The sequence below is a fragment of the Legionella busanensis genome (assembly GCF_900461525.1).
GTDB lineage: Bacteria > Pseudomonadota > Gammaproteobacteria > Legionellales > Legionellaceae > Legionella_C > Legionella_C busanensis.
Map to the genome: position 1 here is coordinate 1733772 of NZ_UGOD01000001.1, position 115343 is coordinate 1849114.

Here is a 115343-nt window from a genome sequence, read left to right on the forward strand (position 1 = left end):
ACCGTGTTGATTGGTGCGTTTCGATAGCCCAATATAAAAATGATTTTCTACTCTTAAGACATCACCTGCATCGACGGTACCAGGTGCTTTGATTTTTTCAATACGATCTTGATAAAAAGAGGCAATAAAAGGCTCAATCAAAGCAACTTCGCCTTGTCTGCTTAAAGCACCAGGGTGAGTTAAAATAGCAACTTTTTCTGTTAATAATGCTGTATCTTCAACAAAGCAAGCATCTGGATAGTGTTCTAAAGGAGGCAAAGTTGTTATCTCAAGTCCGCAACTGTTAAGCGCGGTAATATAATTTTGATGCTGCACTAAAGCATGATCAAAACTTACCGGTAGAGGATTTTGATTTGAAGTTAAGCCCTGAGTCATACTGGCAGTGGGACTACGAACAAGCGCTTGTGAATACATAAACTGATTTACCAACTGTAAAAGTGTTTTATTATAAACATAAAATAAAAATGTTTAAGTAAATTTATCTGATGAAAATTTTTACCAGTATTCGCTAATTGCACGCGTGCCTAAATATTCTTCAATACGTTTTTTTGTCGCAGGTGAAATATCTTGAGGTAAATTATCTAAGTCAAACCATTGCTGTGCAGCAATTTCAGCAGAGTGGCTTGCCTTTTGTAGCAGCGCCTGACAAATATAAAAAATAATATAATCATCGCGTTTCTCATTATTACTATAATAAACAGCAAATAATTGAGCTGGCGTTAAAAGGCTAACCCCAACTTCTTCTTTAAGCTCTCTTTGTAATGCTTGATAAGGCGTTTCACCAGGCTCAACCCCACCACCAATGGTATACCAACCTAATTGATAGGTATGTTTAACCAATAAAATTTTCTCATCTTGAATAAGTAAGGCGCGTACTCCTATCGTTCGTTTGGCAAAAAGAGAAAAAAGCGCATTTTTGGCTAAGTGGTAAAAACGCATCATGACGTTATTGCTTCCTTTTAAAGCGGCTGAAAATTAATTTTATTGCATAACTAACTCTATATAAACAGGAAGCTTTAGGGTTAAGAGATTTTTAATAACAACAACAATAGGGTTCTGCAAAGAAGCAGAACCCTACTTAAGTTAAAATTAAGGGATAAAGACATCTTTTTGAACTAACGACGAACGCTTACCATTCTGGCAAACTGTATTCATAAAATAAGTAAATTTTCCAGAAGTACCGGGTAAGCTTTTATCCGTCCAAGTTAAAGACGCACCACGCCATATTAAACGCTTGATCCAATCTTTCACTTCATAAGAAGCAGCTGCTGCACCACTAGTTGGTTTACCCCATTTTAAAGTGATTGATTTTTTATCAGCAGTATAGGTTGCTGTAATATTATTAGGCGGATTACAGACGCTATCAGAAACAAAAACATCATACTGAATGTCAGCTGACTCTTGTCCACCACAAACTGACGTTAGAAAATAAGTATATTTACCAGGTTGGCCAGGTAAAGTCTTATCTGTAAAGGTAAGCTGCGTACCTTCCCAGATTAAATTTTTGCGCCAATCTTTTACACGATATAATTGAACTGCTGCGCCATCTTGTGGTTTATCCCAATTAAGGGTCGCACTTCTTAAATCGTCAGTATAAGAAGAGGTAATATTTATTGGTGGTTTACATTGATCCGTAGGAGTACTGCCACCTACTTCATAAACCTTAATGCTATTTACATCCATACTTGCCTTTTGCATTTGCGGATTAGGCGCACCAGCATAAGGTCCACCGATAGCTAAATTGACTATCAAATAAAATCCACCATTAGGATCATTAAAACCACGTCTAAAGGCGTTAGCGCCATCAGCAGGTAAAGTATCGGTCCTTAAAGGGCCCCAAACGCGAGCGTTATCAATAAAGCCGGTCATGATATAGCCACCATTAGCGCTTTGTGGGTCCTTTTCCCATTCAAACCCCCATGTATGTGGTTGCTTATAAGCTAGCTCAGGAAAAGTATGGCTATCTAAACCATAACCCCAACCGCGACAATCAAAACCTCCACAACTTGGATCATTACCATTAAAATGAAGTGCGGCCGTAGTGACATTAAATGCTGTATCTTTAGGATAAGCCTCCATAATATCAAATTCGCCATTTAGCGGCCATTCATTATCATAAGTCGGCATCATCCAAATAGCGGGCCAAAGTCCTCGATTATATTCAGCTGGATTTGTTCCATTCTGACAGCGACCATCCGCGCTTGCTGTACAAAAGGGTAATCGAACATTAACTTCTAAATAACCATGAGTAGTTACTTTAGTTGTCCAAGGCGTTGATGGTGTTGGAGAATTATAAGGCGGTGAGGTCAAATTATGGCGAGTCATAATTTCCCCTGTGCGCCAAAAACCAGGATTTATAAGATCAGCTAGCAAAGTTAGTGTGCCATCAGCCTTTTTAGTGACTTTGGAAACATCATAAACATTTATCTCGCCAGACATGCGATGATCATAATTAGTTGGTGAATAATAATTTAGGCCTTCCGGTGACTTATCTTTCAAAATATCGGTTTTTAATTCACATGATTTTGCTTGATCAAAAGGACAAGGGGCGGCATAAATAACCTGAGAAAGTAAGAGTGACGGTAGAATCCATTTCTTTTTCATAGCTATTCCTTTTTTTTAATTAGAACTCTTTACATCCTATAACAGCTTAGCATAAGAAATTTTAGATACGAAAAAATAGTACAAATTTATTGCGGGTCTTTTTTAAGATTGCTATAACTAGTTAAGTTTAAAAAAAGTTTATCCTTTTAATAAAACCTTAAATTTAGTATTTTACACTCCCTTTTATTTAACTCAGAATAGATTTAATTTAAATACGCAATCATAAATTTGGTATGCTTTAATTTAAATATCTAATGTATTATTGGAAATAGAAATGAATAAACCGATGCGCATATTAATAGTTGAAGATGCAAAAGCAGCGCAAGTGGTGGCTAAATTACACTTAACTGAATTAAATTGTATTGTAGATACAGCTGATAATGGTACGGCAGCTTTTGAGAAAGCTAATAAAATACACTATGATGCTATTTTAATGGATTTAGGTTTGAGCAATGGCCCGAATGGCTTTGAGGCAACCAACTTAATTAAGACGCAGAGTCTTTTAAATAAAGACACACCAATCATAGCTCTAACTATTCACAGCGAAGCCCAATTTAATGCCCAAGCTGCTGCGGTTGGTATGGCAGGTTTTCTTTATAAGCCTTTTACGCTCTCCGAAGCAAAAGAATTAGTCGATTCAATTAAAAAGTTGTAACGGTTTAATTTCTTATAATGCCCCAAGTTAAACAAATTCCTCACACAGTTATCCACAGATTCTGGGGATAACTTTTAGCAGTTAAGTTGCAAAAGAAATTAAAATTAACAAACTTTCATAAAAACAAATTTACTTTGGCTTTTTATAACGATAAGCAGCTGCTGAAGGTAAAAAAACCTCATCTTCAATCTTTTTATCATATCTTACTGTTGTCAAATCACGTTTTTGTCGTCGACTAAAATTCACATCAGGAAGAGGTAAATCATCCTGTTGTAGATAAATAATTGGCATGGAAGTCATTAATTTTCGCGTAATAGATAAGCCCTCTTCATTTTTAAACGTGGCAATGTTTGCTGCCCACAGCGATTGCGTATCCCGATGTATGGCTAATTTATCATCATCTAAGTATTGTAATTTTTGTTGTTGTACATCAATATGTCGGCCCTTACCTATTTTATTTAATCTTGCCGCGAGCTCTTTTTTAGTGATGATAATATGGGAATTATGTTTTACTTGCGTAAAGGCAATACGCCTTGGATGGTAATCAATACAAGGTATATGACGATAAACTTGTTTTAATTTAAGCCGCGGAAATCCTGCATTTTTTAATAAAGTATGAACAACCTGCGTATCTTTAGTTTGTAATTCACTTAAATACTCATTAATTACCAACTTTAATTGATCTTTACTTTGATTAACTAAACTTACTAAGTGCAAAGTTGTTAAATTACCACCTAATGCCCCTTGAAATGATTTAGTATGTTGGGGCGTTTCAAGATCACCAGGATAAAAATCTGTTAACGCAGCAATGAAAAGACTGTAATCAGAAATTAATAATTCTTTATTAGCTGGATCATTAATCCAAACGGGGTTGTTTTTTAATTGCGTATAGACATGCGTTTGGAACTCATCTAAGCTTTTTAGTAAAGCATTAAAGCAATCAATTATAGTAATTGCACTCATCACTGAGCCACCTTTGTTTTTAGTCGAATCACAATATTTATTTCTTATTATACTAATAATTTTACACCTATAGGAGCGAGCTAAAGTAGATTTTATTCATAAATTTTATTCAATTGAATTATAAAGTTTGCTTGATAGTTTATTTTAATTTAAATTGTTGCAAAATGAGTCACAAGGTCTATCATTTTGGATAATGACAGTAAAGTTATTTTAACAACAAGAAGGAACCGCTTATGTTTATAAAAAGAAATATTAGCAAGGGCCTAATTGGTCTTCTCGTTTCCACCTCAAGTCATGCTTTCTATACTCAAAGTGGTAGTATTTATGACAGTGCTGGTAATATCGTAAAAATTGATGGTATATCTTGGTCAGGCTTTCAAGATTCAAAAATCGTACAAGGCTTAGCATCAAACCCCTTTTATGCGGTGGGTAATTTTTCTACTAACTACAGTAAGACCTATGGCATGATGGATGCGTTAGTACGTCCTTGGGATTTTACAGACTCTGGGGTAACTAAAGCAAATGGTGTAGCGTTTAAAACGATTCGTCTGCCCATTCAACCTGGTGTCCTGTATGATAACACAGGGCAAGTGGATATGAATCGATCCCTCGCTAATAAGGCTGAACCAACTCGTGCCAATGGTATATTTTGTAAAGTCTGGGAAACTAATGGTTCAGCTTGTGCGCAAACTGTAACGCCGCAAGAAGCATTTTGGATTACGCTTGAAGAATTTAAAAAAAATAATGTCAAAGTGTTAATCGATTTTCACCATAAATATGGCTATGGAGATGGTTTCCGGGATGGTACGGTCTATAGCTTAACTCAGTATGAAGCAGATTTAAAATTACTTGCTAATGAGATTAAGGCACGTAATTTAACCAATGTGATAGGGATTGATGTGTTTAATGAACCGCATCGACTTTTTTGGTTTCGTGATAATGCCGATCAGCCCGCTTGGATAAAAGTAATAGCCACAGCTGCTAAAGTCTTTAAACAATATAATCCAGATGTATTATTATTTGTTGAAGGTTCAGGCCCTGGGTCAGGTGATCCTGATCAACCGGTAGCTTGTGTTAAAGAAACTGATTTAGTGCCCAATCCTGAAGCTTATGCGATTTCAGACGATCCTACAAATTGCGCAACTGGAACAAAACGTGTCGAATTTAAAGGAAATTGGGGCGAAGACTTTAAACCTTTATTAGATAAAGCCAATGCTAAGAATGGTGTACCTAGTTTTAACCGTGCAGGCTTTATTCAACAACTTAAAACTGCCGGTTTAGATGATGCAACGATTACCTGGTTAATGGGTGATGCGACTGCTAACAAAGCGCACCTTGTGTTTTCACCACACGTCTATCCACGTGAAGTAGGTACTTGGGAGTCAGCACCAGGTAAACCGAGTGAGCTTCGTTTTAATTGGACTTGGGGATTTTTAAAGAAAGCAGGTTATCCTGTTGTTTTAGGAGAAGCCTCCTGGAAAAGTGCGGAAGGTCTTGCCTTTTTCCAAAAAGCACTAGTGCCTTACATGATAGCTAATGGCATGCAGAATGATTTATTCTTCTGGGCAGTTGGTTATTTAGGCGACACCATTAGTTTAATTGATCCAAATGGCGGTGCAATTAATCTTCAAGCTGAAAAAGTGTTGCATGATTTATTTAGTCAAACAATCGCCACAGGTAAACTCAATGTAACCTTTACTTCACCTGGATTCCCAGTGAAAGGAGCAGCTACATTAACTGTTAAAGAAACACAGCAAACATATAGTTGTGATATAACCAATGGCTGCTCTCTTGATTTAGATAGTGGCTCATATAATTTGCTAGTTGCTGACAGTTATCAAATAGATAATACAGCTCATCTTGTTTACCAAGTTAAAGCGAGTAACTCTCCTATTACTTTTAAAATTACTAATGGTCAAGCAACAGATGTCAATGTTAGCTTGCAAGGCCAACAAATAGGAACCCAGCCTGCAACACAAGTAAGTTATAAAGTTAATTTATTAGATGAAAAAGGAAATCCTGTAAGTACGCAGGCTTTAACAACACAACTTACGTTCACTTCCGATGTAAATAATCAAAATATTTTAACTTGCACAACGCAAAATGGAGTATGTAGTTCAACAATTTATAACCAAAATATAAATAGTAAGACAGGTGCATTTAGCAATGAAACTTATCAAGTTGGACTACCTAATTCCATTACCTTTAATGGTAAAACTTATAGCCTCGTAGCGGATAAAAGCGCTAGGAGTTTAACCGTAACAGGTACAGCTAATCAATTACAGTTAAATGCGGTTTATCAAACGGGTGCAGTTAGCCAACAAAATTGTAATGTGAAGTTTACTTTGCAAAACCGTTGGGACTCTGGTGCTGTTTTTCAAGGTAGTATTACCAATACAAGCACCAACGCTGCAATTAAGAGTTTTACCTTTAAAATTAGCTTCAATGGCAGTGAAATAAGTAACCCAACCATTGTAAGTTATTGGATTGGTAGCAATCAAACTTATTCAATGAATGGTGGCGTCTTTACTTTTAGCGCGAATACTTATGACCCTTATAACGGCCTACCTCCTGGGCAACAACAAGGTATAGGATTCCAAGTCTCAGGAGCAATGACTAAAGATCCAACCGTGACTGTAATTAGTTGTGAAGCTAAATAATGATTAAGTTGGGCTCAAATAAAGCCCAACTTTTTTTAATTTCTCCTACTATTTTAACCTAAGCAACTCTTAACGAAGTATATGCTGCGTATCAGGTTCATGTTCAAAGCATGTGGTGGTTTTCATCTTCTTTTGATTAACGCGAGTATTACAATTGGTAGTTATCTTTTTTAAGTTGATTGCATAGGGTTCTAGCTCGCTTTGATTATGAGGCAATGGCTCATGACGAATTAAAACTTTTGCTTTTTGATAATTGGGATTTTTATTGAGTAAAAAACGATTTATATCTTTATAAACTTTATCCTTAAGTTTCGGGTATTCTTTTTTTTCTAAGCTTGGGTTGGCATCATTTTCTGTATTTACTTTGGCAATATGGCGAAGATTACGATCAAAAAAACGAAAGAATGGATTACTACTCGGAACTTTAGTAACTTCATCTAATTGCAACTTGCGAAGGCGAAACACTTCGTGCGCTAATTCAATACCGAGTGCTTTGTTTTGTAAATCTTTAGGCAATAAAGCCTTAATTCGTTCTATTTCCTCAGGCTTTTTACTATCAATGATGATAACCTCTAAACTTTCGCAATTAGTAAACGCATTATTACTGATATAGATAAGACTAGTTGGCAAAGTAAGCGTTCGTAAGTTGCGGCAGCCGCTAAAACCCCAAAGACCAATTTTAATAACATTATTAGGGACAATAAGTGTTCGTAATTTAGTACAGCCGATATACATACCATTACCCACAGTATCAATATTGCTTGGGATATCAAAAGTACCACTTGGCTTAAGATCACTATTGTAAAACCTTGTCAAGACATTCATGTTTATTAACATTGTTATTTCCTTTAACTGTTTAATAACCCTAAGTTTCGTATTTTAACTGCAGGTCGTATTAAATTTGGTGCTTATAAAGCATTGAAAAAACTTTTTACTTATATTGCAGACTTGTTGATAAAGAATGTCTGTTTGAAACTTTATATTGGTTGAAAGTAAGCGTTATTACGCCTAATATGCTAACTCTTTGGTCTGTAAATAATCTTGGTATGCTGAATAAACACCAGTTAATTACTATTTTTTGCGAAAGAAATGACTTTTGCAAGCAATTAAAAAAAATAAACTCTATTCTTACCGATTAAACCCTTTTCTTATCTAAACTTCGAATAATGATGAATATTATAGATAGTACATTAGCAGCAATTACCTCCTTTAACGAAGTTAACGATTTAAAACAATCCAGCAATGTATTTGAAGAAACAATTAAAGAAATTCTTGCTCGCTATCATATACCTCTTAAATCATTAACTCTTTTTTCTGAAGGCACTAATATTGTCTATTCTTATGATAATCATTTGGTTATTAAATTATTTCCTCCTTTTCACCAAGATCAGTTTGAAAGTGAACGATTAATGCTTAAAGCACTTGCCGGAAAACTAACGGTTGCAACCCCTATCCTTCATTACGAAGGTGAAATAGCAAGATGGCCTTATCTAATAATGACTCAACTAAAAGGCACACTCTTAGAAACACTTTGGCATACCTTAGATCATAATAATAAATTAATTATTATAAGTGAGCTTGGCTTATTAATACGGGAAGTTCATTCCTTACCAACACATGGCCTGGAATCTATTGATTGTTATTGGCAAGCCTTTATTGAAAATCAAATAGCTAACTGCATAGAAAATCATCGCAGTAAAAATTTACCTGAAAAATTATTGCGACAAATGCCAGCCTACATCGAAACAATTAAACCATCCTTAGTTAAAATTGACAGGCCTGTTATTTTAACTGGTGAATATACCCCAATGAATTTTTTAGTCACCCATATTGAAGGCGCTTGGCATATTTCAGGTTTAATCGATTTTGGTGATGCTATGTTAGGCCACTATAAATATGACTTATTAGGTCCAGGTGCTTTTTTAATTCAGGGTGATAAAGAGTTACTAAACGCTTTTTTAACTGCTTATGGTTTTTTGTCTCATGAACTCAATGAAAATTTAAGTCATGAGCTAACTGCACTAATGCTTCTTCATAAATATAGTAATTTAGAAATTCAAGTGCGAATTGCTAATTGGAAAAACAAAATTTCTTCATTAAAAAAGCTAGAAGATTTAGTTTGGGGGTTTTAATTTTATGATAAAAATCTTTTTAAGTTAGTTTATAAAGCAGTTAATATAGTTATTCTTTCTTTTAATTCCTTACCTATCATATAGAAATTTTTATTAAATAAAAACGCCTTAATTGAAAACCAAGCAAACTCTTTGTAAATAATCTTGACAGCATCATTAAAAAGTTTAAAATCCGCCATTTTGTACTTAATTTAAAAATTGCGTTTAAATTTTTATTCTATTTATATTTAATTTACCCACGCTAAATAGATAATGGACCTATCATGGTAGTGGTCTTACTAATTAACACTGAGAAATAAAATCATGAAATTATCTACAGATGGAAAAATATTGCTACAAGTTGACAATCAAGATATTGATTCCGATGGCAATTTTAAATTTCCTAATGACATTACTACTATTGGCGAGTCTGCGTTTGAAGAATGTACTAATTTAAAAAAGCTTGTCATTCCTTCACACATCACTGACATTAAAAAATTTGCATTTTGGAATTGTACTCAATTAAAAAATGTGGTTCTACCCAAAAATCTTACTAAAATTGCCAAGTGTACATTTAATGGATGCACTAGTTTAGAAACAGTCAGGATACCACCTAATGTCACAGTTATTGGGAAAGGCGCCTTTTATAATTGTCGCAGCTTAAAAAACATCATTTTGCCTGAAAAAGTTACTAAAATTGGACGAGGAGCAATTCATACATGTCCAAACTTAGAAGCGGTATTCATTTCAAAAAACATTGTATCCATTGGACATGAAGTTTTTGATGACTGCGAAAATTTAAAATCAATTTTTACTGATGGTAACGATACTGAAATTGAAAAGCTTAAATCATTATTTGTTCTCTATAAGTTTGCAATTAAAGTGGCCTCAATTAATCGTGCAGATAAAGAGTTTCTTGCACTCTATGATATACACACTAACAAAACTTCACAGGCAAATTCACCAGTTCTTTTTTTCAAGGAGAATAAAAATCTTGCTGAAGGTAATAACAAATCTGATAAAAATCCAGAAAACCTTTTCGATGAACTACCCAATTGTAGTACATTTCCTTAAAACAATGATACAAGTTGAAAAAACTAGCCGTTAAATTATAAGTGGAAGCTATTTAGCTTCCACGCTTGCTTTTCCTTCATTTAAATTTAGAATCATTTCGTATCTAAAAATGAAATATTTTTCAAAATGTCCTCAATAGGTAAACCCATAACATTATAATAAGAACCTTTTATTTGTTTAACAAAAATATCATATACATTTTGAATACCATATGCCCCAGCTTTATCAAAAGGATCGCCTGAAGCAATATAGCTTTGTATTTGTTGCTCCGTAAGTGTATTAAAAGTAATTTCCGTCGTTACACAATTAATCCGCCACCTTTTTTCTGGTAAAAAAATTAAAGCATAACCTGTATAGACTTCATGAGAGTTGCCACTTAACATACTTAACATCCTATATACGTCATCGTTATCTTGTGGTTTTTCTAAGATATGATGCTGATAAGCAACAGTAGTATCGGCAGCTAGAATCAAATCTGCGTTATTTACTTCAATTTGTGACAGAATGGTTTGTGCTTTTTCCTGGGCCAGGCGAGTGACGTATTTTTTAGCCTCTTCATCTTTTTTCTGGATTTCTGCAATATTAGCAGGCATAACCACGGCATTTAATCCGTGTTCTTGCAATATTTGTAATCGTCTTGGCGAGGCACTAGCTAAAATTATTCTTAATGCAGAATTAGGTTTCATAAAGTTTAATCTAATATTAAAATCACTATAATAACTTATTAAGATTAAATTCCAATGAAACGCCTCACTGTAGGTTTTCAAGCGTAGCTATTAAGATTAGCATAGCTTTATATTGATTTACTAATTATCCATATTTATATTTATTTTGCCTATTAATAGATTAATTATTGACTATGTTCTATTTATAGACTAAATTAATACATATATAGATTATTATGAGAGACTGTCATGAGTAATTCTACTGTTTTAAAAAACAGCCAATCTATTGATCATAATAATGTTGATAATTTAAAGAGAAATACAGCAAACATAATACAACTATTTAAGCATTGGGATTTAAAAGTTGATGAGCAGTGTAATTTATTGGGTGGTATAAGTCCTCAACAGTTAAATAAATTCCAAAATGGTAAAGCTCATATCTCAGGCCGAGATACAATAGAGCGTGTTGGCAATCTGCTCGGCATACATAAGAGTCTAAGAATTTTATATCCTTATAACAGAGCAGTTGTCTACAGATGGATAAAAGCCAGAAATAAAAAGCTTCATAACTTAACGCCTTTAGATGTGATGTTATCGCAAGGCTATATTGGTATTGCGCAAGTAAGAAAATTAACTGATTACATGAGAGGAACTTAATGTCATTGTTTGCAGTAATAGTTGATTACTCTGAAGATGTTTTTCGCAATATTCGCTCTGTAAAACCATCGCAAAATCTCTTTGATGACTTAAGTGAGGATGCAGATAACTGGGAGGCTGCGAATACTTTAGAGGCTATTACCCACCTGCCACTGGAAAATAGTCAATTAATACAAAGAGGTTTTGAATATAGTGAAAATTCTTTCATTGATTATCCTTTTGAAAATTTAACCGCATCTCGTTTTAGTGATGGACAAAATCCATGCTGGTATGCATCTGAAACATTAGAAACGACTATATATGAAACAGTTTATCATTTTAAAAAAGAAATTACTGATTCACCTGAGGCATTTAATGGCGAAAAGCAAATTCCAGTAGATAGACGGATAGCTAAAATTGCTTGCATTGGAATAACTATCGACTTGTCTTCTAAAACAGAAGAATATCCTTGGCTCTTAGATCCAATCAATTACTCAAGATGCCAAGAAGTAGGAAAACGTGTTGCCAAAGAAGGCCACCCATTATTGCGGGTGAGATCAGCCAGACACCTTGAAGGCATCAATATTGTGGCTTTTAAAAGTAATGTGTTATCAAATGTTAGAGAACATTGCTTTCTAAAATACACGCTCAATTTAGATAATATGGAAGTTACGGTTACCCGGGGAGAAGCCCCTGTTTTGATTATTTAACGGTTATTTCCTCAATTGAAATTTAATTTCTAAAATAGTGATAATTATAAATACTATCCACCCATGAATTAATCCGAGGAGTTTTACTTAAAAATGGAAAAGTTATTCCCACAATACCCAACAGAAATAATCCATGATTTAATACTGCCGCAAAATTATTTTCCGAATAATTCTCAATATCCTTTGCTAATTTATAAGCAAGTCTTTAACTTTGCTAATCAAAATCCAGAGGAAATTCAAGAGTATTTAAAACAAAATTATTGGATTAATTCATGGGTGGATAGTATTTATAGTTATCACCATTATCATAGTAATACCCACGAAGCATTAATTATTATTGAAGGAAACTGTAGCGTACAAATCGGTGGTGATTTAGGCAATATTTATAATATTTCTAAGGGAGATGTTATTATTTTTCCGGCTGGTGTTTCACACAAAAATATTAATTCTTCGCTAGATTTTAAATGCATAGGATCTTATCCTAATGATGTTGATTATGATGTAAACTATGGCAGAGCAGACGAACATCCTATGGTTGATATGAATATTAAAAAAGTTGGTTTACCAAAAGCTGATCCAATTTTTGGCGCAGATGGATTAATATTTAACTATTGGAAGTAGAAATTTTAATAGGCTCATTAAGGCTGCAGATAATTTAAGGCTAGTTAATGCTTGACGCTGTTATTATGTATACCTATTTTTAAATAAATACATTTTAAATTAATTAAAAAGGAATTTTAGCTTGGCAAAAAAATCTTTGCAAAACAGATCTGGCTGCAAGGTTTGTGATATTGAGCTTGACTTTGATTTTACCTTTGCTTTTCAACCAATTATCGACATTAACAAAAAAGAAATTTTTGCTTATGAAGCCTTAGTACGAGGATTAAATGGCGAAGGAGCAGCAGACATTCTGGCAAAGGTAAATGATAAGAATCGCTATCGCTTTGATCAAGAATGCCGAATAAAAAGTATTTTCAAAGCGCAGCAATTGAATATGAAAGAATGTATTTCTATTAATTTCTTGCCTAACGCTATTTATTCTCCTGACCTTTGCATACGAACAACCATTGCTGCTGCTGAAGCAACAAATTTTCCCCTGCAAAAAATTATTTTTGAAGTAACTGAAAGTGAACAGATCAACGATCCTCAAAAACTACTTTCTATTTTTCAATATTATCGTGAGCGAGGTTTTTGTACGGCTATTGATGACTTTGGTGCAGGCTATGCGGGACTAAGTTTGCTTGCCAATTTTCAGCCAGATTTTATTAAAATTGATATTAAATTAGTACGTGATATTAATGTAAACTTAGTAAAACAAGCAATGGTTAAAGGTATTATTTTAACTGGAAGTTTACTTAATATAAAAATTATCGCTGAAGGAATAGAAACAGTTGCAGAAGCTCGCTGGTTAAAAGAAAATGGTATTTCTCTTATGCAGGGCTTTTATTTTGCAAAACCAGGATTAGAACATCTCCCTACCTTTAATAATTGGGATCTAATCTAACTATTTAATAAATCCCTTCATGCCCTGCGTTCCACGACTTGTTTACGGAATTTAGACATCAGCCATATCAATGGATTCTGCGGACAAGCCGCAGGACGTAGGTTGGGTGAACAGTTGCTACTGGCTCATGCCCTTACTTCTTAAGTAAAAATTGATTAGCCACATTAAAATCAATAATATAACTATTAAGTTCACAGGTTAATGATAGCTCTGAAGAAGTGCTAAGATAGGTTTTCCATTTTTGAAAACCAATATTTGTAAGCATTTTATTTGGCATATTATTAGACGAACGAGGTTCACATAACATCATTTTTAAATTAAAGATCTTATAAAACTCAAGTGCAGCCATGCAAAATAATTTTGCGCCATGCCCTTTTCCTCTATTTTTTTCATCCCACATATGCAAGTGAATATGAGCAATTTGTTGTTTTACAATGTCCTTTAAAGCACTATAACCGACAGCTTTTTCATCAATAAGCCAGATTAAATAATAGCTTGTTACTTGATCAAGTGAGGCGTTACAAATAGTTTTCAAAGAGTCTACAAAGTTGGTTTTTGAATTAAATTTGGTTTTATCTGCCCCCATACGGTTAAAATTAGCATCGGTATTTTCAAACCAATAATTAACAATACTAGGGATATCTGTTTCTTTTAGCGCTCGTATAGATAGAGTAGTCATCATTCAATGTTAATTAATTTATCTAGAATTCATATTAGTGATAAAAAGGTAAAGATGCGACTTTAATATATTACTTCATTATAGGTAATTTATGGCTGCTATAATTTATAAGGAAATAAAGAAACATTAATTTTAGGTATTGAAAACATGTTTTACGCAATCATAAAAATTAAATTAAACAGTAATATTACCAAATTTGAAGAAATTACTGCAAAATCAATAAATCAATGCACCTGCATTGCCATGGTAAATTCTTTGGAAAAACTTAGAAAATCTGCCCTTGAATTAATTCCTATAGAATCCTCTACATTTATTGCTTGCGTTACTGAAAATAAAAAATCGCCGCTACATATTATTAAGTATACAGATGCTAATAACCTTTTAGGTGATAATGAGTTTGAGTGGATTTACTGTACTGAGGAATTCATTATACCTGCAAAAAGCCCAAGTATAAAAGAAGAAATCTATACCAAAACTCACCGGGCTCTAAATAAGGCAGCCGCCACATTTTATGGTAAAAGTTCAAAAAATCATTTGGCTGAGCATATTGATAAACAGGCATTAAAACCATGTTTAGAGACCGAAAGAGATTTTTGTTTGGGTGACATATATTACGATGGTGTTATTTATTCTCACCAACGACGTATAACTGATTGTGCAGATACGGCAATGGAAATGTTAAAGGGATATCATCTATGGAAGTGTAATGAGCAAAATTACACTGATTTTTTAGAGCAGCGTCAAGAGCTAAACCGCAACTATGAAAATAGAAAAATTAAACTATTTTCAGGAAAAAATTCTTCAGATTTAAAAAGCTATAGTGATTTTTTAAATAGCGTTAATGTAAAAGATTTCATTAAAGATGTATTGCCTGGCCATCTTACCTATTACTTATATAGATATGGACCTGTAATTGCTAGAACTAATGAAATTGGTGGGCATTTCGTGCTACTCAAAGGAATTATAGATAATCAAGTTATAATTGATGATCCTTGGGCTGGCTCAAATATTTTCATTGAATTTAATGAATTTAATAAAAAATGGGATGGCAGAGTTATTTATTTTTCTGCTGGGTATAGCATGTACATTGAACAAGGAATTAAACAAGGAAGTCAAATTAATCCAAATATATGAAACCAGTTATATGATTAATAATGCGGTTTATAAAACACATTTCCTTCTTATTCATTTTTATTACTTGTCTCTACCTTTTATAGCGAACCAATTTGAATCATAGAAAAAAACTATCAGACTCATTGAATAATAATATTATTCCTCGTGCATTTTATTGATTAAAGTACGTTTGGTTAGTTTTTTTAAAAGGGAGATTTTATGCAAAGAATAACGTTGGATAAGCGCAATAATCAATTTACCGCAAAAATATTAAATTATTTTAATGATCTTAAACCTTATTCAACACCTTACCTTGAATGGTTAAGCATGGAGCACTATCAGTTTTCATTAAACAACACGCGCTTTTTAATGACTTCACACATGCAAACTAAATCGCTTATCGATCAGGGTGTTTCGAAAGCATTGTTAGATAATTACAATGAAGAAAAAAATCACGCTAGAATGTATCAACATGCCCTAAAAAAAATTGGGTTAGATGTTAGCAAGCGTATCCCTTTTGCCGCAACTAAACAATTTTTTACCAAACTAGAAACTATGATTCAGTGTAATGCATCGAGAACCTTAGGTGTTATGTATGCGACCGAAACTGCTGCAATCTTTGAACATACTTTATTTAAAAAAATTAGTGATGAGATATATCAACGTCATGGCTTACTCTTTACTAATTCACGCTTAAAACAATTTCATGATTTGCACTTAGATGGCGTTGAACAAGCCCATAAAGATGAATTAGGTATCTTTATTGATCATACTAAAGAAAATGTTGATCCTAATATTTATTTGCAAGAAAAAGAAGTACTAGACGGTGCTTTTGAAGCCATTGAGGCGATGGAGGTATGGTGGTCTAATTTAATTAAAGTGCAAGAGCAACTCGATGAATTAAATTATGCTTAATGTGATTATAACAAAATAACAAATAATATGGCTGAATAATGCTCATTCTATAAACATGTCTTTCTCAGCCTTTATTTTTATAATATTTGTTATTAATTTAAATCTATTTATTGCTTAAAAAATTTTTTAATAAGATAATATTAGACTAAATTAATTAAGTATTTCCCAATCACTTATGTCTGAGTTGTACCATCTTATTTATAAAAGCCAAGCAAAAATGCCTTTTAATACAAGTCAACTGACTCAATTAGCTAAAATTGCTCGTTTTAAAAACTTCACACAGCAAGTTAGTGGACTTTTAATTTATTCAGGCCAAGAGTTTTTTCAAATTTTGGAAGGTAGGCTTGATTCAATTGAGAGTATTTATAATAGTATTCTAAATGATAAAAGGCATAAAGATATTGTTTTACTTGTTAAAGAACCTATAACCAATCGAACATTCTGGCGATGGAATATGGGCTTAACAATTATTGATGATAATACTGATATAAGAACTCAATTAATAGAATATATGCAAAATGATATTGAATTAGCTAAGGCTAATAAAGACGACGCTCGTTTTATATTGCAAGCCTTTTCAAATAAGATTTTTCAGCAATATATATATTAAATTCTACCTCCTTTCTTCAAGTTTATTTTTAAGCGAATTGCCTATTGTTATCTTTCGTGTATTATCCAGCTATTATGCATTTTTTTTAATAAGAGGGGTAATTTATGAAGCATCTTGTTAATAATCTATTACGTACAACTAATATGGTAGAGTTATTGCGAGCAATGGGTATTTCTCTCGATAACAACACTGTTAGTTGTAAAGATGAGCGTGTTATTTTTACTACAAAAAATATAGAACAAAGTGAGAAGCTAGCGTTTGATTTACAGGGGCTTTTGCAAAAAGATGTTGTCAAACCTCAGATTAGGCAAGTGAGTATTGCGGATCTTATTGCTGATGAAATTGCACAAGCTACCTCTTTAAACGCCCTCATGATTGAAACACACAAAAAATCTTGTTTGGCTGTTTTAAATGTTTTACAAATGACAGGACTTAATTACACGCTTGATAAAGAGCAGGAATATTTGAACATTGAACTTCCATCTGCTGCTTATGCTCCCTTATTTAATTCTCTAAATTATAAATATATGAGTATACAAAATGAGGAGATAAAATTTAATATTAAAGCGTTTCTAAATGATCATAAACAAGAGATTATTTTAGTGACAGGCAATTCCCCACTTCTTTTCGCTCATTCAGATTCTTTTGAAAATAAAAAGGTTTTTTATGCAGAGAAAAAATTAAGCAAGGATACAACCGAAGTAACGCCTTACTTTTTTGTCCCCGATACTCTCACACCACCTACTTATCATTTTGTTTTAGATACAAGTATTAGTATGGAAGGAGAGCCACTGGCTAAATTGAAAAAAAGTGTCAACGAATTTGCCGATGCTTTATTTGATTTTCAACCTGATGCGGTGATTAATCTTACAGAATTTAATATAAACACCAAACAAGTAGGTAGGGGAAGTTATCGAAAGACAGATTTGTCGCAGCTTGTTAAAGATGTTAATAATTTAAACGCTGGAGGAACTACACGGCTTTATGGAACAGTCTCTGATAAATTAGCTCAACTGTTGCAATCAAACCAGCATAATAATGTTTTATTATTTACTGATGGCGTAAATACCGTAGGAAATGATGATGATGAGACACAGTCACTGAATAAAACTGTGACATCTATAAAACAAAGATCTGCTTTAATTCCCGTACGTAATAAATTTTTCATTTTAAGCTATGGAGTAACTCAGCCTGAAATTTTGAGGAAAGTTGCTGAAACTTTTTCTTCTCCTATTCTTTATACAGATACGATTGATTTTACAGAAGCATTATCTAAAAAAGGAAAATTACAAGAATGGGCGGCTGCACGTGAATTATTTACCTGTCGTCTAGAGGTAACTACTAACTCTCAACAAAATACTAGATCAGAAGAATATCTTCGCTCGTATGATATGTCGGGCCAATTTGTAGCATTAAAGGCAAGTCAATTTAAAAATGATGAAATCATGCATTTAACGATAACGGATGGTAATGGTAATACACTTCTTGATGATAAAAAGTCGATTGCCAAGGATAAAACAAGAGATGCTTTTGTATTACCTGGTAGTGCCAAAACCGCAAGTCAGGTTGGTGTGTTTGCATTACAAGAAGCACGTAAAAAAGATGCTAATCCTACATTCACACCCACATCTACTTTCCAGTAATTGCTAATTTTACTGTTTGGTATTTTAGTGATATTTATATTTCCTAGTTAATTAAGGCAAAGGGATTTGCTAAATATATATTTTATTCTCCCTTTAAAACTATACTGTTTTCCAAACATACTCAACTTTATCATGACGTATTGCAAAGATTTCCTTATGCAAAAATCCCATGGCGTCTGTATAGCCTGGAATCAAAACTAGTTTATCGCCTCGGCCTAACGAAACACCTTTAACCCCATTAGCAGAAATAATTCTCGTGTGCTCAGCACTTAAGCCAACAACTTGCAAATCATCTCGATCACGAAATCCAGGCAATCCTCCCATAGGGTGCAAGCCTATTGACTTAAAACCAGCATTAGCAATTGCCCTGCTTTTATCAGAAGGAACGCTAATAATTTGAGTGAGTAAATATGCTCCCATTAAATGTTCGTAATCTTTTAAATGTGCCTTATGATAATAAAGTTGATCACCAATAGCTGCTCCTCCGGCCTGAATTTCTGTTACAATTTTATTGTTTACAGCGTCTATATAATTACAGCTACCCCCAGCGCTAACAATTTCAACAGGAATACCGCTTTTTTCTATTAATTTTTTTGCTTGAGCTAAAATGTCATGTGAAATTGCTGTTTCTTGTGCTTTTTCAGCAGGTGGCATGATGGGCGTATGTCCCTCATATCCGGTAATACCCATGAATTTAATCGTCTGGGTTTCTTCTTCAATCTTTTTAGCTAACACTGCTAAATTAACGCCTTCCTCGATTGTTGCCCCACAGCGATTATGGTTAATATTCAATTCGACTAGCACTTCTATAGGTGTAATGATTTCCCACTGGCGAATGCTCATTGCAAGCTGTTGTAAATACTCACCATTATCAACAGCAACCCGTAAGTATTTTAATTTTTTCGCCAATAATGATAAACGATTTAATTCATCCAAACTGCCCACTTGGTTGGCTAAATAAATATCATTAATTCCCTCTTCAGCAAAGCGTTCTGCTTCAGTTAACGTTAATACGACAATACCTGTTGCGCCACGCTGTAAAATATACTTTGCAAGTTTGGGGCATTTATGGGCCTTGCAAGGTATTCTCCAGGTATAACCTTTATCGACAATACGTGAACGTAATAACTTACAATTATGATCAACAATATCAAGATCAATCATAAAAGCAGGCGTAGGTAACGCTTGTATCGGTTTGCTGATATATGGACTTATCTCTGGCTTTCTTTGAGCCTGAATAACAGTGCCTTTATGTTGCGATTCACTCCAAGCTGTTAATTCAATCCACATTCCCCAGGGTGAAACGAGAAACGTTGATGTGCATATTTCGCCACGCAATGGAAAACGCATGGGTGGGTCTTGTATGAAACGCACACCTTTATATTTGGGTATTACATTAGTATGGATATGCTTAAATACAGCATCCATGTCTTTAACAGTAAAAGAAATATAACTATTGCCAATGTCACTGAATTTATGCCAACCTCTTTCCCCTTGTAATTGAACTTGATCTGGCGCTTTCCATTCAAATAGTTCTACATATTGAGTCAATGGTTGTTCACCACACTTAAGCATAATAACGTGAGATAAATAAGATTCAGGATGTACACCAAAAAGTGCTGACCAGCCACGCTCACCTGCAGTTGGTTTTGGCTCTCTCTTAACTTCCCAATCAAATTCAGCATTAAACACATCAATAAGAAAGTCTGCAGCAAGTTGAGCATCAGGTACAACTAAACCAATATGATCCATACCCATATTTGTTGGAATCCCATTTCTTTTATTCAACATAATATAAATCCATGACCCCTGTTTGATAATTAAGAATAGGCGGAGTTTGTATACTTAAAAATAAAGTTTCCGTATTAGTTAAAAAGCCGTGCGGCGTTTTCTCAGGCAAATCAAAGCGCATTCCTGGTTGATAAGAAATTTCATTTTTCCCAGATAAAAAAAATCCTTCACCTAAAATGATATAAATAACAGCAGAACTTTGTTTATGATAATGGGGCTGATATTTGGAGCTAGGCTTTAATCTGACTAACTCAACAATTTCATTTGAAGGCCTTAGGCTATGGTTTGAGATGGTTAGAAGAATTGATTTTTCTACCTTAAATACTCCCAATTTTAATAGTTCAAATTGTTCCTCTACCTTACCAGCTTTTGTATATACCCGTTCAAGCGGTATGTTTTGCAACATTTTATGAATTTTACTCATAATCATCATTCCTTTTTAAGGTAAACATAATGCTTTTTTATTTTGAATAAAATTGAAACTATTTCTATAATATGTTCCATTATGGAAACAATCAGATTAAAGCAATTTTGTGTTATTGCTGAAACAGGCAGTTTATCTAAGGCAGCTGAATTATTGCATATCACTCATTCAGGACTATCAAAGTCCATGAAAATATTACAAGATGAACTAAAGATTAGCTTGTTAAGGCCGGCAGGCAGAGGTATAGCGCTTACTGAAGATGGTATGCGTATCTATCAACATGCCAAATCATTTCTGGAAATGGAACATCTTCTGTTTCATAGCGGGTCCCATACAACAAAACTGACCACAAGAATTGGCACTGTGGAAATATTTATTCCTTTAATTTGTGAACACTTACCTTCTTTACAAGTGAAGAATCAAAGTATTACATTGCTGGATCTCAATCCAGGCCAAATTGAACAAATGGTTGCAAATCATGAATTAGATTATGGCATAACCTATACGCCCTTCCCCATGGAGCAAATTGATATTATAACCCTTGGCCAATATCAATTAGGCTGTTATCACTTACAAGGCTATTTCTCAAATATGAATATTAATGAAATACCTTTTGCTGTTCCAGCAGTGGCTATTCCAGTTAACCCTTTAGGAATAAAGGAACGTGATGGTTGGATTGAAAGTATAATACCCCGTAAACGAAAATATCTGGTTAATCTGCTTTCTACGGCTATTGAATTAGCTTTACAAGGCTTATGTGCTATTTTTATTCCAAAATTTGTTGCAGAAAAGATTAATAAAACACTAAACGATAATAAAAAATTAATTGAAAAATCTATACCCAATGAAATTAACATTAATCAAAAAATTTTTCTTATTAAACATAAAGATAAACATATTAGTGAGCAATTTGAGAACTTAAAAAAATTATTTAAATAGTTATAATTTCGCTAACTTATCGCCATAGACACAATAATTCACCTGAAGTGTACCAAACCTTTGGTGTAGAGTTAACTTTTGTAGCAAGAGAAGCAAAATATTGATTTGTGTGGTCTATTGGCTACAATTTAACTTAAGTGTATTTATTATGGTCAATAAAGATAAGGAAATCACAATGAAAAAACTTCTATCAACAATTTTGGGTATTTCATGTTTCACCATGACTAATTTAGCCTTTTCTAGTGGCATGCCAGGAAGCCCATGTGTAGGAATAGATGGAAAAGTATGTAACTCAGGTACACAAAATTGCGTTTGCCAAAAAAATCAAATAGGCAAGTGGTGCCGTGATGTAAATGGTGTTCGTTGTCACCGAGGCACACGGGGTTGTATTTGCAAGTACTAGTAAATGAAGGGAGCCCTAGTTATCCGGCTCCCAAGTTTCGCTGCAATAGATCTAGTTAGTTAATTCTTTGTAATTATAAATATCAGTTTTCCTTAATATTCATAAGATATAATGAATTCAAAGGAATAATTCTTTGTAAAGGGCTAACAATGTCTACTGATGACGATATTCAACAAAGGTTATCTAGATTAGCTGGTAGCGGTATTCATGATACTCTGTCAACTCTATTAAAAGACCTTGCGATAGCTCAAATTGAGGCTAAAGCAGCGACAACGCCGGAAACAATTAAAAATTGTAGCCAAGAGCTAAATGATTTAATACGTAAATTGGTATCTAAATCTCATGAAATAGATGATGTTGTTAAACAAGTAGAATTGCAATCAAAAATAGCACAAGCATCTTTACTTATAAAAGAACTTAATGAAAATAAAAATAGTATAGAGTTAAGACAAGAAACTAACAAATTAAGGGGCTTGCCTGAAAAAACAACGCAGCAAGCATTACAAAATCTTAAAGAAGCTAAAAAAGAAGTCAGGGGCGCAAGAACAGCAGATAATTTAAGAAAATCAATTGATAATCTAGAAATGGCCATTCAAATCGCTAACACTAAGATGTTAGACGCTAAAGGAAAAGATAAACCAAATTTATTTGAACAAATACGCCAAGCTAATCAATGCTTAGCAAATTATAAGGTTTTACAAGCACCAAGTAGAGCACTAAGTCGAGCGACTTCTTCAAACATGAGCCTGGAAGCCAAAACTGCAGCTCAAAATACACACGTACCCAAACAAAAGTCACCAACTAGGCCCGCAAATTCTTTTAAATCTGGCGCTAATAAACAACTAGCTAAAACAACAGAAATCACCCAAAAGCAAAGCATTAGGAATCCTTTAGAAAAAAGATTAGCACGAGCGAAAATTGAGGCCAGAGAAGCTGAAGAAATAGCTAAAAAAGCTATTAGCAAATATAACAAAGGAAAAACACCTAAAGCAAGACGTGAGATTTTAAAACTTTTAAGAGAAAAAAGAGCTAAAAAGCAAATCGTTGCTTCTTTACAAAAACAAGTACAAACGTTTGAGACGATCGAAATGATGCGTGGCAAGACAACCCAATTTAAAAATGCCCTTCATGATTTCAAAGCAGCAAGACAAAAAAGTTCAAACGATAAATTTGAAAATAATAATCCTCGTTTTAAACCCTAAAATATTTCCATATTTAATATGATTTATTTTGGCCCTGTATTCATGTAATTTTCTTGGCCTGCTGCGCTTGCTAGTGTCAGATTACTAAAATTATGAAAAAACAGGGCTTGCTTTATCATCTCCAGCTCAACTTTCAAGCTAAGTGCAAGATGATTATCTATAAAATTCTGCTGAGGCTGATAAATTTTAACGAAATCAGTTAATATTTGAAATTGTTGAATTGGTGACTGATATAAGCCTAAGTTTTTATAAGTTGCTTTAACAAGGTGAAATAATATTCTTTTCTTGGTAAGTTCCGATGGCTTTTCTGCTTGATTCAGGGCTTCGCTCACTTTTGCGAAAACGTTTTTTAATTGATTTAATTTACAATAAATAAGAACAATTTCTTCATACAAATTAAATTTATCTTGTTGTTTCATTTCTCTGTACATTGAATAAATTGCTAAAGCTTCCTCATAAACTTTAATTGCAAATGAGAAGTTTCCTTTTTGAAAATATTCTTTACCAAGTTTTGTAAAAGTACCTACTAATTGTTGCAATTGGTCTCTTGCTTCCTGCTGTTCAAATTGAGTTAGTTTCCCTATATGCATGATTATCAAATTACGCCTGGTGAGAAGCTCATTGAACGTTTCTTGTTTTGTCTTAGAACTTGTCACATTTCTTATAAGGTAATAAGCAGTACGAGCTAAAATTTCATTTAATCTTTTTGATAGATAGTTTATCTCTGTTTGATTAATAGCTTGAGAAATAGCAAGCTTATAATAGTCCTTTGCTGCAAAGACCGTTTGTTCAAGGTAACTCTTTCTTTGTTGATAATGTCGAATTATTTCTTGCTCATGTTTTTTTATAGCATTATTAACGTGGCGATCATAATTAGCCAAATTTAGATAAACTATTTTCTCCTTATAAATCATCGCTTCTTCAGCAAATATATCAATACGTTTAAATGCTCCTTTAATACCATGACCTAAAATATAATTAGGTTCAATTTGCCCATCCCCAAAGACAACAACTTTAGGTAATTCAGGTTCTTGGTATGTAAAGGTATTTAAACGTTGCGGGTTTACAGCAAAAGAACAAAAGTAAGGTTTAGGATGATTGCTTTTTGAAATTAAGTGCTCAATATTCACGATAGGCTGATTAGTAACAATTTCTAGTACTGTTGTTAGCCACACTTCTTGTTGACTCGTTGGAAGATTATCTGGACACTCAATATAAACGCACGTTTTGCCATCTTTAAATGGCGTATTGTGACAATAAGGAAAAGCAAATTCAGTCCAACCAAATTGGCGTAACTTTTCTATCGCCCTTGTATACTCGACGGTTGTTCTATTAAACAATAAATTATTTTGAGAGATTTTTGAATGATCTGCTAATGAAATAGTATTTTGATCTAACTTTATATAGGCTATTAAATGATTTTTTATTGCTACATCCTTTGAAACAGGAGTTAATTCAAAAGGCTTCGCAGTTCCTCTTAATTCATGTATTTTATTTATCTCAGAAACTAATACCCGCTTAGATCCTGTGCAGTCAAATACATAATCACAAGGAATTAATTCTTCTATTAATTTATTATCTTTATTTTTATATGCAACAATAACACCCTTTGTTCCTTTTGTTCCTTCTGAAAAACGAACGAATTGTTTTCTCTCAATTCTAATATTCTGAGAAAGTGAATATTGATATAAACTTTTTTCTATATTTCTAATATGATCTGACTTTGCTGGTGGAAGCACAGCTTGGAGTCCTTTTTCAGCTTGCGTAAATATGCTAACGTCCACAGCGCCTGGCCTGCTATAATTGCCCGCTCGCGGGTCCAAAATTAAAATATCATTTATTCCCTTTTTACTTAACTTATCTCCTAAATATAATCCGCTTGGACCTCCTCCAGCTATAACTATATGAACCATAAAAAATAATTTGAAAAATAAAAACGTAATTTTATTTTAAAAAACTTAAGAGAAAATTAAGAGTTAAATTAATTATTTTTCTAATTTTAAGATTCGTAGAAATATTCTTTTATTAAGCTTTGAGTTTTTTGTGTTTATTAATCTTTTAAGTATATATATTTTTTTTCTTCTTACTTTTATTTTTTTTATTTTAAATATGGGTAATGTGCTAAATTAAAAATGGAATTTATAGATACAAACTAAATTATATAGATATCCACAAATTATGCTTGTAATTTGCGCAAACCGACATAAAAATAAATAAACTTATGGCGATGGCCTTACTACTGATATATTGCCTGGCTTTCCTTGTGCTTGAATAGCTGGATAATACATAGATTCGGCAAAAATAGGCGGTACAATAAACTGCCCTATGTTAGTTGGTTTAATTCGATAATGAATTTTTTTTGTTTCACTCCCTACATTCGTAAATAAAACCACCCTATCCTCACGCAAGTCAACATAATCAACCTCTTCTGTGTTAATAGAGTCAGTATTTACTTCAAAACCACCAGGCAATAATTCTAATATTACAATATTATTAAAATATTGATTGTCTAATGCTCTTATTTTAATACGGACTTGTATTTCATTACCCAGAGAAATTTGGGTAATTGGTTTACCATCTAAAGAAAGATATTCCCGATAAATTTCTATACCCTGTTTGATTTCATGGGTTGGAAGTTGTTTATTAAACCCCTCTTCAGTTAATTGATAAAAATAACGCTGATTATTAGGATTATCAATCACTATCTGTTTTAAGGTATCAGTTAAAAAGAGTTTCTTAAAAACATTGTTCGTATTATCCAGTAGTTTTTGCTGATTATTATCCCCTACTCCAATTATACTTATGGGTATGTTTGTAGAAGGTTCAGCACTTTGATTATATGCGGCTAATGCTAAGCTCATATATCCTGAAAATAAAGTATTTATTTCACTGCTATTAAGTGCCTTAACCAATGATAAAACTAATTTATCATCTAGGTTTGCTAACTGATTAGGAAAATGTTGCGCTAATATATATAGGTATTGAGCATCGGCAAGGTTAGTATTGTAAAAGTCATTATTTTCTATATCGGAATTTTGTATTTGATAACGATTAATTAATTGCAAAGCAACCTGATCATTTTTCAGTAATTTATAAGTCGCAGCAATATAAGCGCCAGTAATTGTTTTTTGCCAATTAAGGTTTTTATCATTATCTAGATACAGTTGTAAATTGACTAGATAGTTGGTTGTCACAATTTCATTACGTGTCAAAATATAGATAGCGTAAGCCTGTAAACGTGCTGTTTCATCGTTATTAGCATTTCGTGATACAAGATCCTTTAGGTAACTAATGCCTGTTGACAACATTTCTGCTGGTATAGCATAACCTTGATTTTTTGCTTCAGTTAAAAAATGTATGGCGTAAATCGTTGCAAAAGTATCATTTAAGTCGTTGTTTACTTCTGGCCAGTAACTAAAGCTGCCATTAGATAGCTGTCGCTGTCTTAGTAATTGAACTGTATCTTGTATTTTATCATTAATCTTATTCTTATCTTGCATAAACCAGGGCTGGTTAGCTATTGCTAATAGAGGAATTGCTTTACTGGTAAGTTGCTCTGTACAACCATAAGGAAAATTATTTAAATAACGTTCTAAACCAGTCACTAAAATCAGTGGACTAGCAGACAAAGCAATTTCTGCTTGATGATGTTCTTGATAAAAATTTTGATTAAGTATAAATGATTTGGTCGTTTCTTTAGTTACACCACTGTCAATATTGGTTATGAAATTGCTAGCTGGTCTTATACTTAATGTATTATCTAATTTACTAACTTTATCACCTAGAAAAGTTTCAAACAATATTTTTGCATTACCTAACTCAGGTTTAGCTTTTAATTTAAAACGAACTTTTTGCTCATGACCTTCATTAATATGAATGATAGTTGAATTTGAGCCAAGAATTTCAAGGCCAGGCGAAGTATGTAATTTAACTGTAATAGGCGCATTTAAACCAGAACCTCGAACATTATTTGCAATGCTTGCTGTTATCTCAAATTCATCATTAGGCGCTACAAACAGGGGTACATTGGGCGTAATCACAAAATCACCACGAATAACAACATGCTTATCTGTTGAACCCACTGCATCATCTGCTACAGCAACCGCTATAACTTTTAGACTACCATTAAAATAGTTTGGTATTTGATACGTAAGTTGATGTTGAGTACTATCACTAGCCAGAATACCAGACCAAAACACGACGGGAAGTTCAGTTTTTCTTTTAAAAGGATTCAAATGTTGTGCTAAAAGAGCCTCACCGCCATCTCCTCCTACCGTTGATAACTCTCGTTCGCGAATATATTTGGGTAAGATTTGATCCACCGTTTGTTGAGTAAGAACTTCAAGGGCGCGTTTTTGAAAGAAAAAAGCAAGTGGATCAGGTGTTACATATTTAGCTACCTGTAAAATTCCCTCATCTACAGCAAAGACAATAATTTTCCCAGGTTTATCAGTACTGTAATTAATAAGTAAATTATCACCTGGTTTAGCTAGTTGAGGAGTATTAAGCTGAATATGAACATTTTGATTATCATGGTTAATGGTAAATGGAATAACATTATAACTAAGAGGGCTAATGAAAAGCTCTGGTGAATCCCAATCGCGAATAAAAGCGACATTGACATAACCATTGCCTTGAAAGTTGTCAGGGATATGAATTTTTTGCACAGAGCTAGTTAAATCGGTCTTAAACCATTGTAAGGCATATACTTTATCTCGTTCAATAGTAATCAAACCCGTGCCTGTATATGGCGCTGTGATTTGTAATTCAATATCCTCGCCTGCATTAAATTCTGTTTTATTAAGCTTAACATTAAGCTCAGCATTTTTAGCCAATGGCAATTGGCTCGCTCCAACTATAGAAAACTTAACTCGACTAACCTCGATATTATTTTCGTTTAAAATACTCAAAGCAAAATCACCAATTTCATTAGTAGGAAGCAAATAATTTGTCCCATTTTCAGTAATAGATAAAGAATTCGTAGCAATCACTTTTGTTTGAATGACAGATTGATATTGATAAGTCCCATTAGGATTTTTAACAAGCGTTGTTATAGGTCGGAGTGATAACAACTGCACTTTTAAGTTATTAACTGCCTGAGTATTAAGTTCGGGATTAATAGCAATTAAATTTAGATTTCGCGTACTGTGCTGCTTAATATAAGTAAGATCACCATCAGGTTTATAACCTACAAAATAAGGCAATGGACTTACTAATGTTTTAATTTGAGCAGTAACATTTCGCCCCCCTTCTGCCTCAAATCCTTCAGCGAAGAAGGTTAATTGATAGGTCGATTGTTCAAATCGATTTAAATTTAAATTAAATTGCGCTTCGCCTTTATCATTTGTCTGAGTATCTGGGAGCGTTTCTGTATAAACCTTCGCTGGTTTTTTAGGATCAAACAAAGGATCAACAAAAATATAGCTTGGATATTTCTCAAACTCTACGCGTTGTGGCGTTAATAATATTTTTCCACTAACACGTCTATTCTCAGCTGGAGCGCCATAAAGATTCCATAAGTTAATATGTGCATTAATATACTCAGGCGATACCCATCCTGACTGATTAGAAGGTGATAACTTTGTTTTTATACGCATTCTATCTGGTTGAAATTCAGCAACTTTAAACGAAGCGCTACCTAAAACAGCTTCTTTATGTTTATCTTTTATAGTATATAAATAAACTGAATATTGTCCTGTCGGTGAAGTGGCATTAGTTTTAAAGTCAAAATTAAAAAATCCAATTTTATCAAGAGTAAATTTTTGGTCGTAAACAGTCGTTCCGCGCGGGTCAATAATAACAGCTTCTAATGGAAGTCCAGGAAGTTGAGTTTGTGCATAAGCCTTTTTAATAATTAAACCAATATGCGCTAAATCGCCAGGTCGGTAAATACCCCTATCTGAAAAAAGATAGGCACTTAAGCTTGGTAATTCTTGATTATTACTATAAATACCACCCACATCAAAATGTGAATAATTAAGCTGTCGATTAGCATTGCTATAGGGTATGAAAGAAACATCACTGCCTAATTGTGCTAAATAAACAACAGGCTCCCTATCATCAATAAAATCTTTAAGCGTTGGAAAATTAACATGACCTTGATTATCAGTAATCCCAGATACAATGGGTAGGCCATTTTTACCTAAAACAGATACTTCCACGCCGCTTGCAGGTGCACCTGCAACAATAGATTGAACAAAAACATCATGCGTGCCATCACTATTGTCTTTAACTAACATACTTAAATCAGTAATTAAAACTAAACGGTTTGCTTTAATATCTAATGGCGTTTTATTAACAATATCCCAACCAGTTGCCTTTAGTAAAAACAAGCCTTGCATACCTTCCTGGTTAAGAGGAGCTGCTAAATATTTTGCTAAATCTAAAGCAGTATATTGCTGTTTGGTTAAATCATCAGCGAATGATTGTACTTCGGAAAAAATCTCACTGATATTTTGTTGATTAAAGGTGTAGTTTATAAAATTTGGGCTGTTAAAATTACCTTCAGTTTGTGTGATTAATTGGTTAATATTACCTGGCAATACCCGAGCTATTTCAAATTTAACACCTGGCACGCCACGAACAAGAACCGATAGTTTTTTTTCACCACTTAAAGCAAGCAAGGCGCCTTTATGCAGAAAACTAATTTCTTGCGGTAATTCCGGTACTTTAATAACAGCTTTATAATCATTAGTTAATTTAAAATCCCCGAATGCAGAAGTACCCTTATCTAACTTAACATACAAGTAATAAGGTTCTTTTACACTTAATTTATAGCTATGCAAAGTTGAGTAATTTCTATCAGTAGGTATAGGGCGAAGTAATACAGGTTTAGCTAAAGCTAAAATTGTTGGCGTTACTTCACCAGGATTTTGCCAGGCATAATTTTCCTTTTCAGCTTCAAAACGAGTAGCTGGATAATTAGCAGGTAACTGGTATACGTGCAGAGCTTTATTAATCTGCTCATCAGTAACCCCTATTGAAGTTTCTAAAGTTAATACTTGTTCTGGCCTATCTTGTTCATTCCGTACAATAGAGGCAGCGCCATTTAACACTTTAAAATAATTAGATACATCAGGAATTAATAGATTTTGACTAAGTTCCTTAGTAGTTGCATCACTACCAGTATTGGACTTAACCCCTTTGTTAATTTTTAATACTAAATATCGCTCTACATTGGTAATAGGCAAATTTTCAGAGTGAATGTAAGCAATTCGCTTTTGTTCATCATAATCTATCGTCCATTTGAATTGTTGCGCCGCTAAGTTAAGTTTGTCATTTTTTATTTCTTGCAGAAACAGCGCAATTTTATCTTCTAAACTAACAGGATTAACGGGATAATTAAATTCTACAGTGGCTACTGCCTGCCTTACTTTAGGATCAATAGGATCTTGATAAAATTTAAATTCATTAATTTTAGCTAAGAATGGTTGGGTAGCGAATTTATAGGTTAGCCGCTCTAGCTTCATTCCTTTAGCAAAAAAAGCCCGATCAAATTGAATAGTAAAGTTTTGACCTGCGGGCCAATCTTGTTCGGGCTTAAATATTAATTGATGATCATTTTCCCAAGTCCAGGCACCCTTTATTTGGGGATTTAATCGAATATGTTTAGACACTTCTTGGCCTACCAATTCGAGTGGTGCAACCGGCTTAGGAATAAATTCTTTTTCTAATTGCAAGCCAAAATTAATGACTAAATTATCTGGTTCCAAAGTATCTGAAATTGGCGTAATTTTAGGTGTCGTAATTGTTGCGGTAATTAAATGCGATTTAGGCAAATTTTTATACCAGACATAACTGGCAAAAGCTGTTAAGAGTAAAACAATTAAAAGCATAAAAATAGGCCAAAATAAAAAAGGTTGATTCTTTGCTTTTCTTTTAAGATATGTAACCCACGGCGGGCTTGACCATTGTATTTGACCTAGTAAAAATATAAAAAAAGCGCTAATTCTAGCTTTTTTTTTAGCAATCGGCGGGTTGTTCATATATAATCCAGCCAGTAAAGAAATTTGCAAGCACAAGAAGGCGCCCAATGTTGCCAGGTATTTTATTTTTTTAAAAGTCAAGTTTCAAGCATTATGAAATATTTTTTTACGCGCTTTAGCTTAATCTTCTTGTTTTCTCTCATCCTGGGCTATGCTTTCCTATATTTTCTACCTGCTCCTCCTCTATTAAAACACTTAGATTTCTCAACTGTAGTTTATGATGATAAGCAACAATTATTACGTTTAACACTTAATAAAGAAGATAAATATCGAGTTTTTACACCGCTAAAGCAAATTGCGCCTACGCTTGTAGCTGCTACTCTTTTGCAAGAAGATCAATATTTTTATTTTCACCATGGCATAAATCCACTTGCTCTTATTAAAGCTACTTGGAAAACTTACTTTGAAAAGTCACGACGTATAGGGGCATCAACTATCACTATGCAAGTTGCACGTTTAAGATTTGGTATCAATTCAAAAAAAATATCGGGAAAAGTCATACAGATTATCCGTGCTTTACAATTAGAAATCCATTATAGTAAAGACCAATTACTTGAAGCTTATTTAAATCTTGCGCCTTATGGAAACAATATTGAGGGTGTTGGTGCAGCAAGTTTAATATACTTCAATAAATCTACAGATAAGATTAATTTGCCTGAAGCATTAACATTAGCTGTAATGCCACAAAATCCTAGTAAACGAACACCGCAGAATAAAGATTTAATAGAGATTCGAAATAAATTATTTCATCGCTGGTTAGTTCTTCATCCTAAAGATAAGAAATATACAATAACAATTAATCTACCTCTAGAAATGAGATCTATTCATTCTTTACCTTTTTTAGCACCTCATTTTGTAAACTCAATATTACGCAATAATTCACCTCGCTCAAAAGCTATTCACACAACGTTAAACAGTGATCTTCAACAGCTCTTAGAACGTATTACTAAAAACTATATTCAACGAAAATATCAATTTGGTGTTTATAATGCTGCTGTATTACTAGTCGATGTACGTGACATGAGTATTAAAGGCTCGGTAGGCTCTGCTGACTTTTTTAATAAGGCTATAAGTGGCCAAATTAATGGCACTGAAGCCAAACGTTCGCCCGGATCAACGCTTAAGCCTTTTGTGTATGGCTTAGCTTTTGATCAAGGTTTAATCCACCCTCATACAGTATTAAAAGATGTACCATCGAGTTTTGGCCATTATAATCCAGAGAATTTTGATTATGATTTTATGGGGCCAATTAAAGCGAAAGATGCGTTGATTTTTAGTCGTAATATTCCAGCCATCTATTTAGCTAATCAACTTACTCATCCTACTTTATATGATTTACTTAATGAAGCGCATGTTACCCATTTAAAATCAGAATCATTTTATGGACTAGCGCTCACTTTGGGTGGGGCTGAATTAAGTATGCGAGAATTAGCGAGTCTTTATGCTATGCTTGCTAATGACGGTTTATGGCGTCCAATACGTAGCTATCAAGATGAAAACATACATCCTGGTAAAAGAATGCTAAGTCCTGAGGCAAGCTTTTTAGTTTTAGAAATTTTAAAAGAGACGCCTTATTCAACAACTTATGCGACTAAATATAATTTATATAATAAAGTTGCTTGGAAAACAGGCACCTCATCAGGTTACCGTGATGCTTGGACTGCGGGTATAGTAGGTCCTTATGTTTTAGTAACTTGGATTGGCAATTTTGATAACAAAAGTAACCCAGCTTTCGTAGGTAAAAATATTGCGGCGCCATTATTTTTCGAACTTATAGATGCCATTAAACATGTGAGAGGAAATTTCTCCTCTCTACCTAAAAATATAAATGCTTTAAACTTAACAAAAATTGATGTATGCAAAGCCTCTGGCTTACTGCCAACCCGATTTTGCCGCGATACAGAACAAACATGGTTTATTCCTGGTAAGTCGCCTATTCAAACAGATAATATTTATCGAGAAGTCGCTATTAATAAATTAACCGGCCTTAGAACATGTCATTTTAACGAAAATACTCGCTTTGAAATCTATGAGTTTTGGCCCTCTGATTTGTTAGCTATCTTTAGACAAGCAGGCATTGCTCGCCGGATACCTCCTAGATTTGAAGCTAATTGTGCCTTAACGTCCACTAATACTTTAAAGCCTCAAATTACTTCACCACAGACTGATCTCCATTACATCTTTCGCATCAGCGGTTTACAAAAAACAGCTATACCATTTTCTGCTGTAACTGACGCAGATATTAAGACTTTATACTGGTTTATAAATGATTCCTTTTTAACAAAGACCCGTTCAAATGAGACTTATTTTTGGCAAGCTAAGCCAGGCAATTTTGTAGTTCGTGTTGTTGATGATCATGGGTTTTCTGATGCGCGCAATATAAATATTAAAGTTGAATAAACTTTAAGAAGACACCAATAAATTAATAATGGCATGATTTGCCTTTGGAAAAGAATATGTTGTTAATGCTTCTAAATCCACCCAACGTAAATCTGCTTGGTTTTCTAAACATCGAGCAATTCCTTTAAATTTTTTTATTTGATATACCTGTAAAGTGACCTTTTTAGAAGGGTATTGGTAATTTATTTCAGTTAGAAAGTCAGCAGCTTCTATAACTAGTCCAACCTCTTCGTGAATTTCGCGCACTAATGCCTCATAGAACGTTTCTAAGTATTCTACTTTACCACCCGGAAATTCCCAAAGGTCCCCATGATCGACATGCGTAGGCCTTCTAGTAATAAGGACTTTATTTTGAGCATTAATAATAACGCCCACAACGACTATAATTGACATATTCTATGTTCTTTTAAATCAAAATTTAATAATTAAAGTCTATAAACATTTATCAATTGCCTACGTGTCGCGGCTTGGCCGCGGTATTCAGTTGGCGATCAAATTAAAATCAATTTTAACTCTATTTATGGAGTAATAAGAGCAAAATCATAATATAATGATTCTGCTACCAAGTTTAAGATGAGTTTACAATGGCTAGACATATGCTTAATCTATAATAGCGTGACTTGTATAAAAAAATTGGCCAATAATTGAGATCAATCTAGATGTCGCGGACAAGCCGCGACACATAGGCGGTTGATGGATTAACTAAAGCTAAGCTAATTTGCCATGACAATTTTTATATTTTTTGCCTGAATCACATGGACAAGGGTCATTACGGCCAACTTTTTCTTCGCGTCGACGAAATGGAATTAAATTGCCAGTATCAGATTCATTTTCATCAGTAGCTTCATCTTCATGTACAAAATTCATTTTATGAATCTGCTCAGCGCGTCGCTGCTCTTCAGCCGCATCTACATCTGCTTCACTTTGAATTTGAACCGCACTTAAGATACGAATTAAATCATATTTTAAAGCTTCTAACATTTCTGAAAACAGCGAAAATGCTTCACGTTTATATTCTTGTTTAGGATCCTTTTGCGCATAACCGCGTAAATGAATTCCTTGACGCAGATAGTCCATAGCAGCCAAATGCTCACGCCAGTGATTATCCATGGTTTGTAAAATAATTGATTTTTCAAACTGAGCAAGCACTTCACGCCCTACTTGTTTTTCTTTTTCTGCATACTGTTCTTTATTTAAATTAAAGATTCTTTCATGTATTTGTTCTGGTTGAATATGGTGATCTTCTTCTACCCATTGTTCAATATCAGCTTTGATTTGAAAGTCTTCAGCCAATGTTTTTGTTAAGCCCTTGAGATCCCATTGATCTTCTAAGCTTTGCGGCGGAATAAAGCTATCAACCAAGCTCGTTATTACATCTTCTCGCATAGCTTCTACAACTTCTTTAGGATCACTCATAGCCATAATAGAAGCGCGTTGTGTATAAATGACTTTACGTTGATTATTAGCAACATTGTCATAATCTAATAATTGCTTACGAACGTCAAAATGATGACCTTCAAGTTTACGTTGTGCATTTTCAATTGCTTTTGTAACTAAGCTATGTTCGATGGGTTCACCTGGTTGCATACCTAAGCGACGCATCATTGCAGCAACACGTTCAGAAGCAAAGATTCGCATTAAATTATCTTCAAGCGATAAATAAAAGCGACTACTACCTGGGTCACCTTGTCGGCCAGCTCGTCCACGTAATTGATTATCAATTCGGCGAGATTCATGACGCTCGGAACCAATAATTCGTAGCCCGCCAGCATTTAGAACTTCTTGATGACGTTCATCCCATGCTTTCTTAACTTTAGCCCGCTCTTCTTCAGAAGCATCAGCTGGTAATTGCGCTAACTCAGCAGAAAGACTTCCACCCAATACAATATCTGTTCCCCGACCAGCCATATTGGTCGCAATGGTTACTACCCCTGGACGGCCCGCTTCAGCAATAATTTGTGCTTCTTTCTCGTGAAACTTAGCATTAAGTACTTGATGTTTAATACCTGCTTTCTTTAATAGATGACTAACTAATTCAGAGGCCTCAATGGAAGCAGTTCCCACTAGAACAGGCTGCTTACGAGCAATACAATCTTTTACATCTTCAATGATGGCTTGATATTTATCTTGCTGAGTAAGATAGACCAAATCAGCTTCATCTTTTCGACACATAGTCTTATTTGTTGGAATAACAACAACTTCAAGGTTATAAATTTGTTGAAATTCATAAGCCTCTGTATCCGCTGTACCTGTCATACCCGCCAATTTATTGTAGATTCTAAAGTAATTTTGGAAAGTAATGGATGCAAGCGTTTGATTTTCTTGTTGGATAGCAACGCCTTCTTTTGCTTCAACTGCTTGATGCAATCCTTCAGACCAGCGTCGACCAGGCATAGTACGGCCAGTATGCTCATCAACAATAACAACTTGATTATCTTTAACAATATAATCAACATCACGATGAAACATAGCATGCGCTTTAAGTGCCGCATTAACATGATGCATAAGCATAATATTACTAGCATGATAAAGGCTATCACCTTGATTTAATAAGCCTTCTTGCACGAGCAATTCTTCAATATGCTGATGACCAACTTCTGTTAGGTGAGCTTGCTTTTGCTTCTCATCAATCGTAAAGTCGCCATCATCACCTTCTTTTGCTTGCTTTTTAAGTAATGGTATTAATTTATTTATTTTAATATAAAGTTCAGAGCTATTTTCAGCAGCTCCAGAAATAATTAGAGGGGTTCTAGCCTCATCAATAAGAATCGAGTCAACTTCATCGACTATGGCAAAATTAAGTTCTCTTTGTACTTTGTCTTCTAAGCTAAACGCCATATTATCGCGCAGATAATCAAAACCAAATTCATTATTAGTTCCATAAACGATATCAGCAGAATAAGCTTTCTTCTTCTCTGGGTGGGGCATATCAGGAATAATAACCCCTACTGTTAAACCTAAGAATTCGTAAATAGGACGCATCCATTCACTATCCCGCTTAGCAAGATAATCATTAACAGTTACAATATGAACACCAGCGCCACTAATAGCATTGAGATAAGCTGGTAAAGTAGCTACTAATGTTTTACCTTCACCAGTACGCATTTCTGCGATATTGCCTTCATGTAAAACCATACCACCTATCAATTGAACATCGAAATGTCTAAGTCCTAATGTTCGCTTAGCTACTTCACGCGTGACAGCAAAAGCTTCAGCTAACATTTCGTCTAAGGTTTCACCTTCTGCAAAACGTGCTCTAAACTCATTTGTTTTTGCAGCCAGTTCTTCATCTGATAGACTTTGCATTGAGGGTTCAAATGCATTAATTGATTCGACAACTTTCTCCATGCGTCGTAAGGTACGTTCGTTCCGACTACCAAACATCTTTTTAATCAACGTATTTAGCATTGCCTCGATAATCCTCTAACTGTCTCGCATCAAAACTGTTTAATTTACTAGAATTCTAGCTAAATTGCCATGTATGTTTCATTTTTTCATCAATATCAATAAATTAAATAACTATATCTATTTCTTCATTTAGTCATGAAACAAAGACTTAGCTAAAATAAGTTAATTAATTGCTAAATCAGCCACAATTTCATTCGTTTCTATCCCGGTATGTTCCTGCTCTCTAAGCCAGTTTAATGCTTCGTTTAAATAAAAAATTGCCTTTTTTTGTTGCGCCAAAACAAGCTTATCCTTCCACTGTTTAGCTAAAGGCAACCCATGTGCAAAATTAAAAATAGGCTTAAGTAAAATACTTAATGGCACCCCATGCTCAAATTGCTCAATAACATAATCAAGATAGAGCGCTATAATCTGACTGCGTGTTTTAATCTCTACATTAGGGAAAAACCATTGATGTATGGCTGCTAATGCATAGGGATTTTTACATGCTAATCGTCCTAACATAACCCCATCTACATAATTCATATGGTGTTTGATTGCCGATAAATCAAGGATATTGCCATTAATAATCATAGGAATAGTTGGGAGTTCTTCTTTTATACGATAAACATAATCATAATGCAGGGGCGGAATAGTACGATTTTGTTTGGGACTTAACCCACGTAACCATGCCTTACGTGCGTGCACAATTAACTTATCGCACCCAGCATCTACAAGTTTATGGGCAAAATTAGCAAAAAAATCATAGCTATCTTGATGATCGATGCCAATTCTAATTTTGGCGGTTATTGGTATATTTACTGCTTCTTTCATTGCTGCAATACAATCTGCAACATGCGGTGCTTCAGCCATTAAGCAAGCACCCATACGCCCTGACAAAACTCTATCACTTGGGCAGCCTAAATTCAGGTTAACTTCACTATAACCATATTCATAGGCAAGCTTTACACAAAAAACTAAATCATCTTTATCAGCACCCCCTAATTGTAGGGCTAAGGGAAGTTCCATTCGCGCATACGTTAAGCATCGCTTTGGATTATGCTTGATTGCACCAACGGTCTGCATATCTGTATATAATAATGCAGCGGGCGCAATAAGACGCATTAAAACGCGAAAATGTGTATAACTCCAATCAATCATTGGAGCTATTGCTAGTGGTGAAAGAAGCGCATCAACCATGAGTTATGATTACAGCAAATTATAAGGGCCTATTATAATATATATTCTACTTAAAATGAGCTTTTTCCTGAAATTTGTTTAATTATTTTGCTTTTAAATGTTGATTTATTGGCAAAACTCACAATATAGCTTTCAAAGCCGTTACTAGAAGCTGTAATTTTGAGCGTCCTTGAAAAACATTTACATCTAATTTGTAGGCAACATGAACTTTCTTTGCGCGATGATTGGGCCAATTTGCTAAATCCACGTTAAACGCTATTGCATCCATAGGTTCACCGCCCAAATGGTGCACCAACGTTAATTTAAGATGATGCTGACCCACTAAACGTTGTTCTAATATTTCAAATTCATTATCAAAACAAGGTTCAGGAAATTGTTGCCCCCAAGGTCCTGCTTGCTGAAGTAAGGTAGCCATTTCCAGATTAAGATCATGAATATCAAGGGGCCCATCTGTTAGTAATAATCCTTCACAATGAGAGACATCCATATGCTTTTCAACCTCGGCAATAAAAGCTTGGCGAAAAGTGTTAAAATTGTTAGGATGCAGGCTTAAGCCAGCAGCCATGGCATGCCCACCGAATTTACTAATAAGCCCTGCATGATTCTTATCAATAGCTGCCAATACATCGCGAATATTTAAAGCTGCTATTGAACGAGCCGAACCTTTTATCTCATTTTCGCTCACAACTGAAAAAATAATAACTGGACGATGGTAACGATCTTTTAACCTTCCAGCTAAAATACCTATAACGCCTTGGTGCCAAGCAGGGTCAATTAAACACAATGCAATAGGCAATTGTTGCGAGTATTCTATTTGCTGAGTTAATTGTTCAATTGCTCTTAAAGCTTGCTCTTTCATTTCAGCTTCAATCACTCGTCTTTCTTGATTTAATTCATCTAAATGCTCTGCTAATTTTTTCGCTTGATTAAAATCATCACATAATAAACACTCAATGCCTAAAGACATATCATCTAGACGGCCAGCTGCATTTAAGCGAGGCGCAATCGCAAAACCTAAATCACTTTCGCGAAGACGTGAGTAATCACGCCTAGTTATTTCTATTAATGCCTTAATACCAGGTCTGCATAAACCTTGACGAATTCGTGCCAAACCTTGATTAACAAGGATTCGATTATTTTGATCAAGAGGAACAACGTCTGCTACAGTGCCTAAGGCTACTAAGTCTAAAAGTTGAGCCATATTAGGTTCAGGTAAAGATTGCTCTGTAAACCAATTATGATTTACAAGATACCTACGCAATGCAAGCATGACATAAAAAATAACGCCAACACCAGCAATTGCTTTACTATTGAATGGATCATCTAACTGATTAGGGTTAACAATTGCGCAAGCTTGTGGTAACAGCTCGCCGGGTAAGTGGTGATCGGTAATAATAACATTAATGCCAGACGCATTTGCAGCATCAACACCTTCTATACTAGTAATGCCATTATCAACAGTAATAATTAAGTTTGGATTCCATTTTTTAGCTACTTCAATAATAGCTGGTGTTAAACCATAACCATATTCAAAGCGATTCGGCACTAAATACTCAACGTTTGCCGCACCCATACTACGTAAGGCCGATACGGCTAAAGCTGTTGATGTTGCGCCATCTGCATCGAAATCACCGATAATTAAAATTCGTTGCTGCTCATATAAGGCAGTCTTAAGACGTAAACAAGCTTTATCTATTCCAGTTAAATGACTAAAAGGTAGTAAAGTCTGTAGACGCTTATCTAATTGAGTTTCATCAGTAATACCACGCGCTGCGTAAATTCGTTGCAAAACTGGTGAGATGCCGCCTAATGTTGGCAATGAATCTGGTAAAGTCCTTTGTTTAATTAGCATTCATTAATCCTCGCCATAACTTATTCCACCAATACTTTTTCGTTATTTGATATGCAGTATTATTCCAAAACCAGTTCACTGTGCGATTTTTTAGCAACTCAGCAACCTGCTCAATATCCTTATGACTTATATTTTTTAGCAGCAAAATACTTTTGTTATCAATAGGCTCATTTAATTCTAACTGTTTTATATACTGAGAAAAAGCTGATCTATATTGAACATCATTAGTCATAATTAATTTTTTAGAATTTAGTGCAAACTGTCCACCACCATAAAACCATAACCCATTAATGATAGGCTTATTCATTCGTTGTAAATTATAGGTATGATTAGTCAAAAACATTTGTAGCTCAGTAAATATACGCTGCCAATAAAGTGTGCTATCCATTTCCTCTAAAAAAGGCATTAAAGATTTATGCATTATAAGATGTACAGGTTGGCTATTTAACTGTGGTTTATTAGTAGCGTTAATTAACCATGTATAGGCATTATGGTAATGCATAGAAAAATTCTCTTCCAGAAGAAATTGTTCAACTTCTTTAAACCAAGCATGAGATTCTTCATCGCTTAACTCTAATCCATTATTTGCTGCAACAACAAATGCATCATTATGGCTGGCTTGCCAGAAAATAGGCGATGCTACAAGCCATTCTCCTTCTAATTGGTAATACTGTTTTAGCAGAGCTCCTAAAGGAGGCGAGCTGGACTCGTAACCCAGCACTGTTAAAAAGTTTAATTCAAAATTACCTTGCGTAATTAAAGACTTAGAAATTGGTGGTGCTGTTGAGAAATTATTATCATCTAGAATTACATCCATATTAAATTACCTTCAATTAAAACAGTTTTGTTGTAGCAGAAATATTATTTTTAGTATCTAATGATTTATTTTTTATACTAAAATCCGGCAGCATGTTCGTAAGTTCTAACATTAAGCCACATCGCTGAAGCCCGCGAACAAGCTGCGGGACGTAAATATAAAGCAGCTTTAATCACTTAGATCTGTTAACTATTTACCAAACTTTTATTCCTAGTAATAGATTAGATACTGGCAACAACTTAGGAATTTTGTCATTTCCGCGAAGGCGGAAATCTATCCTTAAACTTGCACTGTACTTACATAGAAATGGATTCCCGCCTACGCGGGAAGAACAGCATTGTTTTAAGTTGCTGCCATTAAGTAATCTATTACTCTTCCAGCCTTAAGCTCTTTTAACCTTTGCTTACATTCCGCGACTTGTTCGCAGAATCCAGGATTTAGTTTCGCTAATCTTGTCTTGAATTAAGAAACTTAGAAAGCAACTAGGGTTTAAATTGCCTCAGCGTAGCCGTCCCTTTTAAAAAGAGTTTTTAAATTTCTTAATGCTTGTCTTATGCGCTGATTATTTTCAATTAATCCGAAACGAACAAAGCTATCTCCTTGCGGCCCAAATCCTATACCTGGAGATACAGCTATATAAGCCTCTTTCAATAAATATTTTGAAAATTCTAAAGATCCTAAATGGCGATAAAAGGGGGGAATTTTTGCCCAAACAAACATAGTGGCTTTGGGCTTTTCTACTTGCCACCCTAAATCTTGTAAGCCTTCGCACAATACATTACGTCGCCATTCATAAAGTTTACAAATGTCCTTAACACAATCATCTGACCCTTCTAAAGCAGCAATTGCCGCAACTTGAATGGGCGTAAATGTACCATAATCTAAATAAGACTTTATACGCGTTAGCGCTGCAACTAATTCCTCATTACCACATGCAAATCCGACTCGCCAGCCAGGCATGTTATAAGATTTAGATAAAGAATAAGTTTCAATAGCAACATCAATTGCTCCAGGTACTTGTAAAATAGAAGGCGCTTTATAACCATCAAAAACAATATCTGCATATGCTAAATCATGAATAATCCAAATTTTATGCCTCTTTGCCAAAGAAACAACTTCTTCAAAAAAAGCATAATCAACACAGTGTGTACTTGGATTCGCGGGAAAGTTAATAACTAATGCTTTAGGACGCGGCCATGTTTGCTCAATAGCTTCTTCAATAGCGCATAAAAACTGTTTTTCTTCAATTAAAGGGATTTGTTTAACATTAGCACCTGCAATAATAAAACCATAGGTATGAATGGGATAAGCAGGATCAGGCACTAAGACTGTATCACCCGGTCCACTAATTGCGAGAGCCAAATGTGCTAACCCTTCCTTTGAGCCAATTGTAGTAAGCACTTGTTTTTCAGAATCTAAATGAACATCATAATTTTTCTTATACCAATTAGCCATAGCTTGTCGTAAACGGGGAATTCCTTTAGACATAGAATAGCGATGTGTATCGGGACGTTTCACTGTTTCAATTAATTTATTGACTATATGAGGTGGCGTAGGCTGATCTGGATTTCCCATGCCAAAGTCAATAATATCTTCGCCGCGCGCTCGTGCTTCTGCCTTTAATTGGGTTAAAGTATTAAATACATAAGGCGGTAAGCGCTTAATACGCGAAAATTGACTCATAATTTTACCTCTGTGTTATAATCAATTAATATTATTTAATGGCCAAAACGATGCATATCAGTTTAGAAAATAGTGATCAATACGCTATTCAAGGTTATAGCGAAACAGAAGTCAAAATTGATTCTGTTATTTATGAGCACAATATCATAGTCAGTAAATATGGTGTTATAACAGACTGGCCTCTAACTTGTATTCAGCATTTAACCGAGGAAAGTCTAAAACCCTTATTAACTCTTTCACCTAACGTAATTATTATTGGTCACGCTCTAGAGGGAAAATTTGCCCCTATTTCCTTACTACAAACGTTATCTAATCAACGTATTAGTTTAGAGTCAATGTCAATCGGTGCAGCCTGTCGTACTTATAACATTTTACTTAATGAGCAACGTGAAGTAGCCTTAGGACTTATTCTACCATAATTTAAATTTAGCTACCTACTTGCCGGCGCGCTTCAAGCACATTAGGAACGCGCTCTAGTTTATTTAATAAACGAGATAAACTATTTAATCCATCTATTTCGACTGTCAAGGTAATAAAGGCTGTGTTATCGTGCTTACTACTTTGAGTTTGGAGAGCATAGACATGTGCACGCTCATTAGCTAATACAGCAGTAAGATCGCGCAGTAAATCTTGGCGATTAAAGGCCTTTATTAAAATATCAACGACATAATGATCCCTTGTTGAACTACCCCAACTAACTTGAATTAAACGTTGACGCTGCCTTTCGCTAGAGTGAATAATATTGGGGCAATCTTTTCGATGAATAGAGACACCACGACCAATAGTAATATAGCCAACAACTTCATCACCCGGTAAAGGCTGACAGCAGCGAGCCATAGTGGTAAGCAGATTACCTACACCCTCAATCTTTAAATCACTGCCTCGTGTTTCTGGAATAGGCTGTGGCTTTGCTTTTACAATGACTTGTTCAGGCACTATATCTTCTATCGGCGATAAGCGATGTAAAATTTGGCCTAATTTAATATCGCCTCTGCCTAATGCTGCGAGCAAATCATCTAATCGCTTGAAATTAAACGCAGTAACCACATCATGCAGCCGCTCTGCTTTAATGCCTAAATTTTTTAATTCTTTATCTAGTATTTCCTGACCTTCTGCACGGTTTTTATCATAATCTTGCATCTTAAACCAATGCAGTACCTTAGCCTTAGCTCTCGAGGTTTTTAAATAATTAAGATGCGGGTTAATCCAATCACGAGAGGGACGCTCTTCTTTACCAGTCAGAACCTCAATACGGTCGCCTGTTTTTAAGGCATAGGTTAAAGGAACTATAGCACCATTAACTTTTGCACCTCGACAACGATGGCCAATTTGACTATGAACATGATAAGCAAAGTCAAGTGGCGTCACCCCATTTGGTAAATCCAATACGTCGCCATCGGGTGTAAAGACATAGACTCTGTCTTCTAAGAATTCCCTTTCCATGGCTTCAGATACACCACTTGAGGTTGCCATTTCCTTATGCCAAGCTAATACATCGCGTAACCATTCAATCTTACGTTCATGGCTTTCTTTACGAGTTTGCCCGCCTTCTTTATATTTCCAATGCGCAGCAACCCCCATTTCCGCTAAATCATGCATTTGAAATGTACGAATTTGTACTTCAAATACACGGCCTTCCGGCCCTTCTACAGCAGTATGTAAAGATTGATAACCATTTGGTTTTGGATTGCTAATGTAATCATCAAACTCTGCAGGAATTTGTTTCCATAAAGAATGAACCATAACTAAAACGTCATAACATTGGTCAACCGTTTCAACCAGCACCCTTACTGCTGTAGCATCATATATTTCATCTAAGGAGACATTTTTTCTAGTCATCTTACGATAAATACTATGAATATGCTTAGACCGGCCATACACTGCAAAATGTGTTGCACCTGCTTCTCTAATCCGTTTGTTAAGTTCGTCTACAATGACGTCAACATACTTATCACGTTCTAAACGCTTTGCCTTTAATCCTTTCGCAATTGCTTTATATTCTTCCGGATGGAGATAGCGAAAAGCTAAATCTTCCATCTCCCATTTAATAGCACCAATACCTAATCGATTAGCCAATGGGGCATAAATATCCATCGCTTCTGAAGCTATCTGTTTACATAAAGCTTCAGGTAGTTGTGCAGAAGCACGTAACAAACACAATCGCTCAGCTAATTTGATTAATACAACCCGCGCATCATCAACCATTGCTAACAACATTTTACGAACGTTATCGAGCTGATGTTTATTTTGCTGATAAGCATTTAAAGGCTTCAAAATATTAATGGCATTCATTCTTTCAATGCCTTTAACCAACTTAGCAATGGGCGCACCACACTGTTCTTCTACATCATCTAAGGATAAATCAGCATAATGGACACTAACAAAAATAATAGCCGCAATTAGAGTATCTTGGTCGACTTCTAAATCTGCTAGAATATCAGCCATTAATAAACCTTGCTGTAAACAGGAAAAACCTGATTCTGTTGCATGATCAAGGCAGGCTAATTGACTTAAGGTACAAGCATTCCTTATTTTATTTAAATCTTGAAAGTAGCCTTTTGACCCTAATTGAGATAACCATTGCTCAACGTCAACTTGTCCATCTGCGGTAATCCATGGTGTGCTTTCTTTAACCTTAACCATACTTCACCTTTTCTCAAATAGGGCAATAGATTCAACATGGGCTGTATGTGGAAACATGTCCATAACCCCTGCAGCTTTTAAATGATAACCTAACTCATTAACCAAAACATGACTATCACGAGCCAAGGTTGCAGGATTACAGGAAACATAAACTAGCCGGTGAATTTTAAAATTAGCAAATTGTTTAATAATTTCCAATGCACCTGAGCGTGGCGGATCAATTAATGCTTTGTTAGCATTCCCTATCGGAAATTGCCTTAAACTATCTGGCTTATCAAGATCAGCACAGTAAAAATCTGTATTAGTAATACTATTATTTTGTGCATTTAATTTTGCTCTTAAGACCATAGCCTCACTGCCTTCAATACCTATGACTCGTGCGCACCGCTTAGCAAGCGGTAGAGAAAAATTTCCCAAACCGCAAAACAAATCTAGTACAACATCATCTTCGTTTAAATCCATTAACTGCATGGCTTGGTTAATCATTAACTGATTTAAACTGGCATTAACTTGCGTAAAATCTGTAGGATGAAATTTAAACTTTATTTCTTCATTAGATAAACTATAGGTTAAAAAATCATTATCAGCTTTTGGGTAAAAACGCGTAACTGTCGAAGCATTACCGGGTTGTAGAAATAAAGTAAAGCCACTGCTATTACTAAATAGTTTTAATCTTTCATTATCTGCTTCACTTAAAGGCTCTAAATTACGTAAAATTAAAGCAACTTCTTTATCACCTGCAGCCACTTCAATCTGAGCAATACTATGTGGGTTATCTAAAGAATCAATTAATTGTTTTAAATCAGGAATATGTTTATCTACTTTAGTATGTAGAATTGGGCACTGATTAATCTCCGCAATATAACGAGGGTTATCTTTTTCTCTAAAACCAACCAATGTAGCTTTTTTCTTTTCCACGTAACGCACGCTTAAACGTGCCTTACTGCGATAATTCCAGCTCGTACTTGCAAGAGGAGCTAGAATAATTTCTGGCTTAATATGAGCGATACGCTGTAATAAATCGAGTAGTAATGATTGCTTTTCTTGTATTTGCATATGCTCATTTAAATGCTGTAACGAACAGCCACCGCAAACCTGATAATGCGGACAACGAGGCTCAGCACGCATAGCAGACGCAGCTACTACCGTTAACGTTTTACCTTCATCAAAATCTTTTTTTATTTTAGTGTATTGAAAGTTGACTGTTTCGCCAGGTAATGCACCTTGAATAAAGGTCGTTTTACCATTAATACGTGCAATGCCACGCCCATCATGACTAAATTTCTCAATTTGAGCGACTTGAGGTGCCCGGGTTAAGTGACGCTTATTTCCCATTCTATAACTCTACTTTAAAGCGATGATTTAATTGTAAAATTAGGCTCAATTATAACCATACATCAAATAAACAATTTTTTTTCAGCATTATAACTAAATTTTAATCAAACTTACTCGTTTAATCTAAAAGTAATTAATCTATTGATAAATTCGGTACCGATTTCAATAAAGAGTCAATTTCTTGAGCTGATAATTCATGGTAACTACCACGTGATAAGAATCGAGGCATAATAATATTACCATAACGAATACGTATTAATCGACTTACCTCAACCCCTTGTGACATCCATAGCCGCCTTACTTCGCGGTTACGGCCTTCGGTTAAAGTAACGTGATACCAAGTATTACTCCCTTCCCCGCCTCTAAATTCAATTTGCTTAAATTGAGCAAATCCATCATCAAGCTTTACTCCCTTTAATAATTTATTAATTATTTCTGGACTTACTTGTCCATGTACACGCACAGCATACTCTCTTTCTAAACCAAAACTAGGATGCATTAATTTATTAGCTAGCTCGCCATTAGTGGTAAATAATAATAATCCTGATGTATTAATATCTAACCGGCCAACCTGGACCCAGCGACCTTGGCGCAATTTAGGTAACTTATCAAACACAGTTCGTTCATGCTTAGGATCATGACGGCTTGAAATTTCTCCAACTGGCTTATGATAAATTAAAACTCTAGTTTTTAATTGTCTTTTTAAAGGATTATTAATTAACTTACCTTTTACATTAATTTTATCATTGGCTGTAGCACTATCTCCTAATTTTGCTATTTGCCCATTTACACGAACTAATCCTTGTTCAATCCAGCGTTCCATTTCCCTTCTAGAACCAAATCCTGCTTGGCTCAATATCTTTTGTAATCTTTCAGCGGTCATAATTAAGTGTACTCTTTGGCAAATATTTGTGAGCTATCTGTAAGCGCGGTATTGTCTTCTAAAGGAGGTAATTGTTCAATCGTTGATAAGTTAAAATAATCTAAAAATTGCTTGGTAGTTATATAAACAGCTGGTTTTCCAGGTACATCCCGATAACCACCAACCCTTATCCACTCCCTCTCAAGTAATGTCTTTAATATTGAAGTACTTACACTAACGCCCCTAATTGCTTCTATATCAGCACGAGTCACGGGTTGTTGGTAAGCAATAATGGCTAAGGTTTCTAATAAAGCCTTTGAATATTTAGGTGGTCTATCAGCTTGGAGACGACTTATCCAGGGGCCATATTGTGCTCGAGTTTGAATACAATAACCACTTGCAAGTTCTACTAGCTCGATTGAGCGGTTAGCATAGTCTAAATCTAATTCATGCAAAATTTTTTTAATTAAATTGTGAGCAGGTTTTTGCCAAATTTCAAAAGTATCTATGATTTGATCAAGTGTTAAAGGGTTTTCCGAACTCATTAACAGGGCTTCAATAATGTTTTTTAATTCATTATTAGTCATTACTTTGCCTCTCAAGCCGGATAGAAGAGAAGTTCTCTATTTGCGTAATAGTTAAGAGCGTTTGTCTAGCTAATTCTAAAATAGCCAATAAAGTGACTATAATCCCCATACGCCCCTCTTTAAAAATTAAAAGTTCAACAAAGGTAGTAGATTTATCTTTATGTACTTTTTCTAAAACCCAGAGGATGCGTTCTTTAACTGAGAGTGTCTCTTTAGTAATACGATGCGTACCTTTATGGTTTTGTTGTTCGATTAACCCTAGCATCGCTTTCATTAAATTGAGCAGGGAAACTTCAGGATGGTAAATAACATGTGATAATCCTTGCGATTTTATATCAAAACGAAAGTTATCACGCTCACAACGTGGTAAAGCATCTAACAGTTCAGCAGCTTGCTTAAATTGTTCGTAACGTTGCAATTGCTGTACTAATGCAAGTCGCGGATCTGCTTCCGCTTCTTCAACCAAACTAGGATTTTTAGGCAATAAAAGCCTTGATTTAATTTCTGCAAGCATGGCTGCCATGACTAAATACTCAGCTACTAACTCTAAGCGATTCTCCGCCATTAGCTGTATATAATGCATATATTGCTCTGTTATTATAGCAATTGGAATATCCATAATATCGATATTTTGTCGCCGAATTAAATATAACAATAAATCAAAAGGTCCACTGAATGACTCTAATAATAATTCTAAAGCATCAGGTGGAATAAAAAGGTCAGCTGGCATTTGAGTAAACGGTTTACCGCTTACAGTTGCAATAGTGGGCGCTAATTGTTCTTTATCAGCAATCATTAGTAATCAAGGCCCATCACTTCACGTACATCCTTTAGTGTTCTATTTGCCTCATCTCGTGCCGCATCGCTACCTTCGGCTATAATTTGCTTTACTGAGCCAAAGTCGGATTCAAAATCTTGAATAGATGTTTGAATTGTTTTTAATTCTTGATTAATAGCATCTATGATTGGCCGCTTACACTCTATACATCCTATACCAGCAGTCCGACATCCCGTTTGAGCCCAATCTTTAACGTCCTCAGAAGAATATATTTTATGAAATTGCCAGACTGGGCACTTTTCTGGCTCACCTGGATCAGTTCGCTTGATTCGAGCGGGATCTGTGGGCATAGTCAAAATTTTACGTTCAACAGATGCAGGCTCTTCTCTCAAGCTAATTGTATTATTATAGGATTTTGACATCTTTTGCCCATCAATTCCGGGCATTTTAGGCATTTCAGTTAATAAGGGCTGGGGTTCGGGCAATATAATTTTACCAGAACCATCTAAGTAGCCTAAAAGTCGTTCTTTGTCTCCTAAAGATAAATTATGTTGATTAGTTAGAAGCGCTTGTGCTGTATTTAATGCATCAAAATTACCATCTTGCTGAAACTGCTTTCGTAATTCAGTATATAATTTGCTATTTTTTTTCCCCATTCTTGTTATGGCTTCTTGAGCTAACGCTTCAAAATTAGGTTCACGACCATATAAAAAATTAAAACGACGAGCTATTTCACGAATAAGCTCAATATGAGATATTTGATCTTCTCCTACGGGAACATACGATGCCTTATAAAGTAACACATCTGCACTTTGCAACAAGGGATACCCTAAGAATCCATAAGTAGCAAGATCTTTATCACGTAACTTTTCTTGTTGATCTTTAAATGTTGGAACACGCTCTAGCCAACCAAGGGGTGTTATCATAGATAAGAGGAGATGTAATTCGGCATGCTCTGGAACCCAGGATTGAATAAAAAGCTTACATAAACTAGGGTTAATTCCACAGGCTAGCCAATCAATAATCATATCCCAGATGATTGTCTCAATATAACCAGGATCATCATAATGAGTTGTTAAACCATGCCAGTCAGCAACAAAAAAATAACAATCATATTGATGTTGTAAAGTAAGCCAATTTTTCAGTACGCCATGATAATGACCAAGATGCAAACGACCACTGGCACGCATACCGGAAACCACTCTTTTATTTAAATTAAATAAAGCAGACATAAAACCTCAAAATAGCACTATTTAAAGTACAGCGAAAATTAATTTTATCTAAAAGGTTCTGGGTCACCCTTACCCTCCCTTAAAATGGCGGGGTAATCACCTGTTAAATCAACCACGGTAGTTGGTTCATAACCACAATTCCCTCCATCAATAATTAAATCAATTCTACTACCTAAAATATCCTGTATAGCTTCAGGTTGACTTAAGGGAGCCTGCGCACCCGGTAGGATTAATGATGTACTCATTAGGGGTGCATGAAAATGCTCTAATAATGCTAATGTAATGGTATTGTCAGGAATACGCAGACCTAATGTTCGTCGTTTAGGGTGTAACATTAATCGAGGAACCTCATGGGTCGCTTGTAAAATAAAGGTATAAGAACCAGGAGTAAAGGCTTTTAATAAACGAAATATAGGATTTGAAACGCGGGCATAAGTACCCAATTGCGACAGATCACGACACACTAAGGTCATATTATGATTTTTATCTAAATGCCTTAAAAGCCTTATTCGCTCTAAAGCACTTTTATTAGCCAGCTTACAGCCTAATGCATAACCCGAGTCGGTTGGGTAAGCAATTAAGCCCCCATCTTCAATAATCTTTGCAGCCTGTCTTAATAAACGTGCCTGCGGATTATCAGGATGAATTGCAAAAAATTGGCTCATATAGTCCCCTATCAGATATTCCAGTTATGCCAAATAGGCGTACAGTTTAGCGGTAGTTGTGGTTGTCGTCCAAGAGAAATACGAGATAAGGAATCACCATGATAATCTGAACCGGTTGAGGCTAATAATTCAAAATACCTACAAAGGGCAACAACATTATTCATTTGATCTAAGCTTATATTTCCTGATACTACTTCTAATCCCTCACCACCTGCTTGCTTAAATTCTTTAATTAACTCTCGTAATTTAGTTTGAGTTAACTGATACTTTAATGGATGCGCTAAAACAGCCTGCCCGCCGGCTTTAATTATTCCTTCTACTGCTTCAGCAACAGAAATCCATGGTGTTTCTACGTAAGCTGGCTTACCTCGACACAAATACTGCTTGAAAGCAGCTTGAATATCAATCGCTTTAGCGTCTTCAACGCATAATCTAGCAAAATGTGGTCGACCAATTCTATCATGACCAGCAAGCTGGCAAGCTCTTTCAAAAGCATTATTAACACCAATATCAGCTAGTTTTTCTGAAATTTTTTTAGCTCGATTAATGCGGTTATTATTTTGCTTATTAATTAAATCATTAAAGAAATAATTAGCAATATCTACACCTAAGCCAATGATATGAATATCATATTTTTTCCAGCGCGTACTAAATTCAATACCGGTGATAATTTTTACAGAATAATCATTTTTTATTTTTAATAAATTCTTTACACCTTCAATAGTATCATGGTCAGTTAAAGCCATCACACGCAAGTTAATTGAATTAGCCTTCTCAATTAACTCTTTAGGAGAAAGAAGACCATCGGAAAAGTAGCTGTGGCAGTGCAGGTCAATCATAGATCTATTTCATTAAATTTCATACATTAATATTAGAAGATTTCGTTATCTTATTGGTTTTTAATTTTAAGAATAAGTGTAATTATACATTACATTATTATGCAATTTATATTTAATATGTTATTCAATACTTGCAGAAAAGGAGGTTTTTGAACTATTCTTTAGGTAAATAACTAACCATTTTTAACATACCATTGAGCAGTACAACGCAAAGCGAACACGTTTACTTACCTCACTTAAATGTGCAGCGTTTGGCTAATTTATGTGGCGTTTTGCATGAAAATATTCTTTTACTTGAGAAATCTCTGCAATTATCTATAAAAATTCAGCAAAACAAATTGATTTTACATACTAACTCTCCTGCCAATTTACTCCGTGCAAAATCTATTATTCAAGAGTTATATCGCCTTGCTGAACAGCCAATTAGCCCAGATACTGTACAGTCTCTACTCACTTTTGAGGACAATGAAACTATTATGAGAACAATTAATTCTATTAAATTAAGTCGAAAAGTTATTTTACCTAGGAATAGTAAACAAGCTGAATACTTAACCAGTATTGATAAAAATGATATAATTTTTGCTGTAGGGCCTGCGGGTACTGGTAAAACATATCTCGCTGTATCTAAAGCAATAGAATGTTTTGAAAAAGGCGAAGTACAACGTCTAGTGTTTGTCAGGCCAGCAGTTGAAGCAGGTGAAAAACTGGGCTTTCTACCGGGTGATTTAGTTGAAAAGGTTCTTCCTTATTTACGGCCTATTTATGATGCAATTTATGAAATGTTAGGATTTAAAGAGGCACAAAAATTAATTCAAAATGATGTCATTGAAATTCTTCCCCTTGCTTTTATGCGCGGACGAACGTTAAACGACGCATTTATAATTTTAGATGAAGCGCAAAATACTACGATTATGCAAATGAAAATGTTTCTTACCCGAATGGGATTTGGTTCTAAGGCAGTTGTAACGGGTGATATGACTCAAGTCGATTTACCCAAAGGAACTCAATCAGGACTTTCCCATGCTGTTAACCTATTTAAAGATTTAAATGAAATTAGCATTCATACATTTACTAGTCGTGAAGTGGTCAGACATCCATTAATTTCTCGTATTGTAGAGAGTTATGATGAAGAAGCGGAGGGGAAAAATGGATGATTGTTGTTTAGATTTAGACAAATATATTGACATTCAGGTTGCCTGCAAAAAACCTCTACCTATTGTTGAAAATATTTTATGTGATTGGGTTAATCTTACTTTAAGAGAATTAAATGAAACAGCAGAACTAACGTTACGGCTTGTTGAAATACAAGAAATCGCTGAATTAAATAAAAATTATCGAAAAAAAGATAAACCAACTAATGTTTTGGCTTTTCCAAGTAATTTACCTAAAGAAATTCAATTAGAATGCCCTTTTTTAGGCGATATTGTCATTTGCCCAGACGTTTTAGAACAAGAAAGTAAAGAGCAAGAAATAGAGCTAGAAGCTCACTGGGCACATATTGTCATCCATGGTGTACTTCACTTATTAGGATATGATCATATTAAAGAGAAAGAAGCTCATATAATGCAACAGATGGAAATTAAATTATTAGCAACCTTAGGTTATGCTAATCCCTATCAACAAGAGGATGCGATTTGTGAATAAAGTAGACGATGCTAATTCGTGGTTTATGCGTTTAAAACAATTCCTGCAAGTTGAGCCACAAAATCAGGAAGAATTAATTAGCTTATTACGTGATGCTCAAATTCGCTCACTTATTAATGCTGAAACATTAGGCATGATTGAGGGCGTTATTCAATTCTCGCAAATGAAAGTACGAGATATTATGTTGCCTAAAAAGCAAATGACAACCATTTCACAAGATGATAATTTTGAAAAGGTAATAGAAATTGTAACAAGTTCTGGCCACTCTCGATTCCCAGTAACAGGCGATAATCCTGATGATGTTATCGGCATTTTACATGCTAAGGATTTGTTAAAGTTTTATGCAAATAATGCTGGTGAGTTTGACTTAAGTGATATTGTCCGACAAGCAACTTTCGTACCGGAAAGTAAACGTTTAGATCTTCTTTTAAGTGACTTTCGAAGCAATCGTAATCATATGGCCTTGGTGGTTGATGAATATGGTACAGTCAATGGCTTTGTAACCATTGAAGATATTATTGAACAAATAATTGGCGATATAGAAGACGAGTTTGATGTTGACGAAGAAGCCTATATTAAGGAACATGGCGACTCACATTATATTATTAAAGCTCACATGCCTATTGAAGAATTTAATGAGTATTTAGGTGCACACTTTAGTGATGAAATCTATGATACAATTGGCGGTATTGTTATGGCTAATTTTGGTTACCTACCTAAACGAGGCGAAGTAACTATCATCGATCAATTTGAATTTAAAGTTATTAATGCGGATGCAAGACGAATTAAATTATTAAGTTGTTTTGATAAACGCACTAATACTGTTGATACAACAGATAGCTTATATCAAGACAATTTACCTACCTTTTCCAAACAGAAAGGATAAAATGTCCAATATTTCTCGTTAAAACTAAATCAAACCGAGGGTTAATTATTAAATGAACAGTAACATTTTAATTGTTGATGATGATATAGAGCTTACTGATTTATTAGAACAATATCTTGAACCAGAAGGTTTTAACGTTATTTGTGTTCATGATGGAGAAAGTGCTGTCAAGAAAGCTTTAAATCAATCTTTTGATGCGATTATTTTAGATGTGATGTTACCTAGGTTAAATGGTTTTGAAGTGTTAAAGGCTATCCGTGAACATCTGGAAACACCTGTACTAATGCTTACTGCTCGTGGTGATGATATTGATCGCATCGTTGGCTTAGAAATTGGGGCAGATGATTATTTACCTAAGCCTTGCAATCCACGGGAATTAGTTGCCAGACTACGGGCAATTTTACGTCGAACTCAAAAAATACCCGCACAACGACCCATTATTGAGCTACATAATATTGTAGTTGATTGTTCTAAAAGATTAGCAACCCATCATGGGCAACCTATGGAGTTAACTAATGCAGAATTTAATATTTTAGAAATGTTAATAAAATCACCAGGTCAAGCATTCTCGAAAGAAGAGTTAACTGAATATGCACTAGGTCGAAAGTATACAGCTTATGATCGAAGTATTGACGTTCATATCAGTAATCTTCGCAATAAGTTAGGTGATAATGATCAAGGTGAGCCCCTCGTTAAAACTGTCCGGGGGTTTGGATATATGTTTAATGCGTAGTTTATATTGGAAAATATTTCTATCTTTTTGGCTAGCAACTATTCTCATCATTATTACAACAGCCTGGGTAACCAGTGAAATTGCCCAAAAATCTTCGATACCAGCACGTGAACATGTCTTTATGGATAGCTATGCTAATGCAGCTGTAGCTACTTTTGAATCAGGACAACACGCAGCCTTAAAGAAATGGCTTGCTCAAACTGGCGCTTCTAAAAAAATGACTTTGTACCTATTATGCAGTACCGGTGAAATAATAGGTAACTCCGCGCCTCCTTTAGAAATTAAACAAATTGCGTCTGATTTAGTTAATGAAGAGCTTGATGAAGGATTACTTAAATTTGGAAATTTAATTATAAGTCATGAGATTTTATCCACCTCAGGCAAAGCTTATCGGTTAGCCGCTGTTAGTGAAAAACCGCTTTCTCACTTTGTTGTTATACCTTGGGCAGGTTTAACTATCCGTCTAACTATCGCTATTTTCATTAGTGGGCTGATTTGCTACCTACTCTCGCTCTATTTAACCCAACCTTTACGCTCTTTAGGAATGGCTGCAAAATCAATCGCAACGGGGAAATTAAATACCCGAGTTGGCCAGTTTAAAGGGCATTATCGCGATGAAATTGCTCAATTAAGCAATGAATTTGATAGGATGGCAGAACAATTAGAAAGCCTAATTAGCTCTAAGGAGCGTTTGTTACAAGACATCTCTCATGAACTACGCTCACCTTTAGCCCGCTTACAAATTGCTATTGAATTAGGCCGAAAAAAAGCATCACCCACGGCTGATATTGAATTCTGCCGTATGGAAGTTGAATGTCTACGTTTAAATAACTTAATTGGTGAGATTTTACAATTTGCTCGACTTGATCGCTCAACAGAAGAACTTAATAAAACACATGTTAATATTTTAGACTTAGTGAATCGAATTATCGAAGATGCTAACTTTGAATTTGGTGAAGATCAGGATAAAGTTCAATTAGTTTCTGCAGAAAATTATGAATTATTAGTCGATGAACGCCTTATGCATCGAGCGCTTGAAAATATAGTCAGAAATGCTATGCGTTACTCACCTCCTGATAAAAAAGTAACTATCTCTTTATCAACTAACATAGAAAAAACAGCTCTATTTATTGATATTGATGATTGCGGTCCAGGCGTGCCAGAGGACCAATTAAAAAATATATTTAGTCCATTTTATCGAGTTGATACATCCCGAGAAAAGAAGACAGGTGGTTATGGCCTAGGTTTGTCTATCGCTGAGAAAGCGATACAATTACATCAGGGCTCTATCATAGCACTTAATCGACCAAAAGGTGGTTTGCGAGTTCATGTTACTTTACCCCTTAAGCCTACTCTTGCTTACTCATGAATTAAAGAAAAATTATAAAATTATATTTTATGCAGAATTTATTTATGTTTAATTTAGATCCCGCGAACAAGTCGGGAAACGTAGGTGAAGATTAAAGGGCTTAAGGCAGCGATAGCAAGGCAATAATAATGATCACTTAATGGCGGTAACTTAACAAACAGCCCTGTCTTTCCCGCGTAGGCGGGAATCCATTTCTATGTAGGCACAGTGCAAGTGTAAAGACAGATTTCCGCCTTCGCGGAAATGACAAAATCCTTAAGTTGTCATTGTTATCTGAGCTATTACCAGGAATAAAAGTTTGGTAGAAATTAAAATAGTTAGCTGCCCTAAATAATTAAAGCTGATTTATACCTACTTTCCGCAGCTGGTAGCTAAGATCCCGTGAGGTGGCTGGCTCTTGAAGCCTCTACAAATATTTCACATTTTAATGGACAACGTTTAGCGACATAAAAGAGCCTTCGAATCGTTTAGGTTGAACTTACATTAATTTAGCAATATATGCGCATATCTCCTTTCTTTTAAGGAACTTATATGCTAAAGCTATTATCAATAATCAATAAAAGCTTTTATTACAGGGTAGTTTTAAATGAGCTATGGAAAATACTTAAATAAGTTTAGCAGTTTATTTTTTTTTCTAGGTTTCGCTACAGCTAAGTTACAACTTCTTCCTTTTTATTTTTTCTCATTTATTACGTCTATTTTTTCATTAGCTTGTTATTTAACAGGATATTTACTTTGGTTGGTTGCAAGTTTTATTAATCCACATTCAGACAAGCATTCTGGCTTTTGGTATGGATTTACATCATTTACAACCCAACATAAAGTTGCTGCTACATTGGGCGCAGCTGCAATAATTTGCTTTTTTATTGCTCTTACCTCGCCTTTTGTCGCTATTCCAGCAGTTTGGCTATATGCAGCCGGTAATACATTTTGGTGTATTGCAGAATATCATAAATGGAAACATCCACCACAAGATCAAGAATATTCAGCAAAAAGGCAAGCAAACTATTTACAATATGCTTTATTAACTACAGCCACTAGTTTTGTAACAGCTTTATCCATTACTTTTAGCATGATTTTTCCTTTATCTGGCTTCGCCATCTTAACAAGTGCGGCCATAATTAGTTTAATATTTAGTATTCAATCCTTAAATGCTTGGGCAAGCGTAAACCTTTCCAAGGATAAACCAGATTGCCCTTTAACTGAAAGCTACTTACAAATGGTAGAAAACCTTAATATAGCTAAATCTGAAATAGCACAAGCTCCTAAGCAAGAAAAAACAAGTAGTGAAAAATCAACGCCACATAAACCTTTATTTATTGATGAAGCCTGCCTTTATTTAACGAATATTTCAGCAAATGAAATTAATATTCAAATAGAGCCATCAACAACTTATTCTCTAAACTAAGTAGATATATCTTGTTAAATCAGAGAAACAAATTACATAGGGCAAAATTTGCAATTTCCTCTATCCTAACCTATTTTTTTAAAGGAGATAGAAAAAATATCAACAGCTAGGTTGATATATTCTTAACATTGGAGGTTATCATGATGCGATGGGCAAGAAATTCAATGCGTTTAGCATTATTAGCATTTTTATGGAAAATGATGAAGCAAAAATCTTTCGGTAAAAGACGTATGGATAATGATATACATTAATAGTTGAGGCTTTTCTATAAAATAGTATTACCATTCCATAAATCATTATAAGGTCTGCTTGCACTTAATTTCTTAATGCAGGCAGCCTAAAGATCGCTATCTTTGTCAAATTTAATGCCTGGGCTAAGGTTACCCTTCTCATAAAAAAATGTTTATAATTTTAATTAATTAAAGTAATAAGGATATTGATGACGCCTAGAGAATACCTTGACAAGCGACGAATGCCAATCGGTGCAGAGTTTATCAACAAAGGTGTTCATTTTAGAGTCTGGGCGCCTAAAAGAAATAAAATAAGCCTCATATTAAATAACAATAAGGATCATTCACTTCAATTAACCTCTGAAGGCAATGGCTATTTTTCTATTTTTACTAATGAAGCTAAAGAAGGTGACTTATATGGGTTTCAGCTTGATAAGGACACAAAAATATACCCCGATCCTGCATCGAAATACCAACCAAAAGGCCCTCATAACGCTTCGGAAATTGTGAATCCTAAAAAATTTAAGTGGACGGATCAACGCTGGCGAGGAGTAAAAAAGGAAGACGCTATTATTTATGAAATGCACATAGGGACTTTTACTCAAGAAGGGACCTTTTTAAGTGCAGCTAACCATTTAGAATATTTAGCCGATTTAGGCATTACAGTGATAGAAATGATGCCTATTGCAGAATTTGCTGGTGAATTTGGCTGGGGCTATGATGGTGTGGATTTATTTGCACCTATGCATACTTATGGAAAACCTGATGATTTACGTTATTTTATTAATCGTGCTCATGAATTAAATATTAGCGTTATTTTAGACGTTGTTTATAACCATTTAGGGCCAGATGGTAATTATCTAAGGCAATTTTCTGATGGCTATTTCTCTAATAAATACAGTACTGACTGGGGAGAAGCCATTAATTTTGATGAGGATGCGGCAGAAGTAAGAGAATACTTCCTTGCCAATGCGAAGTATTGGATAGATGAGTTTCATTTTGATGGCTTAAGAATTGATGCTTCACAAAATATTTATGACACCTCCAAAATACATATCTTACAAGAAATAAATGTAGTTATAAGACAAACAGCACCTAAACGTTTTATTTATTTAATTGCTGAAAATGAGCCTCAAGATACTGATTATTTAAGAGCAATAGCGCAAGGTGGGTTAGGCTTTGATGCGCTCTGGAATGATGATTTTCACCATACCGCACAAGTGCTTCTAACTGGCAAGCGCGAAGCTTACTACACCGATTATACTGGTTGTCCACAAGAATTTATTTCAGTTATTAAGTATGGCTTTTTATATCAAGGTCAATGGTATAAATGGCAAAAAAAAACACGAGGTAAACCAACTTTTGATCTAGCGCCAACTTGCTTTATTCATTTTTTAGAAAATCATGATCAAATCGCAAACTCTGTTTATGGAAAGCGAATTCATAAAAAAACTAATCCCTCCTCATTGCGTGCTATGACAGCTTATTTATTGCTTTCTCCTCAAACACCTTTGTTATTTCAAGGCCAAGAGTTTGCAACTTCCAGTCCCTTTAATTATTTTGCCGATCATAAACCTGAAATAGCAAAAAAAGTATATCAAGGCCGTCTTGAATTTTTCAGACAATTTCCTAGCGTACGTACTCCTGAAGTACGCGCTTCTCTACCTAATCCAATTGTTAAAGAAACCTTTATTAACAGCAAATTAGATTTATCAGAAAGAGAAAAAAATGCTACTTGGTATCAACTCCATAAAGATTTAATTGCGCTTAGAAAAAGTGATAAAGTTTTTAATAGCCATACGACTAAACAAATCGATGGTGCTGTATTATCACCTCAGGCTTTTGTTATTCGTTTTTTTAGCAGTGAAGGTGACCGATTAATGATTATAAATTTAGGCACAGACTTAAATTTAGATCCAGCACCAGAGCCCTTATTGGCTCCGCCAATTCATTGCTATTGGGAATTATATTGGTCCAGCGAGGATCCTAAATATGGTGGCCATGGCACAATTCGTCCTAATATTAAAGATAATTGGTATATACCTGGGTTTTGTACAATGATTTTAAAGCCTAAAGAGTTAACTTAATGGAGCAGATAATTAGGCATCACCCTATTGCTAAGTATGAGGGAAAAGATAGCCCAATAAATAATGCGGAGAAGCTATTACGTGGTGAGTGGCTTATAACCAATGGCTTAGGTGGTTATGCCTCTAATTCCGTAGCTGGTATTACTACTCGTAAATATCATGGCTATTTAATTGCTGCTCTACCTCCTCCTTATGGGCGGACAATCATGTTGAATCATCTTCATGAAGAAATTACAACAGAAAACGGTGAACTGTTTATAATTAGCTGCCATGAAAGAGGCAACGGTAATATATCATTAACTGGCATGAGCTACTTACAAGAGTTTTACTTAGACTACGGCCTACCTGTATGGCGTTACAATATTAATGGTATTGTTATTGAAAAGCGAATTATCCTTATTTATCTTCAAAATACCGTACAAATCACCTATAGGCTCATTGAAGGGGCTAATAATATTCGCTTAAAGATTCAACCCTCTTTTCATTTTCGCTCGCATGAAGCGCCTGTTAATCAGCAGACTCAATCTCCATACCGAATTTTTACTATTGAAAACCGTTATGAAATAACCCTCGATGATTACCTTTATGTACGGCTCTTTTTACATGGTAAAAATATTAAATTCATTTTACAAAGCTACTTAATCCCCGATGCTTACTTTCGAATGGAAGAAACACGAGGTTATGAGTTTTTGGGGAACTTATGGACACCTGGCTATTTTAGTCTAGATTTAGCTAAAGGAAATTCGGCGACCTTTGTTGCGTCAACGGAGAGCTGGGAAATTATCTCTGCACTGAAGCCGGATATGGCTTTTGCTGCTGAATATTCGCGGCGCAAGCACTTATTAGCATTAGCTTCACAAACCGCTAAAGATGGCATGGGTGCTGAACTAATCCTTGCAGCTGATAAATTTATTATTACACCACTAACCCGCACTAAAGATAGCATTTTAGCCCACGCGGAAGGGAATGAAGTACATACCATTATTGCGGGATATCATTGGTTTACCGATTGGGGCCGGGATACCATGATTTCTTTAGAAGGATTAACCTTATGTACAGGACGTCATAAAGAAGCATTATGGATATTAAAAACATTTGCCCATTATGTAAAAGACGGCCTTATTCCTAATATGTTTCCAGAAGGCGAGAATGAAGGGTTATATCATACAGCCGATGCAACTTTATGGTTTTTTCACGCTATTGACCGTTATTTAGCAATTACTAATGATTATTTCGAATTACCTTACTTTCTACCTACCCTTAAAAAAATTATTGAATGTCATGAGAAAGGAACTCACTTCAATATTGGAATGGATTCTAAAGATGGCTTAATCAAACAAGGAAAAGAAGGTTACCAACTGACATGGATGGATGCTAAGGTAGGTGATTGGGTGGTAACACCTAGGCGTGGTAAAGCCGTTGAAATCAATGCCTTATGGTATAATGCGCTAAAATTAATGGAGGAATGGACTGAGCATAATGATAAACAAGCCAGTCAACATTATAAAAAATTAGCTAGGCGAGTTTATCAAACATTTAATCAAAAATTTTGGATCACTAATAAGCGCTACCTTTATGATGTGATAGAAGGTGAAGTTGGTCACGATGATGCATTACGTCCCAATCAAATTTTTGCAATTGCATTAAGTTATCCTGTTTTGGATAGAAAACGTTGGATAGATGTCATACATCGCTGTAAAGATGAATTATTAACGCCCTATGGGCTACGTTCCCTAGCGCCTAACCATCCTGATTATAAACCCCGTTACGATGGGGATTTAAGAGCACGAGATGCTGCCTATCACCAAGGTACAGTCTGGGCATGGCTAATTGGGCCCTTTATTGATGCCTGGATTAAAGCCTATCCACATGAACGCACCAAAGCACGCGAATTTTTAATAGGCTTTGAACAGCATTTAGAAGACTCAGGGGTGGGCTCCATTAGTGAAGTATTTGATGCTGCAGAACCCTATACGCCCCGTGGCTGCCTAGCGCAAGCTTGGAGTGTTGCTGAAGTATTGCGGGCATGGGTAAAAACAGCGCCTGAAATAAACTACTAATTAAGGATAATAATAGTAAATTCAAAAGAAAATATTATTTTTCATCCCTAATTTAATATCAGTCATCCTGAGAGTATATTTACTTTGTTTATAAGTAATATGTGTGTTTAATTTTTAATCTACTATACTTTATCTTTAAATAGGAAAGTTAGATTACTAGCATGTTTGTAGAGCCAGTACTTTATCCACGAAGCTAACTTGCATAAAAAAATCAGACATTGTTTATGTCTTATGCTTTTAAAATTTAATTTGAAAAAGCTGATATTTTCTAAAGGTTTATAAAACTTATGAATAACATCACTTATTTTACTTTCTTTATCAGTACTTTAGCTATTCTTAATCCTTTGAGCAAAGTGCCAATTTTACTTAGCTTAGGGGAAGGACATTCAGAAAAAAAGTTAAAAAATATTGCTTTTATTACTGCAATAACCGTATTTATTATCCTCATAATTAGTTTATGGATTGGTTCATTTTTGCTAAAAGCATTTGATATTTCGATAGGGGCATTTACTACTGCTGGCGGCATTATCGTATTTTTAATCGGTCTGCAATTAATGCAAATTAATCTTCACTCAACTCCGCCCAAAATCAGCATAAGAAAAGAATCAATCGCTGTTGTACCTCTGGCAATTCCTCTCATTGCAGGCCCAGGCACAATAGCGACCGTCATTTTGCATGAATATCATGTGCAATCTATTTTAGAGCGCTTATGCTTAAGTCTACTTTGTTTTATTTTAGCGTTAATTGTTTGGCTTTGTTTACACTTCGCAAGCTTTTTAAATAAAAATTTAGGTCAGGATATTTTAGCTATTATTAGTCGATTAATGGGATTAATTACAAGTGTGATTGGCGTACAACTGGCAAATACTGGTGTGCATCTTTTGTTTCCGTAAGTAAGGAGTTAAAATTACTCCGCTGTTAAACAGAATTTCAACCAATTGAGAGTGCAATGATAGGATTTAATGGATAATAAAAATTTTAAATTTCCTCGCTTAATCTCTTTGGATGTCTTAAGAGGGATTATTGTCGCCTTAATGATTATTGTTAATAGCCCTGGAAAACAACCGTCTTATACGTGGATTGAACACTCACCTTGGAATGGATGTACCTTAGCTGATGCTATCTTTCCCATGTTTATTTTTATCGTTGGTGTATCAAGTGTTTTTCAACTATCAATTCTTAGAGAAAAATTGCCAGTTAATTTATTGATTGTAAAAATTTTTAAACGTAGCCTTATTCTTTTTGCCATTGGCTTATTATTAAATGCCTTTCCAAACCACTTTGATCTAAGCACTTTAAGATTTTATGGTGTTCTTCAACGTATAGCAGTTTGCTATTTTTTTGCAGCATGTTTATTTCTAACAACGAGCATACGCACACAATTTATTATTTTTATTTTAATATTAATAAGTTATTGGCTTATTAATACTGGCTTTCCAGGTTACTCAGGCCCTAACTTAACTGCAGAGTTTAATATTCCAGCCCAAGTAGATAGAACGTTATTTTCATCTGCACACTTATATGGTAAATATTTTGATCCTGAAGGCCTATTAAGTACATTTTCATCCTTTGCAACTGCATTGCTAGGCAATCTTGCAGGCTTCTTGCTTTTATCTTATTGTAATGAAAGACAAAAATTTTATGGGTTAATAGTAGCGGGATTTTTAAGTATGTTGTTAGGTTGGCTATGGAGTTTTTACTTTCCTATTAATAAAACATTATGGACAAGCTCTTATGTATTATGGACAGGCGGTATAAGTTTGCTAGCTTTAGCAGGATGTTATTGGTTGATTGAAATTAGAAAGTTAAAAGCCTGGTCATACCCTTTTAGAATCTTTGGTATAACTGCTTTATTAGTCTATGTCTTACACATTGTGTTCTTAAAAATTCAAGTGCTGATTCAAATTTCTTATCATGGAACGCAAAGTAATTTAAAAACATTCATAACCGATAGCCTTTTTAATAAGTTCTCTGCTCAAAATGCCTCCCTAAGCTATGCTATTTGTTATATGTTGTTTTGGCTTCTTTGCTGTAAATTATTGTTTAAGAAAGCCCGTTCATTAAAAAAATATTAGGATCTGGTAACAATTCATCTATCTCCTACGTGTCGCGACTTATTCGCGGCATCCAATAGATGATAAAATTAAAAATCCATACTAAATACAACTCATCATCTGTAACTTAACTTATCCAATTATTTAAAGCCAGTCCAATACCAAAACTTGTAGTTTTATGGTTATATTCAATTAAGCTCTGCCCATAGCCACTAAAAAACTGTGTATAAAGTGAGAGTGTATTAAGAAAAGGATAGGATAAAGTCATTTGTATAAAACCTCTTTTGAGGCCGCTAGCAAGGTTTTGAACTTCTAAACTTGCCTTTAAAGTAGAAAACTGATAAGAAATAAAGGTATTTTCATACCCTAAATAATAGGCGATATTTGGATTATGCACATCACTTGATCTTTCTTCATCAATTAAAGTCCAGGCTCGTACGTGAGCTAACCAACGTGAGCCGGAAAATTGCAGTTGAAGAAAAAGACGATTCCAACTGCGTTCAAGTAGCCCCCCGCGCCCATTTGATTGGTGGTTAACACCAAACTGCGCAGCAATAGTGGGGTTAAAATAATTTTCAATAAAAAATTCTGGTGCGTAATTAATTTCACGAAAATATTGCGAATCAGCATATACTTGCCAATACATCAATTGAGTATAAGCAAAATTCAATGACATTGGCTTATCTTTAATTAAATGATGAACAAGGGGAACTAAAAAACTAATTTGCGCTTTTAGTTCATCTTGCATAACGGACTGGTTATCCGGGGTCGCTTGCCAATAAATTTCTTGAAAAGGATTTCTTGTATGATAATAAGGTAAAATATAATTAGGATGATATAGATTAAGAATATTTATATAGCGTGCAGTTTCCTTTTTTTCGGTCACCTGCTTTTCAAGTACTGTTTCTTCATCTTGCAAAGGCTCAGTCTCAGAAAAGCAAACTGTACTAAGTAAACAAGAGTTTAAACAAATAATAAAAGTTAGTAGCTTAATTCTCATAAAGGCTAGCACTCCGTTTCTATGCCTCTTGCAAGAATATAATCAATTTAACTTAATTTTATAGACCTGCCTAGCTAAAACTCACTATTTTAATAAAAATAGTTATATTCTTACTTTTTAATTGTTTTACATTAAGGTGGAGTAGGAAAATAAGTATTATAAATTTTTAAATAACTGCCATCTTTTTCCATTTGCAATAACTGTTGGTTAATTTGATTAATTAAGTTGCTATTATTAGAAACCGACATGATACCAATTCCCTCGCCAAGCACAGTTTCTTTATCTAAATCTTGCAACTGATCCCCACAAGTCATTACCCAATAATTAGCAGTTATATAGTTTAAAAAAGCAGCGTCAATTTGATTATTATTCAAAGCATTCATAACGTCTTCAATGTCATTGAATTGCTGAATGGTAAAGAGATTAGGAAAGTTTTGTATTAAGTAATCATAATAAGGCCCTTCTTTTTCTTGGGTCTTAAGAATACCTACTATTTTCCCTTTTAAATCATTTATTGATTTATAAGAAGAGCCCTTTTTAAGGATAAACTGACCTTTACTAAGCATATAAGGTAGGCTAAAAAGATAATTTTCTTTAAGTTTTTTTGAAGCGGTGATGCCACCTACTGCAATATCAATACTGCCATTATCAAGGGCTGTAAATAAACGATAATAATCCATAGGAATAATGGTGCAATCTTGATTTAAATTCTTACAGATAGTTTTAATTAGTTGAATATCAAAGCCACTGTCTGGTGAAAGAACAAAAGGTGGATAAAATAATAATGTCCCTACCTTAATATCGGCAAAGCCAGGCGCCGTGATGAACCAAGAAAGTATGATACCTAACAACCTAATTCGCAGTTGCATACATGCCTTTCCTTATCCTAATGTCATTATATTTGATATTTAATACGATAAAATATCAAACTCCCTTAAAATTTTTTAAATTTTATTTCTTTATTATAGTTTAATAACTTACTATTTTAATTTACTTTATTAACTACAAGCATATTGACAGCTTTTAGCCACCCCGTAAAATTACGTTCTATCTGCTTATAATGATTTTCAGGTAAATATTCACCTTCTTGTTGCCAACTCTGTTTAATTTCAGCAATTGATGTCAATTCTCCGCAACCCAAAGTTGCGATTAAGGCAGCACCTTGCGCTGTTGTTTCAATATCTTTTGGACGCTGGACAGTTAACTGGCATTGTGATGCTAAAAACTGCAATAGCCACTGATTTACGGTCATTCCACCGTCAACACGTAAAACACCTATTTTAATTTTGCTGTCATCTTCCATACATTGTAAAATCTGCTTAGTCTGATAACAAACACTTTCCAAGGCTGCCCTGGCAAAATGGGCACGATTACTTGTTCTGGTTAAACCAACCACTAAAGCACCAGCAGAGGATAGCCAGTATGGTGCTCCTAAACCAGTAAAAGAAGGTACTAAATAAACTCCTTCATTATCTTGTAAACTGCTTGCTAATGGTTCTGACTCCGTGGCAGAAGATATAAGTTTCATTTCATCACGTAACCATTTAATAATAGTACCCGCATGATACAGACTTCCTTCAAGTCCATAGGCTAACTGGTCTTGTATTTTATAAGCGATTGTAGTTATTAAATTGCTAGAGTGTATAGGTTGAAAACCTGTATTCATGAGCAAAAAGGCGCCTGTTCCATAGGTTGCTTTTACCATACCATCTTCAAAGCAACGCTGACCAATTAAAGCTGCTTGTTGATCGCCAGCAATACCTGTAATGGGCACTGAGAATCCAAATAATGCTTTATCGATTGCGCCAAAATAGGCATCACAAGATTTAACTTCTGGCAATACATTGGCTTTAATTTCAAAAAGGTTAAGCAGATCTTCATCCCAAGCTTGCTTAAAAATATTAAATAACAAAGTTCTTGAAGCATTTGTCACATCAGTAGCATGAACTTTACCTTGAGTTAAGCGCCACAATAAAAAGGTATCAATCGTACCAAAAGCGAGCTGATTTTTTGCAGCAAGCGCATGGGCTTGAGGAAGGTTTTTTAAGAGCCAATTGAGCTTGCTTGCTGAGAAATAAGGATCTGGAAATAGACCTGTTCTTGCCTTAATATAGGCTCTATCTAAAGTAGAGCAAAAAGCTTCGGTACGTCTGTCTTGCCATACTATAGCAGGATATAAACATTTACCTGTTTGCTTATTCCAAACAACAGTAGTTTCACGTTGGTTAGTGATACCACAAGCAAGTAATTTAGTAATATCAATTTTCGCTGTGACATCTTTGACAACCTTCACTGTTTTCGTCCAAATTTCTTCAGGGCAATGCTCCACCCATCCCTTTTCAGGATAAAATTGAGTTAAATCATATTGGCTAACAGCTACTAATTGACCGTATGGAGTATAAATCATAGCGCGTGTACTACTTGTCCCTTGATCAATTGCTAAAAGATATTTTTCCATTTCTTTCTATTTCCTAAATATAAAGGTAGTATTAATTGATTTTACATGCTTTTTTAATAAGGCAAATACATGACTAAGTTTTTTGATCTCGCTGTAATAGGGGGTGGAATTAACGGCTGTGGCATTGCTGCTGATGCAGCCTTACGTGGCTTGTCAGTTGCTTTAATAGAAAAAGATGACCTTGCTTCAAAAACATCGTCAAACAGTAGTAAATTAATTCATGGCGGTTTAAGGTACCTTGAGTATTATGACTTTTCTTTAGTAAAAAAGGCGCTTGATGAACGGCAATTATTACTTTCCTTAGCCCCACATTTAGTTAACCCATTACCTTTTGTCTTACCTTACTTAACGTCTATGCGACCTATGTGGTTATTACGTTTAGGTTTATTTTTATATGACAATATCAGCCGTAAAAATAAACTACCTAAAAGCAAGGTAATTAAACGCCAAACCTATCTCCCCTATTTTGCACCATTAAAGTCATCTATAAATAAAGGATTTCTTTTTTATGATTGTCATACAGATGATGCAAGGTTAACCCTAGCTAATGCATTACAAGCAAAAAAACATGGCGCTGAGATTTATTCTTATACTGAGCTAATTCATGCTAGAACTGAAAATAATATTTGGCATTTAACTCTTAGAAATCAGCATGGCGAAAAAAGTTTATACCAAGCGCGAGCTGTCGTTAATGCAACAGGCCCTTGGGTTACTTCTATTAATGATTTATTATCGCTACCCAATCAACAACAGATGTCCTTAATCAAGGGTAGCCACCTTGTGGTACCTAAACTTTATGATGGGTCTCATGCTTATTTATTACAAAATAACGATAATCGAATTGTTTTTATTATTCCTTATTATCAATATTCTGTCATTGGAACAACTGATACTCCGTTTACAGGTAACCTTGATCAAGTTGAAATTGACAATAAAGAAATAGACTACCTTCTACATTTAGCTAATAACTACTTTAATGTAGCTTTAACATCTAACGATATTGTCCATACTTGGAGCGGCGTAAGACCTCTTCTGGGTGGACAAAATGACTCCCCTCAAGCACTTAGTAGAGATTATATTTATCACTACACGTCTAATCCTGCACCTGCATTAACTATTTATGGTGGTAAAATCACTACTTACCGACAGCTAGCCAAAGACGCTGTGGATCAACTTAACGCCATTTTTCCTGACTTAAAGTCTTCTAGCACCTATAAAACACCTTTACCAGGCGCCCTATACGATGGTATAACCTATCAAGAATATATAGATTACGCTCGCCATAAATACAATTGGCTTCCCTCGGATACCTTATCTCGTTTATTTACAACTTATGGTACCAACCTAGAAGTTCTTCTTGCTAATTGTAAAGATTTAGCTGATATGGGCCAAGACTTTGGATTTGGATTATTTCAAAGAGAAGTCGATTATCTACGCGCACATGAATGGGCAGTACAGATAGAAGATATTTTATGGCGACGAACTAAACTAGGTTTTTATTATACGAAACCATTAAAAGAAAAACTAAACAATTATTTACTCTCATAAATAGTTCTAATCTTTTTTATCTTTTTCGATTGCCTTACGAATACCTGACACATCGGCAGCAGTAGCTTGGTTAATCAATTCCTTTAAACTAGATTCAGGCAAATTGCCTGAATCGGAATAAATAATGATTCCTTGTTTAAAAATCATCAAATGAGGTATAGAGCGTATTTGAAAAGCTTCTGCTAATTCTGTTTCTTGCGCAACATCTACTTTCGTAAATTTAATACTAGGATTTACGTGAGCAACTCGCTCGTAAACCTCAGCAAATTGCTGACAAGGAGCACACCAATCAGCCCAAAAGTCAATAATAACGATATCATTTTGACTGATAAGCTGTTCTAGTTCTGCAGCATTGATATTTAGCGTTAACATATATTATTTCTCGCGGTAGCCTTATTCAGTACTGTAAGAATATTATTAAATATACTATCAGTATCACCTGTTCCGTTTATTCGATGAAATAATGGTGCATTAGGCTCCATGGATTTAGCCCATCTTTCATAGTAATGAATTAAAGGCTCAGTTTGCTGATGATACACTTCTAATCGCTTAGCAATTGTTTCTTCCCTATCATCATCACGCTGAATAAGTGGCTCACCCGTTACATCATCAAAGCCTTCAAACTTAGGTGGATTGAATTTAATATGATAAACTCGGCCTGAAGCTACATGCACGCGTCTTCCACTCAGTCGGTTCATAATTTCGTGATCTGGTACGGCAATTTCAATAACATGATCTAAGTTAATATTTGCCTTTTTTAACGCTTCAGCTTGAGGCAATGTCCTGGGAAAACCATCAAAGAGAAAGCCATTTTGACAGTCAGCTTCTTTTAAGCGCTCTTTAACTAAACTTATAATTATCTCATCAGAAACTAACTTACCTGCGTCCATTATTGCTTTAGCATTTTTACCTAACTCAGTTCCTGCAACAATAGCTGAACGTAACATATCCCCTGTAGAAATTTGCGGGATATTGTAATATTTAATCAACTTAAGGGCCTGGGTACCTTTGCCAGCACCGGGGCTACCCAATAACATTAAACGCATTAATTAGCTCCTAACTATAACTTCAATTCAATCTGCAAATAATCACGTAATAGAACCCTCCTCTGCACCGAAAAGCTGCATTTGGCACATTTTGAACAATAACAATGCCTCAAAATACTCATGTAGAAGGCTATACTGCACTTTCACAGCATGATTTTCGTCTAAAACGTACTTAAATCCAACTTTTCGCCAAGATTCAGGCTAATTACCTGATCTATTATATAATTACATTTATCTTCTAAATTAATTTTAGAGCATAAATTATGAATAAACTCGACTAATTAAAATTTATCTTTAATTAGTGACAACGACTTAATTGAGCGTGATAAATATCTGCTCGGGTACTTACTTTTCTTGCTACTTGCATAACCCAAGGTCTTTTCAAAAAAGTTTGCCGTTGATAACCGCCAATTCCTTCATGATAAGCTAAATAGAGATTATAAGCATCATTCCGAGGAATACCTGTCCGAAGATTGATTTGATTGATATACCAGCCAATAAAATCTACAGCATCAGTAAAGTCGCTACGTGATGACCAAACTCGACCATTATTTTTTTTATAAAGTGCCCATGTTGTACGTAAAGCTTGGGTATAGCCATACGCGCTGGAGGGCCTTTTCCAAGGAATCACCCACAATATTCTTGTTCGCTTAGGACGAGCTCGACCATCAAATTTTGACTCCTGATGTATTATTGCCATTTGAACAGAAACAGGTACTTGCCAACGATGTGCCACCTCTCTGGCATCCCTATACCAGCCAGGATACTGCTTAAAAATATAGCAAAGATTATCAACATTGCGTGGTGGTTTGGTTGCGCAAGCAGATAATAAGAATAACAAGCTAAGTAGCAAGGGACGTAAAAAATTCATTTAGGACATAAGCCAATATAAAAATAGACTTATTAGTAGCAAAAAAGCTTTAAAAATAAAACTCTTTTATGAAAATTCTTTAATTGATTAGATTGTTTCTGCAAAAGGACATGTTAAAATCTTAATTCGCAAGTTTAGGATAAACATCACAAGTCAAAAAACAATGAAGTAGTAACAAAAGCAGGTAAGAAAACAGGAATTTTTTTAATTTAAATATTTTGTCTACTTATAAAATTATCATTGATTTAAAGGTTTTGGTGATTCTTAAAGTTTAAATTACATTACTTATTGAGAGTTTAATTGAATATCTTAGTCTTTGATATCGAAACAATTCCTGATATTGAAACAGGAAAAAGATTATATAGCTTAGATGATCTATCTGATGAAGATGTAGCTACTGCAATGGGTGCTTTGCGTAAAGCTAAAACAGGAAACGATTTTCTTCCTCATTATCTTCAAAGAGTTGTGGCAATTTCACTAGTACTTAATCAAGAGCAGCAACTTAAGGTGTGGTCTTTAGGAAATGAGCAATCCGATGAAAAAGAATTAATTTCACGTTTTTTTACCGGCCTTGATAAATTTATGCCTACTTTAATTACCTGGAATGGAAGTGGTTTTGACTTGCCTGTATTACATTATCGTGCCCTCCTACATGGTATAAGTGCTCCAACTTATTGGGAGTATGGCGAAAATCAACAAGCATTTCGCTTTAATAATTATTTAAATCGTTTTCATTATCGTCATTTAGATTTAATGGATGTTTTAGCAGCTTATCAAAATAAAGCCTTTGCTCCATTAGATGAAATTGCTAGTATGTTAGGCTTTCCTGGCAAAATGGGCATGAGCGGCGCTAAAGTTCTAGACAGTTATTTAGCTGGAAATCTAAAAGAGATTCGCGATTATTGTGAAACTGATGTGCTAAATACTTACTGTATTTATTTACGGTTTGAATTAATGCGCGGAACTTTTAATCAGAACCAATATGATGAAGCGATTAAACAATTAAAAAATTATTTAGCTGATAATTCACATAAAATACATTTTCAAGAGTTCTTAAGTAAAATGGCTTAAAAGAATTAATTAGATCACATAAAATAAAGGACGCATTTAAATCTCACTCATAAGGTGTAGTTTGACGTAGATTTTTTCTTAATAACCAAGCATCCTCAAGACCACCCACATCTTGATAATAGTCCTTTTTAATTGAATCTTTTTGAAAACCAAAATGCTCATATAAAGCAATAGCACGTTGATTACTCGGTCTAACCTCTAAAATAATACTATCAATAAAGCTACCTTTTAATTTGTCAATAACCGCTTTTAGTAAATACTTACCTAAACCTTGACCTTGCATTGTCGGCATGATACATAAATTGAGTATATGATAGACAGTACATGTTTCACGCGAAATAATATAACCAATGATAATTTTTTTTTTATCTGTCTCGTGCTCTAACACCTGACAATCATAACCCACTAAAATACAATCGCTGATAATATTCCGGCTCCAAGGCGCTCGATGTCCTTGTAGTTCAATGCTATATACTTCATCTAAATCAGTGAATTGCATTGAGCGGACGGTAAACATAAATGGCTCACCTTAGTAGTTATTTAAATTAAAATAGTTAAATAATCGTTTATAAACATGTAAATTATTTACATATAATTGCCTTGCCTCTAATCCCTAAAGCTAATTGTAGATTCTACTATAAGGTTTATCAATTTATAAATAAGTACTTATATATTTTGGTAATGTGCTAAATTATACATATTATTTTACTTTATTATCATTATCTAGATTAAACATAACGAATCTTTCACTTAGTCAATATCTAGAGGCTTTAATGGTTGGATAACATATGGCATTTCCGCCTAACGAGAATTAATGGGGAAATGAACCTCATTGCTAAGTAATGGATGAATCCCCGCCACGCGGGGATGACAAAGCATTAATAGAGGCATAATAAAAAATTTATAGGTGATGACTTAGAATTTGTAAGGGTTAATATAGACACCCTTTAATTATTTGCGCAAAAATACTACACAATAAAGCGGTGCCTACTCAACTTAATTAAACAATTACTCCTTATTTTTTCTTCTTTTTAGGTAAATATAAGTCAGTTATTGTCCCTTCAAATGCTTCTGCGGCTTGCCCCACTGATTCTGATAACGTCGGATGCGGATGAATTGTTAAGGCAATATCTTCTACATCACAACCCATCTCAATAGCTAAAGCAGTTTCCGCAATTAGATCACCGGCACTTATTCCAACGATACCTGCCCCTAAAATACGGTTAGTATCTGGGCAGAATAATAATTTAGTCATCCCTTCTTCTCGTCCCATACTAAGCGCTCGTCCACTAGCCGCCCAGGGGAAAACACCCTTCTCGTAAGCAATTCCTTTTTCTTTTGCCTCTTTTTCTGTTAAACCTGCCCAAGCTATCTCAGGATCTGTGTAGGCAACACTGGCAATGCATTTAGGAGCAAATTCATGCTTCATTCCGGCAATAACTTCAGCGGCAACTTTTCCTTCCGGAATTGCTTTATGTGCTAACATAGGTTGTCCTACAACGTCCCCAATGGCAAAAATATGGGGTACGTTAGTACGCATCTGTCTATCAACAGGAATATAACCGCGCTCATCGACATGAACGCCAGCCTTTTCAGCATCAATCGCTTTACCACTTGGCCTTCTACCTACAGAAACAAGCACTTGTTTAAAGCATAAAGGTGTATCAGTTTTATGCTCACCTTCCATACTTATGTAAATACCATCTTTTTTTGCTTCTACAGCAGTCACTTTAGTCTTTAATAAAAAGTTAACGCCTTTCTTACTCATGCGCTTTTGTAACACATTAACTAAATCGGTATCTGCGCCAGGGATAAGCTGATCCATAAATTCAACCACTGTCACTTTAACCCCTAAAGCTGAATAAACAGTAGCCATTTCTAATCCAATAATACCACCACCAAGAACCAGCAAATCACCTTTTATATCAGCTAATTCTAAAGCGCCAGTAGAGCTAAAAATTCTTGGATCTTCTGGAATAAATGGTAAATTAACAGACTCACTACCTACTGCAATGATTGCATTATCAAAGTCTATTGTTTGCTTATCATCTACACTAACTTGATTTGGCCCGGTAAACTTAGCTGTACCAGTAACTACCTCTACTTTACGTTGCTTAGCAAGCGCTTTTAAACCACCTGTTAATTTGCCAACGACCGAATTTTTCCAGGCAACTAGCTTTTTATTATCAAACTTAGGCTTACCAAATGTAACACCTTGATCTGTCATCTCATGGGCTTCATCCACTACTTTAGCAATATGCAGAAGTGCTTTTGAAGGAATACATCCGACATTGAGGCACACGCCCCCTAAAGAAGGATACCTTTCTACCAAAACAACTTTTTTACCTAAATCAGCAGCACGAAAAGCCGCAGTATAGCCACCTGGGCCACTACCTATAACGACTACATCTGCTTTAATACTTTCACTCATTACGGCCTCATTATTAATCACTATTAAGTTTAGTTAATTTTAATTACATTTTTTATGCGCTTTAACAATAAACGCATACTATAAAATAATTCTCCGAATATCACTTAGTAACTCGGCAATATAGCGAGTAAATCGTGCAGCTTCAGCACCATCAATAACCCGATGATCATAAGACAAGGATAAGGGCAACATTAACCTTGGTCTGAATTCATTATTAATATAAATAGGTTTTATAGTTGAGCGGGATAAACCAAGGATAGCAACCTCAGGGCTATTTACTATAGGTGTAAACGCAGTACCGCCAATGCCTCCCAAGCTCGAAATTGTAAAGCAGCCGCCACTCATATCCATAGGCGTTATTCCTTTATCACGAGCTCGTTGACTCACTTCAGCCATTTGACGCGCTATTTCACTAATTGATAATTTATCTACCTCTCTTATTACTGGTACGACTAAACCATTTAATGTTTCAACAGCAATACCAATATTAAAATATTTTTTATAAATTAAATTATCGCCTGTACTATCCAACGAAGCATTGAACTGTGGGAAGGCAAGCAAAGCCTTGCTTACTACTTTCGTAACAAATGCCAATATAGTTAATTTATACCCTGTATTTTTGGCAGCTTCAGTTTCAGCTTTGCGAAAAGCTTCTAAATCAGTGATGTCTGCTTCATCAAACTGAGTAACATGAGGAATAGTTATCCAAGAACGATGAACATTCTGGCCAGTTAAGCGTTTTATTTTATTTAATGGCTTTGTTTCAATTTCACCAAATTTACTAAAATCAATTGTAGGCGCCTGAGGTAATGAAAATTGGCCTGATGCAGGTTGCTCTACTAGTTTTGCTTTAATAAAAGCTTGAATGTCTTCTTTAGTAATTCTGCCTTTACGACCTGTACCTTTTACCTTAGTTAAACTAACACCGAGCTCTCTAGCCATCCGTCTTACTGCCGGGCCAGCAAAAACATTATCATCTGATGTAGTTTCTGAATCTTCACTATTTGGCGCTAGAGCTTTAGTTTGTTCGGCTTTTGAGGGTGATGGCTCATCTACCTCTTTAGACTCATTTTCGTTATCTTTTGGGGCTACTTTAGACTCTGGAGAAGCGGAGTCATCAGATTTATTTTGACTCAATCCTTGCGTTTTTAATGTTAAAATTAAAGTACCCTGCGCTACTTTATCACCTACCTTTATGGCAACCTTATCTACACTGCCGGCAGCAGGTGCTGGAATATCCATAGTGGCTTTATCACCCTCAAGGGTAATTAAGGCTTGATCTTTTTCAATAGAATCGCCAGGTTTAATCATTACCTCAATAACATCAACATCAGTGGCCCCACCAATGTCGGGAATGACCACGTCTATCAACTTGCTTCCTTCCGATAGATTACTTGGTTTCTCTTTAGAATTATTTACTTGATTATTACTTAATTGCTCTATAACAGCAGATTCCTTGATTGCTGTATTTTTTTCAGCAGAGGACTTTTTATCTTCTTTAACTTCTAAAGCGCTTTGATCTTCATCTACAAGCGTTAAAATGACATCCCCTTCACTTACCTTATCTCCAATATTTACTAGTATTTTTTCAATTTTTCCAGCTTGAGGTGAGGGAATCTCCATGCTTGCTTTATCTGACTCTAAAGTAATTAAAGATGTATTAACATCAATTTCATCGCCAGGATGCACTAAAATTTCAATAACATCTACATTATTAGCTCCGCCAATATCAGGAACTTTTATTTTAATTTCATCTGTCATGTTTATCCTCAGCCATAGGCTATTGAGCCTAATGTCATTTATTTCTTACAACTTATGCCCTTTGCAAGAAGACTTAAAAGGGCATGGGATATATTTTATTATTGTAGTGCTGGATCTAACTTATCAGCATCAATTTTATAACGTTTTATGGCGTCACTAATCACACTCTTCGGCAAATCACCCTGCTCAACTAATGCTTCTAATGCTGCCAAAGTAATAAATTTTGCATCTACTTCAAAGAAATGTCTTAGTTGACTTCGCGTATCACTCCGACCGTAACCATCTGTTCCTAATACTTTATAAGATGCGGGAACAAAAGGCCTAATTTGATCGGCGTATAAACGCATATAATCAGTCGCTGCAACAACCGGTCCTTGACAATTTTTCAATTGCTGAGTGACAAAGCTTTGGCGTGGTGTCTTTTCTTCAGGATGCATTCTATTATAACGTTCAACCGCTAGACCATCACGACGTAATTCATTAAAACTAGTTACACTCCAAATATCTGCGCTCACTTTATAATCTTTTTGTAATAACTCAGCAGCAGCAATTACTTCACGTAAAATCGTTCCACTACCTAAAAGCTGAAGATGAGCTTTTCCTTTTTTAGAACTTTTACGTATTTGATACATCCCTTTAAGAATACCTTCTTGAACGCCCTCAGGCATTTCAGGTTGACTATAATTTTCATTCATGACGGTGATGTAATAGAAAATATTTTCCTGATCAACATACATACGACGTAAGCCATCTTGAATAATAACTGCCAATTCATAAGCATAAGTAGGATCGTAGGTAACACAATTAGGAATAGTTGATGCCAATATATGACTATGACCGTCTTGATGTTGTAACCCTTCACCTGCTAGCGTAGTTCGACCAGCTGTACCTCCGAGTAAAAATCCTCTGGCTTGTATATCCCCAGCAGCCCAAGCTAAGTCACCAATACGCTGAAAACCAAACATTGAATAATAGATATAAAATGGAATCATGGGCAGTTTATTAGAACTATAGGATGTACCTGCAGCAATCCATGAGCAAAAAGCGCCTGCCTCGTTAATGCCTTCTTCTAAAATTTGGCCATCGCGTGCTTCGCGATAGTACATAACTTGTTCGTGGTCAACAGGGGTATATAATTGCCCTACCGGCGAATAAATACCAATCTGACGAAACAATCCTTCCATACCAAAAGTTCGACATTCGTCGGGAACAATGGGTACAATTTTTTTACCTATTTCTTTATCCTTCAACAATAGTGTTAAAATACGAACAAAAGCCATCGTAGTTGAAATTTCTCTATCACCAGAGCTTTTTAATACAGAATCAAAATAAGATAACTCAGGAATTTTAAGGGGCTCAAATTCTGTCGTTCTTGCAGGTAAGTATCCCCCTAAGGATTCACGCTGCTTACGTAAGAATTGTACTTCTGGACTATCGTCAGCTGGTCGGTAGAAAGGAATTTCGGTAATTTTATCATCACTTATTGGAATACTAAATCGATCCCGAAAAGCCCGTAAGTGTTCAATGGACATTTTCTTTTGTTGGTGGGTAATATTCTGGCCCTCACCAGCAGCGCCCATACCATATCCCTTAATTGTTTTTGCTAAAATAACTGTTGGGGCACCTTGGCTTTCCATTGCTTGAGCATAAGCAGCATATACTTTTTGTGCATCATGGCCGCCCCGATTTAATCGCCAAATGTCGTCATCAGACATATGCTCAACCATTTTTTTTAGCTCAGGGTATTGACCAAAAAAATGTTCGCGAACATAAGCGCCATCATGTGCCTTATAAGCTTGATAATCACCATCCACGCACTCTTCCATACGCTTTTGCATAATACCTTTTTTATCACGCGCAAACAGATTATCCCAGCGTGCACCCCAGATTACTTTAATAACATTCCAACCTGCACCACGGAATAAACCTTCTAATTCCTGAATAATTTTACTATTACCCCGTACCGGACCATCTAACCGTTGTAAATTGCAGTTAACAACAAAAATTAAATTATCTAATTTTTCACGAGCAGCAATAGTTAAGGCACCAACAGATTCCGGTTCATCCATTTCACCATCACCTAAGAACGCCCATACTTTTCTACCTTCAGGTTCAATTAAGCCACGGTTTTCTAAATACTTAAGAAAACGAGCTTGATAAATAGCTTGTAAGGGGCCAAGGCCCATTGATACAGTTGGAAATTGCCAAAAATTATTCATTAACCACGGGTGAGGATAAGAAGAGATCCCTTTACCATCAACCTCTTGGCGAAAATTAGCAAGCTGTTGTTCAGAAAGTCGGCCTTCAAGAAAAGCACGCGCATAAATGCCTGGCGACGAATGCCCCTGAATATAGAGTAAATCGCCACCATGCTTGCCATTTGGCCCTTTAAAAAAATAATTAAATCCTACTTCATATAAAGTAGCAGCTGAAGCATAGGAAGCAATGTGTCCACCGAGCTCAGGCGCATACTTTCCAGCCCGTAAAACCATTGCAACAGCATTCCAACGGATAAGGGCACTAATCCGTTTGCCAATTCCTTCATCAGGCGGCATAAGCTTTTCTTCATGAGGCTTAATAGTGTTTCGATAAGGTGTACATATTGTATTTGCAATCTTTACACCTTCTGCATTTGCCAGGTTTTGTAATTGTTTTAAGAGGAACCCTGCTCTTTCGCTACCCTCATTTTTTAATACCGATTGTAAGGCATCCAGCCATTCACGTGTTTCAATTGGATCAATATCATTAAACGTTTCACTTGCCATGAATGTGTTCCTCATCTTAAGTCTTATTGACAAACTCGCACTGATCGTAACTGCTTAGAGACTGCGCCAGTACAAGCTTGTACACAAATGCGATAGTCTGATCGACAATCACAAGTTGTTTTGCGGCATTGTAGTGGATCACGATAAGAATTCAAATCACGAATTATCTCTCCACCTTTTACGTATTGTTCATGTTGATAATAAAGGTAAGCTTCAGATGCTGATTGCTTAGCGAAAGCAACACATTGCGGACAACTGTTTCGACAAACTTTATTACAAGCCGCTGCTCGCTGCTCACAAACGACGGTACATAAATTACATGAAGCCTTCGTTTGACCTACAGGATAATGCGTACAAGAGCTCAAAAAGATAAATAAAAAACTCAGTACGCTACGCATAAAAATAGTCATTTAAGTATACTCATGATAATAATATTTAGCCTATTATAACCAAGTCGACAAGGTAAGTAAGGCAATTAAAATTAAATAAACAATCAGGGCACACTCTACTAAGCTTTGGGCATAAGGTAGTGTAACTACTTCTTCATCCTGACCACGGGCTGCAAGTAATCCTCCTGTACTTAACATAGCATCATTGTTTTTGGGTGAAGATAAAAACATTTGTCGATAATAGTTAAATCCTTTCAGAAAATTACCAACAAAAAGATATAACATTAGCGTTATTCTAGCAGTAGGCCAATCTAAAATATTAATTATATTTGTTGCCGCCCTTTGTGTAACTTCATATTGCATACATAAAGACACTACTCGATAAAATAGCACACCTAATGGCCCAATAAATATAAACCAGAAAATAATTGCAAAGAGCTCATTATTGACTTTAGCAAAATAATTTCCTGCACTTAATTCATTTTCTAATTCATTGGCGGGTGTAGAATTTGGGTAAAAGGGGTTTTCTGGCCCAATGCAATAATAAAAAATAATAAAACTAATTAAAAAGCCAAAAAGACCAAATAGTAAATGACCTACAAGTACGAATACAACCCAAACAACCAAAAGTACGGGTAATACAAAAAGGATTAACGCTATGTAAGAATTTTTAAGTAATCCTGTTTGAGAAAATTTACTAGTTAAATTCCCAACATAATTAGGAAACCATTTAAAGCGTGTTTCTGAAACTGTATGAATTAAATAGCGTTCACTTAAAAGAGTTAATATTATAATCAATAACTTCATTATTAATCCTTACGCATTTTATCTGATAATGCAATGGGAGTTGGATATTTTAAAACGACCAAGTAAGAAGAAACGATAAAAGTTAGAATAGTCGTTGCCTGTATTAAATTAGACGCAACCTCTGAAATTAAATTGGTACCTAGAGCAATGCTCGCCACTAGAAGTGAAAATTCGCTTGCTTGTCCTAAACGTAAACCTACTTCTCTAGCAATTGGCTTCTTCTCACCTGATTTGACTAAAAGATATTGAAATACTAAAGGCTTAAGTACCAGCACTAATAGAGCAAGCAAACAAGCAGGGATAATAACTTGCGCGACAAAACTAAAGTTAAAAGTTGCTCCTATAGAGAAGAAAAACATGACCAAAAAGAAATCTCGTAACGGCTTAAGGCTTTCAGCAATATAAAGAGAAATAGGGCTTGATGCTAGCGCAACGCCTGCGACAAAAGCTCCAATATCTTCTGATAAGCCTATTTGCTCAGCTATAAAAGAAAGAGCAAGGCACCAACCAATTGATAATAAAAACACATATTCCTGTGTTCTATCAAAACGAGCTAAGAGTTTTACAAGGACATAGCGTTCTACAGCGAAAGCCAATAGTGTTAAAGAAGGCAGCGCAAAACCAACTAGGATAAAATCATTTAAAGAAAGACCATCACCTTGCGCACCGTTAATTAAAATAAGCACAATAATGGCAATAACGTCTTGCATGAGTAAGACGCTGATCATTACCTCACCTGTATGCTGATGATGCAAGATAGTTGTTGGCAAAAGTTTTAAACCAATAATTGTACTGGAAAACATCATTGTTGCACCTAAAACCCATGACTCTCCAACACTAAGTCCAAACCATCTACCTATACAAAATGCTATTACTGCAAATAATGCAGAGCTAATAATAGCAATCCCGGTGATTTTTTTAAGCATATGAACAAGATTTTGGGGCTGTAAATGTAAACCTAATAAAAACAATAGGAATACAATACCTATATCGCCAACTTGTTGAACAACAGTGACATCTGTAACAAGCTTAAGACCCCATGGACCTAAAGCCGCGCCTAATAAAATATAAGCAACTAATAAAGACTGCCTAGTGTATAAAACAAGCGTTGAAAATACTGCAGCCCCAGCAAAAATTAAAAAAATAGTATAGAAAACTGAGCCTGTATCCATAGTTAAATCACTGTTTAAAGAGTTAAGAGGGCTTATTGCCACGATAAAAAGTAAAAACTAATTTTTTATTAAATTGCATTATTCTTAAATTCATATATTAAATTATTATTTTAACACTTATCACTCTGAGTGCTGGCCTATTTAATATTAAAAAGCACCCTGCTTTTACAACATATGGAATTCAAAATCAAGTAAGAACTAGAGAATTCAAACTGCAATTTATCTTTTATTTTTAATAAAAGGTTCCAGAAGTTTTTCCCCGAAAAACATGATAAGAATAAGCAGTATAAGCAAGCAAAACTGGCAACATAATTGCCACGCCTACTAAAATAAATATAAGCGTTGAATCTGGTGCTGCAGCCTCCCAAATCGTTATTTGATGAGGAATTAAATAAGGATAAATACTAATAGCTATACCTAAATAAGCACAGAGAAAAATAATAATACTACCAATAAAAGGTTTGTTTTCATTACCAGTGGATAAGTTTGAAAGATTATACCATGTTATTAGGATAGCAACGCCAGTTAAAATAGGAAGTGGCGCTAAGAAAAAAATATTAGGAATACTGTACCAACGATTAAAAATTTCATCACTATGCAGCGGCGTCCAAATACTGACAATAATTAAAAATAAACTTACTAATGTTAGCATTCCTTTAGCATAATGAATCATTTTACGCTGCAGTCTACCCACACTTTTAATGACCATCCAGGTCCCACCTAGCAATCCATAGCCGCATATTAAAGCCACGCCCGTTAATAAGCTAAATGATGTTAACCAATCTGTACTATTTATAGTTAGCCTTGCTTCATCAATTGGAAAACCTTGTACAACACATCCTAAAACGACGCCTTGAAAAAAAGCGGCTGAAATTGAACTAAGCGAAAATATCCAATTCCATAGTGGCTTACTTGTAGATGCTTTAAAGCGAAACTCAAAACTTACACCCCGAAAAATTAAAGCAATAAGCATTAACATTATCGGCATATATAAGATCGGAAGGAGTAAACCATAAACAATGGGAAAAGCACCATATAACATGGCTCCTCCGAAAACTAACCAAGTCTCATTACCATCCCAAACAGGCGCAACTGAACTCATCATCTGGTCTCTTTCAAGTTCACTTTCAGTAAACGGAAATAAGATACCTATACCTAAATCAAAGCCATCTAAAATAACATACATGATGATGATAAAGGCGAGCAATCCTGCAAAAAGAAAAGGTAACATTATTTAGACTCTCCACTTTTATCAATTTCGGCCATATATTGAAACGGCATATGATCTACAGCCTGGTTATCAAGCATAACTAATCCATGACGAATGGTTTTAAATAAATAATACAGATAAAAACTAAAAATAATTCCATAGACTAAAATCAACAGCATGAAAGAAATAGCAACATCTTGCCAAGCAACATCTGAAACAGCGTCATGTGTCCGTTGTAAATTATAAACAATCCAAGGTTGACGACCAAATTCAGCAGTAAACCAGCCACTTATAGTGGCAATAAATCCAAATGGTGCGGTAATTAAACACCATCTAAGAAATAATTTTGATTTAAATAGTTTCTCTCCTCGTCTTAGTAATAGAGCAACGATTGCTGTCGCTAGCATTAAAAGCCCAATACCGACCATGATGCGAAAAGAGAAAAAAACAGCCGCTACTTTTGGTTGATCTGCCAAACTAACTGAACGCAATCCAATTAACTCACCATTTAGATCATGAGTATTAATCAAACTTGCAAGTTTAGGTATTTCAATTGCATATTTATTTTTTTGTTCTTGCTGCGATGGAATAGCAAATAAAACTAACGGGGCACCTCTTTGCGTTTCCCAAACACCTTCCATAGCGGCAGTCTTAAGAGGCTGATATTTATGAATAGCCAAACCAACCGTATCTCCTATCCATATTTGCAAAGGAACAACAATTAAAGCAGACCACATCGCAAAAGATAAACATGTTTTAGCAATATCTTCATGTTTTTTTTGTAATAAAAAGTAGGAAGCCACACCAGCAACCACAAAACAAGTTGTCGTATAGGATGCAAAAATCATATGGAGTACACGTGGGATAAATAAGGGATTGAAGACTACCTCCCACCAATTATTAACAATGTATTTGCCATTTTCTATCGCATAACCGGATGGCATTTGCATCCAAGAGTTTGCTGATAAAATCCAAAAGGCGGAGATTGCCGTGCCAACACCAACAAATACGGTAGCAAAAAAATGTAATTTAGGGGGAACACGATTCCAACCGAATAGCATCACACCTAAAAAGCCCGCTTCTAAAAAGAAGGCAGTAAGTGTTTCATAAGCGAATAATGCGCCTAACACATTGCCAAAATGAGTTATAAATGGGCCAAAATTAGTACCGATTTGATAAGCCATGACAATTCCTGACACGACGCCCATACCAAATGTTAGCGCAAAAATTTTAGTCCAAAACTTACAGATAGTTAAATAAAGAGGATTATTTGTTTTTAACCAAATAGCCTCCATAATGATTAGAAAAATACCAAGACCTAAATTTAGAGTCGGAAACAAAATATGAAAACCAATACTAAATCCAAATTGTGCCCTAGATAAGATTTCTACAATCATATTTTTACCCTTGGAAGTATTACGGTGATAAAGCTATTCAATAACTACTTACATGCTTTGTTTTAATGCTCCATTATATATTTTGCAAAATACACTAATGTCTGTAAAAATTCAGTTTTTTAAAATATTTATAATCCCTATACTCCATGACTTAGATACGACAATTTTAATTTTTTAACTAGCATGGATAAACTAGGCCGATAAGCTTAGGTAGATAAAATTTATATTTTATACTTCTTTACTGAAAAAATATATTTTTAATCAGTATTTAATAGCGTTTTAATCTAGACAACGTTATTATTGTTTTTTTAAAATTTATATTGATCACTTAATAGACAATTAGTATTTAAAATGTTACTATTTAGACATTGCACATCTTAAATGATGAAGGCTAAAAGATTTAATAATAACTATTTGATTTTGATTACAACCAAATAACTAGTAATGCAAGTACCAAATTAGGGAGTTTAGATATAAATGGGCTATACCAATATTCTATCTCGATTAAAGACTAGGAAGACATTTACACTGCTGCCATGGATAGTTTGGGGCCTAGGGTGTATTTTTTACTTTTATGAATGTTTGTTACAAGTTTCACCTAGTGTTATGAGTAATGAGCTTATGCGTGATTTTGCTGTTACCAGCCAAACCTTGGGTGTGTTATCCGGAATATACTTTTATTCATATGCAGCATTACAACTTCCCGCTGGTGTTTTAATGGATTATTTTGGGCCACAACGATTACTTACCATTGCTACATTAATTTGCTCATTAAGTACAATTGCTTTTGGGTATACTGATAGCTTTTATACAGCATGCTTGGCCCGTTTAATGATTGGTTTTGGCTCTGCTTTTGCCGCTGTAGGCACACTAAAGTTAGCAGCCAATTGGTTTCCCGCGCAACGATTTGCTTTGTTAACCGGGATCATGGTAACTATTGGTATGCTTGGTGCGATTGGCGGCGAAGCACCGTTAGCGTTACTTATAGAGAGCTATGGCTGGCGTGAAAGCATGTTTATTATGGGTACTGTAGGCATTGTCTTAGCAATTCTCATTTTACTTATTGCCAAAGATTCACCTAATAAATCGTTATCAACTGCAAAAGCAGATGATGAAAAAGAACATGTATGGTCAAGCTTATTACAATTGATTAAAAACAAGCAACTCTGGTTAGTAGCTATCTACGGTGGGCTAATGTATATGGCTACACCTGTTTTCTGTGGTTTATGGGGCGTCCCTTTCATGATGTATAAAATGAACCTAACCAAAGCCGTAGCAGCCAATTATATTTCTTTTGTTTTTATTGGCTGGGCTATTGCAAGCCCTTTGTGGGGTGTTTTTTCTAATCGAATAGGTAGACGAAAACCACCATTATATATAGGAAGCGTAGGTGCTTTAATTACCAGTTTGTTGTTTATTTATGCCCCTATTAACTCCGACATTTTAATGCATTCAATCCTGCTATTATTTGGCGTTTTTTCTGCAGCCTTTCTTCCTGCATTTGCCATAGCAAAAGAATTATGCAATAAGCAGTATGTTGCTACTGGATTAAGTTTTATGAATATGATGAATATGATAGGTATCGCCATAAGCCAACCCCTTGTTGGTTTTATCTTAGATAGAATGTGGCAGGGACAAACAGTCGATCAAATTAGAATTTATCCCATTGAAGCTTATCATTTAGCATTGGGTATTTTACCTTTAGGCATTTTGATAGCTTTAACTATTCTACCCTGTATAAAAGAAACATACTGTCATAATATTCATAACCAAGAATAAGCAAATTAAATAAAAATTAAGGTATACTTCCGCCCTATTTGATAAAGCAAACTAGCAGAGAAATTATGTCTAAGAAACTTTTTATTAAAACCAATGGCTGTCAGATGAATGAATATGATTCATCAAAAATGGCAGAAGTCTTATTACATTCACATAAACTTGAAAAGACAAATAATGTAGAAGAAGCTGATGTTATACTTTTAAACACTTGTTCTATTCGTGAAAAAGCACAGGAAAAGGTTTTCTCTCAACTTGGTCAATGGCGTGAATTTAAAAAAGCTAAACCTAATGTAATTATAGGTGTTGGTGGTTGTGTAGCTAGTCAGGAAGGTAGCGATATTATTAAGCGTGCACCCTTTGTAGACTTAGTATTTGGCCCACAAACGCTGCATCGATTACCCGCATTATTAGATGAACGGTTGCAAACGAAAAAACCCGTTGTTGATATCAGCTTTCCTGAGATTGAAAAATTTGATCATTTACCAGTACCACGAGCTGAGGGTCCTGTTGCTTTTGTATCAATTATGGAAGGTTGCAGTAAATACTGCAGTTACTGCGTAGTTCCTTATACCCGTGGAGAAGAAATTAGCCGTCCTTTTGATGATGTCTTAGCTGAATGCTACCAATTAGCAATACAGGGGGTACGTGAAATTAATTTGTTAGGTCAAAATGTAAATGATTATCGTGGCCAGATGGAAAATGGTGATATTGCCGATCTTGCTTTATTAATTCATTACCTTGCTGCCATTAAGGGTATAGGTAGAATTCGATTTACTACATCACACCCTCTTGCCTTTTCTGATAATCTTATCAATGCATTTGCTGAAGTGCCTCAACTTGCCAATCATTTACATTTACCCGTGCAAAGTGGATCAGATCGAATTTTATCACTTATGAAGCGTGGCTATACAGCACTAGAGTACAAATCAAAAATACGCAAATTACGTAAAGTAAGACCTGATATTCGCTTATCTACCGATATCATCGTTGGATTCCCAGGTGAAACTGATAAAGATTTCCAAGATACAATGGATTTAGTACATGAAATAGGTTTTGATACGTCTTTTAGCTTTATCTATAGTCCTCGCCCAGGCACCCCTGCTGCTAATTTAGTTGATGAAGTTCCTATGGAAGTTAAAAAGCAACGACTGCAAATTTTACAAAATCGATTAACTTTAAATGCCTCTCGTTATAGTCAATCTATGATTGGTAGTAAACAACAATTACTTGTTACAGGGAAATCGAAGAAGGATGCTGCTCAATTAGCTGGCAGAACAGAATGTAATCGAGTCGTTAATTTTGACGGTTCGCATGATCTTATTGGTCAGTTTGTTTCAGTTAAAATTACTGAGGCATTACCTAACTCTTTACGCGCACGTATCGAGGAAAGCGTTCCAGCTTAATATGATAACTATACCTAAAGATATGTATGGACAACGTATTGACGTTGTCCTCGCGCAACTATTTCCTGATTATTCTCGATCACAATTAAGCCAATGGTTAAAAGAAGGAAAAATTACCGTCGATGGTAATTTTTTAAAACCAAAGGATAAAATATTAGGTGGTGAAATTATTCACTTTGACCTTCAGTTAGTTTCAGAAAATAAAAATGCAAAGCTAACACCAGAAGCGATTCCTCTTAATATTATATTTGAAGATGATGAAATAATGGTGATCAATAAACCAGCTGATTTTGTTGTTCATCCAGGCGCAGGAAATCCTACACATACGTTAGTTAATGCGCTGCTTCATTATAACCCTAACTTAGAAACACTACCCCGTGCTGGTATTATTCATCGCCTAGATAAAGATACGACAGGCCTACTTATCATTGCCAAAACCCTTGCAGCGCATACGTATCTAATAAGACAAATGCAAGCTCGACAAATTAAACGATTTTATCTTGCTTTAGTACAAGGTCATGTTATTGCAAGTGGTGAGATAAATACTTTTTATGGGCGCCATCCCCATAATCGTTTAAAAATGGCCGTTCGCGAACAGGGTAAAGAAGCAATTACTCATTACAATGTCCGTAAGCAGTATCAATTTTATACCTTATTAGATATTGAGCTTTTTACAGGTAGAACGCATCAAATCCGAGTTCATATGGCTTATAAGAAACACCCTATTATTGGTGACCCTCTTTATGGGACGCGCATGCGTATTCCACCAGGTGCAAATGATGAATTAATTCTGGCTTTACAACAATTTAAAAGACAGGCTTTACATGCTTACACATTATCCTTAATACACCCTATTAAAGAACAACAGTTGACATTTAAAGCGCCTTTGCCTGATGATTTCGAGTATTTATTAATTTTATTGGATAATTATATTGAATCACACGCGACCTAACTGGAAAGCACCAGTAAATGTATTCGCCTTTACAACTGAACGCACGGGCGGTTTTAGCGAAGGCGTTTTTGCAAGTAACAATTTAGGAGACCACGTCGGTGATATTCCCGAACATGTTCAAGCAAATCGTCAGACGTTATGTTCTATAGTACCTTCTGAGCCTGAATGGTTAGAACAAACACACAGTATTGATTGTGTCGTGGTCGAAGATACAAATAAACGTTCTGCTGATGCAGCGATTACTCGCATACCTAATCGGGTTTTAGCAATCTTAACAGCGGATTGCTTACCTATTATTTTGTGTAATCGTCAAGGCACCGAAATCGCAGCAATTCATGCTGGCTGGCGTGGGTTAGTTAACGGCATTTTAGAACAAACGATTAGTCAAATGATAAGTAAACCAGAAGACTTGCAAGCGTGGATTGGCCCCGCCATTTGTGCTAATTGCTATGAAGTAGGCGATGATGTTTATGAACATTATCAAGAGAATTACCCTTTTTCTAACAATTTTTTTAAATCTCATCAACAAAAATGGTTAATTGATATACCTGGTATTGCTGAACAAATTCTCAAAAAAATGACAATTTCAGAAGTATATCAGTCACATTTATGTACTTTTGAGAATAAAAAACAGTTCTATTCCTATCGTAGAGAAGGACAAACAGGTAGAATGGTTACACTAATTTGGTTCACAAACTAACTAGGATAAATTTATGCATCGTTATCTTCGCCTCATAGTGATTATTTTTCTATTAAATTTATTGCCTTTTTCTTTATTTGCTGATACATCCTCACAACAATCGTTACCTATGCCCTCTTTAGCGCCAGTGTTAAAGAATGCTATGCCTGCTATCGTAAATATTGCTGTACAAGGTATTATTCAGACACCTTTACCCAATGTTGAAGATGAGGATAATAACAATAATGACAAGAATAGCCCTCCGGAAAATCAACAATTAATTCCAGAAAAACCAAGAAAATTTCAAAGTATTGGTTCAGGCGTCATCATTGATCCGACTAATGGTGTCATTATTACTAATGACCATGTCATACGTAATGCCAATTTAATTACTGTAACCTTAAATGATGGTCGCCGATTAAAAGCAAGGCTTATCGGTGCAGATAGTGAAACTGACTTAGCTGTTTTAAAAGTAGACGCAAAAAATCTTAAAAGTTTACCTATAGGCGATTCAGATAAAGCTGAAGTCGGCGATTTTGTTGTTGCTATTGGGAATCCTTTTGGCTTAAATAGTTTTGGTAATAGTCAATCCGCAACGTTTGGTATTATTAGCGCTATGAAACGTAGTGATCTAAATATTGAAGGCGTTGAAAATTTCATTCAAACTGATGCAGCAATTAATCCCGGTAATTCTGGCGGTGCACTTGTTAATGCCAAAGGTGAATTAATAGGTATTAACACTGCAATTATTTCTCCTTATGGCGGTAATGTAGGTATTGGTTTTGCAATTCCTATTAATATGGCCAAAGATGTGGTCATGCAACTTATTAAGTTTGGCTCTATCCATCGTGGCCTTATGGGTATTTTTGTGCAACATCTAACGCCTGAATTAGCACAAGCAATGGGTTATGGAGAAGATTTTCAAGGTGCTTTAGTTTCTCAGGTAAATGAAGGCTCTCCAGCTGAAAAAGCAGGTTTAAAAGCTGGTGATATTATTACTCAAATTAATAATACTAAAATCACTCAAGCAACTCAGGTTAAAACAACAATCAGTCTACTACGAGTTGGTAGTGATGCTAAGATAACTATTAAACGTGATGGTAGAGAAATGACTTTAAATGCAGTTGTAACTGATCTGAAAAAACATGAGCAACAGTTACAAGCAAACAATCCTTTTCTCTACGGTTTAGCTTTAAGAAATTTTGAACAAGACTCACCAATACATGGTAATGTCATTGGCGTTCAAGTAGTTGGCGCTTCTGAAAATAGTGCTGGATGGCGTGCTGGTTTAAGACCAGGCGATGTTATTGTTTCAGCAAACAAACAGCCAACTCCAAATGTTAAAGCATTACAATCTGCTGCTCAACAGCAAAATCAAAGGCTTTTAGTTCAAGTCCTTAGGGGACCGGGTGCCCTTTATTTATTAATTATTTAATAAAATAATTACGCCTCTCTTAATGAAACTAGATCTTTAAGTATAAAGATTTAGTTTCATTATTCCTGAATAATGTAAGCCTAAAATTTTTCTTAAAAATTAGTCCTATACTTCTTGACATACAACTCATAAAAAGCCACAATCACGCCTCTTGTGGCTATGTAGCTCAGCCGGTTAGAGCGCGGCACTCATAATGCTGAGGTCGGTAGTTCGAGTCTACCCATAGCCACCATAAATCAAGCACTTACGTTTTCTTTCTCTTCTTCTTCCCCCTATTATAGGGTGCAAATTGAATCTTTCATTACTTAATTAATAAGTGTTTGTTCTCAGATTAGGGATAAGATTACTAAACAGTATAAAACTTTCATCTATGTACCTTGCTATTTGAAAGAAATATTTTTTAATCTCTTGAATAATATCAGTTAAATTCAGCTTCTTTGAAGTGAGTTTGGATCAATCGAAATTTTCTCTAATTTTAATATTAATACAAAAAATATTTTTGTAGCTTTTAAATAAAATTGGATGGATTTACAGGAATTTACCTTAGAAATAGTTTGTGTTAAGAGCAATATTTATTTTATTAACCCACCTTGATTGAATAAAAAACAAATTTATATTAAAATGCGCGGTTTTGATTTTAATGCATTGTAAAGATTAAGTTTTTTAAGCTAAAGAGAGTAATATGAAAATTGAAGTAAAAGATAGGCTATATCGATCAATGTCTAATTTAGTATCTAAATTAAACGATGGTAAACAAGTAACCAGTAGAGAATATCAGTTATTATGCTTTCAATTTAATTATCTCTTTCTAAATATAAAAAAAGATAATCAAATTTTTATTTTAGATGAAACAGAAAAACAAATTATCGAAGACTTGTTAAGGATCTTAAATCAACAAAATATTGAAATTCCTATTCGCTCTCAGGCTAAATGGAATCATAGTTTTTTCTATTTTCATTTATTAAAAAGCTGGCTTAATTTTACCATAGGAAACTTTAGTGATGCTAAAACCTTGCTAAAATTAGCTAAAAAATTTCCTGAAGAAACTCGTGCTGCTGAGACGGACCATTTAGACTCTCTGGCAGAAAAACAAATTAAACTGCATGAAACATTACAACAACATTTTACCCAGCAACCTAAACAATCAATTGAAACACCTATATTATCATTAGAAGAATTTGAAGCGCTCGTAAATAAATACCAATCTACTAATAAAACTGAACTATTGATTAATGCCTCAGACGAAACCCTAGCTAGATATTTTATTGATCCAAAACAACAATCAGAAATTCGCGATCCTATAGCTTTATGGAACCAAAATGAGCCTGGGTCTGTTTCAGCGATGATTAAATTGATTTGCACAATGTTTACTGCAGATAGAGAATTATCTATAGATTTTTTTAAAGACATGCATGCATTAGCCTTAGATGGTGTAAAACTACCTCAGGCTAATCGAAGCCGTGCTATAATTCCTGGCGAATTTAGAAAAGAGGCCGTACAATTTGGTATGGTTGCAAGTAAGGCAAATTCACTAGCCGGATTTTATGATATAGGTGACTGGGTAGAGAAACAAAAAATAAAAGGCTATCGTTATAACCTTTTAACTTCGAACAATCTTGACTCAATTACATTACAAATATTTACAACCCCCCAGCAAATAGAAGAACAGCTACTCGATTTAATAAACGATTACAAAGCTGATATTGCTAATGCTAGTTCTATAAGAGATGTTATAAAAGCATGCGCAATTTTTTCGCACCACTTTTCTTTGATTCATCCTTTTAGTGATGGCAACTTGCGACTATCTCAACAGCTTTTAAACTTCCTTTTGGCTAAGAATAATCTTCCTCTTTGTATATTATCTGAACCATCTTTAATTGAGGGGGCCTCGCCAGATGAATTAGTTGATCATATTGTAATAGGATTTCATAACTTTCAGCATCTTATGACGAAAGGATACGCACCCAGTACAAATGATTTAGAAGAAATCAATAAGGATGCTTCTTCAAGTAGCTTAATAAAGCAATCTATTTTTAAAGCTCAGGAGACAAAAAAAATTGATAGTGAAAAGGATCGTATAGTTTTTAATATATTTTCGATTTCATAGGAAAGTTAATAAAGCATTTCATGACCTTACAAAATAAGCTAGATCAGTAAGGCTAAAAGTACCAATCCGTAAGAGCGCTTACGTGAGAAGTCTTTTGTCTTTTCATTTTGCAGCATGGTTTTCTCGCTGCACAAACTATCCTGCAAACATCGACTTGAGTCCCTTCATTGAAATCAGGATTTAAACTCTAGAGGCATACGTGATACTAATCCCTATTTTACTTTGTTTTAGACAACTTATTTGTTGCCTAAAAATAAATAGTCAAATTATATTAAATTGCTGTAGAGCATATTTATAAGTAAGCGTATCAATCTCTAATCTATGTCCATATTCAAATTTCAATTGCTTTTCACATACCTGTACTGGTGTAATACCTTGTATTGTATTATTCAGGTTAATAAACTGGCCTTCTTATATTGGCCTATGTACATCCTTACCTGCAAGATAAACTCTAATTAGTAAAATTGTAAGCAGTTATCAACTATTACTATATACCCAGTTTGAAAAAAATTTATCAAACTTAAGGAAGAAAAAACATTTAAACTCTATGATGTTCGTAGATAACTGAAACAAGCTCTAAATTAACGCGCTGTCTTGCTTTATATAATACATAGTTTGCTTGCATTTGCATCCAACTTTCAGGCGTTCTTCCAAAAGCTTTACTTAGTCTTAAAGCCATTTCAGGCGATATATCAGCTTCTCCTTTAATAAGCCTAGAAAAGATCGATGGACTGACATTCAACTTAAGTACTGCTGTTCTTAAACTTATATTAAGTAGTTCAATATATGTTTCTTTAATAAATTCGACCGGATGTGGCGGATTATACATGATAGTCATTTAGCGATAATCCTCATAATTAACGATGTAAGCATCGTTATTTTCAAATTCAAACGTTATGCGCCAATTACTGTTTACTGAGCTTTCTAGTCTAGCTTTCTTATTTAATCTCTCATTCTAAAAGAATATAAATATACTTTAAAAAGTATATTTTATAATTTATAATAATCATATATTTGGAGATAGATTATGCTAGCATCGAATAGTTTAATTCAAGCGCTAAAAGATCCCTTAAAAGAAATTGCGCTTATCAGAAATGGTGCCCTTCCTGACGCTTTTGAGGACATCTTAAAACCAAGAAGCTTTGTGATGAAGGATGTATTAAATAGATTGAATATATCAGCACCGACATATAAAACGAAAAAAAGAGAAAAAAAGCTTCTTGATTCTTCAGCTACTGAAAAGTTATTACGCTTAATTTCAACAATTCAATTGGCAAGTAAAATTATAGGTGACCCTGAAGCTAAGAATTGGCTTTATAGAGAAGTTGATTCCTTGGGAGGTAGAGCACCAATAGATCTTTTGGATACAGAAGCAGGACATAAATTAGTTGAACAAACTCTTCAACAGATAAAGCATGGTATCTATAGCTAATGACAATATGGTATAGGGCGAGCCAGTCTACAAAAGCTGAGGTTGTTTTTTCTGGTGAAGGGGGACTTTATGTGCAAGGCAGATGGAATTATAAAGGAAGAAAAGTAATCTATTGCTCTCAATCTATTTCATTATGTACTTTAGAATGGTTATCTCATAATGGGTTGTCTGTTTCTGGTTTCTCATACAGTAAGTATTCAATTAGTATCCCTGACGAATTAACTAAGAAGTATGAAATTAAGAATTTACCTGCTAAGTGGAATACATCGCCCACAATGGATATAACTCGGGATTTTTCCGAAGAAAAATTATTTAATCAACCTGACTACCTCGCCATGGCCCTTCCTTCTGTAGTTGTTCCTGAGGAATACAACTTAGTTATAAACCCTCTTCATAAAGATTATTCTACTATATTTAGAACAATAAAATTCTTAGGAACATTTACTGCTCCTAAGAGATAAAAGTTATTAAAACTGAAACTCTCTAACTTCTGCAATTTTTATCATCAGATAAAATATAATTTTTGTTAAAAAATTTCTTTAGGATAAGGTTAGCAACATCTTTTCTACAGGGTGCATATAGGATGCAATTTAGTTGAAAAACCTTGTACAACAAAATATATCAGTGCAACAAACAGAAATTATAAGCATTTGATTTAATCAATTTTTTATTCAGTATTGTATACTGATATATATCCAATCTAAGACAGTCATAGCCCTCATATTGCTGAGGTCGGTATTATGAGTCTACCTATAGCCACCATTAAATCAAATTTTTACGCTTTTTTCCTTGCCTTCTCCTTCTATTATAAAGCACACATAGAGTGGAAATAGAATGTTTAATTATTAAAAATAAATTGGCTCTTCTTAAATTAGACGCACTTTAATCAACTATATAAAATTTTCATCCTCGTAGGTTGGGCCGCGTAGCCTAACCTACGTTCGCTGTGTAATGGCGCATATTTGAAATTTTTTATCAAATATGGTTAAATATTACACGTTCGTAACTCTAGCGTAGTATAAAATGCAGCAACGTACAGAAAATATATCATCTACAAATATAACAAAGCCTAATGAATCAAACACGTTAGAAAATCATCCATCTGCAAAGCAAGAAACTCAAAAATCTTTTAATGTTAATTTTGTTAGTGGCTTAGTGACAGGTTCTGCGTGTGCTGGGTTATTTAATCCCTGGGATAGAGCATTGTACTTATCCATAAAAGAAAATAGACCCTTTTTATCCAAAGAAAATTTTACTGCACCTTATCAAGGCTTTTCTCAAGCTTTGATCCAGCGAGCTTTTCTAGGAGGCATCTATTACATTGCCCAAAGTCAACTAAACCAAAGTTTGTATCCTTATTTACGAAAACAATTAGAAATAAGTGAACCTGTCGCCCAATTTGCTGTGGGAGCTGTTGCTGGAAGTACTAGCGCCTGCTTAACAAATAGTATTTCTGCTGTTAAATTCCATACCTGGGGTCAGACAAATCGATCATTTTTTTCAAGCGCTCGTGAAATGGTTACAGCAGGTGGTCTTAAACCTTTTGTTAAAGGCACGGGCGCAACAATGTCTCGTGATATTGCTTTTGGTGGGACGTATGAGATGATACGTAAAATGCTCTATGATGGTCTTTCAAAAGAAAATGGCACAACAAATTCAAAAGATAATTCACAGTTAAAATTTATATGCAATATGGCATCTGCAGGTGCTGCGACCGTTATTTCTGGACCATTTAATTTCGCCCGTAATATGCAGTATGCAACACCACCTCATCAAAAACCACCATCGACATTTGCAGTATTGCGCTCTCTATGGAATGAAGCTAAAGCATATGAAACACCTTTAAATAAAGCGCGATTTTTTCAGAACCGTATGAGAGTAGGCTGGGGTACAGCTAGAGTTGCCGTAGGAATGACTGTTGGTCAGACATTTTTTGATTATATGACTGATAAGCTTAATGAATTTCAGCCTTCAGAACCTAGTAAAAAGCCTGTACGTTAATTTTTCTAAAATGCAACAGCGTTGAGATTTTTTCAGATAAGTGAGTAAATGTTGGGCCGAATTGCCCAACCTGCGAGGACTACCTTTCATATTCTCTTAATATTTTTTAGTTATAGTGATTAAAAAATTACACATAAGAGGATGCAAGCTTATGCCTGGCAATGACTTTGAACCTTCAAATCAAAAGACTCTTGAAGAAGAAAAAAACGTCGCCATATAGAACTGTCTGTTAATCCTGAACATGGCACGAGCTCAACATCAAGTCGCTTAAAGTCAACTAGACTAATTTCTGAAGAAGATAAAAAACGCCATGCTATAGAGCTTTTTTTTAATCCGAAACAGGATACGAACTTAACGCCTAATCAACTGCCATATCAATCACAGTCAAATCAAGTTAACTACAATAGTAACCAACTAGGCTACTCAGTTTACTCTAGCAATGTGATTAATAAAGAGCTTGTCATGCAGCCACACTATTATACAAAGCCTCCCTTAGACTTTTACCAAACTAGCCTAAGCAAGAGCTATGTACCGATGTATAAACAGGTAGGTGGATTTCCTAGCGTTAATTATCCCTATTTGCCTCCTCCCTTAAAGCAACCTTACAACAATACAATATCAGTTTTTTATCAACCGTCCATAAGCCAAAATAATATACCAATGTATTATCAGCCAGGCTGATTTTCTAGTGTTAATTATTCCTATCCGCCTCTTCCGTTAAAGCAACCTTATAACAATACGATATCTGGTTTTTATCAACCGCCCATAAGCCAAAATAATATGCCAATGTCTTATCAGTCAGGCAGATTTTCTAGTGTTAACTATCCTTACTCGCATACTCCATTAGTAGAGCAGTCCTATAATGATAATATAGTAGTTTTTTACTAAACTATGGTTCATAGCGAGGTAGAGCAAACAACTGCGGTGAATAGCAGCGGGAGTTTGCATTCTCTAAGCGAGAAGTGTAATAAAAAATCTAGAAAGAAGGCCGCTTCTGATAACAATTTCATAGAAGGTGCGCTGAAAGTCGATCCTGATACAGGAGAGCCTAGCACTGCATCTAATGCTATCAATCGTCGTACTTATTTTAGCCGTCAGCTGGTTGATCCTAAAACCGGTAAACCCAGTAAAGAAAAGGACGCTGTTCGTTACTCTACTTATCGATCTCGTCAAATGGTTGATCCTAAAACCGATAAACCTAGTAAAGAAAAGGATGCTATTCCTCGCTCTACTTATCGAGAGCGTCAAAAAGTTGATCCTATAACAGGTAAGGTGAGTGATAAACTAAATGCTATAGCTCGGTCGGAATATAACTATAAGAAGAAAAACGCAAGAAAAATTAAAACTAATGAGACAGCTGTGATGGGCGCTTTAGAGGCAAGTGGTGTTGATAAGCGAGATAAACCTCAAGAGGCAGATAGCATTAATCAACTCCAATCTATTTCGGATGCGCCTTTTGCGGGAGAATTCCAAGATGAGTCTTTGGAGTTCCTTGATGAATTGGCAAGTATAGTGAACGACAACAGCCATACAGATCCTGCTGTCTCACCAAAACACTTAACTTCGGTAGACAAACAGGCGTCCCCTTTAACGACGTTTAGTTTATTTTCGCAAACAGATACTGAGCCGTTACCTGCTACCTCTTTAACACAGCAATCAGAAGGTAGTCTAGAGAGTACGTCTTATAAAAACTTTGCAGATGAGATAGGTAAACAAGAAGAAGAGACTTGCTTTGACAATTTTTTTGATTTCGGGTAAAAAAGTGCCACATTCTCTATTATCAAACAAAGAGGTTAATTTGCTGCAAGTTTTATCAAAGAGGTAGGCAGATGGTTAATCACCAAGTCAATAGCATTAACCTGCTCTGCCTCTCTTTCCTTTAAGATTTTATTAATTTTATGTGAAGTCATCTATACTAATTTTATACATACCATTCTTTAAATAAATTTAATTTACTTGGATAAAAATTAAATTTTAGTAAGGGTTATATTATGGGCTTACATATTATCGAGGGCCTTCCCGTTTGCATTCATGAGTTACAAATCGTTCTTTTAATATCCACTCCCACAGATAAACCTATAAGTAAAGAAATAGTTCAAAGCATAGTTAATAAGGTTGTCTTAGATAGGGATAATCATGAAAATTTAGGTAAGCGTTCTGAAAGCACCTACCAGATTCAAGAACCTGCCTTAGGTTTTGATGTATTTGTTCGCCAGGCTGAAACACTTGTATTGTATTCATTCAAAGAAACGGGAGAATTTATTAGCGACGCTCCTGCTCGAACATTAAATGAGGCAGGGTTATTTCATTTTCAATTTACTATCCCTAAAGAACCTATTGTAGAATTTAATATTGGTGAGGAGGAATTTAAAATAAATTGCGTCACAGCCGAAAATTTTGCTTCCCTTTCTATTGAGAAGCGAAATAAAATGCTTGATGAAATTGCATCATTTAACAAAACTCATTTTCCGGAGCATTTTAACTTATGGGAATTAAATGATAAAAGCTCAGAGATTGTAAGAGACCACTTTTACCACTTACAGCAGTCATGTAATAGCTTATATATAATCAGAGACTCTCAAAATAAAATTGTGGCCACAAGTGGTATTAGTGCAACATCCGATGGTCAGTTAACTTTTCAAAGTATGAGCATAACCCGTACTACTGATAGAAAAAAGGGAATTATGGCAGTAAATCTTAGTAGAGCAACTTTTGACTATCCAAATGCAGTCATGACAGCCTACTTCGTTAATTCTGATATAAGACAGTCTTTAGGGTCTTCAGCAATGACCTCTCCTAATACTGCTCATCAATTATCTACTGAACGTAATTCGTATTTAGAAATGAAAATGTCTGGGATAACTATGTCTAAGAAAAAGAATAATGAATTAAGCCCTATTTATAGAAGTTCTTTATTTGTCAGTTCTAACCCGCATATCTCTGAAGAGGAGCCTGAAAGTTTAAGAAATGATCTTAAATAAATTTAATAAAGATCGAGCGACTAATTCAATTTATTTAAATATTAGTTTTGGATTTATATTTAAGGTTAAATATAGGAAAGCATTAATTTATTAAGGCAAATGTTTAGCTCTCATAATGCTGAGGTCAGTAGTTCAAATTTATCTATAACTACTATTAAATCAATCAATTACGAATTTTCCCCTACTTCAAAATTAACTTTATTTGCTAAAGTAGAGCACTATCTTTATAAATTAAAGTATATAAAATTAATTGTAAAAAAATTTTTACTTATAAAATGATTTTTTATATAGTTCCTATTATTTAATAATAGGAACTAAGTAAATGCGATGGACCGCAGCAAATATTCCCAATTTGTCTGGTAAAATAGCGATTGTGACTGGTGCTAATAGTGGTTTAGGTTATGAAACAGCATATGCTCTAGCAGGTCGGGGTTGTAAAGTAATTATGGCTTGCCGAAATTTAGAAAAAGCTCAACATGCTAAGGACACTATAGAACAATTTATTCCCCATGCAGATATTAAAATTGAAGAATTAGATTTATCTAGCTTAACTTCCATCACTACCTTTTGTAACAATGTTAAAAAATCCCATAATCGGATTGATATTTTAATTAACAATGCTGCCATTTTAAATACCATGCCGGGCCAAAAAACAAAAGAGGGATTTGAGCTAATAATGGGTATTAACCATCTTGGTACATTTACCTTAACCGCACAATTGCTGCCATTACTAGAAGCTTCGAGTCATGCACGAATTGTCACTGTAAGCAGCGACTCACATAAATTTGTTAATTTTACACTTAATGATGTAACCAACCCTAGTTCATCTCAACATTTAAAAACTTATGCTAAATCAAAGCTTGCAAACCTAATCTTTGTTTTTGAATTAGCAAATCGATTAAACATTGCTAATAGTAAAATTATATGTGTTGCTGCCCATCCAGGTTTTGCTGCCACAAGTTTAAGTGATGCTAAAGATAGTGGTTCTAGCACTCGATTTGCGTCCTTTATTCATCTAGGGATGCGACTCTTCGCCCAAACAGCTACTCAAGGCGCCTTACCAATTTTGTATGCAGCAACAGCAGAGCAAGTAAAAAATGGGGAATTTTATGGCCCAGATGGTTGGACCGGTATAAAAGGTTACCCAACTAAACAACGTGCAGCAAAAGCAGCTTATGATACAAACCTAGCACACCAATTATGGGATCTTTCAGAAAGGCTTACTAATACAAAATTTACTATTCATCACAATCCAATTTTAGAAACTGAACAATCAGAGGAAACGCCGAAGTCCACTGAAAAAATGCTATCATTGTTAAATCAAGCCTTAATTAAAGCCAAGCTTAACCCTATTAACAACTCAAACTATCTTTTTTACAGTCAACCTGTAGATATTAAAGCTTCAGGCGCAACGATATGGAAATTAATGACTGATATAAATCATTATAAAGATATATCACATGCTGCAATTGATGCCCATCTTGAAGACAACTTAGTTGCAGGCAACAGTATTAAATTAAAATTATTTCCTGATAGTAATAAAGGAAAGTTAATTCCAGCTGTGACTGAGAAAATTACAGTAGTGGATGAAGAAGCAAAAATATTAGGCTGGTCACTGCCGTTACCACAGGGGCTAGGCTGCACTCAGCGATATCATGTTATAGAACCTATTAATGATAACAAATGCCACTCTTATATTGTTGATCATATTCCATCAGCAGTAGGTTTCTTTTCTAATCTGTTTATACGAAAAACTATTAATGAATCTTTCACCCAATTAAACCATGGTTTTAAGGAAAGAGCAGAGAGTTTAGAAACAGAAAATCCTAGAATAAGACTAGGATAAACCCAATAAAAAAACACAAAATCCTATAATATAGGATTTATTGAGCTACGTTAGCTTTAAAATAACCTAACTCTTTACTGGTAAGTATAAAACGGCTTAAGCCCACAATCAAACCAATTAAGGATAATTATATTATCTAAAACTTGTAGAAAAGTAAGATACATCACTTTGATTTGGAGTATGTTCTTCTAAGTTAGACTTAATTTTATTTAGTTCTTCTAAGCAAGAAGTATGAGTCATACCCACAAAATATTCTGGCTTATAGCCAAATTTTTCTATATAAGTTGGATCATAAGTAAAGCCTAATTTTTCATAACACGCTAGCCCTTCCTCATTTCGCTTACGTGCGCATAAATAAAACCTTGTATTTTCAGGGTAGTTCTTAATAACACTCTGAATAAGTTTGGTTCCAATTCCTTTATGCATCTCTCCTACCGACACATGACTTATATAAACTATTTTCTTAGCATCAATTTCTTTTTCATAAAATACTAAAAAACCTACGGCCGTTTTTTTGTTGGTCTTTGACTTTTTATATGCTACACAACATTGCCCACCCTCTTCTTTAAACAACTCTTGCATAGCATCAAGACCAATATAGGAAGCATAATGATAGAGGTTATTATTTGCAGTATTGGAATTATTCGTATAGTTAAAATTAAATCGTGGTTTAAATACTGCAATGTCAGGATCTAATGGTTTATTAATCCTAGTTTCATAAATACCATTTCTATACATGGCATAAAGAGTAAGTATATGCGCAAGCAGACGTGGCTCTGAACGTTCTATTGGAGGAAGTGCATTGGTTATTTCATAGGTAATATTAGTTTGATGATGTGAAAATAATCTCATATTAAACAGCCCTAGTTTTTTATAAACGTATTTTATATTAAGATTACATTGATTTGCACTTATTTTTTACAGTCTATCTTTTATAAGTGGTTTAATATAATTTTTTAATAAATTCGTTCGGAAGCGGTAATTAATCTATCATCGTCATTATTGATAATCTTTACAAATAACAATGTAATTTTCATCAAATTGAAATTAGCCGCTTACTTATCAAAATCTTATAAACCTTTAATTACGTTCAATTATAATAATTTATTTCATACTGATTAATAATTTGCTCTCATGTATAAAGATTGATATTGTTCATCTATAAATTAACAATAATAATTATATGAGGATTCGATGAGATTTAACCTTGAAGAATTTAATCTAAAGCCAAAAACTTTTTATGCAGCAATCCTTCGTGAAATTGATAGTACTAATAAAATTCCTTTCGAATCTAAGCAACCGCTACTCCTTTTAGCTGCAATAGTTAAAACACTGTACAATATTAAAGAACCACGAGGTGAAGGTTCAATAATTCCGACTTATCAATTCGAAGCGTTTAAAAAATATTTACAAGAGTCAGACGATTTAATTAAAAAAAATTTAAACATAGAAGTAGATAATGTTTTACCTTATCTTATACAAGCAGCACTTTATAGGAAGTGTTGCGCCGTACGTATTGGTAATCCTAGATCTATATATAATTGTGTTGAAGATATTAAAAATAATTCTTTTTTACTTTCTGAAACGGAATTAGTTGACTTTGTGCCTTATGCAATGGATCCTGAGTTCCGTCGAATGGCATTATCAATAATGAAAAAATCTAAATTTGTTAATCCTGATGGTTATAATTTAACAGAATTTGAAACTTTTCTTAAAGAAGTATTTAAAAGAGCAGAGATGGAAGAGGTACCCTTTGTGCTCACTAATAAAATTGCTATAGAAGTTAAAAACAGTATGGACCGTACACCAAAATCTCGACTTAGTTTTTTTGAACAACTTAAAAACGTTAATTTACAAGAAAATTCAATTCAAGAATTTAGACCCTAATTTCAAAGCTATTAGATTTCTGTTTTTATAGCGAAGCTTGCATACTTATTTTCTTTTGGTAGGCTCGCTGATTTGTTATCAATTAATTTAAACAAAATAATGTACTTATGAGGATTATTTTATCCTTTTTTTTACATCTTGTGCTCCAGTAAATAATTAAACCTTAAATGCTATAAAGAGATCCTAAAAATTGGATCTGGTTAGCTTATTAGAATCAGAGCTAATATCTTGTGCTATTAAGCACATTTCATAGCGGCCATTTGATTAATTTTATCCATGTCACGCAAATCTTTTTTAGAGCGACAATCAAATAAAGTTTTAACAGTTCGGTGCTCAGATAGCTTTGGCGTTGTTTTAATATAATCATGTTGAAGGGCCGCTAAGATCATTACTACCTTGGCGGGCTGGCACTCTTTATCTAACTGCCTTTCTAGTAATTGAATGCAGGCATTAGCGCTTCCACCACTTGCTAAACCGTCATCAATAAAAATTATTTTTTTACCTGCTAATGCTTTTATTTTTTCATTAGGCAATTCAACGGTATCCTTATCTCCATACCCTTTATCAAAAGACTGCAATTGAACGAATTCTTCAGCCATTTTATTATTGCCTTTTTTGCGTATAACAAAAAGTGGCAACAATAAGCGATCAGCAACTTGAGCGGCAATAGGAATACCACGAACTTCAGGACTAACTATTACTAAATCTTGCCAGCTAATTTTATTTTTTTCTACAAAGTGTTCTACTTTTAATGAAATCTGTTTAGTCATTTTTTGATTTAAACCAACATTTTCTTGCAGACTCAATACATCAAAAAATTGATTGCCTTTATAAGTGTGATGTGGCATTTGGCGCATTGCTTCATCTCTTTTTAAACGCCAACTCACCTTCAAACGTTCTGGGGAAAGAGGCACATTCTCATTTCCTGATTGCCTTTCTTGCGGATCCGTTACTTCTTTAACTTTAAACTCAACCGATTCAATTTGATTAAAAAAGTGTTCTTTAAAATAATGGGTAAAAGTTTGACCAACACAACGTCTTGCACCAGTTGAATGATAAAGGCCTGCTGTTTTTAAATCTAAAAATACCGCACTACCAGCAGGTAAAATACTACCGTTATTTAAAGTAACCGCTTCTTCTAAAATTCTAGAACGGATGGGGAAAAGGTAACCCTTATTCATACCTTGTTGATAAACCTTTTCCCGAATAGCAGGATCATGTAAGTCTGCATTTTCTTTAACGGCAAAGGCTAAAGCTTCATACATCACATTTTCAAGGAAATCAGGCTCAAATATTAAATCAAATACACAATCATTAAGAATTTCAGCGATTTTCTCTTTTGTTAATCCTAACTTTTCTTGCTCATTAATCCTTAATAAAGCTTCTTCAAAACGTTTTACCATTGAATCAACTGAGGAATTTTTAATAAATGTTTGAATAGTTTTTTTGCCTTCTGTTAATAGATTATTGACTGAGTGACTATAAATCCAAGTAGTTAATCCAATGGGATCTAAGATTTTATAATAATTATTATAAAAGCATTGTTTCATAATGGTTAATAATTGATTTCGATTTCGCTGATAACTCTCGAGCGATACTGCCTGACCGAATAAATATTCAGCCCAAAATCCACTGAAAAAATTATCAAAAGTCGTGTCTAACTCAAATGTTTTTTTAGCAAAAAAGGTATTATTTAAATGTTTATCAGTTAGATATTCTATGCGCTGACGATCACCTTTTAGTACCTGGCCAAAAGCGTTATGAATTAATTTCCATACGTTAATCTGATCGTTGTTTTGATATGAATGAGAATCGCCACTATCAGTTGCTACAAAATCATATTTCAATTGAGCAGCTTGGGAGAAATGACGATAGACGTTGCCTAAATGACTTTTTCCTGCAAGAACTTTTTTTATTTCTTCAGGTGTTTGTAAAAAAAATACTTGTTTGTTTAAAATAGAAAATGAGAAGTTTTGGGTTTGGTATTCAGCTTGGATCGCTTTAATAGAACTATATTCCAAGCCAGTATGCCACCATTGAGTAAATAAAGAAGATAAACCAACTGGTTTAATGCTAGTTGAAATTGGTTTTTGTAGGGTCACTTGCTCTTTCTGTAATAAGGGATGAATGTCTTTTATTCTTTGTAGTTGCGAATAGATAGCAATACTAGTTGCATGGACAGGACCATCAGTCGCGATGGTAATACTATCTTTACCTAACTCTCCCTTAATTTTTTCCAATACAGGTTTGGTATTTTCTTGATAAAATTTTAAGCGCTGTTTAATAGCATTATCATTATTGTCAGAGCGAGAACTATCACGTGATTGCATCCGTAATGCCAATATTTCTTCATTTATATCTAAATAAATTAAACCAGCAGGCTTACCCCATGTTTTGTTAAAATCCTCGTATTGTGCAAATGTTCGCGGATAGCCATCTAATAAAATTACTTTATCTTTATAGTCAGATTTTAATAATTCTGTAGCTAAAATCTGTTGAATGACTTCATCAGGTAATAAATTGCCTTGGCTAATACTGTTAGTATATTGTTTGCTGATAGGATGCTCTGGATCTTTTAAAAATTGACGTACAGTCTCACCTAAAGATAAATAGATAAAATTTTTATTAATAGCTGTTAATGCTAGCCCTTGTGTACTTTTACCGCTACCAGGACCGCTTGCTAATAGAATAATTTTCATGTTCACCTCACTATTTTTAATTGTTAGAATGCTAATACTTTTTAATCAGTTTGTTTCCCCGCGTTAATTACGAGAGTGAAAGGTGAAACCTTATTTTGCAGAATCAATTAAGCCCATTAATATCGGCATTACAAAATATCAAAATGGATTACTGCTCTATGACTTAAAAAATAAAAATAGTAAAAATAGTGAGTTGTTAATAAGTCTCGCCGACCTATTTGCACTTCCTTATAGTGTATATTTGCTTGATGTAAACGGTGCTACTGTAAAAATCAATGAGGAAGGCGCAACTATTTGTGGTTTTAATTCATCAAGTCATGCAATAGGTAAAACTATTTTTGCTGTCTCTATGGCAAGTGCTAAGCAGTTATTAGATAATTGTGAATCAACTCTAAAACAAGAATCAGTTAAAATTTTTGATGAATTTAATACACGCCTCGATGGTAAATCATTGCAATTCCTATCTTTTAAATTTCCTTGTTATAATTTTGTTTATCAATTACAAGGTACGTTGGGAATATCGATTGTTTTAGGCGAACATTCATTGGCCAATGCTATCACTCAATTAACAGATATCGGTTTATTACCTAAAAATAATTCTGAAGATAGTCAAGCACTAAAATTAAATCTAGGTAATGTCTTATTAACACCTAGAGAACAAGAATGCCTTGAATTTACTGTAAAAGGTTTTACAGCTAAACAAATAGCTAAGAAACTTGCTATTTCACCTAGAACTGTAGAAGAATATATTAATCACGTAAAATTAAAATTAGAAACTTGTACTAAGCGTGAAATGATCCAAAAAGTTTTAGATATAAGCTAATACATTAAATACTAACTTAACATCTAGTTTGTTTGCGATAGCTAATTGACCCCGTATTTAAGACGGAGTGTTCATCCTCTTAAATCTAATTATTATGAAGTTCTTCAGAATAACTAAGAGGTAAATATGAGTCCCTCCAAGCAAACGAGTGTTGAGCCCCAGCAATTTGAAATAAGTCGACTTTTAACACTTAATCACAACAGATCGAAAAATAAATTTGCTAAAAAAGGAATCTTTTTTAAAACAAGTGACGAATTAATATCTAGCAAATTCCTTAATTTTTATAATCAGGGTTGTCCAGTTAAGACGTGGCAAATTGATCCTAAAAAAGTAGCACGTAATAGTTTTAAGATTTTTTCCACTGGCGATCCCTTTGCAATTATTTCTCCTGATATTGAAATTACAGGTGAAAATATTAATATTCATGCTGGTGTAGAGCACGCTAATTATTCTCCTCTTGCTTTGCTTTATGAAGCGCTGCAACTTTGCCGCTGTGCTTACGAACAAGGTGCTGAAAAAATTACGATTGCGCTCCCTGAACAGTTTCATCCAGTTTTATGTCCTAATGATTTCAATATATTGCTTACGAAGTTATTTAAGGCAAGTGGGGCTAATAAAATTTATTTTTATGATAAAAGCTATCAAGGAATTTTAGACGAGACTAATGTAAACGCAACAATACCACTTACAGTATCCGATCAACCTAACTCTAACGCTCTACTCTATCAACTTAATAAAAACGAATTATTAAATTATTTGCACTTACCAAACGAACAGGCTAATTCAGCAAATATTGATTCGCAAGTAATGCATTTCACTCGCAAAAGTTATTTAAATCAGCTTTGGTCTAAGGTTAATTTAAATCACAGTAACCTATTTGATAATTTCTACAATAATATAACTTCTTCTATTCATATTCCGGAACAAGAACAAACGCATATACTATTATGCTGTCAAGCAAATAGACCTTTAGCAGAAAAGATAGCAGCTGCTCTTCGCCTAAAGGGAGAAAAAGTTAAACTCTCTTATACAGAAGGTCAAGGTGAAAAGGCCATAATTCCTAGCGAGGCTAACATTGCTGGAGCGGTCGTAACAATTATACAATCCACGCGTCCTAATCCAGACAACCTTGTTGAAACGGCCGAGTATCAAAAAAATGGTGCTTCAGCTTACTTTTTTGAAGCAGCAATGATTGCTAGACAAGCTCATCTACGCGGTGCAGCAAAAATTAATTTCATTAATCCTTATCAGTTTAATGCTCGCTCTGACAAAGCTGAAAATAATCCTAAAGGGAAAACTGGCGCCTATGTACAACAAAATGGCTTATTATTAGAGGCAGCTGGCGTAAACCAAGTTATTACCGCAGAATGTCATGATAATCATACGCTGTCAGGAGCGTATACAGGGAAAAAAATAAAAGGAACAGCGGTTCCGGCTCTTATTAGTATATCAACTGAATTAGCGACTAACTGGCTTAATGAATCTAAACAGGCGACAAAAGGACAATTACGATTAGTAACACCTGATGCTGGCGCTACCAAACGAACTAAGGAACTTGTTTTACATTTACAAAACATATTAGGTAAGAAATTATCTGAATCACGTATATTAGGAGAAAAGCAAAGAGATTCTCATCAGGATGATAGTGCTCTTATTAATAATTTAAATGTAGGCGATATTGGAATTAATGCTTATGATCAATATTTAATTACCGATGATGAAACAGCAACTGGCAGTACACTCTGCCAAGCCATTATAAATCTTAAAGAAAATGGTGCTAAGAATATTTCAGTAATAGTTGTGCATAACAATATGCCTTTAGACTGGCTATTAAGACAATTATGTTTAGCAAGGTTTTTATATTTAGGCGTAAATAATTTACATTTTAGTGATACCCAAGAAATGGGTAGTTTAGCAAATAACTATGATGACTTAATTCAGACTTATGCTCAAAAAACTTCGCTATCTACATCGGCTGTTGAAGAGCAAGTAATTTCTTGGTTTAAAGAAAATATTAGTAAAGATTTTTCTAACAAAACATCCAATTATTTCAATCAAGAATTGACTCGATTTAAATCTATGTTTAATCAACTTGAAAATAAAATAACTGTTCATTCATTAGCAGCAGAATTTGCCAGTCGAGTCAGCAAAAAACCTTCTAAATCACACAGCTTAGAAAATATAGTAAGTTTGCCTACTAATCTTAAAAATTTCTATGCCAATGATAGAGGCATGCTATTATTTTCTCTACCTCAATCTGGAATTAAAGAAGACGGCTTAAATAATACTATATTGCCAAGTAAGTTAGGATAAATAATTTCCTAGACTTATTTGTCTAAAAACCAATAGTTAATGAACCTCATTTCTTGTTAAATTAAAGATAATTTAACAAGAAATGAAAATAAAATAACTATCATTATTTAACTTTAAAAAAAATAACATTGACATCCCAACCTATTTAAAGGATATTTTTTAGAAAATAATAAACCATAAATATTAATCACCTGATAGATTTTAAGATAAGAACTCTTTTAAAATTTCTTAAATATTAGATTAAATTTAGAGTGCAAATTCATTTATCTAAGATTAATTAATAAAAGGATTTACATGAAAAAATTGCAAATTGGGTTAGTCGTTTTATTTTCTCCTTTAACTGTTGCATCTACATTACCTCCTGTTTATGAAAAACCGGTAAAATTAGTAACTGTCAATTACTCTGCAATAGTAGAAGCTTCAGGTTTAGTAATGAGCAAACAGAATCCAGGCATTGCCTGGATACATAATGATAGTGGGAGTTCAGCAACAGTTTATGGCATAAATCTAACCGATGGTAGCTGTACTGCAAAGATTAATATGAAAGGCGCTTCTAATGTAGATATTGAGGATATCGCTTTAGGAAATTATCAAGGCGTAGAAACCCTCTTTTTAGCAGATATTGGTGATAATGGTAGAACTAGAAGTTCCTATTACATCAATGTATTATCCGAACCTAGACTTAACGGAATTTCTGGTTGCAAAAATATTGATGTCGTTGTTAAAAAGATAAAGTTTGCTTATCCCAATAATACTAAAAATAATGCAGAAGCATTGATGTTTAATGAGCAAACTCAAAAACTTTATATTATAACAAAAGCAACTAACACGGAGTTTTTTGAATTCCAAACAATGGATACTTCTGGATCTACTAATTATTTGCAATATCTCGGCAAATTTTCTTTGTCAACTGTGACTAGCGCTGATATGAGTCGTGATGGCGAAGGATTATTAATTAGAACTAATTCAACTATCCATGAAGTTAGAAAATTAAAAGAACAGGACGTCATCCGTTTTACTCAAGAGCCCTTAGTATCTGTACCTGCACCTTCGGAACCTCAAGGAGAAGCAGTGACTTATGATGAGGCTGGGAACTATTATACTATATCGGAACAAAGAAACCCGCCTATTTATAAAATTAAACGCGTAATTTCTTCCACCGAGTGTTTACCTCCTAACATTAGAGCGACATATAGTCCTGACAGAAAATCTATCACCTTAAGTTGGCAAAAACCAGCACAATCTCTTCCTATTAACCAATTTCAAGTAAATAACTATAAAGATAGTTTTTTATGGAGTGGAACAGCTACATCTTATACCGATAATAGTTTACCGGGCACCCAAGGTAGTTTTAGCTATTATCTTTATTCAAAATGTGATGTAGGGTTATCTAAACGAGAACAATATATAGTTAATATTAAATAACCATCTGTTATTTAACTTAATCGAAAAATTTTCAAAAAATAGGATTATTTTCGTATAGCCAGATAAATCTCTTTTTATTAATAACATTAGCAGCATTAAGTGCTGCTAATTATAATCTAGATTTTTCCTATACTTTATTTGCATACCTAAGTAATCTTCTAATACGTTTAATTAAGTAAAAAATAATGTATATCTTTCAAAAAGATAAAAAAAACATTTTTTAAAGCTCCACACTCATATCAAAATATTTGGTTATTTTCTCCCTATTACACTCCAGATTTTTATCCTAAATAATAAAAGAATGACACCTATTAGTATCAAAATAAGTCCTAAAATTTTTCCTGTAAAAATTAGAATTAGCCCCAATAAAATTATTACTGAATCTATCAGGCTACCAAAGCCTAAATTTTTAGATATCAGTGACTTAGATTTTAAAGGTGCACCACAATTGGGACAATTTTCAGCATTAGTGGAAATTTCTTTTTTACAATCTACGCAATTGGTAAGTGGCATATTATTCCTTATAGATACCTATAATCGCTAATTATAGGATTAATTTTGGCCTCTGTAACTTTGATGTAGTGCAGTACAATCACGTTTTGTTAAATAACTGAGGAAAATTATAAAACAATCGTAGTTAATTTTTAGACAGGTAGATTTATTCTCTATTCCCACTATAAAACCTGCGTTATTGAATAAAGTGGTGTTATAATTAATGAGTTACTTTCTCCAACTACGTAAATTACAGTTATTTAATATTTATATGATATAAGCAACTTAAATTATATTAAAAATCCATAATACTGAAGTCTTTAGTTCAATTACTATCTCTATATTACCTACATATCAAGCTATAAAAATTTTAATTGAACGTATACAACTGGATAATTTTAGTCTAATTATTACAATAAAACGTTTTTAGCAAGAAGCAGTTAATGAGCTCGAAAAAATTGCCTTAGTCAATTCCACAGGTTCTTTGGCTCGTCGAATACAGTTTATAAAAGAAACGTTTAAGTTAAACCAGTTCGAAACGTTGGTGCAACCTACAAATGAAAAATTAAAATTTAATAATTAAAGAGAAAAAATAGTTGTGTAGTAGGCTTTGCCAAAATCATCTAATTCAGACGAAATGTTTTCTGCTTGTTTAGGTGATTCATTCTGCATAACCATCATAAAATTTTTGTAAAATTGAGTAGAAAGGGCGCCTGCCCTTTTTACTTGAAATTTTTTATAACTTTATTGTACCCATACTAAGGCAGCGCCTAGTAAAATAAATAAACAGCTGATTACTCGGGTTAGCCATTTTATAATGAGAAATATTTTAGCGGTATCTTGCATGGATTTAAGTGACATATTTACAGCCAAACTAAGAATTATATTTGCAAGGCCACCCAAAAAAGCGAAGATAAACCCTGCTAAAACAAGGTGTTTGGTAGAATAATTGTTATTAGAACTGATAAATTGCGGCAGTATAGTCATAAAAAAAAGAATAATTTTAGGGTTAAGTACGTTGATGATAGTCCCTTTTAAAAATATTGAGCTTTGAGTGGTAGAAAGACCTAGTTTTTTAGGTTTTATTAATTGGGATATACCAAGATAAATCAAGAAAGAACCGCCAACATATTTTGAGACTGTTTGAAATATAACTGAATCAGCAAGAATAGCAGTTAAACCTGCCAGCGATAAAATAATATGAAATATTGTTCCAAATTCAATACCAATAATCGAGAGTGCAATGGCGCGTGAATTTCGACTTAATGTTTGCTGCATCACATAAAACATAGCAGGGCCAGGCATAATATTTAGCAAAATTGCTGTCATTAGAGTATAAATCATTGTTGTAATGTCCTTATTTTTATTTAGCAATAATAAATTTCTTGAAACGCTTCAATTAATCGACTGGCATCTATCGCAATACATTCTGCTGGTTCAGCGGTTGCTAAGGCTCTATAAATAAGCCGAGCAATCTCTTGCATTTGTTTCTCTTGCATCCCACGTCGAGTTAGCTCAGTAGTACCTATCCTTATTCCCTGTAAAGGTTTATCATCACCAGGTATTGAAACGTGATTGACGATGATATTGCATGCTTCTAAGCGACTTGCAGCACGAAATCCACCACCATATTTTTCAACATTAATTAAAGCTTGATGTGTTTCGGTGTAATTTTTTTCTTTAGCAAAAACAGTAATGCCACAGTCATCCAAATGTTTTGCTAAGGATTTCGCATTACACACAACTTGTTTCATATAAGCTTCACCATATTGGTGCAACTCTAATGCAGTTAAGGTCAATGCGGCTACTCTATTTAACTGGTATGTGCCTACAAAATTAGGAAAAACCGTTGTTGCGATTGATGTAGCTAAATTCTCATCATTCCAAAGTAATAACCCACCTTGTGGTCCGCTAAATGTTTTTCCAGTAGAACCACTAACTACAGTTACGCCTTGTTTAAATGGATTAGAGAAGCATTTACCAGCAATTAAACCGAGCTCATGCGCTGCATCGTAAAAAACATGAGTTTTATATTTTCGGGCAATGGCGCAGATTTCTTTTATTGGTTGTTCAAATAGGCAAATTGAAAAACCTAAGGTTACTAATGCTGGTCGATAACGACAAATTAAATATTCAAATTTTTCTAAATCAATTATTAAATGATCGGGCAGGAAAGGCATGGGTATCATGTTTAAGCCTAACAAACCAGGCATACTTTGTGTGCAATTACTTGAATCACCGCCATGCTTAGGCATGACGGTAATTAGAGTATCCTTAGGTTTTGTCAGAACAGAATATGCCACTTGGCAGGCTTGTGTTCCCCCTAATAATCTGTGTTCACAATAATAACAACCAAATAAGTTAGTCATTAGAACATGACAAATTGACTCAAGTTGATCGATATATTTACTCGCCATAAAATAGCGATTTTGTCTACCGATATGTCCACCAGCAGTGCGCATACTTAAATCGCAGGCAAACAATGAGCGAGCAACTTGACTCATGGGGCTTTCAGCTGCAACAAGATTGATGCATTGTTCTGTTCGCCACTTATTATTTTTGTTGATTAAGCTTAAAACTAGCTCTTTTATATTTTCAAAAGACTCACAATGCATTAAATCACGTTGAGCCCTTAGAAATGACGCAGGGTCATGGACAATCCGATTAGTTTTAAACATGCTGTGCGGCCTGAGCATTAACATTATCCCACCAACGATCATCCACAGTAAGGAATGGATTTGCCTGATCGCGCATACTAGCCCAGGTCATATTAAGCATAATACGCGTGGCGTTATATCTTAAAGGTAAAGTGCGATGTAGCGTGGTATCAGCTTTTAACAAGTACACATCACCTGGAACAAATGAATAAGTGCTAATTGGATTATCACAAAAATATTGATGCACATCAGGAGATTCTTTATCCCAGCTAGTATGAGGCACACACTGGAGCATTCCACCACAGTCAACCGGTGGCATTTCAACAATCCAGATTAAAGCAAAACTATAGTCTCCCCAATGCCAGCCATGGGTATCGCCACTAAACTCTTGCTTGGTAATGACAAACTTTTCATCTTCTTTTACATCGATTAATAATCTCTCTTGGGTAATTTTCTCCAAAAACATTAACAAATCTGCAGACTCTCTAATGTGTTTAATTGTCATGCTATGTTCTTCAATTAATTCACTGCGTACAACGCTTAAATATCGTGGCGTATTATCAGTAGTCTTTAAAAGAAGATCGCGACGTTCAGCATACTTTTCTAATAAATTATATATTTCGTTATGTACCTTTTTCTTAAGATTTTCGCTAACAATATTAGGAATTTTAACCATGCCTTGGCGCGAAAACTGTTCACGCAATGCGCGAATTTTCTTTTCTGTAAATACTGAATTTGCATGCATAGAAATTGTATCGTTTATTGTATTCATGTTTAGTCCTTTATTTATGTTTCCGACATCATTCTTTCATTATTTCTTTGTAGCAATCAATCCCATATTTCTGTAATATATTATTTCAAAAATGAAATAATAATTTGTTGTGTTATCAGATATAGAAGTGTTTTTACAGGTCGTAGACAGCAATAGCTTTTATAAAGCAGCCAATGTATTAAAAATTTCTCCCGCCTCAGTGACGCGAAAAGTAGCGAACCTTGAACAAGAACTTGGCGTAACGTTGTTAAATCGAAATACGAGAAGATTTTCTTTGACAAAATATGGTGATTATTGCTACAAACATTGTCAGAATATTTCTAAAATTCTTGCAGAATTAAGAACTGATATTGCTAATAAAATACAAGAGCCTTCGGGTTTAATTAACCTCTCAGTTTCTGTCTATTCAGGTTACTTAGAATTGTTACCAATAATTGCTAGATTTTTGGAAATTTATCCTCAAATTACAATTCAATTTGTAAAAAGCAATATTTTTCCTGATTTAATTGATGATTCATATGATATTTATTTTCGTTATAAGGAGATAAATACACGCACTTTACAGTCAAAAAAATTAATAGATCACCAAATGATTTGTTGTGCTACACCAACTTATTTAAAACGTCATGGAATACCTAAAAAGCCTGATAAATTAAAGAATCATAATTGTATAATCCATCAAATAAATTTATATGAAGGCGATTGTTGGTTTTTTCAGCAACAAGATAAAGACTATTCTATTCCTGTCAGTGGTAATTTACGTCTCAATAACTCTGCTTTGGTGTTAGAAGCAGTGCTACAAGGGGTAGGCATTGCTTTTTTGCCAAGCTACTTCTGTCAAAAATTTATTGATGGCGGTGAGCTTATAGAAGTTTTGGCAGACTTTCGCTCCACCCCAATGTCAGTATGGATGGTATATCCCAGGCCAAAATTTTTGTCCTTGAAACATCGTGTATTTGTGGATTTTATATTAAATACTTATCATTCTAATAAAGTAGTTATAGGAAAATTGACTCCTAAAATTTAGATAAAAGAATTTGTATTATTCGGATAATACTATGGCATTTTTAAATATTGTCGTTTAAGTCATTTTGATTAAAAAAACCTTACTCTACAAAATTTTTATTTTACAAATTTATGTTAATAAAACCTTAATAAATGAACATTATAATTGAAAAATTTAATTTATAACGTAAGAAATTATGCCAAATATTAATAATCTCGAAATTAGTAAAGATGAATTACTGCAACAAAATCAATGCTTACCAGCTTTATCATCTATTGCTCTTATGGGGGGAACATTAATAGGTGCTATTGGCAGTCTTTTAGTAACGCCTTTAACAATAATATCAGGTGGGGCTGTAAGCTGCGCTTCCCTAGCTACTGCCTGCGAAACTAGTCTCAGCTTTTTTTCTACCACAAATACAAGAAATCGCCAAAACTTGGTTAATACTATAACTTATCAGCCAAATTCAACACCAGAAATGTAGGATCAATCTACAGTCTAAGATTGGTTTGCTTCAGCGAGGAATGCGTTTCTTACGTTAAAATGAAGTTGCTATATCTTGCATAAAATAAAGGATTATGGGCAGTGATATGAAAGAGCAAACTGTGCTTAGCATCACTAGCCCAGAACTCTCAGCCTGATAAGTTTCAAATTCAAAAGCTAATATAGATTGCATCACCGCAGTGGGAAG

The 115343-nt window shown here is 34.6% G+C and carries 96 protein-coding genes and 1 tRNA gene (2 of these 97 cut by a window edge); 49 read left to right on the forward strand and 48 right to left on the reverse strand.

Annotated elements, in window-relative coordinates:
* From DYH30_RS07785 to DYH30_RS07795, 3 genes are all read right to left on the reverse strand, one after another.
* Positions 1-414, reverse strand: partial view of a dimethylarginine dimethylaminohydrolase family protein gene (locus DYH30_RS07785; RefSeq protein WP_115331116.1) — the 5' portion only. The gene continues 354 nt to the left of window position 1, outside the view; the window shows 414 of its 768 coding nt (coding positions 1-414); it begins with the start codon at positions 412-414; its stop codon lies off the left edge, out of view.
* 81 nt (positions 415-495) lie between these two features.
* A complete protein-coding gene (locus DYH30_RS07790) occupies positions 496-942 on the reverse strand; it encodes an NUDIX domain-containing protein (RefSeq protein ID WP_115331117.1) in 447 nt (148 codons plus the stop codon).
* A gap of 147 nt (positions 943-1089) precedes the next feature.
* Positions 1090-2604, reverse strand: a complete 1515-nt coding sequence (locus DYH30_RS07795) for a LamG domain-containing protein (protein WP_115331118.1) — start codon at positions 2602-2604, stop codon at positions 1090-1092.
* A 274-nt stretch (positions 2605-2878) separates the two neighbouring features.
* On the opposite strand from DYH30_RS07795, the gene DYH30_RS07800 reads away from it, so the two are divergent.
* Entirely contained in the window at positions 2879-3259 is a 381-nt protein-coding gene (locus tag DYH30_RS07800; RefSeq protein ID WP_115331119.1) for a response regulator, read from the forward strand.
* Positions 3260-3388: 129 nt separating this feature from the next.
* On the opposite strand, the gene DYH30_RS07805 is transcribed toward DYH30_RS07800, so the two are convergent.
* Positions 3389-4222: a hypothetical protein gene (locus DYH30_RS07805; RefSeq protein ID WP_115331120.1), complete on the reverse strand. Its 834-nt coding sequence runs from the start codon at positions 4220-4222 to the stop codon at positions 3389-3391.
* A gap of 233 nt (positions 4223-4455) precedes the next feature.
* On the opposite strand from DYH30_RS07805, the gene DYH30_RS17945 reads away from it, so the two are divergent.
* Positions 4456-6882 carry a cellulose binding domain-containing protein gene (locus tag DYH30_RS17945; protein WP_160116179.1) on the forward strand — a complete coding sequence of 809 codons (2427 nt, stop codon included), beginning with the start codon at positions 4456-4458 and terminating at the stop codon, positions 6880-6882.
* Positions 6883-6951: 69 nt separating this feature from the next.
* On the opposite strand, the gene DYH30_RS07815 is transcribed toward DYH30_RS17945, so the two are convergent.
* Positions 6952-7719, reverse strand: coding sequence for a leucine-rich repeat domain-containing protein (locus tag DYH30_RS07815; RefSeq protein ID WP_115331121.1), 768 nt, complete (start codon positions 7717-7719; stop codon positions 6952-6954).
* A 329-nt stretch (positions 7720-8048) separates the two neighbouring features.
* Here DYH30_RS07815 and DYH30_RS07820 point away from each other — a divergent pair, with 329 nt between their 5' ends.
* Positions 8049-9014, forward strand: coding sequence for a phosphotransferase family protein (locus DYH30_RS07820; RefSeq protein ID WP_115331122.1), 966 nt, complete (start codon positions 8049-8051; stop codon positions 9012-9014).
* Positions 9015-9317: 303 nt separating this feature from the next.
* A complete protein-coding gene (locus DYH30_RS07825; protein ID WP_115331123.1) occupies positions 9318-10067 on the forward strand; it encodes a leucine-rich repeat domain-containing protein in 750 nt (249 codons plus the stop codon).
* A 92-nt stretch (positions 10068-10159) separates the two neighbouring features.
* On the opposite strand, the gene DYH30_RS07830 is transcribed toward DYH30_RS07825, so the two are convergent.
* Positions 10160-10753, reverse strand: coding sequence for a Maf family protein (locus DYH30_RS07830; protein WP_115331124.1), 594 nt, complete (start codon positions 10751-10753; stop codon positions 10160-10162).
* A 228-nt stretch (positions 10754-10981) separates the two neighbouring features.
* Between DYH30_RS07830 and DYH30_RS07835 the strand changes: the two genes are divergently transcribed.
* The 4 genes from DYH30_RS07835 (at position 10982) to DYH30_RS07850 (ending at position 13582) form a co-directional block, all read left to right on the forward strand.
* The gene (locus tag DYH30_RS07835) at positions 10982-11389 is read left to right on the forward strand and encodes an antitoxin Xre/MbcA/ParS toxin-binding domain-containing protein (RefSeq protein ID WP_115331125.1); all 408 of its coding nucleotides are present in this window, start codon (positions 10982-10984) and stop codon (positions 11387-11389) included.
* On the forward strand, positions 11389-12078 hold the full coding sequence (locus tag DYH30_RS07840; protein ID WP_115331126.1) for an RES family NAD+ phosphorylase: 690 nt from the start codon (positions 11389-11391) through the stop codon (positions 12076-12078). Before DYH30_RS07835 ends, DYH30_RS07840 begins: the two co-directional genes overlap by 1 nt.
* A gap of 93 nt (positions 12079-12171) precedes the next feature.
* Complete coding sequence (locus DYH30_RS07845) at positions 12172-12699, forward strand: cupin domain-containing protein (protein WP_115331127.1); 528 nt, start codon at positions 12172-12174, stop codon at positions 12697-12699.
* A gap of 121 nt (positions 12700-12820) precedes the next feature.
* Positions 12821-13582, forward strand: coding sequence for an EAL domain-containing protein (locus DYH30_RS07850; protein WP_115331128.1), 762 nt, complete (start codon positions 12821-12823; stop codon positions 13580-13582).
* Positions 13583-13715: 133 nt separating this feature from the next.
* Here DYH30_RS07850 and DYH30_RS07855 read toward each other — a convergent pair whose 3' ends face one another.
* Entirely contained in the window at positions 13716-14264 is a 549-nt protein-coding gene (locus DYH30_RS07855; RefSeq protein WP_131740607.1) for a hypothetical protein, read from the reverse strand.
* 144 nt (positions 14265-14408) lie between these two features.
* Here DYH30_RS07855 and DYH30_RS07860 point away from each other — a divergent pair, with 144 nt between their 5' ends.
* The 4 genes from DYH30_RS07860 to DYH30_RS07875 all read left to right on the forward strand — a co-directional run bounded on the left by DYH30_RS07860 (position 14409) and on the right by DYH30_RS07875 (position 18542).
* Positions 14409-15395 carry a cysteine peptidase family C39 domain-containing protein gene (locus DYH30_RS07860; RefSeq protein ID WP_115331130.1) on the forward strand — a complete coding sequence of 329 codons (987 nt, stop codon included), beginning with the start codon at positions 14409-14411 and terminating at the stop codon, positions 15393-15395.
* Between the two features lie 198 nt (positions 15396-15593).
* A complete protein-coding gene (locus DYH30_RS07865) occupies positions 15594-16289 on the forward strand; it encodes a DUF3865 domain-containing protein (protein WP_115331131.1) in 696 nt (231 codons plus the stop codon).
* A gap of 175 nt (positions 16290-16464) precedes the next feature.
* Positions 16465-16899, forward strand: a complete 435-nt coding sequence (locus tag DYH30_RS07870) for a BLUF domain-containing protein (RefSeq protein WP_115331132.1) — start codon at positions 16465-16467, stop codon at positions 16897-16899.
* Between the two features lie 104 nt (positions 16900-17003).
* Positions 17004-18542 (forward strand): VWA domain-containing protein, encoded by a 1539-nt coding sequence (locus tag DYH30_RS07875; RefSeq protein ID WP_115331133.1) that lies wholly within the window; start codon positions 17004-17006, stop codon positions 18540-18542.
* 99 nt (positions 18543-18641) lie between these two features.
* Here DYH30_RS07875 and DYH30_RS07880 read toward each other — a convergent pair whose 3' ends face one another.
* Together DYH30_RS07880 and DYH30_RS07885 are read right to left on the reverse strand one after the other, a co-directional pair.
* Positions 18642-20333 (reverse strand): alanine racemase, encoded by a 1692-nt coding sequence (locus DYH30_RS07880; protein ID WP_115331134.1) that lies wholly within the window; start codon positions 20331-20333, stop codon positions 18642-18644.
* The gene (locus DYH30_RS07885) at positions 20323-20757 is read right to left on the reverse strand and encodes a cupin domain-containing protein (RefSeq protein ID WP_160116180.1); all 435 of its coding nucleotides are present in this window, start codon (positions 20755-20757) and stop codon (positions 20323-20325) included. The genes DYH30_RS07880 and DYH30_RS07885 overlap by 11 nt, the downstream gene beginning before the upstream one ends.
* 81 nt (positions 20758-20838) lie before the next feature.
* On the opposite strand from DYH30_RS07885, the gene DYH30_RS07890 reads away from it, so the two are divergent.
* The 3 genes from DYH30_RS07890 (at position 20839) to DYH30_RS07895 (ending at position 23301) form a co-directional block, all read left to right on the forward strand.
* Positions 20839-21696 carry a LysR family transcriptional regulator gene (locus DYH30_RS07890; protein WP_115331136.1) on the forward strand — a complete coding sequence of 286 codons (858 nt, stop codon included), beginning with the start codon at positions 20839-20841 and terminating at the stop codon, positions 21694-21696.
* A gap of 175 nt (positions 21697-21871) precedes the next feature.
* On the forward strand, positions 21872-22099 hold the full coding sequence (locus DYH30_RS17835; RefSeq protein ID WP_131740609.1) for a hypothetical protein: 228 nt from the start codon (positions 21872-21874) through the stop codon (positions 22097-22099).
* Between the two features lie 149 nt (positions 22100-22248).
* Positions 22249-23301, forward strand: a complete 1053-nt coding sequence (locus tag DYH30_RS07895; protein ID WP_115331137.1) for a hypothetical protein — start codon at positions 22249-22251, stop codon at positions 23299-23301.
* Positions 23302-23324: 23 nt separating this feature from the next.
* Here DYH30_RS07895 and DYH30_RS07900 read toward each other — a convergent pair whose 3' ends face one another.
* Together DYH30_RS07900 and DYH30_RS07905 are read right to left on the reverse strand one after the other, a co-directional pair.
* A complete protein-coding gene (locus DYH30_RS07900; protein ID WP_115331138.1) occupies positions 23325-25214 on the reverse strand; it encodes a hypothetical protein in 1890 nt (629 codons plus the stop codon).
* A 306-nt stretch (positions 25215-25520) separates the two neighbouring features.
* Complete coding sequence (locus DYH30_RS07905; RefSeq protein WP_115331139.1) at positions 25521-31286, reverse strand: alpha-2-macroglobulin; 5766 nt, start codon at positions 31284-31286, stop codon at positions 25521-25523.
* A gap of 93 nt (positions 31287-31379) precedes the next feature.
* Between DYH30_RS07905 and pbpC the strand changes: the two genes are divergently transcribed.
* Positions 31380-33686: a penicillin-binding protein 1C gene (gene pbpC / locus DYH30_RS07910; RefSeq protein ID WP_115332528.1), complete on the forward strand. Its 2307-nt coding sequence runs from the start codon at positions 31380-31382 to the stop codon at positions 33684-33686.
* A gap of 3 nt (positions 33687-33689) precedes the next feature.
* Here pbpC and mutT read toward each other — a convergent pair whose 3' ends face one another.
* The 6 genes from mutT to alaC form a co-directional block, all read right to left on the reverse strand.
* Positions 33690-34079 carry an 8-oxo-dGTP diphosphatase MutT gene (mutT, locus tag DYH30_RS07915; protein ID WP_115331140.1) on the reverse strand — a complete coding sequence of 130 codons (390 nt, stop codon included), beginning with the start codon at positions 34077-34079 and terminating at the stop codon, positions 33690-33692.
* Between the two features lie 315 nt (positions 34080-34394).
* Entirely contained in the window at positions 34395-37094 is a 2700-nt protein-coding gene (gene secA / locus DYH30_RS07920; RefSeq protein ID WP_115331141.1) for a preprotein translocase subunit SecA, read from the reverse strand.
* Between the two features lie 162 nt (positions 37095-37256).
* Entirely contained in the window at positions 37257-38273 is a 1017-nt protein-coding gene (gene dusA / locus DYH30_RS07925) for a tRNA dihydrouridine(20/20a) synthase DusA (RefSeq protein ID WP_115331142.1), read from the reverse strand.
* Positions 38274-38391: 118 nt separating this feature from the next.
* Complete coding sequence (gene recJ, locus DYH30_RS07930; protein WP_115331143.1) at positions 38392-40125, reverse strand: single-stranded-DNA-specific exonuclease RecJ; 1734 nt, start codon at positions 40123-40125, stop codon at positions 38392-38394.
* A complete protein-coding gene (locus DYH30_RS07935; protein WP_115331144.1) occupies positions 40115-40942 on the reverse strand; it encodes a hypothetical protein in 828 nt (275 codons plus the stop codon). The genes recJ and DYH30_RS07935 overlap by 11 nt, the downstream gene beginning before the upstream one ends.
* A 489-nt stretch (positions 40943-41431) precedes the next feature.
* Complete coding sequence (gene alaC, locus DYH30_RS07940) at positions 41432-42625, reverse strand: alanine transaminase (protein WP_115331145.1); 1194 nt, start codon at positions 42623-42625, stop codon at positions 41432-41434.
* Positions 42626-42675: 50 nt separating this feature from the next.
* Between alaC and DYH30_RS07945 the strand changes: the two genes are divergently transcribed.
* On the forward strand, positions 42676-43044 hold the full coding sequence (locus DYH30_RS07945; protein WP_115331146.1) for an Mth938-like domain-containing protein: 369 nt from the start codon (positions 42676-42678) through the stop codon (positions 43042-43044).
* 7 nt (positions 43045-43051) lie between these two features.
* On the opposite strand, the gene relA is transcribed toward DYH30_RS07945, so the two are convergent.
* The 8 genes from relA to DYH30_RS07985 form a co-directional block, all read right to left on the reverse strand.
* The gene (relA, locus tag DYH30_RS07950) at positions 43052-45268 is read right to left on the reverse strand and encodes a GTP diphosphokinase (RefSeq protein ID WP_115331147.1); all 2217 of its coding nucleotides are present in this window, start codon (positions 45266-45268) and stop codon (positions 43052-43054) included.
* 3 nt (positions 45269-45271) lie between these two features.
* The gene (gene rlmD, locus DYH30_RS07955) at positions 45272-46603 is read right to left on the reverse strand and encodes a 23S rRNA (uracil(1939)-C(5))-methyltransferase RlmD (protein WP_115331148.1); all 1332 of its coding nucleotides are present in this window, start codon (positions 46601-46603) and stop codon (positions 45272-45274) included.
* Between the two features lie 133 nt (positions 46604-46736).
* Positions 46737-47486: a 23S rRNA pseudouridine(2605) synthase RluB gene (rluB, locus tag DYH30_RS07960; RefSeq protein WP_115331149.1), complete on the reverse strand. Its 750-nt coding sequence runs from the start codon at positions 47484-47486 to the stop codon at positions 46737-46739.
* 2 nt (positions 47487-47488) lie between these two features.
* On the reverse strand, positions 47489-48052 hold the full coding sequence (scpB, locus tag DYH30_RS07965) for an SMC-Scp complex subunit ScpB (RefSeq protein ID WP_115331150.1): 564 nt from the start codon (positions 48050-48052) through the stop codon (positions 47489-47491).
* Complete coding sequence (locus DYH30_RS07970) at positions 48045-48848, reverse strand: segregation and condensation protein A (RefSeq protein WP_115331151.1); 804 nt, start codon at positions 48846-48848, stop codon at positions 48045-48047. Before DYH30_RS07970 ends, scpB begins: the two co-directional genes overlap by 8 nt.
* On the reverse strand, positions 48848-50062 hold the full coding sequence (locus DYH30_RS07975) for a tryptophan--tRNA ligase (RefSeq protein ID WP_115331152.1): 1215 nt from the start codon (positions 50060-50062) through the stop codon (positions 48848-48850). The genes DYH30_RS07970 and DYH30_RS07975 overlap by 1 nt, the downstream gene beginning before the upstream one ends.
* Before the next feature lie 44 nt (positions 50063-50106).
* Positions 50107-50727: an L-threonylcarbamoyladenylate synthase gene (locus tag DYH30_RS07980; protein ID WP_115331153.1), complete on the reverse strand. Its 621-nt coding sequence runs from the start codon at positions 50725-50727 to the stop codon at positions 50107-50109.
* 11 nt (positions 50728-50738) lie between these two features.
* Positions 50739-51566 (reverse strand): PHP domain-containing protein, encoded by an 828-nt coding sequence (locus DYH30_RS07985; protein WP_115331154.1) that lies wholly within the window; start codon positions 51564-51566, stop codon positions 50739-50741.
* A gap of 338 nt (positions 51567-51904) precedes the next feature.
* Here DYH30_RS07985 and DYH30_RS07990 point away from each other — a divergent pair, with 338 nt between their 5' ends.
* The 10 genes from DYH30_RS07990 to DYH30_RS08035 all read left to right on the forward strand — a co-directional run bounded on the left by DYH30_RS07990 (position 51905) and on the right by DYH30_RS08035 (position 64058).
* Complete coding sequence (locus DYH30_RS07990; RefSeq protein WP_423202809.1) at positions 51905-52720, forward strand: PhoH family protein; 816 nt, start codon at positions 51905-51907, stop codon at positions 52718-52720.
* Positions 52689-53210, forward strand: a complete 522-nt coding sequence (gene ybeY, locus DYH30_RS07995; protein WP_242604652.1) for an rRNA maturation RNase YbeY — start codon at positions 52689-52691, stop codon at positions 53208-53210. The genes DYH30_RS07990 and ybeY overlap by 32 nt, the downstream gene beginning before the upstream one ends.
* Positions 53203-54096 carry a CorC family transporter gene (locus DYH30_RS08000; protein WP_165482108.1) on the forward strand — a complete coding sequence of 298 codons (894 nt, stop codon included), beginning with the start codon at positions 53203-53205 and terminating at the stop codon, positions 54094-54096. The genes ybeY and DYH30_RS08000 overlap by 8 nt, the downstream gene beginning before the upstream one ends.
* Positions 54097-54148: 52 nt before the next feature.
* Entirely contained in the window at positions 54149-54829 is a 681-nt protein-coding gene (cpxR, locus tag DYH30_RS08005) for a two-component system response regulator CpxR (RefSeq protein WP_115331157.1), read from the forward strand.
* Complete coding sequence (gene cpxA / locus DYH30_RS08010) at positions 54822-56198, forward strand: two-component system sensor histidine kinase CpxA (protein ID WP_115331158.1); 1377 nt, start codon at positions 54822-54824, stop codon at positions 56196-56198. The genes cpxR and cpxA overlap by 8 nt, the downstream gene beginning before the upstream one ends.
* Positions 56199-56784: 586 nt before the next feature.
* The gene (locus tag DYH30_RS08015) at positions 56785-57606 is read left to right on the forward strand and encodes a hypothetical protein (protein ID WP_115331159.1); all 822 of its coding nucleotides are present in this window, start codon (positions 56785-56787) and stop codon (positions 57604-57606) included.
* A gap of 439 nt (positions 57607-58045) precedes the next feature.
* Positions 58046-59923 carry a malto-oligosyltrehalose trehalohydrolase gene (gene treZ, locus DYH30_RS08020; protein ID WP_115331160.1) on the forward strand — a complete coding sequence of 626 codons (1878 nt, stop codon included), beginning with the start codon at positions 58046-58048 and terminating at the stop codon, positions 59921-59923.
* A complete protein-coding gene (locus DYH30_RS08025; protein ID WP_115331161.1) occupies positions 59923-61983 on the forward strand; it encodes an amylo-alpha-1,6-glucosidase in 2061 nt (686 codons plus the stop codon). Before treZ ends, DYH30_RS08025 begins: the two co-directional genes overlap by 1 nt.
* A 287-nt stretch (positions 61984-62270) precedes the next feature.
* Positions 62271-62876: a MarC family protein gene (locus DYH30_RS08030; RefSeq protein ID WP_115331162.1), complete on the forward strand. Its 606-nt coding sequence runs from the start codon at positions 62271-62273 to the stop codon at positions 62874-62876.
* A gap of 69 nt (positions 62877-62945) precedes the next feature.
* Entirely contained in the window at positions 62946-64058 is a 1113-nt protein-coding gene (locus tag DYH30_RS08035) for an acyltransferase family protein (protein ID WP_115331163.1), read from the forward strand.
* A gap of 106 nt (positions 64059-64164) precedes the next feature.
* On the opposite strand, the gene DYH30_RS08040 is transcribed toward DYH30_RS08035, so the two are convergent.
* From DYH30_RS08040 to glpK, 3 genes are all read right to left on the reverse strand, one after another.
* Positions 64165-65037, reverse strand: a complete 873-nt coding sequence (locus DYH30_RS08040) for a phospholipase A (protein ID WP_115331164.1) — start codon at positions 65035-65037, stop codon at positions 64165-64167.
* Positions 65038-65168: 131 nt separating this feature from the next.
* Positions 65169-65906 carry a transporter substrate-binding domain-containing protein gene (locus tag DYH30_RS08045; RefSeq protein WP_115331165.1) on the reverse strand — a complete coding sequence of 246 codons (738 nt, stop codon included), beginning with the start codon at positions 65904-65906 and terminating at the stop codon, positions 65169-65171.
* A 116-nt stretch (positions 65907-66022) separates the two neighbouring features.
* On the reverse strand, positions 66023-67495 hold the full coding sequence (gene glpK, locus DYH30_RS08050) for a glycerol kinase GlpK (RefSeq protein ID WP_115331166.1): 1473 nt from the start codon (positions 67493-67495) through the stop codon (positions 66023-66025).
* A 69-nt stretch (positions 67496-67564) separates the two neighbouring features.
* Between glpK and glpD the strand changes: the two genes are divergently transcribed.
* Entirely contained in the window at positions 67565-69043 is a 1479-nt protein-coding gene (glpD, locus tag DYH30_RS08055; protein ID WP_115331167.1) for a glycerol-3-phosphate dehydrogenase, read from the forward strand.
* 6 nt (positions 69044-69049) lie between these two features.
* Here the strand turns inward: glpD and DYH30_RS08060 are convergent, their stop codons facing one another.
* The 3 genes from DYH30_RS08060 to DYH30_RS08070 all read right to left on the reverse strand — a co-directional run bounded on the left by DYH30_RS08060 (position 69050) and on the right by DYH30_RS08070 (position 70960).
* Entirely contained in the window at positions 69050-69415 is a 366-nt protein-coding gene (locus tag DYH30_RS08060; RefSeq protein WP_115331168.1) for a thioredoxin family protein, read from the reverse strand.
* Positions 69409-70089, reverse strand: coding sequence for an adenylate kinase (adk, locus tag DYH30_RS08065; protein WP_115331169.1), 681 nt, complete (start codon positions 70087-70089; stop codon positions 69409-69411). Before adk ends, DYH30_RS08060 begins: the two co-directional genes overlap by 7 nt.
* 298 nt (positions 70090-70387) lie before the next feature.
* On the reverse strand, positions 70388-70960 hold the full coding sequence (locus DYH30_RS08070; protein ID WP_115331170.1) for a transglycosylase SLT domain-containing protein: 573 nt from the start codon (positions 70958-70960) through the stop codon (positions 70388-70390).
* Positions 70961-71260: 300 nt separating this feature from the next.
* Between DYH30_RS08070 and DYH30_RS08075 the strand changes: the two genes are divergently transcribed.
* Positions 71261-72031: a 3'-5' exonuclease gene (locus tag DYH30_RS08075; protein WP_115331171.1), complete on the forward strand. Its 771-nt coding sequence runs from the start codon at positions 71261-71263 to the stop codon at positions 72029-72031.
* Between the two features lie 43 nt (positions 72032-72074).
* On the opposite strand, the gene rimI is transcribed toward DYH30_RS08075, so the two are convergent.
* The 9 genes from rimI to DYH30_RS08120 form a co-directional block, all read right to left on the reverse strand.
* Positions 72075-72548, reverse strand: a complete 474-nt coding sequence (rimI, locus tag DYH30_RS08080) for a ribosomal protein S18-alanine N-acetyltransferase (RefSeq protein WP_115331172.1) — start codon at positions 72546-72548, stop codon at positions 72075-72077.
* 498 nt (positions 72549-73046) lie between these two features.
* Positions 73047-74462 carry a dihydrolipoyl dehydrogenase gene (gene lpdA / locus DYH30_RS08085; RefSeq protein ID WP_115331173.1) on the reverse strand — a complete coding sequence of 472 codons (1416 nt, stop codon included), beginning with the start codon at positions 74460-74462 and terminating at the stop codon, positions 73047-73049.
* Between the two features lie 78 nt (positions 74463-74540).
* A complete protein-coding gene (gene aceF / locus DYH30_RS08090; RefSeq protein ID WP_115331174.1) occupies positions 74541-76223 on the reverse strand; it encodes a dihydrolipoyllysine-residue acetyltransferase in 1683 nt (560 codons plus the stop codon).
* A 98-nt stretch (positions 76224-76321) separates the two neighbouring features.
* On the reverse strand, positions 76322-78988 hold the full coding sequence (gene aceE / locus DYH30_RS08095; RefSeq protein WP_115331175.1) for a pyruvate dehydrogenase (acetyl-transferring), homodimeric type: 2667 nt from the start codon (positions 78986-78988) through the stop codon (positions 76322-76324).
* 23 nt (positions 78989-79011) lie between these two features.
* Positions 79012-79398, reverse strand: coding sequence for an acyltransferase (locus DYH30_RS08100; RefSeq protein WP_115331176.1), 387 nt, complete (start codon positions 79396-79398; stop codon positions 79012-79014).
* A 33-nt stretch (positions 79399-79431) separates the two neighbouring features.
* A complete protein-coding gene (locus tag DYH30_RS08105) occupies positions 79432-80184 on the reverse strand; it encodes a hypothetical protein (protein ID WP_115331177.1) in 753 nt (250 codons plus the stop codon).
* 2 nt (positions 80185-80186) lie between these two features.
* Positions 80187-81356 (reverse strand): cation:proton antiporter, encoded by a 1170-nt coding sequence (locus DYH30_RS08110; protein ID WP_115331178.1) that lies wholly within the window; start codon positions 81354-81356, stop codon positions 80187-80189.
* A gap of 232 nt (positions 81357-81588) precedes the next feature.
* Positions 81589-82587 (reverse strand): cytochrome d ubiquinol oxidase subunit II, encoded by a 999-nt coding sequence (cydB, locus tag DYH30_RS08115; RefSeq protein ID WP_115331179.1) that lies wholly within the window; start codon positions 82585-82587, stop codon positions 81589-81591.
* A complete protein-coding gene (locus tag DYH30_RS08120) occupies positions 82587-83963 on the reverse strand; it encodes a cytochrome ubiquinol oxidase subunit I (RefSeq protein WP_115331180.1) in 1377 nt (458 codons plus the stop codon). The genes cydB and DYH30_RS08120 overlap by 1 nt, the downstream gene beginning before the upstream one ends.
* A gap of 477 nt (positions 83964-84440) precedes the next feature.
* On the opposite strand from DYH30_RS08120, the gene DYH30_RS08125 reads away from it, so the two are divergent.
* The 7 genes from DYH30_RS08125 to DYH30_RS08155 all read left to right on the forward strand — a co-directional run bounded on the left by DYH30_RS08125 (position 84441) and on the right by DYH30_RS08155 (position 92318).
* Positions 84441-85742: an MFS transporter gene (locus tag DYH30_RS08125; RefSeq protein ID WP_115331181.1), complete on the forward strand. Its 1302-nt coding sequence runs from the start codon at positions 84441-84443 to the stop codon at positions 85740-85742.
* 65 nt (positions 85743-85807) lie between these two features.
* Positions 85808-87145 (forward strand): tRNA (N6-isopentenyl adenosine(37)-C2)-methylthiotransferase MiaB, encoded by a 1338-nt coding sequence (gene miaB, locus DYH30_RS08130; protein ID WP_115331182.1) that lies wholly within the window; start codon positions 85808-85810, stop codon positions 87143-87145.
* 1 nt (position 87146) lies between these two features.
* Positions 87147-88097, forward strand: a complete 951-nt coding sequence (gene rluD / locus DYH30_RS08135; RefSeq protein WP_115331183.1) for a 23S rRNA pseudouridine(1911/1915/1917) synthase RluD — start codon at positions 87147-87149, stop codon at positions 88095-88097.
* Positions 88078-88797 (forward strand): peptidoglycan editing factor PgeF, encoded by a 720-nt coding sequence (pgeF, locus tag DYH30_RS08140; protein WP_115331184.1) that lies wholly within the window; start codon positions 88078-88080, stop codon positions 88795-88797. Before rluD ends, pgeF begins: the two co-directional genes overlap by 20 nt.
* Before the next feature lie 109 nt (positions 88798-88906).
* Entirely contained in the window at positions 88907-90211 is a 1305-nt protein-coding gene (locus DYH30_RS08145) for a Do family serine endopeptidase (protein WP_423202810.1), read from the forward strand.
* Between the two features lie 155 nt (positions 90212-90366).
* Positions 90367-90443 (forward strand) — tRNA-Met (locus DYH30_RS08150).
* A 450-nt stretch (positions 90444-90893) separates the two neighbouring features.
* On the forward strand, positions 90894-92318 hold the full coding sequence (locus DYH30_RS08155) for a Fic family protein (protein ID WP_115331186.1): 1425 nt from the start codon (positions 90894-90896) through the stop codon (positions 92316-92318).
* A 538-nt stretch (positions 92319-92856) separates the two neighbouring features.
* Here the strand turns inward: DYH30_RS08155 and DYH30_RS08160 are convergent.
* A complete protein-coding gene (locus DYH30_RS08160) occupies positions 92857-93156 on the reverse strand; it encodes a HigA family addiction module antitoxin (RefSeq protein ID WP_207385758.1) in 300 nt (99 codons plus the stop codon).
* Between the two features lie 189 nt (positions 93157-93345).
* Between DYH30_RS08160 and DYH30_RS08170 the strand changes: the two genes are divergently transcribed.
* The 7 genes from DYH30_RS08170 (at position 93346) to DYH30_RS08205 (ending at position 100578) form a co-directional block, all read left to right on the forward strand.
* Positions 93346-93750 carry an antitoxin Xre/MbcA/ParS toxin-binding domain-containing protein gene (locus DYH30_RS08170; protein ID WP_115331187.1) on the forward strand — a complete coding sequence of 135 codons (405 nt, stop codon included), beginning with the start codon at positions 93346-93348 and terminating at the stop codon, positions 93748-93750.
* Complete coding sequence (locus DYH30_RS08175; RefSeq protein ID WP_115331188.1) at positions 93750-94211, forward strand: RES family NAD+ phosphorylase; 462 nt, start codon at positions 93750-93752, stop codon at positions 94209-94211. Before DYH30_RS08170 ends, DYH30_RS08175 begins: the two co-directional genes overlap by 1 nt.
* Before the next feature lie 562 nt (positions 94212-94773).
* Positions 94774-95751 carry an MC/SLC25 family protein gene (locus tag DYH30_RS08180; protein ID WP_115331189.1) on the forward strand — a complete coding sequence of 326 codons (978 nt, stop codon included), beginning with the start codon at positions 94774-94776 and terminating at the stop codon, positions 95749-95751.
* A gap of 462 nt (positions 95752-96213) precedes the next feature.
* Complete coding sequence (locus DYH30_RS08185; protein WP_115331190.1) at positions 96214-96432, forward strand: hypothetical protein; 219 nt, start codon at positions 96214-96216, stop codon at positions 96430-96432.
* Positions 96433-96642: 210 nt separating this feature from the next.
* On the forward strand, positions 96643-97509 hold the full coding sequence (locus DYH30_RS08190; protein ID WP_115331191.1) for a hypothetical protein: 867 nt from the start codon (positions 96643-96645) through the stop codon (positions 97507-97509).
* A 233-nt stretch (positions 97510-97742) separates the two neighbouring features.
* A complete protein-coding gene (locus DYH30_RS08195) occupies positions 97743-98732 on the forward strand; it encodes a hypothetical protein (protein WP_115331192.1) in 990 nt (329 codons plus the stop codon).
* A gap of 322 nt (positions 98733-99054) precedes the next feature.
* Positions 99055-100578 carry an oxidoreductase gene (locus DYH30_RS08205; RefSeq protein WP_115331194.1) on the forward strand — a complete coding sequence of 508 codons (1524 nt, stop codon included), beginning with the start codon at positions 99055-99057 and terminating at the stop codon, positions 100576-100578.
* 132 nt (positions 100579-100710) lie between these two features.
* Here the strand turns inward: DYH30_RS08205 and DYH30_RS08210 are convergent, their stop codons facing one another.
* Complete coding sequence (locus tag DYH30_RS08210) at positions 100711-101430, reverse strand: GNAT family N-acetyltransferase (RefSeq protein ID WP_115331195.1); 720 nt, start codon at positions 101428-101430, stop codon at positions 100711-100713.
* Between the two features lie 342 nt (positions 101431-101772).
* Here DYH30_RS08210 and DYH30_RS08215 point away from each other — a divergent pair, with 342 nt between their 5' ends.
* Positions 101773-102465, forward strand: a complete 693-nt coding sequence (locus DYH30_RS08215; RefSeq protein WP_115331196.1) for a hypothetical protein — start codon at positions 101773-101775, stop codon at positions 102463-102465.
* A 236-nt stretch (positions 102466-102701) separates the two neighbouring features.
* On the opposite strand, the gene DYH30_RS08220 is transcribed toward DYH30_RS08215, so the two are convergent.
* Positions 102702-105164: a nucleoside monophosphate kinase gene (locus DYH30_RS08220; RefSeq protein WP_115331197.1), complete on the reverse strand. Its 2463-nt coding sequence runs from the start codon at positions 105162-105164 to the stop codon at positions 102702-102704.
* Positions 105165-105246: 82 nt separating this feature from the next.
* Here DYH30_RS08220 and DYH30_RS08225 point away from each other — a divergent pair, with 82 nt between their 5' ends.
* From DYH30_RS08225 to DYH30_RS08235, 3 genes are all read left to right on the forward strand, one after another.
* Positions 105247-105987, forward strand: coding sequence for a helix-turn-helix transcriptional regulator (locus DYH30_RS08225; RefSeq protein ID WP_115331198.1), 741 nt, complete (start codon positions 105247-105249; stop codon positions 105985-105987).
* A gap of 126 nt (positions 105988-106113) precedes the next feature.
* Positions 106114-108300 (forward strand): ribose-phosphate pyrophosphokinase-like domain-containing protein, encoded by a 2187-nt coding sequence (locus tag DYH30_RS08230; protein WP_115331199.1) that lies wholly within the window; start codon positions 106114-106116, stop codon positions 108298-108300.
* 294 nt (positions 108301-108594) lie between these two features.
* Complete coding sequence (locus DYH30_RS08235; protein ID WP_115331200.1) at positions 108595-109725, forward strand: hypothetical protein; 1131 nt, start codon at positions 108595-108597, stop codon at positions 109723-109725.
* 252 nt (positions 109726-109977) lie between these two features.
* Here DYH30_RS08235 and DYH30_RS17840 read toward each other — a convergent pair whose 3' ends face one another.
* The 4 genes from DYH30_RS17840 to DYH30_RS08255 form a co-directional block, all read right to left on the reverse strand.
* Positions 109978-110238: a hypothetical protein gene (locus DYH30_RS17840; RefSeq protein WP_131740611.1), complete on the reverse strand. Its 261-nt coding sequence runs from the start codon at positions 110236-110238 to the stop codon at positions 109978-109980.
* Positions 110239-110961: 723 nt separating this feature from the next.
* Entirely contained in the window at positions 110962-111561 is a 600-nt protein-coding gene (locus DYH30_RS08245; RefSeq protein WP_115331202.1) for a LysE family translocator, read from the reverse strand.
* Positions 111562-111584: 23 nt separating this feature from the next.
* Entirely contained in the window at positions 111585-112895 is a 1311-nt protein-coding gene (locus DYH30_RS08250; protein WP_115331203.1) for an aminotransferase class I/II-fold pyridoxal phosphate-dependent enzyme, read from the reverse strand.
* On the reverse strand, positions 112888-113646 hold the full coding sequence (locus DYH30_RS08255) for a HalD/BesD family halogenase (RefSeq protein WP_115331204.1): 759 nt from the start codon (positions 113644-113646) through the stop codon (positions 112888-112890). Before DYH30_RS08255 ends, DYH30_RS08250 begins: the two co-directional genes overlap by 8 nt.
* A 109-nt stretch (positions 113647-113755) precedes the next feature.
* On the opposite strand from DYH30_RS08255, the gene DYH30_RS08260 reads away from it, so the two are divergent.
* Positions 113756-114673, forward strand: a complete 918-nt coding sequence (locus tag DYH30_RS08260; protein ID WP_115331205.1) for a LysR family transcriptional regulator — start codon at positions 113756-113758, stop codon at positions 114671-114673.
* A gap of 175 nt (positions 114674-114848) precedes the next feature.
* Positions 114849-115136, forward strand: a complete 288-nt coding sequence (locus DYH30_RS08265; RefSeq protein WP_115331206.1) for a hypothetical protein — start codon at positions 114849-114851, stop codon at positions 115134-115136.
* 54 nt (positions 115137-115190) lie between these two features.
* Here DYH30_RS08265 and DYH30_RS08270 read toward each other — a convergent pair whose 3' ends face one another.
* Positions 115191-115343, reverse strand: partial view of an AEC family transporter gene (locus tag DYH30_RS08270; RefSeq protein ID WP_115331207.1) — the final stretch only. The gene runs 777 nt beyond the window's last position; only the last 153 of its 930 coding nucleotides appear in the window; its start codon lies off the right edge, out of view; it ends in the stop codon at positions 115191-115193.

What these genes read in the sequence shown, in the direction of transcription:
- DYH30_RS07790 (WP_115331117.1), bottom strand. Translation starts at nt 942, where the DNA reads ATGATGCGTTTTTACCACTTAGCCAAAAATGCGCTTTTTTCTCTTTTT.
- DYH30_RS07795 (WP_115331118.1), bottom strand. Translation starts at nt 2,604, where the DNA reads ATGAAAAAGAAATGGATTCTACCGTCACTCTTACTTTCTCAGGTTATT.
- DYH30_RS07800 (WP_115331119.1), top strand. Translation starts at nt 2,879, where the DNA reads ATGAATAAACCGATGCGCATATTAATAGTTGAAGATGCAAAAGCAGCG.
- DYH30_RS07805 (WP_115331120.1), bottom strand. Translation starts at nt 4,222, where the DNA reads ATGAGTGCAATTACTATAATTGATTGCTTTAATGCTTTACTAAAAAGC.
- DYH30_RS17945 (WP_160116179.1), top strand. Translation starts at nt 4,456, where the DNA reads ATGTTTATAAAAAGAAATATTAGCAAGGGCCTAATTGGTCTTCTCGTT.
- DYH30_RS07815 (WP_115331121.1), bottom strand. Translation starts at nt 7,719, where the DNA reads ATGTTAATAAACATGAATGTCTTGACAAGGTTTTACAATAGTGATCTT.
- DYH30_RS07820 (WP_115331122.1), top strand. Translation starts at nt 8,049, where the DNA reads ATGATGAATATTATAGATAGTACATTAGCAGCAATTACCTCCTTTAAC.
- DYH30_RS07825 (WP_115331123.1), top strand. Translation starts at nt 9,318, where the DNA reads ATGAAATTATCTACAGATGGAAAAATATTGCTACAAGTTGACAATCAA.
- DYH30_RS07830 (WP_115331124.1), bottom strand. Translation starts at nt 10,753, where the DNA reads ATGAAACCTAATTCTGCATTAAGAATAATTTTAGCTAGTGCCTCGCCA.
- DYH30_RS07835 (WP_115331125.1), top strand. Translation starts at nt 10,982, where the DNA reads ATGAGTAATTCTACTGTTTTAAAAAACAGCCAATCTATTGATCATAAT.
- DYH30_RS07840 (WP_115331126.1), top strand. Translation starts at nt 11,389, where the DNA reads ATGTCATTGTTTGCAGTAATAGTTGATTACTCTGAAGATGTTTTTCGC.
- DYH30_RS07845 (WP_115331127.1), top strand. Translation starts at nt 12,172, where the DNA reads ATGGAAAAGTTATTCCCACAATACCCAACAGAAATAATCCATGATTTA.
- DYH30_RS07855 (WP_131740607.1), bottom strand. Translation starts at nt 14,264, where the DNA reads ATGATGACTACTCTATCTATACGAGCGCTAAAAGAAACAGATATCCCT.
- DYH30_RS07860 (WP_115331130.1), top strand. Translation starts at nt 14,409, where the DNA reads ATGTTTTACGCAATCATAAAAATTAAATTAAACAGTAATATTACCAAA.
- DYH30_RS07865 (WP_115331131.1), top strand. Translation starts at nt 15,594, where the DNA reads ATGCAAAGAATAACGTTGGATAAGCGCAATAATCAATTTACCGCAAAA.
- DYH30_RS07870 (WP_115331132.1), top strand. Translation starts at nt 16,465, where the DNA reads ATGTCTGAGTTGTACCATCTTATTTATAAAAGCCAAGCAAAAATGCCT.
- DYH30_RS07875 (WP_115331133.1), top strand. Translation starts at nt 17,004, where the DNA reads ATGAAGCATCTTGTTAATAATCTATTACGTACAACTAATATGGTAGAG.
- DYH30_RS07880 (WP_115331134.1), bottom strand. Translation starts at nt 20,333, where the DNA reads ATGTTGAATAAAAGAAATGGGATTCCAACAAATATGGGTATGGATCAT.
- DYH30_RS07885 (WP_160116180.1), bottom strand. Translation starts at nt 20,757, where the DNA reads ATGAGTAAAATTCATAAAATGTTGCAAAACATACCGCTTGAACGGGTA.
- DYH30_RS07890 (WP_115331136.1), top strand. Translation starts at nt 20,839, where the DNA reads ATGGAAACAATCAGATTAAAGCAATTTTGTGTTATTGCTGAAACAGGC.
- DYH30_RS17835 (WP_131740609.1), top strand. Translation starts at nt 21,872, where the DNA reads ATGAAAAAACTTCTATCAACAATTTTGGGTATTTCATGTTTCACCATG.
- DYH30_RS07895 (WP_115331137.1), top strand. Translation starts at nt 22,249, where the DNA reads ATGTCTACTGATGACGATATTCAACAAAGGTTATCTAGATTAGCTGGT.
- DYH30_RS07900 (WP_115331138.1), bottom strand. Translation starts at nt 25,214, where the DNA reads ATGGTTCATATAGTTATAGCTGGAGGAGGTCCAAGCGGATTATATTTA.
- DYH30_RS07905 (WP_115331139.1), bottom strand. Translation starts at nt 31,286, where the DNA reads ATGAACAACCCGCCGATTGCTAAAAAAAAAGCTAGAATTAGCGCTTTT.
- pbpC (WP_115332528.1), top strand. Translation starts at nt 31,380, where the DNA reads ATGAAATATTTTTTTACGCGCTTTAGCTTAATCTTCTTGTTTTCTCTC.
- mutT (WP_115331140.1), bottom strand. Translation starts at nt 34,079, where the DNA reads ATGTCAATTATAGTCGTTGTGGGCGTTATTATTAATGCTCAAAATAAA.
- secA (WP_115331141.1), bottom strand. Translation starts at nt 37,094, where the DNA reads ATGCTAAATACGTTGATTAAAAAGATGTTTGGTAGTCGGAACGAACGT.
- dusA (WP_115331142.1), bottom strand. Translation starts at nt 38,273, where the DNA reads ATGGTTGATGCGCTTCTTTCACCACTAGCAATAGCTCCAATGATTGAT.
- recJ (WP_115331143.1), bottom strand. Translation starts at nt 40,125, where the DNA reads ATGCTAATTAAACAAAGGACTTTACCAGATTCATTGCCAACATTAGGC.
- DYH30_RS07935 (WP_115331144.1), bottom strand. Translation starts at nt 40,942, where the DNA reads ATGGATGTAATTCTAGATGATAATAATTTCTCAACAGCACCACCAATT.
- alaC (WP_115331145.1), bottom strand. Translation starts at nt 42,625, where the DNA reads ATGAGTCAATTTTCGCGTATTAAGCGCTTACCGCCTTATGTATTTAAT.
- DYH30_RS07945 (WP_115331146.1), top strand. Translation starts at nt 42,676, where the DNA reads ATGCATATCAGTTTAGAAAATAGTGATCAATACGCTATTCAAGGTTAT.
- relA (WP_115331147.1), bottom strand. Translation starts at nt 45,268, where the DNA reads ATGGTTAAGGTTAAAGAAAGCACACCATGGATTACCGCAGATGGACAA.
- rlmD (WP_115331148.1), bottom strand. Translation starts at nt 46,603, where the DNA reads ATGGGAAATAAGCGTCACTTAACCCGGGCACCTCAAGTCGCTCAAATT.
- rluB (WP_115331149.1), bottom strand. Translation starts at nt 47,486, where the DNA reads ATGACCGCTGAAAGATTACAAAAGATATTGAGCCAAGCAGGATTTGGT.
- scpB (WP_115331150.1), bottom strand. Translation starts at nt 48,052, where the DNA reads ATGACTAATAATGAATTAAAAAACATTATTGAAGCCCTGTTAATGAGT.
- DYH30_RS07970 (WP_115331151.1), bottom strand. Translation starts at nt 48,848, where the DNA reads ATGATTGCTGATAAAGAACAATTAGCGCCCACTATTGCAACTGTAAGC.
- DYH30_RS07975 (WP_115331152.1), bottom strand. Translation starts at nt 50,062, where the DNA reads ATGTCTGCTTTATTTAATTTAAATAAAAGAGTGGTTTCCGGTATGCGT.
- DYH30_RS07980 (WP_115331153.1), bottom strand. Translation starts at nt 50,727, where the DNA reads ATGAGCCAATTTTTTGCAATTCATCCTGATAATCCGCAGGCACGTTTA.
- DYH30_RS07985 (WP_115331154.1), bottom strand. Translation starts at nt 51,566, where the DNA reads ATGATTGACCTGCACTGCCACAGCTACTTTTCCGATGGTCTTCTTTCT.
- ybeY (WP_242604652.1), top strand. Translation starts at nt 52,689, where the DNA reads ATGATGAAGAAGCGGAGGGGAAAAATGGATGATTGTTGTTTAGATTTA.
- cpxR (WP_115331157.1), top strand. Translation starts at nt 54,149, where the DNA reads ATGAACAGTAACATTTTAATTGTTGATGATGATATAGAGCTTACTGAT.
- cpxA (WP_115331158.1), top strand. Translation starts at nt 54,822, where the DNA reads ATGCGTAGTTTATATTGGAAAATATTTCTATCTTTTTGGCTAGCAACT.
- DYH30_RS08015 (WP_115331159.1), top strand. Translation starts at nt 56,785, where the DNA reads ATGAGCTATGGAAAATACTTAAATAAGTTTAGCAGTTTATTTTTTTTT.
- treZ (WP_115331160.1), top strand. Translation starts at nt 58,046, where the DNA reads ATGACGCCTAGAGAATACCTTGACAAGCGACGAATGCCAATCGGTGCA.
- DYH30_RS08025 (WP_115331161.1), top strand. Translation starts at nt 59,923, where the DNA reads ATGGAGCAGATAATTAGGCATCACCCTATTGCTAAGTATGAGGGAAAA.
- DYH30_RS08030 (WP_115331162.1), top strand. Translation starts at nt 62,271, where the DNA reads ATGAATAACATCACTTATTTTACTTTCTTTATCAGTACTTTAGCTATT.
- DYH30_RS08035 (WP_115331163.1), top strand. Translation starts at nt 62,946, where the DNA reads ATGGATAATAAAAATTTTAAATTTCCTCGCTTAATCTCTTTGGATGTC.
- DYH30_RS08040 (WP_115331164.1), bottom strand. Translation starts at nt 65,037, where the DNA reads ATGAGAATTAAGCTACTAACTTTTATTATTTGTTTAAACTCTTGTTTA.
- DYH30_RS08045 (WP_115331165.1), bottom strand. Translation starts at nt 65,906, where the DNA reads ATGCAACTGCGAATTAGGTTGTTAGGTATCATACTTTCTTGGTTCATC.
- glpK (WP_115331166.1), bottom strand. Translation starts at nt 67,495, where the DNA reads ATGGAAAAATATCTTTTAGCAATTGATCAAGGGACAAGTAGTACACGC.
- glpD (WP_115331167.1), top strand. Translation starts at nt 67,565, where the DNA reads ATGACTAAGTTTTTTGATCTCGCTGTAATAGGGGGTGGAATTAACGGC.
- DYH30_RS08060 (WP_115331168.1), bottom strand. Translation starts at nt 69,415, where the DNA reads ATGTTAACGCTAAATATCAATGCTGCAGAACTAGAACAGCTTATCAGT.
- adk (WP_115331169.1), bottom strand. Translation starts at nt 70,089, where the DNA reads ATGCGTTTAATGTTATTGGGTAGCCCCGGTGCTGGCAAAGGTACCCAG.
- DYH30_RS08070 (WP_115331170.1), bottom strand. Translation starts at nt 70,960, where the DNA reads ATGAATTTTTTACGTCCCTTGCTACTTAGCTTGTTATTCTTATTATCT.
- rimI (WP_115331172.1), bottom strand. Translation starts at nt 72,548, where the DNA reads ATGTTTACCGTCCGCTCAATGCAATTCACTGATTTAGATGAAGTATAT.
- lpdA (WP_115331173.1), bottom strand. Translation starts at nt 74,462, where the DNA reads ATGAGTGAAAGTATTAAAGCAGATGTAGTCGTTATAGGTAGTGGCCCA.
- aceF (WP_115331174.1), bottom strand. Translation starts at nt 76,223, where the DNA reads ATGACAGATGAAATTAAAATAAAAGTTCCTGATATTGGCGGAGCTAAT.
- aceE (WP_115331175.1), bottom strand. Translation starts at nt 78,988, where the DNA reads ATGGCAAGTGAAACGTTTAATGATATTGATCCAATTGAAACACGTGAA.
- DYH30_RS08100 (WP_115331176.1), bottom strand. Translation starts at nt 79,398, where the DNA reads ATGACTATTTTTATGCGTAGCGTACTGAGTTTTTTATTTATCTTTTTG.
- DYH30_RS08105 (WP_115331177.1), bottom strand. Translation starts at nt 80,184, where the DNA reads ATGAAGTTATTGATTATAATATTAACTCTTTTAAGTGAACGCTATTTA.
- DYH30_RS08110 (WP_115331178.1), bottom strand. Translation starts at nt 81,356, where the DNA reads ATGGATACAGGCTCAGTTTTCTATACTATTTTTTTAATTTTTGCTGGG.
- cydB (WP_115331179.1), bottom strand. Translation starts at nt 82,587, where the DNA reads ATGTTACCTTTTCTTTTTGCAGGATTGCTCGCCTTTATCATCATCATG.
- DYH30_RS08120 (WP_115331180.1), bottom strand. Translation starts at nt 83,963, where the DNA reads ATGATTGTAGAAATCTTATCTAGGGCACAATTTGGATTTAGTATTGGT.
- DYH30_RS08125 (WP_115331181.1), top strand. Translation starts at nt 84,441, where the DNA reads ATGGGCTATACCAATATTCTATCTCGATTAAAGACTAGGAAGACATTT.
- miaB (WP_115331182.1), top strand. Translation starts at nt 85,808, where the DNA reads ATGTCTAAGAAACTTTTTATTAAAACCAATGGCTGTCAGATGAATGAA.
- rluD (WP_115331183.1), top strand. Translation starts at nt 87,147, where the DNA reads ATGATAACTATACCTAAAGATATGTATGGACAACGTATTGACGTTGTC.
- DYH30_RS08145 (WP_423202810.1), top strand. Translation starts at nt 88,907, where the DNA reads ATGCCCTCTTTAGCGCCAGTGTTAAAGAATGCTATGCCTGCTATCGTA.
- DYH30_RS08155 (WP_115331186.1), top strand. Translation starts at nt 90,894, where the DNA reads ATGAAAATTGAAGTAAAAGATAGGCTATATCGATCAATGTCTAATTTA.
- DYH30_RS08160 (WP_207385758.1), bottom strand. Translation starts at nt 93,156, where the DNA reads ATGACTATCATGTATAATCCGCCACATCCGGTCGAATTTATTAAAGAA.
- DYH30_RS08170 (WP_115331187.1), top strand. Translation starts at nt 93,346, where the DNA reads ATGCTAGCATCGAATAGTTTAATTCAAGCGCTAAAAGATCCCTTAAAA.
- DYH30_RS08175 (WP_115331188.1), top strand. Translation starts at nt 93,750, where the DNA reads ATGACAATATGGTATAGGGCGAGCCAGTCTACAAAAGCTGAGGTTGTT.
- DYH30_RS08180 (WP_115331189.1), top strand. Translation starts at nt 94,774, where the DNA reads ATGCAGCAACGTACAGAAAATATATCATCTACAAATATAACAAAGCCT.
- DYH30_RS08185 (WP_115331190.1), top strand. Translation starts at nt 96,214, where the DNA reads ATGCAGCCACACTATTATACAAAGCCTCCCTTAGACTTTTACCAAACT.
- DYH30_RS08190 (WP_115331191.1), top strand. Translation starts at nt 96,643, where the DNA reads ATGGTTCATAGCGAGGTAGAGCAAACAACTGCGGTGAATAGCAGCGGG.
- DYH30_RS08195 (WP_115331192.1), top strand. Translation starts at nt 97,743, where the DNA reads ATGGGCTTACATATTATCGAGGGCCTTCCCGTTTGCATTCATGAGTTA.
- DYH30_RS08205 (WP_115331194.1), top strand. Translation starts at nt 99,055, where the DNA reads ATGCGATGGACCGCAGCAAATATTCCCAATTTGTCTGGTAAAATAGCG.
- DYH30_RS08210 (WP_115331195.1), bottom strand. Translation starts at nt 101,430, where the DNA reads ATGAGATTATTTTCACATCATCAAACTAATATTACCTATGAAATAACC.
- DYH30_RS08215 (WP_115331196.1), top strand. Translation starts at nt 101,773, where the DNA reads ATGAGATTTAACCTTGAAGAATTTAATCTAAAGCCAAAAACTTTTTAT.
- DYH30_RS08220 (WP_115331197.1), bottom strand. Translation starts at nt 105,164, where the DNA reads ATGAAAATTATTCTATTAGCAAGCGGTCCTGGTAGCGGTAAAAGTACA.
- DYH30_RS08230 (WP_115331199.1), top strand. Translation starts at nt 106,114, where the DNA reads ATGAGTCCCTCCAAGCAAACGAGTGTTGAGCCCCAGCAATTTGAAATA.
- DYH30_RS08235 (WP_115331200.1), top strand. Translation starts at nt 108,595, where the DNA reads ATGAAAAAATTGCAAATTGGGTTAGTCGTTTTATTTTCTCCTTTAACT.
- DYH30_RS17840 (WP_131740611.1), bottom strand. Translation starts at nt 110,238, where the DNA reads ATGCCACTTACCAATTGCGTAGATTGTAAAAAAGAAATTTCCACTAAT.
- DYH30_RS08245 (WP_115331202.1), bottom strand. Translation starts at nt 111,561, where the DNA reads ATGATTTATACTCTAATGACAGCAATTTTGCTAAATATTATGCCTGGC.
- DYH30_RS08250 (WP_115331203.1), bottom strand. Translation starts at nt 112,895, where the DNA reads ATGTTTAAAACTAATCGGATTGTCCATGACCCTGCGTCATTTCTAAGG.
- DYH30_RS08255 (WP_115331204.1), bottom strand. Translation starts at nt 113,646, where the DNA reads ATGAATACAATAAACGATACAATTTCTATGCATGCAAATTCAGTATTT.
- DYH30_RS08265 (WP_115331206.1), top strand. Translation starts at nt 114,849, where the DNA reads ATGCCAAATATTAATAATCTCGAAATTAGTAAAGATGAATTACTGCAA.